Source organism: Streptosporangium sp. NBC_01810, from assembly GCF_035917355.1.
Lineage (GTDB): Bacteria > Actinomycetota > Actinomycetes > Streptosporangiales > Streptosporangiaceae > Streptosporangium.
In genome coordinates, this window is sequence record NZ_CP109070.1 from 4,059,131 (window position 1) to 4,174,473 (window position 115,343).

The window sequence follows — 115,343 nt, forward strand, 5'->3', positions numbered from 1 at the left end:
CCGATGACGACCGCGACGACGACGCCGAGCACAATGCACAGTGCGTAGGCCCGGATGGGGACCACGCCGAAGAGATACCAGACCCCCTGGGAGGGGCTGGGAATCGAGGCGAGGGGCATGTCAGGTGACGTTACCGTGTCGCGAGCTACTTGGCCGCATCAAGAACGGTCTGGCGTAGCTGGGCCGGCTTGAAAGCCACGTCGGGGTCCAGCTCGACGCCGTTGAGTTTCAGCGTCGGAGTGCCCGTGAGCTTCTGGGATTCCATGACCTTGGTGCTGTAGGCGATGTGCGCGGGCGCCTTCTCCTGGCTGGTCACACACTTCTCGAAGCCGGGGTCGGTCACCCCGGCGTCCTTGCCCCAGGCGATCAGGTCAGGGATCTTGAAACCCTCCACGAGCTCCGAGGGCTGCTCCTTGAACAGCTTGTCGTGGAAGACGCTCCAGGCCGCGCCCCCGGGGATGCAGCGGACCGCCGACGCGGCGCGCAGGGAGTTGGCCCGGGTGATCCCCTTGTTGGTCTGCTCCTGGAAGATCGTGATCGGGTGGTAGACCACCTTGGCCTTGCCCTCGGCCGCCAGGTTCTTGATCGTCGGGCCGCTGGTCTCCTCCAGCGCCCTGCAGGCGGGGCACTGGAAGTCCTCGTAGACGTCCAGGACCGGCTTCTCCACACCCGCCTTGGCCATGACCACCGAACCGTCCGCGGCGACGGTGATCGGCGCGAGCGCACCGCCGGCCTCCTCGGACTTGCTGCTCTGGGCGGCGAACCACCAGCCACCCCCGACGGCGGCGATCGCGACGACGGCCACGGTCACGATGGTCGCCACGCGCTTGCGCTTCTCCCTCTGCCGCTGCTCCTCGCGCTGCGCCTTGATCCGATCGCGCGCCGACTGATCCCGCCCGGCCTTGCCCATCAGTAAGTCTCCTTCTCCTGGAGCTCCTCGTCATCGCTCTCGTCCTCGTCGTACGACTCCTCGCCCGGGGTGAGCCCGAGCACGGAGTCCAGCGCGAAGCGGCCCGGGGGGAACAATGCGACGAACACGCCGAGCCCGAAGAGACCGAAGTCACGCAGGATGTCGATGAGGTAGTCGGGCTCCACCCCGGCCGCCAGCTGACCACCGCCGCCGAAGCAGCCACAGTCGATGCGCAGCCCGCGCGCCCACGCCGAGGCGATGCCGATGACGAACGCCAGCATGAGCAGCGCCGATATGACACCCGCCGCCCGGGTGAGCAGCCCGACGACCAGCAACACCCCAACGACGATCTCCAGGATCGGCAGGCCGTAGCCGACCGCCGTGGCGAGCGATTTGGGGAGCAGTTCGTATGCCTCGACCGCCTGGACCGAGAGCACCGGAGTGCCGATCTTGCCCCAACCCGCGACGATCAGCACGCCCGCCAGCACCAGCCGCGAGACGGTCGCTACCCAGGGTAGCGCCGAAATCACGATACGCGACCTATTGGGCGCGGGGTTATCAGAGGTCACGAGCACCATTCTCCTATTCCAAGCCCCGGCCACAGGCGTCTCCGGCGAATGCCCGGTATCCCAGGAAAACCTCATCACGAGCCTGATAAGCATCGGATAAGCCTGCCTGGCAGGCACGTGCGCGGGAGCGGCCCCTTCGCCGAGGAAGGGAACCGCCCTCCAACGGGCTCGTCAGCCGCGGACGCCCGCCGCCAGCTCGGCGCCCAGCTCACGGACCGACGCCAGCCCCGAGGCCTCGTCCGGCGCGTCGAGGACGCGGCGGATGAACGCCGAGCCCACGATGACGCCGTCGGCGTAGCCCGCCACCTCGGTGGCCTGCCGGCCGGTGCCGACGCCCAGGCCGACGCAGACCGGAAGGGAGGTGTGCGGGCGGGTGCGCTCGACCAGGCCCTGCGCGGCCGAGCCGACCGAGTCGCGGGCACCGGTGACACCCATCAGCGAGGCCGCGTAGACGAAGCCGGTGCAGCTGTCGACGACCGCCTTGATACGGGCCTCGGTGGAGCTGGGCGCGACCAGGAAGACCGTGTCGATCCCGGCCCCGGCACTGGCCTCGCGCCAGGGCCCGGCCTCCTCGGGGGTCAGGTCGGGGGTGATGGTACCCACCCCGCCCGCGTTCGCCAGGTCACGGGCGAAGCGGTCGGCGCCGTAACGGTCGATCGGGTTCCAGTACGTCATGACCAGGGTGGCGGCACCGGTCTTGGCCACGCCCTCGACGGTGCGCAGCACGTCGGCGATGCGGGTGCCGTTGGTCAGCGCCCGGTGGACGGCGTCCTGGATCGTCGGGCCGTCCATGAGGGGATCGGAGTAGGGCAGGCCGATCTCGATCACGTCGCAGCCCGCGTCCACCATGGCGGCGGCGACGGCGATCGCCCCCTCCTTGCTGGGAAACCCAGCGGGGAGGTATCCGATGAGGGCGGCGCGGCCGTCTGCCTTGGCCTTGGCGAACACCGTCTGAAGAGTCGTCATCGTTGTTTCCGTTGCGGTTCGTCCCCTCCGGCCCGCCGGAGGGAAGGCAAGTCGGTAGTCAGAGGTTGAAGTACTTCATCGCGGTGCCCATGTCCTTGTCGCCCCGTCCTGAGAGGTTGACCAGGATCGTCGCCTCGGGCCCCATCTCGCGGCCGAGCTTGAGGGCTCCGGCGAGCGCGTGCGAGGACTCGATCGCGGGGATGATGCCCTCGGTGCGGGCGAGCAGCGAGAAGGCGTCCATCGCCTCGGCGTCGGTGATGCCGTGGTAGGTGGCGCGGCCGGTGTCCTTGAGCCAGGCGTGTTCGGGGCCGACGCCCGGGTAGTCGAGCCCGGCCGAGATCGAGTGTGACTCGACGGTCTGGCCCTCGTCGTCCTGCAGCACGTAGGTGCGCGAGCCGTGCAGCACCCCGATGGAGCCGGCGGTGAGGGTGAGGGCGTGCTCGCCGCTCTCCAGGCCGCGGCCACCTGCCTCGTAGCCGTGCAGCCGGACGTCCTGGTCGCCGAGGAAGGCGTGGAAGATGCCGATCGCGTTGGAACCGCCGCCGACCGCCGCGGCGACCGCGTCGGGCAGCCTGCCGGTGAGCTCCAGCATCTGGCGGCGGGCCTCGACGCCGATGATGCGGGCGAAGTCACGGACGATCTCCGGGAACGGGTGCGGCCCGGCGATGGTGCCGAAGAGGTAGTGGGTGTGGTCGACGTTGGCGACCCAGTCGCGGAAGGCCTCGTTGATGGCGTCCTTGAGGGTCTGGCTGCCGTTGGTGACCGGGACGACCGTGGCACCGAGCAGTTTCATCCGGGCGACGTTGAGCGCCTGACGCTCGCAGTCGACGGCCCCCATGTAGATCACGCACTCCAGGCCCATCAGGGCGGCGGCGGTCGCGGTGGCGACGCCGTGCTGGCCGGCACCGGTCTCGGCGATCACTCGCGTCTTGCCCAGGCGCTTGGTCAGCAGGGCCTGGCCGAGCACATTGTTGATCTTGTGTGCGCCGGTGTGGGTCAGATCCTCACGCTTGAGGATGATCCGGGCGCCCCCCGCCTGCTCGGCGAAGCGGGGCACCTCGGTCAGCGTGGTCGGCCGCCCGGCGTAGGTGCGCAGCAGATGGTCGAACTCCCGAAGGAACTCCACATCGCTCTTCGCCTTGTCGTACTCCGCCGCGACCTCGTCCAGGGCCGGGATGAGCGCCTCGGGCACGTAGCGGCCACCGAAGATGCCGAACTTGCCGTGGATGTCCGGGTCGTTGCCGTGAAGGCCGTTCCCGGCGAGATCCGCGGCGGTGAGGACGGTTCCTTCGTGCGTTGTCACTGCTTACTGCCCCTCGGGTCGGGATGCGGGGTGGGCACCGGCGGTGACCAGGTCGACCACGGCGGCCCGCGGATCCTTGCCGGTCACCAGGCTCTCGCCTACCAGGACGGCGTCGGCGCCCGCCCTGGCGTAGGCGAGCAGGTCGTGGGGTCCGCGCACGCCCGACTCGGCGATCTTGATGATCCCGTCGGGAACCTTGGGGGCGAGCTTGGCGAACACGTCGCGGTCCACCTCAAGGGTCTTGAGGTTCCGCGCGTTGATACCGATGATCTTGGCTCCGGCGGCGAGCGCCCGGTCGAGCTCCTCCTCGGTGTGCACCTCGACGAGCGGGGTCAGCCCGATCGACTCGGCCCGCTCGATGAGCGAGACCAGCGCGTTCTGGTCGAGCGCCGCGACGATCAGCAGCGCCAGGTCGGCGCCGTAGGCGCGGGCCTCCCAGAGCTGGTACGAGGTGACGATGAAGTCCTTGCGCAGCACCGGGATGTCGACGACGGCGCGTACGGCGGCCAGGTCGTCGAGGCTGCCGCCGAAACGGCGCCGCTCGGTGAGCACGCTGATGACATGGGCGCCACCCGACTCGTAGTCGCCGGCCAGCGCGGCGGGGTCGGCGATCGCGGCCATCGCGCCCTTGGACGGGCTGGAACGCTTGACCTCGGCGATGACGGCCACCTGGTCGCCGCCCAGCGCCGCGTAGGCGTCACGGGGGGCGGGCGCCCGCCCGGCCCGCTCCTTGAGCTCGGCCAGCGTCACCCTCCCCTGCCGCTCGGCCAGGTCGGCGCGGACTCCTTCGAGGATTTCCTCAAGCACGCTCATTTGCCCTCCCCGCGAAGTTCAGAGGCCAGGTTCGCGAACGCTGCCGTGTCCGTGGTTCGCTCGCTCCGCTCGCTCACGAGTAAGGCCCCTCCCGATCGACTGCCCTTGTCTCGCCGATGCTATCGGCCCGGCCGGGGTCGCCCCGCCACTGGGTGAAGCACAAAGGTGACTATGGGGCTAAGAATTCCCCAAAAGGGAGATTTCGTACTATCCAAAACACGATCATTAAAGCAAGAAATAACCAGACATAGGCGGGGCGTATGGATTTCGCCACGGACGGCCCACTCGATTCCCCTCCGGACCGAGCCCCCCGCCAGGCACGCAGCGCCCAGCGCCCCCAGAGCACGACCAGCACCGGGATCATGAGGGTGACGAGCGGGTTGAGCCCCAGGGCCGTCACGGGATCGCCGTGGACGAGCGCGTGCACGGTCCGCAGGCCGCCGCAGCCTGGGCAGTACAGGCCGGTGAGCATGAGGAACGGACAGGTCGGGTAGTGGCCCGGCTCGCTCGGATCGACCGTCCCCACGAACGCGACGGCGGCGCCCGCCACCAGCGCGGCGCCGAGCGGCGCCGACATGGCCTGCGCACGCGAACCAGCGATCTTCCCCATGGGCATGGCCGTCGGCACCCCCTCACCGGCCACCCTACTTGCGCCGGACGCGAACCCGCCGCACAGGCCCGTCAGGTCGCCAGATCAGGTCAGGTCAGGTCAGACACCCGTCAGGGAGGCGCTGCCGACGAGGGCGCCGACCACGACCAGCCAGGCCAGCACCGCCAGCCAGCAGGCGATCCCGAAGTAGGACAGGACCAGGCCGGCGACGGCCATGCCCCGCCCCTCCTCGCCCGTCCGCTTGATCTGCCCCAGCGAGATGTGGCCGAGCACCACGCCCACGATCGAGGTGAGGCCGCAGAGGAACAGCCCCGCGATGCCCATGATCAGCGCGGCGATGGCCATGCCGTTGTTACCCCGAGGAGGCGGCGCGCCATAACCACCGTAGGCGTCGTAGCCGCCACCGGGCGGCGGACCGTAACCGCCGGACGAGCCATAGCCACCCGGGGGTCCATAGCCACCACCTCCCGGAGGTTGCCCGTAACCACCCGGCTGATTGCCATAACTCATGAATGACTCCCGATTATCTGAGTTGCGGGCGAAATCCTAGCGAAAACACTCCTGGGCCGAAGGGATCCGTACACGCCTGTAAGCACGTCGTGAGCAAGTCGTAGCCGGGGCGCACACCCCCGGATCCGGACCCCGGAGTACGGGATCAAGGACGACGCACCGAGTACGCGGAGGCCGCGGCTCCGCCGGGTCGGCGCTCCCGGGGGTCCGGGTCGACCGTCCGATGGGTCGGCGCTCCCGGGGGTCCGGGTCGACCGTCCGATGGGTCAGCGCTCCCTGGGGTCCGGGTCGACCGTCGGGTCGGTGCCCTCGTCGAGGGCGTCCCACAGCGCCCGCTCGCTGGGGGCGCTCTCGGCGGCGACGGAGCCCGTGCCACCGGAGGCGTGTCCCTTGCGGTGGTAGCGGTCGGACATGCCCGGCCATCGGCCGCCCCGCAGAAGGGCCGTCACCCCCCCGGCCAGCAGGAGCAGCCCTCCCACGGAGGCGAGGATCGGCCAGACGACGGCCGAGGCGACCCGCGGCACGGAGTCCACGGCCATCGGTGCCTGCGCCGCGGAGATCCGCAGCGCGGCGCTCGCGCCGCTCCCCCACCAGGAGGCGGCCACCATCCCGGCCCCGCAGAACACCATCACCACGCCGACGACCCTGCGCCACACGCCCGCCGTCGCGAGCACGGCGACCACGGCGGCGAGTGCCGCCCAGGCCGCGGGCCCCAGCGCGGGGGCCAGTTCCGCGGCGGGGACCGCCACCTCGCGGGTGCCGTACGTCACGGTGAACCAGTCGCGCCCGGCGGCGAGCAGCACGAGCGCGGCGCCGGCCACACACGCCGCCAGCCAGGTCCACAGCTCCCGCTTGGCCGTCACGCCCGGTTCACCGCCAGCTCGTCGGCGTCGAAGCAGGTCCGGTCGCCCGTGTGGCAGGCGGCGCCCACCTGGTCGACCTTGAGCAGGATGGTGTCGCCGTCACAGTCGAGCGCGGCGGACCTGACGTGCTGGACGTGGCCTGAGGTGTCGCCTTTCACCCAGTAGGACCCTCGGCTGCGCGACCAGTAGGTGGCCCTGCCGGTGGTGAGCGTACGATGCAGCGCCTCGTCGTCCATCCAGGCGAGCATGAGCACCTCACCGGTGTCGTACTGCTGGACGACGGCGGGAACCAGCCCGTCGGCGGTGCGCTTCAGCCGGGCCGCGATGGCAGGGTCAAGGGGCATGCGGCAATTGTGCCGTAACCAGGGAGAGGGGTGGCGTCCGGCATGGCCTCGCGAGCAGGCCGGGGGCTCCCCTGAAGACCGATCCGGCGAGATGCCTCGCGGTGGTGGAGGCCGCCACTCCAGGTACCGGGGCGCGTCGGTGAGCGGGCCGGGCGCGGCTCACAGCGGGCGCGGCTCAGCAGGCACAGCGGGCGCGGCTCAGCAGGCACAGCGGGCGCGGCTCAGCAGGCACAGCGGGCGCGGCTCAGCAGGCACAGCGGGCGCGGCTCAGCGGGCACGGTCGTCGTCGAGCACGTCGGCGGCGTGGACGACGATCCTGGGGTCGGGGGTGCCGACGACCTCGTGGTCCTTGTTCTCGTACTCGAAGAGGCTAAGGACGTGGCGCATGGCCTCGACCCTGGCCCGTTTCTTGTCATTGCTCTTGATCACCGTCCACGGGGCCTCCTCGGTGTCGGTGTGGACGAACATGTCCTCCTTGGCGGCGGTGTACTCCTCCCACTTGTCGAGCGACTTCAGGTCCATCGGCGACAGCTTCCACTGCCGCACCGGGTCGACCTGGCGGATCACGAACCTGGTGCGCTGCTCGGAACTCGAGACCGAGAACCAGAACTTCACCAGGTGGATGCCGTCGTGAACGAGCATCCGCTCGAACTCGGGTGTCTGTTTCAGGAACTCCAGGTACTCCCCGGGGCTGCAGAAGCCCATCACCCGTTCGACCCCGGCGCGGTTGTACCAGGAGCGGTCGAAGAAGACCATCTCTCCGGCGGACGGCAGGTGGTAGACGTAGCGCTGGAAGTACCACTGGGTGCTCTCGCGCTCACTCGGCTTCTCCAGCGCCACCACGTTCGCCCCCCGGGGGTTGAGGTGCTCCATGAACCGCTTGATCGTGCCGCCCTTGCCCGCCGCGTCGCGCCCCTCGAAGAGGATGACCAGGCGCCCCCCGGTGTCCTTGATCCAGTACTGAAGCTTGAGCAGCTCGATCTGGAGCAGCCGCTTGAGCCGGTCGTACTCGATCCGGTTCATCCGTTCCCCGTAGGGATACCTCTCCCGCCAGGTGTCGATGGGGGTACCGTCCAGGCGGACCAGAACGGGGTCGTCGTCGTCATCGTCGTCGACCCGCAGGTTGGACAGGTCGTCGAGCAGGCCCCCGCGGGCCAGCGCCGAACGGAGGTCCACAACGGGGGGCCGCTTCTCCGCGTGCTCCGCCTCTGCCATCGTTCCCTTCCCCTCGGGCGGACATCGAATCCACCCCCAACTTGCCCCCTACCTCGCTTTGAGCAGGCTAATCATCGGCAGGCTGCCCGATTTGTACCGATCCGACCCGGCGCCGCGCAAAGGCCCCCCTTCGAGAAGACCATCCGGGAAGCGCAGGGCCGACCGTGCCACCGCCCGCCGGCCATTCCGGCGAACGCCTCCCCGGCACTCGGCTCGCGGTCGAAAAGGACGTTCGCCGGACATCGGCGGGCGCGGTGAATCGCGGACGACCGGCTCCTAGGAACGGGCGGACGAGACCCAGGAGGCGTGCAGGTCCGCGTAGACGCCGGGCCGCGCCACCAGCTCGGCGTGCGGGCCGCGCTGCACGATCCGGCCCCGGTCGAAGACGAGCACCTCGTCGGCCGCCTCGGCGGTGGAGAGCCGGTGGGCGATGGAGACGGCGGTGCGGCCCCGGGTGACGCCCTCCAGGGCGCGGGCCAGCCGTACCTCCGTCGCCGGGTCCACCGCGGAGGTGGCCTCGTCCAGCAGCAGCAGGTCGGGGTCCGCCAGGTAGGCACGGGCGAGCGCGACGAGCTGGCGCTCGCCCGCCGACAGCGACTCACCGCGCTGGCCCACCCTGGTCGACAGGTCGGCGGGCAGCCCCTCCAGCCAGTCGGTGAGCCCCAGCTCGGTCATGGCCAGCCGGATCTCCTCCTCGGTCGCCGAGGGGCGGCCGAAGGCGATGTTCTCGGCCAGGGTGCCGTCGAACAGGAACCCGTCCTGCGGGACCATCACGATGCGCCGACGCAACGAGGAGAACCTGACGGTCCGCAGGTCGTGACCGTCCACCGTGATCCGCCCCGAGACGGGGTCCATCAGACGGGTTAGCAGCTTGGCGAAGGTGGTCTTGCCCGAACCGGTCTCCCCCACCACGGCGATCCGCGAGCGCGGCGGGATGTTCGCCGACACCTCGTGCAGCACCGGCACCCCGCCGGGATAGGAGAATCCGACGTCCTCGAAGGAGACGGAGATTGGACCGCGCGGCAGTTCGACACCCTCCGGACCCGGGTCCGCGACGTCGGGCGGGGTGTCGAGCACGCCGAGGATGCGCCGCCATCCGGCGATGGCGTTCTGCGCCTCGTTGAGCACCTCGGTGGCGACCTGCATCGGCGAGACGAACAGCGTGATGAGGAACAGGAAGGCGACCAGGCGCCCCACGGTGATCTCACCGGCCAGGCCGAGTCGCACTCCGACCAGTACCACGGCGGCCAGGGCCACCGAGGCGACGATCTCGGTCAGCGGGAACACCGTCGCGACGATCCGCTGGGTGCGGGCCTGCGCCGCCTTGTTGGCGTCGATCGTGGCGTCGAGCCTTTCCGCCGTACGGGCCTCGGAGCCGTGGGCCCTGATCACCGCGGCGCCCACCACCGACTCGCTGACCGCGGAGAGCATGTCACCGGTGCGCTCGCGGACCCGGGTGTAGGCGCCGGACAGCCACCGCTGGAAGCGCGGCAGGACGACCATGAGCGGCAGGAAGCACGCCCACACCACCAGGGCCAGCTGCCAGGAGTAGACGAACATCAGCACGGTGGAGACCAGGAGTTGCCCCAGGGCGATGATGATCATCAGCCCGCCCCACTGCATGAACGTGCTGATCTGGTCCACGTCGCCGGTGACCCGGGAGACGAGGGCGCCGCGCCGCTCGGAGTTCTGGGTGAGGACCGACAGGTCGTGCACGTGCCGGAAGCCGCGCACCCTGAGGGTGGCCAGGGAGGACTCGGTGGCCCGGTAGAGGCGGACGTTCATCAGGTACGCGCACAGTGCGGTGAGCACCACGGCCGCGGCGCACAGCAGCACCGCGGTGCGGACGTAGGCCAGGTCGGGGGCCGCTCCGCCGAGCCCGGTGTCGATGGTCTGCTGGACCGCGATCGGTACGATGATCTTGCCGACCGTGGCCACCACGGCCAGTGCGAGCGTCCCGGCCAGCCCCTTGCGGAATTCCGGCGTGAGCGAGAGCCCATGCCTGACGGTGGCCACCCCGGAACGCTCGACCCCCTGAAACGAGCTCAAGCGCTGACCTCTTCCTCTTGCTCCGCGTCGAGCGCGTCGCGTTCGGCTTCCTGACGTTCGTAGGCGGTGACCAGGTTGCGGTAGCCCTCGCAGCGGGCGAGCAGCTCCGCGTGGCCGCCCCTGTCGACGACCCGGCCGTGCTCCAGATAGACGATCTCGTCGGCCAGGGCGATGGTGGCCATCCGGTAGGCGATGACGACCACCGTGGAGACCTGGGCCGCGTCCCTCAGCCCATACAGGATTCTGGCCTCGACCTGCGGGTCGACGCTGGAGGTGGCGTCGTCCAGGACGAGCAGCCGCGGGCGGCGCACCAGCGCGCGGGCCAGGGCGATCCGCTGGCGCTGGCCACCGGAGAGGGTGGTGCCGCGCTCTCCGACCTTGGTGTCCAGCCCTGCGGGAAGGGCGCTGACGAACCCCTCGGCCTGGGCCAGGCGCAGCGCCTCCCAGACGTCCTCGTCGCCGACCGGCCGGCCGAGGGTGACGTTGCCCCGTACGGTGTCGTCGAACAGGAACGTCTGCTGCGGCACCAGCGCCACCGCGTCGCTGACCCCGCCCCTGGTGACCTCGCGCAGGTCCGTGCCGTCCACCAGGACGTTGCCCCGTACCGGATCGACCAGGCGGACGAAGGTCTGGGCGAGCGTGGACTTGCCGGAACCGGTGGGGCCGACCAGGGCGACGGTGCGGCCGGGGTCGACCTCCAGGCTCACGTCGTGCAGAACGGGGAAGTCACCGTCACCGTCACCGTCACCGCCGCCGTAGGCGTAGCCGAGGCCGCGGACCTCCAGCCTGGCGGGGGCGGTGCCGGCCAGCTCGACGGCGCCGTGCTCCATGGAGCCGGTCGCGTCGAGCACCTCCCGGATCCGCCGGTAGCCGACGACGGCCCGGGGCAGTTCGGCGAGCACCCAGCCCAGCGCGCGGATCGGGAAGGCCAGCAGGGTGAACAGGTAGGCGACCTGGACGAGCACGCCGGAGCCGATCGCGCCGCTCTCCAGCCGCATCGCGCCGATCAGCAGCACGGCGAGCACACCCAGGGTGGGCAGCGCCTCAAGCACCGGGTCGAACAGGCCGCGGACCCGGCCGACGGCGATGTTGGCGTCGCGCAGCTCATCGGCCTTGGCCAGGAACCTGGCGGTCTCATCGTCCTCGCGGCCGAGGGTCTTGACGACCAGGGCGCCGTCGAAGCTCTCGTGGGCGATCTCGCTGACCTCCGCGCGCAGCTGCTGGGCGCGGGTGGCCAGCGGGTTGAGTCTTCGCTGGTAGACCAGGTTGAGCACGGCGATCGCGGGAAAGACCAGGAAACCGACGAGGGCGAGGATCGGGTCGGTGATCACCATTGCGACGGCCGCGGTGACCAGCATCACCACGACGCCGACCGCCATCGGCAGCGGCGCGAGCGGCGCCCAGGCGGCCTCGACGTCGGAGCCGGCGTTCGACAGCAGCTGCCCGGTCGGGTGCCTGTGGTGCCAGGCCAGCGGAAGCCTCAGATACTGCCGGGTGACGTCCCGGCGGGAGCGGGCCTGCATCCGGTACTGCATGACCCCGGCGAAATACCGCCGTCCCGCCACGCCCAGCGCCTTGAGCAGGGAGACTCCGAGGATGATCAGCGCGCCGAAGGTCAGCGCGCCGGTCGTGATCCGCCCGTTCTCGAAGGCGGGCAGCACGACGTGGTCGGTCGCCCAGCCGAGCGCCCACGCCGCCGCGACGGTCATCAGGCCGTACAGGGCGCTGGACAGCACCGCGGCGGCGAAGATCGCTTTTTCCGCTCGGATCGCCACCCCGAGGACACCGAGCCCCTGACGCATGACTGCGGTGGTCACCTTGCTCGCCACGCGGGAGGTGTCCTTTCGACGGGAAACATTTCTACCTAAGTCCCTATCAAGCTGGATCATGCGGTTATTCCCGAAGCAACCCCGACAAGATCACACATACACCTCTGATTGCTCACACAACGATATTGTTAGGATCATCAAATGAATCACGCCCGTGCCGAACGCGCCGCGCTCAGCGACCTGTTCGCCCAGCTCGGCCCGGATGCCCCTACCCTCTGCGAGGGCTGGACCACCTTCGACCTCGCCGCCCACCTCGTGCTGCGCGAGCGCCGCGCCGACGCGCTCGGCGGAATCCTCCTCAAGCCGCTGGCCGGATACACCGACAGGGTGCAGGAGTCACTGAAGACCGGGAAGGGCTACCCGGGCCTCGTCGAGCTCGTGCGCTCAGGGCCGTCCGGGCTCTACCGCCTTCCCGGCCTCGACCAGACCGTCAACGCGACGGAGTTCTTCATCCACCACGAGGACGTGCGGCGCGCGCAGCGGGTTTGGGAGCCGCGCGAGCTGCCCGCCGACCTTGAGGAGAGGTTCTGGAAGCAGATCCGCGGCGGCATCCGGGTGTTCCTTCGCCGCTCCCCCGTCCGGGTGGTCCTGCACCGCATCGGCGGGGGCGTCGCCATCGGCGGCCCCAAGGACGCCCCGCGGCAGGTCGAGGTGACGGGCCGGGCCGGAGAGCTGCTGCTGTTCTGCTTCGGCCGCCAATCCCACGCCAAGGTCGACCTGAGCGGCGACGACGAGGCGGTGGCCAAGCTGATGGACGCCCCCCTGGGCGTCTGAGCCTGACCGGCCCCCCGGCGGCGGCACGCCGGGGTGACCGGATGCCACCGGACACCGAGTTTCCTTAGTTTTTCCGGCGGCTTCCCGCACACCGGTATTCGCGATCCCACCGCCTATCCCTAGCCCTACCGGTATACCTGGCAGTGAGGATTGGACAGGAGCGCCTCGCCACCGCACGATGGCTGATGTGACCTATGTCAAACTCGCGACCAGACCATGGTTTGCCCCTGTGGGATGGGTATGATCATCAAAATCCGGGAGCCACCCGGGCCGCAGATGCCAAAGATCGATAAAATTCGGGTATATACGGCTGGGATTGGAACTGCCAGGAGGCCCCCATGCAGGTCAAGAAGGTCCTCACCTACCTCGGGGTAGCGTTCGTGGTCTTCTATCTGTTCACCAAGCCCGCCGAGGCGGCGGGCGCGGTCAACGGAGTCTTCGACGGGATCGTGAGGGGAGCAGACCAATTGGCTCTGTTCGTGACACGAGTACTTAGCTGACCGCCCGGCGGGAACCCCCGCCCCGAACCATGTCACCCGCGCTCCTGACCGATCCACGGAGGAGCGTCCCCTCCGACACCAGAACGCCGCACCACCTACTTCACCGATCCCGGGAACGCATCACGAGGATCGCCGTAGGCCGCCACCCCCTACCCGCGAGCCACCGACCGAAACCCCACCCGCCGCCCAGAGCCGCGCGGCCCCGCCGTACAGAGTGGTACGGCGAACGGTCTGACCCGATCATGGATGACCACGGGAAACATCACGGCACTCCCTTGATGATCTTTCCGGCACCTTGAGAGGGAGGTCCGTTTCTCGTACGGGAGGATCGTTCATGCGGGGCACGCGGGGTTTCTCCCTGGTCGGGTCGCTCGTCGCCGGAGCCGTCACCTTCGGCCCACCGGCGACCCCACAGGTCACCTTGGCGACCCCGGCCTCCGTCCAGGCAGCCGCCTCCAAGGGCCCGGCACCGGTACGGACACCGGCCGACGACGGTGTCGAACGACCCGCCGTGAAACCCGAGCGGCCCATCGTGGACGACGCCGACCCCCCGCCGCCCTCCGCCCACCCGTCCCTCGGCCACTTCGGCGCCCCCGCCGACCGGCCGCTGCGAGGCAGGATCACCCTGGCCAACCCGACCGGCGAGACGCTCGGCTTCAGGGTGGCCGACCCCACCCTCCTGCCCGCCGGGATCACACTCGACGCGGACGGCCTGCTCGGCGGCGCCTCCCGGGTGCCCGGCACCTGGACGGTCCCCATCGAGGCGTGCGCCCCCTCCGGCGCCTGCACCACCGGCACGGTGACGATCACCATCACCTGCCGCTGCGCCGGCCCGCTCCCCACGGCCACGGCCCCGGCCTCCTCCCCCTCCGGCCCGGCTCGCTCACCCGGCTGACCCCACGACGCCGAACCGACCGGCAAGACCGCTCGCGACCCCGCGAGATCAACGCCCCAGCAGCGCGGTCCCAGCACATAACAACAGGTCAAAGACTACTGGACCCCCCCGAACCGGTCCGGGGGAAATGCCGAAGTGCTTCCACTCTCCCCGAAGACGTGTTACGCAGAAAGCGTGGGAGATCATCACGACGCCGGCGGAGCCGACACGCTCGACTCCGCGACACGACGCGTCATCGAACGTGTCACCGAACGCGTCAACACCGACGGCATCAAACTGATCCGCTTCCTGTACGCCGACCACGGCGGCGTGATCAGGGGTAAGGCCACCTCCCGCTCCCTGCTGGCCGAACGGCTCCGTACCGGCATCGGGCACACCGTCGCGATGATGGCGATGAACATGCTCGACGAACTCCAGAACGTCAAGGGGCTCGGCCCGGTCGGCGAGGTCCGTCTCGTCCCCGACCCGGCCACCTTCGTCCAGTTGCCTTACGCCCCCGGCTCGGCCGCCATGCTGTCGGACCTGCGCCAGGTCGACGGCTCCCCCTGGCCCGCCTGCCCGCGCACCTTCCTGCGCGAGGCCGTCGCCACCCTGGCCGGCGAGGGCCATGCCCTCGTCGCCGCCTTCGAACCCGAGTTCACCCTCGGCCGCCGCCAACCCGACCCCGAGGGCGGCCTGGACCGCCTGATCCCCGCCGACGACAGCCTCTGCTACTCGACGGTCGGCTTCAACCAGGCCCACGACTACGCGACGAGTCTGATCCACGCCCTGGAGAACCAGGGCCTGCGGGTCGAGCACTACCACCCGGAACTCGGCCACGGCCAGCAGGAGTTGTCGATCCACCACGCCCCCGCCCTGCGCGCCGCCGACAACCACCTGATCTACCGCGAGACCGTCAGGGGCGTCGCCACCCGCATGTCGATGTGGGCCTCCCTCGCCCCCAAACCCCTCGCCGACCAGGCGGGCAACGGCACCCACCTGCACCTCTCCCTCTGGGACCCCGCCCTGCAGACCAACCTCTTCGCCGACCCCTCCGACCGGTACGGCCTGTCGGCCGCGGCCTACCGCTTCATCGGCGGCCTGATCGCCCACCTGCCCGCGCTCACCGCGCTGACCTGCGGCTCGGTGAACAGCTTCCGGCGTCTCACCCCGAGGGCATGGTCGAGCGCGTACGCCTGCTACGGAATGGACAACCGCGAGGCCGCGGTGCGCATCTGCTCCCCCACCGGCCGGGACGCCGCGGCATCCACCAACCTGGAGCTCAAACCCTCCGACTCCTCGGCCAACCCCTACCTGTCGCTCGGCGCCGTCATCCACGCCGGCCTGGACGGCATCCGCAGCGAACTCGACCCCGGCGACCCCGTCAACGTCGACCCCGCCACCCTCCCCGCCGGCCGCGTCTCCCGCCTTCCCACCACCCTGGACGAGGCCCTGGACGCCTTAGAGGCCGACGACGTCCTCATGCACGCCCTCGGCCCGCTGCGCGCCTCCGCCTACCTCGCCGTCAAACGCTCCGAGGCCCGCTCCTTCGCGGCCCACAACACCGCCTACGAACTCTTCCACCACTTCCGGGTCTTCTGAGCGGCACTGAGAGCGTTCACGAAGACGTCACACCCCGGGGTGAGCGCCTCGGCGAGACCGCCACGCCCTACAGAGCGGCCGGATACCCGCCCGTGTCGATCGTCAGCAGCACCGGCTCCGGCAGCGTGAACGGTTTGCCGAAGGAACTCACGCTCTCGCGTGTGTAGCGGTGGCCGTCGGGCTCGCTGAACACCCTGATGGTCTCGCACTTACGATCGATGATCACGTAGACGGGAATCCTCATCAAGGCGTACGCCTCCGGCTTGTCGCCGTAGTCCTCGGAGCGGGTGTTCTTCGACACCACCTCGACGACCGCCGCCACGATCTCCTTCCGAACCGGATTCTCGTCATCACTGAGGCTCCCAGCCGGAATGATCACAATGTCAGGCTGTGGCCCCCGGTGGTCGCCGGGGGTCCCGACCCCCATGTCAGGCAGAGCCCACCACGCGTCGGAGGGAATCTGCCGGATCGTCTCACTGACGATCAGGTTATGAAAGGCGGACGCGGACGCCTGCATCACGATCTTCCCGGCGTACCACTCGACCTTGTACCCGTCGCGCTCCGCCGCCAACGCGAGGAGTTCGCTGAACGTCCTCGAATCGTCTGACATCTCGGCCCCTTCTCTCCGCACCTACATCCAATGATGTCAGCGAACGGGGTGGTCTGGCGCATGCCCCAGATCATCGTCGGGCCATGGTGGTCACGGCCGCCTCCGCAGACCCCGTAGACCATCGGGCTCCAACCGGGAACGCGCCCGCAGAAGGCATTACCGTGATGGCGGCCGAGGTGCACACCGCGATCAGACCGGGAAGAGTTCGGCCCAGACCGCGTGGCCTGTTCTCTGGGTGCCGCGGAAGCCGACCTTGGAGGCCAAGGCCGTGACGACGGCCAGTCCCCGGCCGTGCTCGGCGAGCGGGTCGGCGTCGCGGCGCGTGCCGAACCTGGGGGTGGCGCCCCAGCCACGGTCGTAGACGGTGACCCGGACGAGCGTGGTCCTGCGGGTCAACTCGACGATGAACGTTCCCCGCTCGCGCCCGCTGCTCGTGTGCGCGACGGCGTTGGCCACGAGCTCGGCGACGATCTGCTCGGCGTCATCGCGGCACGTCGAGTCCTCCAACAGAAACCGGATGAACCGCCGCACCGCCGGGATCCGATCCGGACGGCCGGGAAAGACCCGCCGGTAGGTCATGCCCCCGGGGCGCAGCCCCACCATCTCCTCGATCAACGCCGGAGCCACATCGTTCCAGACAACGGCCACATCATCTCCTGCGGGGAGCAGGGAAATTCACCTCCAGCAGGGTGACCCGCCCCGCCCAACCAGGTAACCTCCGACCCCGAAACACCACACCACTCCGTTCTCCACCCCAATTGACCTGCGCAGATGCCAACTCCACCTCTCCGACATCCCCTTTCCCATAGCACTATCGCGCTAAGTAATCACTTGGATACGATTCGCTCACATTCGATTCAAGGAGGGGTCATGCGCGAAGCCCGCCTCTACGACTACGAAGCCTGGCCCGCCACCGGCCGTCGCGTCCCCGCCCGCACCATCGTCATCCTCTCCCGCATCTACCAGACCACCGCCCGCAGCCTGCTCACCGACGAGATCTACGCCAGATACAACGCCGCCCACCGCGAACGCAGGAAGAAGGACATGGGACACGCCGCACCCCAGGCAGCGGGCCCGCCACGGACGCACCACCGTCGCCGTCGCATCGCCACGCAACCTCCGCGCTCTGGCCCACCCCCACGGCTTCAACGGCGCGCCGCAATCCGGGCACGCCAGCTGTCGGGCAGACAGTTGCCGCTCGACCTTTTCCGGGTTCGCCCCTACCGTGAGCACAGCGCCTCCGAGCGCTACACGGCCCTCCCGGGCGACTCCGCCAAGAGATACCGGGAGGGCCTTTGCATGCCCTCCGTCGGCAAGGTGCCGCCGCCGACGAACTCCCCGGTTCCCCGAGGCATGCATCCGAATTTGTACGAGAGCTTCAGCACCGGAATGCCCCCTGGGCAGCCCGTACGAGAGCTTCAGCACCGGAATGCCCCCTGGGCAGCCCGAAACAGAGTGACTACGGCCCGCGCCCCACACGACGGAACCACAGTGCGCGGAGGCGGGCCGGTGTTCCGGGCGGCGTATAAAAAGCGCAACCCCAACGCCCGAGCAGGCCGGAGGCCTGAAGAACCAGACCTCCGCCACGACGTCCGCCGGAACACCGGCCCGCCGCAGCGCGAACCACGCCCGGCCCGGCGCCTCGCGCCCAATCGTCACGAATCAGTAGGAGTTCACAATCAGCCCATCCAGCAGCATGAGCCCGCACGCCGGTGAACACGCTGTCCGGCTCAGGAAACCGTGCTATGAGACGCCCAGGCCCCCCGATAATCTGGTACCTATGACCGTTGCGCATGAGTCCGAGCCTTACGGATCGCTTCCATGGGCTCCGCGTTACTGGGGCTCCGACGAATTCATGATCTACGACTTCGGCGACATCGGCCGCCGCTTCGAGCTTGAGGACGGCTGCATCGTGATGACCCCCGCGCCCTCCATCCGGCACCAGCGCATCGCCCGCCGCCTCATCAACGCCATCGAGGCATGCCTGCAGGCCGAAAACCTGGGCCTGGATGTGGAAGGGCCGGTCAACTACCGCCTCAACTCCGACACCGTGTTCGCCCCCGACATCGCCGTCTTCCGGCGCGACACCGACAGTGACCTCTACGTGGAACCACACGAGATCGAGATCCTCGCGGAGGTCACCTCCACCAACTCCAACCGCGATCGCCTCACCAAGATGAACCGCTACGCCCGCACCAAGTGTGAGTGGTACTGGATCATCGACCAGAACACCCTCGTCATCGACGTCTACCAACTCGACGGCGACCTCTACCGACAGGTGACCGCCCTCACTCCCGGCACCGCCGCCCTCCTGCCCGGCCCCGTCCCCTTGACCATCGACCCCGCAACCCTCGCCTGAGGCTACGGCCGCTTCGCATTGGAGCCCAACCCTGAGCTCCTTCCCGCAGCAGCGCTTCAGCTACGGCGACCACCCCTAAAAGCAGCCCGTACGAAGGCTTCAGCACCGGAAAGTCCCCTGGACGGCCGGAAAGAAAGCAGCTACGGCCCGCACCCCGTGAGAACAGGAACATGTGCGCGGAGGCGGGCCGGTGGTCCGGGCGGCGTATAAAAAAGCGCAACCCCGAGCGCCCGAACAGGCCGGAGGCCTGAACCACCGGACAGCAACTGAGACGGCCGCCCGGACCACCGGCCCGCCGCAGCGCGCACCAACCCCGCGCCCCCGACCAGCCCACAGGAACCAGGAACCAGCATCAAAAACAACGAACGACGTCAGCGAACGGGATACCCCGCCCCCCGCAAAGCGTCCTTCACATCGCCGATCTTGAGCTGCCCGAAGTGGAACACCGACGCCGCCAGCACCGCGTCCGCCCCCGCCTCCACCGCCGGGGGAAAATCCCCAACGGCACCGGCACCACCACTGGCGATCACCGGAACCGACACCACGGCCCGCACCGCCCGGATCATCTCCAGGTCGTAGCCGTCCCGGGTCCCGTCGCCGTCCATCGAGTTGAGCAGGATCTCCCCCGCCCCCAGCTCCGCGCCCCGCCGAGCCCACTCCACCGCGTCGATCCCGGTCCCCCGGCGACCGCCGTGCGTGGTCACCTCGAAACCGGACGGCGTCGGCGGCCCGTCGACGACCCGGCGGGCGTCCACCGACAGCACGATGCACTGCGCCCCGTACCGCTGCGACGCCTCGGTCAAGAGCTCAGGCCGCGCGATCGCCGCCGTGTTCAGCCCCACCTTGTCCGCGCCCGCCCGCAGCAGCCTGTCGACATCCTCGACCGAGCGCACTCCCCCGCCCACGGTCAGCGGGATGAACACCTGCTCGGCCGTCCGGCTGACCACGTCGTACATCGTCGACCGGTCAGAGCTCGAAGCAGTGATGTCCAGGAACGTCAGCTCGTCGGCCCCCTCCGCGTCATAGCGACGGGCCAGCTCGACCGGGTCTCCGGCGTCGCGGAGGTTCTCGAAGTTGACGCCCTTGACCACCCGCCCGGCGTCCACGTCCAGACAGGGAATCACACGCACCGCGACACTCATCGACAACTCCTTCAGGAACGCACAGCGGCAAGGGCGTCTTCGAGGGTGAAGGCCTGCGCGTACAGCGCCTTGCCCACGATGGCCCCCTCGACGCCGATCGGGACCAGCGAGGCCAGCGCGCGCAGGTCCTCCAGGGACGAGACCCCGCCGCTGGCGACCACCGGCTTGTCGGTACGGGAGCAGACCTCGCGGAGCAGGTCCAGGTTCGGGCCGCGCAGCGTGCCGTCCTTCGTGACGTCGGTGACGACGTACCGGGGACAGCCGTCCTTCTCCAGCCGGGCCAGAACCTCCCACAGGTCACCGCCCTCCTGGGTCCAGCCCCGGGCGGCCAGGGTGGTCCCCCGGACGTCGAGGCCGATCGCGATCCGGTCACCGTACTCAGAGATGATCTTAGAACACCAGGCGGGGTTCTCCAGCGCCGCGGTACCGATGTTCACCCGGCGGCAGCCGGTGGCCAGCGCGAGCTCCAGCGAGGCGTCGTCACGGATGCCCCCGGACATCTCCACGTTCACATCCAGCGCGCCGACCACCGTGGCGAGCAACTCACGGTTGCTGCCCCGGCCGAAGGCCGCGTCGAGGTCGACCAGGTGGATCCACTCGGCGCCGGCCTCCTGCCAGGCGAGCGCCGCGGACAGGGGGTCGCCGTACGACGTCTCGGTGCCGGCCGCGCCCTGGACCAGGCGGACCGCCTGACCGTCGGCGACGTCCACGGCGGGGAGCAGCTCAAGCGACATCTGTTCAAGACCTCCGGTCGAAGACAAGCGTGAGAAAAAGCGGAACGAACAGCAAGGAAAGCACGAGCACGCCGAACCGTGCCGCCCACGAGGACCACAGCAGCCAGACGATCACCTGCACGATCAGGAACAGCACCGCCGCGACACCGTTCTGCGCCCGGCGGCGGCGGGCCATGATGCCGCCCTGGGAGACGATCCGGACGGGCCTGCCCGGCAGCAACGCGGTCACCCTGCCGACGCGCTCGCGCCGCCGCGCCAGCCGCGCCTCCCGCTCGGCGCGCAGCGCGGCCAAGCGCACCTGCTCGGCCTCCCGCTCGGCCCTGCGCCTGGCCCGTTCCCTACTCATCAAAGGCCCATCAAAAACTCAGCCGACGATCCCGAGCCAGTTGGTGAGCAACCGGGCTCCGGCGTCGCCCGACTTCTCCGGATGGAACTGAGTGGCCATCAGCGGGCCGTTCTCCGCCGCCGCGACGAACGGCACCCCGTGCTCGGCCCAGGTGACCAGCGGATCGGCAAACCCGGGCCCAGGCTGGAGCTCCCAGGTTCGCACGCCGTACGAGTGCACGAAGTAGAAGCGCGTATCCGCGTCGAGCCCGGCGAACAGCACGCTCTCAGCGGGCGCCTTGACCGTGTTCCACCCCATGTGCGGCAGGACCGGCGCCTCCAGGGACTCCACAGTGCCCGGCCACTCCCCGCAGCCCTCGGTCGTGACGCCGTGCTCGACGCCCGTCTCGAAGAGGATCTGCATGCCGACGCAGATGCCCAGAACCGGCCGCCCGGCCGACAGGCGCCGGGCGATGATCCGCTCCCCCCGCACCTCGCGCAGCCCGGCCATGCACGCGGCGAACGCCCCCACGCCGGGGACGACGAGACCGTCGGCCTCCATCGCCGCCTCGTAGTCGGCGGTCACCGTGACCTCCGCACCGACCCGGGCCAGCGCGCGCTCCGCCGAACGGAGGTTGCCCGATCCGTAGTCGAGAACGGTTACCTTCTTCACCACCAGAGCACCGCCGCCGTGGTCGCCAGGGCCGCGAGGGCGGCGAGCAGCACCGCGCCCTTCTTCAGACCCTGTTTGAGGAATGAGACAATCCCACCGACGAAGAAGAGCGCGATGAACGCCATCGCGATGGCCGACCAGTTGTCGCTCACCGTCGCCTCCCCCTCTCCCCGGCAGAAATCACAGCACACCCTTCGTGCTCGGCACCCCGGTGGCGCGCGGGTCGCGCTCGCAGGCCGCCCGCAGCGCCCTGGCCAGGGCCTTGAACTGCGCCTCCACGATGTGGTGGGCGTTGCGGCCGTAGGGGACGCGCACGTGCAGGCAGACGGCGGCCTGAGCGACGAACGACTCCAGGATGTGCCTGGTCATCGTCGTGTCGTACTCCGGGCCGATCATCGGAGCCATACCCTCGGGCTCGCTGTGCACCAGGTACGGCCGCCCCGACAGGTCGACCGTGACCTCCGCGAGCGACTCGTCCAGCGGGCAGGAGGCGTTACCGAACCTCCGCAGGCCCGACTTGTCGCCCAGCGCCTCACGGAACGCGGCGCCCAGCGCGAGCGAGGTGTCCTCGATCGTGTGGTGGGCGTCGATGTGCAGGTCCCCCTCGGTCTTCACGACCAGGTCGAACAGCCCGTGCTTGCCGAGCTGGTTCAGCATGTGATCGAAGAACCCGACACCGGTGGACACCTCAACCTTCCCGGTGCCGTCGAGATCGACCTCGACCAGCACCGAGGTCTCCTTGGTGACGCGCTCGACGCGACCGCGACGCGGTGCGGTGATACTCACCAGAACCTCCCGAGGATGCCCCGGCCTTCAGGCCGGGGAGGCATTGGGAGCGGGAGTGCCGCCCAGGCCCGAGCGTGCCCTGACCGGTCAGTCATTTCGATCAGCTTCTTTCTGAGTCGTGTAGCCGTAGCCGTCCGCGCGTTGAAGATGACGGACGTGCCGGTGGTTGATCCCGGCGATGCGACCGTGCCGGGTGGTGATGTCGAACGAACCGGAGGAGCGGACCAGGACTCGCCCGGCGTGAACCCCGGCCTTCTTGCCCGCCGGAACGTTCGCCCGGACCAGGTCGCCGGTTTGGAAGCCGTGGCGCAGTTTGATCCGTGGCCGGAGAAGGCGGGGGAACCCGTATCGGTCGGGGGTGGTGCGGGCGTAGGCGCCGCGACCGGTCGCCGCGACCACCAGGACCACCGGCGGCCAGGCGGTCACGGTCTCCAATTCTCCGACGTGCAACGCGTCCAACGTGTGCGACTTCGGCGCGCCGGTGCGCGAGCGGTTCCACTTCGTACGACCGCCCGAGGCGGTGTGAACGGGCAGGCCGGTCGCTTCCAGTGCCCGCCACAGCGCCCACCGGGTGGCGTTGACGGCGGCGGCGTCCCGCAGTGGAGCCTTCGCCTGCTTGAGGATCTTCGCCAGGAGTGCGGGGCTGGTTTTCAGGAACTCCCGCACGGGGGTGGCGTTCTTGGTCTGGTTGCACTGGACGCAGGCCAGGGTGAGGTTGCTGATCCGGTCGGAGCCGCCCCGGCTGCGGGGGTGGATATGGTCGAGGTTGAGCGGTACGCCGCTCGCGCCGCAGTAGGCGCAGGTGCGCCCCCACTTGGCCAGCAGGTATTCGCGGACCTCGTACCCGGCCAGGGTGCCCTGCTGATACTCAACGCCTTCCAACGGCTTGCCCGCCGACAGGGCGTGGGTGTCGAAGGAGACCTTCTCCATGTGGACGGCGGTCACGGGCGCCCACCGGGTCAGCCGCGCCACCTGCGACATGGTGCCCTCGACGCGGTGTCGCAGGGATGGCGCGAGCCACCCCTTCGGCTTGGTGCGGTTGAGGAATCGGGGGGCGCGGTAGCGCAGGTTCCGCCCCCGGCGGCCCCGGCGCAACGCGGCCCGCGAGGCAAGCCTGTCGCGGATCAGTGCGCCCCGATGGTCGAGCCGGATCGCATACCGTCCGGCCCGGCTCCCCTCATGGTCGGTGAACACCGCCAGGCCGGTGTGCTTGCTGCCGGGGTCGATACCGACCTGCACGCCTGCCACGGTGGAATCGGCCAGCGACCGGTCCTTGAGACGGATGACGAACGGGGTGCGACGGGCCACGACCGCCCGCCCGGCCGCCAGCAGGCGACGGGCACGGGCAGGATGGCAGGGGTCGAGCGGGTGGCCGCGGACGTCCAGGACGAACACGACCGGGTGAACCTCACGGTTCGCTCCCTCGGACGCCGAAGCGTCCTCGGGGTGACGCCGAGCAGACCGGGTGCCGGTCCGCTCGATCTCCCCTCGCCCAGGTTGAACACCAGGTACCGCCGCCAGGCGGTGTCCGTGAGCCGTTTCGTGCCCACCCTCGGGCGTGTCTGCTCCCACGGATTCCAGAGCGGCAGGCTGAGGAAGCACCCGCCGGTGGGTCTGCGATCTCATGTTCAACGTAGCCATCAAAACGCACCTCCTTGAGCTGACGGCCAGGGCTGGTCAACGCGGGGCTTCAAAGCGCATCGCTGCACCTCGAGCCCCCTCCCTCAGGAGGGGGTCGTTGACAGGATCTCCTCCAGGGCGGCGCGGAACGCCGCCATCTCCTCGGTCGTGCCAATCGAAACCCTCAGCCACCCGGGCGGTCCCACCTCGCGGATCAGCACCCCGCGATCCAGCATGCCCTGCCACACCGCGCGCCGGTCCTCGAAAAGCCCGAACAGCACGAAGTTGGCGTCCGAGTCGGCGACCTTCAGCCCCCGGGCGCGCAACCAGTCCACGACGGCGTCGCGCTCGGCCCGCAGCGCGTCGACCGCGCCGAGCAGCTCGGCGCGGTGGGCGAGCGCGACGCGCGCCGCCGTCTGGGTGAGCGTGGACAGGTGGTACGGCAGACGGACCAGCAGCAACGCCTCGACCACCGCCGGGTGGGCGGCCAGGTAGCCAACCCGGGTGCCGGCCATGGCGAACGCCTTGGACATCGTCCGCGTGACGATCAGCCGGGGATTGCCCGGCAGCAGGGTCAGCGCCGACGGGGTGCCGGTGCGGGCGAACTCGAAGTAGGCCTCGTCCACCACCACCATGCCCGGCGCCGCCTCGACGATCCGGGCGATCACCTCCGGCTCCAGGGCGGTGCCGGTCGGGTTGTTGGGCGAGGTCAGGAAGACGACGTCGGGCCGGTGCTCCTCGATCGCGGCGACGGCCTTGCCCGGGTCGATCCCGAAGTCCTCCTCACGCGCCCCGGAGATCCACTCGGTCGAGGCGCCGGTGGTGATGATCGGGTGCATCGAGTAGGACGGCTCGAAGCCCATCGCGGTGCGGCCGTGACCGCCGAAGGCCTGCAGGATCTGCTGGAGCACCTCGTTGGAGCCGTTGGCAGCCCAGAGCTGTTCCGGTCCAAGGCCGTGACCGAGGTATCCGGCCAGCTCCCGGCGCAGGCCGAGCGCGTCGCGGTCGGGGTAGCGGTTGAGCTCGGCGGTGACGCTCCGCACCGCCTCGGCCAGGTCGGCGACCAGCGACGCCGAGGGCCCGTATGGGTTCTCGTTGGTGTTGAGCCTGACCGGGACGTCGATCTGCGGGGCACCGTACGGCGTGCGCCCCCGGAGATCGTCTCGGATCGGCAGGTCTTCGAGCTTCACGACGGGATCTCCACCTCGAACCGGAAACGGACGGCCACGTCTCGCACGGACGGGCAGACCCCTGCGGCTCTCGCGGGGACCCGTCGAGCCACCTGGCTGGTAAGCATGGAAAAAACCCTCACGAGGGCACCTCCCAGTCGAACCGCGCCCTGATCGCCGCACCGTGCGCCGGCAGGTCCTCGGTGTCGGCCAGCACGCACACGTGGGCGGCGGCCCCGGCGAGGGCCTCGCGGCTGTAGTCGACGACGTGAACGCCCCGCAGGAACGTCTGCACCGACAGCCCCGACGAGTGACAGGCGCAGCCGCCGGTGGGCAGCACGTGGTTGGAACCGGCCATGTAGTCGCCGAGCGAGACCGGCGCGTAGGCTCCAACGAAGATCGCCCCGGCGTTGCGGACCCGGGCGGCCAGCGCGGACGCTCCCTCGGCCTGGATCTCCAGGTGCTCGGCGGCGTAGGCGTCGACGACGCGCAGCCCCGCCTCCATGTCGTCGACCAGCAGGATGCCGGACTGGCGCCCGGAGAGCGCCTCGGTGATCCGCTCGGCGTGCTTGGTGGCGGCGACCTGCGCCGGCAACTCCCGCTCGACGGCCTCGGCCAGCTCCACCGAGTCGGTGACGAGCACGGCGGCGGCGATCGTGTCGTGTTCGGCCTGACTGATCAGGTCGGCGGCGACGTGCACCGGGTCGGCCGTGGAGTCGGCGAGGATCGCGATCTCGGTCGGACCGGCCTCGGAGTCGATGCCGATACGGCCCTTGAGCAGGCGCTTGGCCGCGGCGACCCAGATGTTGCCGGGACCGGTGACCATGGTGACCGGCGGGCACTCCTCGGTGCCGTAGGCGAACATCGCCACCGCCTGGGCGCCACCGACCGCGTAGACCTCGTCCACACCGAGCAGCGCGCACGCCGCCAGGATGGCCGGGTGCGGCAGGCCGCCGAACTCGCGCTGCGCGGGCGAGGAGACCGCCAGGGAGCCCACCCCCGCCTCCTGGGCGGGGACGACGTTCATGACCACGCTGGAGGGGTAGACCGCCCGGCCGCCGGGGACGTACAGTCCCACCCGGTCGACGGGCACCCAGCGCTCGGTGACGGTGCCGCCGGGCACGACCTGGGTGGTGACGTCTGTGCGCCGCTGGTCACGGTGGACGAGGCGGGCGCGGCGGATCGACTCCTCCAGTGCCGCCCTGACCTTCGGGTCGAGCCTCTCCAGTGCCCCGGAGATCGCCTCGACCGGCACCCGGGTGGACTCCAGTTCGACGCCGTCGAACCTGGCGGTCAGCTCCCGCACCGCGGCGACCCCACGATGATGCACGTCGTCGCAGATGGGCCGCACCTTCTCCAGGGCGGCTTCGACGTCGAGGTCGGCGCGGGGCAGCACGTCGCGCAGGTCCTCGGGAAGAGGCCCGCGCAGATCGGTACGCGAAATCACCCGTTCAGTCTACGGAGGTCCGCCACCCGGTATCGTCACGTCCATTATCCGGACAGCGCCTTTACTATGTAGATTTTAACCAGCCGCTACGCTTGCCCCGTGAGCAAGAGCAAGAGCAAGGGCGGCCAGGGAACCCCCGCGACCGTGGCCCTGACCCAGGCCGGAGCCGCCTTCACCCTGCACCCCTACGAGCACGACGCGAACGCGCAGGCCTACGGCGAGGAGGCGGCCGACGCCCTCGGCGTGCCGTACGGGCAGATCTTCAAGACCCTGGTGGCCGAGGTGGAGAGCGGGCTGGCCGTCGCGGTGGTGCCGGTGGCGGGCAAACTCGATCTCAAGGCGTTCGCGGCGGCGCTGAGGAGCAAGCGGGCCGCGATGGCCGACGCGGCCAAGGTGGAGCGGGTCACCGGCTACGTGGTCGGCGGCATCAGCCCGCTGGGGCAGCGCAAGCGGCTGCCGACCGTGGTCGACGCCTCCGCGCTGGACTTTCCGACGATCTACTTCTCCGCCGGTCGGCGCGGGCTGCAGATCGAGGCCTCCCCCTCGGAGCTGGTACGCCTCACCGGAGCCGTCACCGCGCCCATCGGCAAGAACGGCTAGCAAGGGCTTTCCGGCCCGGAGAGCCGACGAGATCTTCGGCCCCCCTGTGCGTCGGCCCGAAGATCTCGTCGCACAAGGGTCACACAAGGTGGGCCGAAGATCTCGTCACACAAGGCGGGCCGAAGATCTCGTCGCACAAGGTGGGCCGGAGCTCCCCCCACCGCCCTGTCGAAGGTTGCCGACGCGGCACGCGGCGGCGTTCGGCCAGACTCGTCTGCGACAGGCCGTACCGATCGGGGGACAGATGCACTACCTGACCGCTACCGAGATGCTCGAACTGCTGCGCACCAGGCAGATCAGCGCGGCCGAGCTGCTCGAGGCGCACCTGCGGCGGATCGAGGAGGTCAACCCGGAGGTCAACGCGATCGTCACGCTGACCGCCGAGCGCGCCAGGCGGGAGGCTAGGGAGGCCGACCTGGACCTGGCGCGCGGCCGATGGCGGGGACCGCTGCACGGGCTGCCGGTCGCGCACAAGGACCTGGCCGACACCGCGGGGATCCGCACCACGTACGGCTCGCCGCTCTTCGCCGACCACGTCCCCGGCACCGACGCGCCGATCGTGCGGCGGATGCGCGAGGCCGGGGCGATCACGGTCGGCAAGACCAACACCCCGGAGTTCGGCACCGGCTCGCACACCGTGAACGAGATCTTCGGCGCCACCCGCAACCCCTACGACCTGACCAGGTCGGCCGGGGGCAGCAGCGGCGGGGCCGCCGCCGCGCTGGCGACCGGCATGGTGGCGCTGGCCGACGGCTCCGACATGGGCGGCTCGCTGCGCAACCCCGCCTCCTTCTGCAACGTGGCGGGGCTGCGGCCCACCCCCGGGCGGGTGCCGGCGCCCTCCGCCGTCGCGGCCTGGTTCACCCTCGGCGTGCCGGGGCCGATGGCCCGTACCGCCGGGGACCTGGCGCTGCTGATGAGCGCGGTGGCCGGGTTCGACGCCTCCTCCCCCCTGTCCATCGCCGAGAGCGGCACCGCCTTCGCCGGGCCGCTGGAGCTGGACCTGACCGGCCTGCGCGTGGCCTGGAGCCCGGACCTGGGCGGGCTGCCCGTCGACGCGGAGACCGCCAAGGTCACCGCGGACGCCCCCGCCGTGCTCGCGGAGCTGGGCGCGCGGGTGGACCGGGTGGAGCTGGACCTGTCGGACGCCGAGGACGCCTTCCGGATCTACCGGGCCTGGTACTACGCGCTCTGCTACGGCGACCTGCCCCAGGAGCGCCTGGGGGCGAACGTGCGCTGGAACGTCGAGCGGGGCCACGAGGTGACCGGGGCCGACCTGGCCCGCGCCGAGCGGCTGCGCAGCGGGCTGTACCAGCGGATGGACTCCTTCTTCGGCACCTACGACTTCCTGATCGCCCCGGTCAGCCAGGTGCCGCCGTTCCCGGTGGACGCCCCGTACGTCTCGGAGATCAACGGACAGGCGCTGCCCGACTACCTGGCGTGGATGCGCTCCGCCTACTGGGTCAGCGTGCTGCACACCCCCGCGGCGTCGGTGCCGTGCGGGTTCACCTCGGGCGGGCTGCCGGTGGGCGTGCAGATCGTCGGGCGTCCCTTCGCCGACATGGCGGTGCTCCGGCTGGCCCACGCCTTCGAGCGCGCCACCGGGCACGGCACGCGCAGGCCGCCCCTCTGACGCGACCGGGCGGCCGGGTCACTACCGGCCGTCGATGTCGTACGACGACAGCGGCCCGTAGGGTTCGCCCTCGCCGAACGGGTTGCGCAGCGGCGAGTCGCGGTAGCCCGCGACGCCCTCCAGGACGAAGAAGACACCTGCGGCCAGCGTCGGCCACGCGTACAGCACGCCCCTGGCGGTCAGCGCCAGGGGCCCCGGGACCAGCGGCATGGAGCTCCCCATGGAGCTCCCCGAGGCGGCGATGCTCACCGCGCCGAGGTTGGCCGCCGCGCCGACCAGCAGCGCGAGGTGCGCGCCGAGCAGACCGCCCGCCGCCAGGCCCACCACCACCGGCAGCGGGCGGCCTCCACGCGACACGCCGTAACCGATGACCCCGCAGACCAGCCCGAGCACGCCCGTGATGACGGCGAACCAGCCGTCGGCGGCGATCAGCGCCTGCGTGGAGGGATCGGCCGGCAGCGGCCCCTTGCCCGTCACGACGTACGGCGGTCGCGGCGCGGCCAGCGACCACAGGATCCCGGCGACGACTCCGGCCAGGGCGAGCACCAGCACGGTGATCACAAAGTCACGCGCACCGCGCACCACGGCCCCCTCACCCTCTGTGCAGATGTGCCCGATGTTACCCATCCGCCCGCCCGGCGCCACCCGAGGTTCCCACCGAACCCCGTTACGCTTGCGGGGTGAACGAAGAGGCATGGCTGATCGAACCCTCCGGGCCGCTCCGCGGTGACGTCGAGGTCCGCGGTTCCAAGAACGGCGTCTCCAAGCACATGGTCGCCGCGATGCTCGGCACCGGTGAGAGCACGATCCAGAACGCCCCGGACGTGGGTGAGGTGGGGATCACCGCGCAGATGCTGAGGGCGCTCGGCATCGACGTGGAGATCAGCTCCGGGGAGATCACCGTCTCTCCCGGGGAGAAGATCAACCCGCATGTCCCGGCGGCGTTCACCGGCCTCAACCGAATCCCGATCCTGATGCTGGGCCCGCTGCTGCACCTGGCGGGCGAGGCGTTCGTACCGCTGGTCGGCGGCGACCCGATCGGCCGCCGGCCCGTCGACTTCCACGTCGAGGCGTTGCGCGCGATGGGCGCCGAGGTCGAGGTGAGCGACACCGGTGTGTACGCCAAGGCCAAGCGGCTGCGCGGCAGCCGGATCGAGCTGCCCTACCCCAGCGTCGGCGCCACCGAGACGATCCTGATGTCCGCGGTGCTGGCCGAGGGCAAGACCGTGCTGAAGGGCGCGGCGATGGAGCCCGAGGTGGTGGAGCTCGCCCTGTTCCTGCAGCGGATGGGCGCGCGCATAGAGCTGAGCCCGGACCGGCGCATCGTGATCGAGGGGGTGGAGCGCCTGCACGGCGCCTCCACCTGGCTCAACGGCGACCGCATCGAGGCGTTCTCCTACCTGGCGGCCGGTCTGATCACCGGCGGCCAGGTGCGGGTGCACGGCTGCCCGCAGGACCGGCTGGTCACCGCGATCACCACCCTGGCCAGGATGGGCGCCGAGGTCGACATCACCGACGACTACCTGTCGGCGTCGGCGCCGCACGGGCTGCGGGCCGCGGCGGTGCAGACCGACACGCACCCGGGGTTCATGACCGACTGGCAGACGCCCCTGATGGTGCTGTTCACCCAGGCCCAGGGCATGTCGGTGCTGCACGAGACGGTGTTCGAGAACCGCCTGGTCTACGTGCCCGCGCTGCAGAAGATGGGCTGCGAGATCGAGGTGTTCGACGTCTGTCTGGGCGGCCCGGCCTGCCGCTACCACGACACCAACGCCAAGCACTCGGCGGTCGTGCGCGGCGTGTCCAGGCTGAGCGGCGCCGACGTGACGCTGCCCGACATCCGGGCCGGGTTCTCCGCCGTGCTGGCGGCGGCCGCCGCGGAGGGCGTCTCCACGCTGCGCGGGGTGCACCACATCGAGCGGGGCTACCACCGGCCGTTCGAGCAGTTCGCCTCGCTCGGGCTGAAGATCAGTCGAGAAAAGGTGCAGGAGGGGTAAGGATTGGCAACCGGGTGTTTATGGGTGATCATCCGGTTGCACGTTACCTTGCGTGACATCGCACCCGGAGGTGAGACGCGGACCCGGCGCGTGCCTGCGCGCGCTGACGGCCTGCGGGGTGCTCGGCGGGCTGCTGGCCGCCCTGGCCGCGCTGCCGCTGGTCGGCACGGTGGGGGTCACCGTCAACAATGTCACGAGGACCCTGACCGACCTGCCGCCGAGCCCACGGGAGAATCCGCTCGCCCAACGCACCGTGCTCCTGGACCGGAACGGCAAGCGGTTCGCCCAGTTCTACACGGAGAACCGGACCGTCGTTCGGCTCGACCAGATCGCCCCCGTCATGCGTGAGGCGATCGTGGCGATCGAGGACTCGCGCTTCTACGAGCACGCGGGCCTGGACTTCAAGGGCACCCTGCGCGCCCTGGTGACCAACACCAAGGCGGGCGGGGTGCGCCAGGGCGGGTCCTCGCTCACCCAGCAGCTGGTGAAGAACATCCTGGTCGAGAACTCCGAGAGCGAGACCGAGCGCGCCCAGGCCCGCGCGCCCAGCATCCAGCGCAAGATCACCGAGCTGCGGTACGCGCTGGCGATGGAGAAGAAGTACACCAAGGCGGAGATCCTGGAGCGCTACCTCAACATCGCCTACTTCGGCGCGGGGGCCTTCGGGGTGGAGGCCGCCGCCCAGCGGTTCTTCTCCGTCGCCGCCTCCCGGCTGACCCTGGCGCAGGCGGCGACGCTGGCCGGCGCGGTCCGCACCCCGTACATCACGGACCCGTCGCTGGACGCGGCGCGCAGAAAGAGGCTGCGAGAACGCAGGGACATCGTCCTGGAGCGGATGGCCCAGCTGTCCTACGTTCCCCGGCCCCGGGCGGAGGCCGCCATGAGACGGCCGCTGAACCTCAGGCTGCAGCCGATGCCCGGCGGCTGCGACGGGAGCGTCTACCCCTACTTCTGCCTGTACGTGCACAGGGAGCTGCTGACCAACCCGGTCTTCGGCCATACCCGCGTGGAGCGGGAGCGCCGCCTGGCCAGGGGCGGCCTCGTGCTGCGCACCACCTTGGCGCCGAGGGCCCAGCGGGCCGCGGAACGCGCCATCGCCGCGCGCGTCGGTACCAAGGACACCGAGGTCGCGGCCGAGGCCATGATCCAGCCTGGCACCGGGCGGATCCGGGCCATGGCGGCGAGCAAGAAGTACGGCCGCAACGCCGGCGACAAGAACAACGGCCCCCGCACCACCTACAACCTGGTCGCCGACACCGCGCACGGAGGCGGTCAGGGATTCCAGGCGGGGTCGACGTTCAAGGTGTTCACCCTGGCGACCGCGCTGAGCCAGGGCTGGCGGTTCGACCAGGGTTTCATGACACCCGGCAGCTTCGTGCCCGCCGGCGGTTTCAAGGACTGCCGGGGGCGCAAGGTCAACGACCCCGGCGCGGAGATCTTCAACGCGAGCGGCGAGGGCAAGGGCGGCCCGCAGAGCCTGTCCACCGGCACCTGGAAGTCGGTGAACATCTTCTACATGATGCTGGAGCAGCGGGTGGGCCTGTGCCCGGTCGTCAGGACCGCCAAGGCGATGGGCATCGCCCGCGCCGACGGCGCCCCGCTGCGGGAGGTGCCGACCTTCACCCTGGGGGTGAACGAGATGGACCCGGTGACCGTGGCGGCGGCGTTCGCCGCGTTCGGGGCGCGGGGCCGCTACTGCCGCCCGCTGTCCATCGTCGAGATCGTCGAGCGGAACGGCAGGCACTTCCGCGTCCCGCCCAGCTGCGCGCAGGCGATCGAGCGCGACGTGGCCGACGCGGTCAACTACCTGCTGTCCGGGGTGTTCACCAAGGGCACCATGACCGGTCAGAGCATCGGCCGCCCCGCGGCGGGCAAGACCGGCACCAACAACGGCTACACGTCCGCCTGGTTCGCCGGCTACACCCCCGATCTGGCCGCGGCGGTCAGCGTGGGCGACATCCGCGGTTCGTACCGCTACCCGCTGAGCGATGTCGAGATCGGCGGCGAGTACTACGGAGCGGTTCAGGGGGCCTCCCTGCCGGGGCCGATCTGGGTGTCGTCCATGTCCGCCGCCCTGCGGGACGTCTCGCCGCGTTCCTTCCACCACCCGGACATGGGCCGTTTCGGCGGCGGGTTCACCCCCGGCATGAAGGAGGCACTGGAGGCCGAGCGCAAGGCGGGCAGGGACGGCGAGCGCGGCGAGCGCCACCGGGACCGCGAGGGGCGCGGTGATCGCAGGCGCCGCGGTGACAGCGAGTACGGCGCCTACCACGGGCCCCGGGGAGGCCGTGTCGCGCAGTGGCCCGCCCGCCCCCGCCACCGCTGACCCGGCCCACCGCGACACCACCGCCGTCACCGCGTCGGGATCGCTCGCGGCCCTGCCCGCGTCGCGCCGGGTCAGGCTCCGAGGCAGGCGGGTCCGAGCAGCTGCTTCAGGTCGCCCATCAGGGCCGGGGAGGGCGATACCCGCAGCCGGTCGTCGAGGCGCATGATGGTGGTCTTCGGGCCGTTGTGCACCTGCAGGTGCACCTCGGTGGTGCCCGGGTGGGCGGTCAGCACCTCCTTGAGGCGGCCGACCACCGGCGGGGTGCAGCGGGTCAGGGCGAGGCTGACCGCCAGCGGACCGCCTGCCTCGCGGGTCAGGTCGGGGGCCGTCACCTCCATGGCGATGATCTTTCCCACGTCCTCGCGCTTGTCCAGGCGGCCCTTGACGAAGACGATGGCGTCCTCGGCGAGCACCGTCGCGCAGAGCTGGTACGCCGAGGGGAAGATCATCACCTCGATGGCGCCCTCCAGGTCCTCCAGCTGGGTCAGCACCCAGGTGTCGCCCTTCTTGGTGACCTTGCGCTGCAGGCCGCTCAGAATGCCGCCGACGGTGACGACCTGGCCGTCGGGACGGTGCTCGTCCTGGAGCGAGGCGATCGAGCAGTCGGCGCCGGAGGCGAGGATGTGCTCCACGCCGAAGAGCGGGTGGTCGGAGACGTACAGGCCGAGCATCTCCCGCTCGAACTGCAGCAGCGTGTTCTTGTCCCACTCACCCATCGGGATCTGCACGTCGAAGGTCTGGTCCTCGGCGCCCTCGACGGCGCCGAACAGGGAGTCCTGCCCCTGGGCCTCGTTCTTCTTGATGCCGATGATGCTGTCGACCGCCTGCTCGTGGACCATCACCAGGCCCTTGCGCACGTGCCCGAACGAGTCGAAGGCACCGGCCTTGACCAGTGACTCGATGACCCGCTTGTTACAGACGACCATGGGGACCTTGCGCAGGAAGTCCTTGAAGTCGGCGAAGCGGCTCTTCTCCCTGCGGGCGGCGATGATCCCGTCGACCACGTTGCCGCCGACGTTACGGATGGCCGACAGGCCGAACCGGACGTCGGTGCCGCGCGGTGTGAAGTCGAAGTCGGAGTCGTTGACGTCCGGCGGCAGCACCTTGATGCCCATCCGGCGGCACTCGTTGAGGTAGAGGGCCGACTTGTCCTTGTCGTCCTTGACCGAGGTCAGCAGCCCGGCCATGTACTCGGCCGGGTAGTTGGCCTTGAGGTAGGCGGTCCAGTAGGAGACCAGGCCGTAGGCGGCGCTGTGCGCCTTGTTGAAGGCGTAGTCGGAGAAGGGCAGCAGGATGTCCCAGAGCGTCTTGATCGCGGCCGCGGAGTAGCCGTTGTCCTTCATGCCCTGCTCGAACGACTCGAACTGCTTGTCCAGCTCCGACTTCTTCTTCTTGCCCATCGCGCGGCGCAGCAGGTCGGCCTTGCCGAGCGAGAACCCGGCGACCTTCTGCGCGATGGCCATGACCTGCTCCTGGTAGACGATCAGGCCGTACGTGGTGCCGAGGATCTCCTGCAGCGACTCCTCGAACTCCGGGTGGATCGGGACGATCTCCTGCTGAGCGTTCTTGCGCAGCGCGTAGTTGGTGTGGGAGTTGGCGCCCATCGGTCCAGGCCGGTACAGCGCGCCGACGGCGGAGATGTCCTCGAAGTTGTCGGGCTTCATCAGCCGCAGCAGCGACCGCATGCCGCCACCGTCCAGCTGGAACACCCCCAGGGTGTCGCCCCGGCCGAGCAGATCGTAGGTCTTGCGGTCGTCCAGCGGCAGCTTGAGCAGGTCGATCTGCTCGCCGGTGTTGGCCTCGATCATCTTCAGGCAGTCGTCGATGATCGTGAGGTTGCGCAGGCCCAGGAAGTCCATCTTCAGCAGGCCGAGCGTCTCGCAGGTCGGGTAGTCGAACTGCGTGATGATCACACCGTCGGAGTCGCGGCGCATGATCGGGATGTAGTCGGTCAGCACCTCCGCCGACATGATGACCCCGGCGGCGTGCACGCCGGTCTGCCGGATCAGGCCCTCCAGGCCCTTGCCGAGGTCCATGGCCGACTTGACGTCGACGTCCTCCTCGTACAGCCTGCGCAGCTCGCCGGCCTCGTTGTAGCGCGGGTGATCCTTGTCGAAGATGCCCGACAGCGGGATGTCCTTGCCCATCACCGCGGGCGGGAACGCCTTGGAGACCTTGTCGCCCAGCGCGTACGGGTGGCCCAGGACGCGGGCCGCGTCCTTGATGGCAGCCTTCGCCTTGATGGTGCCGAAGGTGGCGATCATGGCGACCTTGTCGGCCCCGTACTTCTCCGTCACGTAGCGGATCACGTCGCCGCGCCTACGCTCGTCGAAGTCGATGTCGACGTCGGGCATGGAGACGCGGTCGGGGTTGAGGAACCGCTCGAAGATCAGCCCGTGCGGCAGCGGGTCGAGGTCGGTGATGCCCAGCGCGTACGCGGCCAGCGACCCGGCGGCCGAGCCTCGGCCGGGGCCGACCCGGATGCCGTTGTTCTTGGCCCACATGATGAAGTCGGCGACCACGAGGAAGTAGGAGGGGAACCCCATCTGCAGGATGACGCCCATCTCGAACTCGATCTGCGCGCGGTGCTCCTCGTCGACGCCTTCGGGGAAGCGCCGCTCCATGCCCTGCCAGATCTCCTTGCGGAACCAGCTCTCCTCGCTCTCCCCCTCGGGCAGCGGGAAGGTGGGCATCAGGTTCTTGAAACCGAACATGCCGCTCGGGTCGACCTTCTCGGCGACCAGCAGGGTGTTGCGGCAGCCCTCGGCCCACAGGTCCGAGGAGTCGACCGCGCGCATCTCGTCGGCGTTCTTGATGTAGTAGCCGCTGCCGTCGAAGCGGAAGCGGTCGGGGTCGGACAGCTGCTTGCCGGTCTGGATGCACAGCAGCGCGTCGTGGGAGGTCGCGTCCGACTCGTAGGTGTAGTGGGAGTCGTTGGTCACCAGTGGCGGGATGTCCAGCTCGCGCGAGATGCGGGTCAGGCCGTCCCGGACCCTGCGCTCGATGTCGAGCCCGTGATCCATGATCTCCAGGTAGTAGTTGTCCTTGCCGAACAGCTCCTGGAACCTGGCCGCCGCCGCGACCGCCTCGTCGTACTGCCCCAGGCGCAGGCGGGTCTGCACCTCACCCGACGGGCAGCCGGTGGTGGCCATCAGCCCCTCGGCGTGCTCGGCGAGGATCTCCTCGTCCATCCGGGCCCACTTGCGGACGAAGCCCTCGGTGTAGGCGCGCGAGGAGAGCTTCATCAGGTTGCCCAGGCCCGTGGCGTTCTTCGCCCAGATGGTCATGTGGGTGTAGTAGCCACCCGCCGAGACGTCGTCGCGCTTCTGGTGCGGCTCACCCCACAGCACCGGCTTCTTCTGGTGCCGGGAGGCCGGGGCGACGTAGGCCTCGATGCCGATGATCGGCTTGATCCCGGCCCCGGTCGCCTGCTTGTAGAAGTCGTAGGCCCCGTGCATGTTGCCGTGGTCGGTGATCGCGATGGCGGGCATGCCCAGGTCGCCGACCTGCTTGAACATTTGCTTCAAACGGGCGGCTCCATCCAGCATGGAGTACTCCGTGTGAACATGCAGATGCACAAACGAGTCTGACATGCGGCCCCGTCCTCCCCTAGTCGCACCGTCGGCGGGGAAAGCGTATCCAAATCCGAGTTGCCGAAGTGACCCGTGCGCTCCAGGTCGTCCCTTCCCCGGTCTCAGTCCGAGGGCACCGACCGGCGTTCCTCGGCGAGGTGCAGGCCCGCCTCGATGACGGCGTTCATGATGGGGGCGAGCCGGGCCTCGCCCAGCACGGGGGCGCGGCGGGCCATCTCGGCGACCACCTGGCGCTCGCGGGCCGCGTCGCGGCCGGCGAAGCCTCCGACGGGCTTGAGGCGCTGGATGGTGCCGGCCAGTTCGGCGCGGCGTTCCAGCAGGACGGCGAGGGCGGCGTCGACCCGGTCGATGGCGTCGCGGGCGGCGGGCACCGAGTCGGGGACCTCCCTGCGGGTGACGGCACCGACGATCCTGGTGGCCTCCCGCGCGGCCAGCGCGTCCTGCTCGGTGGAGCCGGGGTCCAGCAGGAGGCCGTCGGCACCGGCGGCGATCGCGGCGGCGGCCAGCGCGGGGTCCGCGCCGAGGTCGGCCAGGACGGGACGGTCCGACCTCATCCGCGCGGCGCGCATCAGGGCGAGGTCGAAGGTGGCGCCGTCCGGGTGGGTACGGCCGCTCTCACAGAGCATGATCTGGTCGTTGCCCTCCGCCGCGCAGTGGCCGGCGACCGCCAGCCACTCCTCCAGCGTCGCGGAGGGGGCCCGCTGGACGAGCACCGGCAGGCCCAGCCTGGCGGCGGCGCGCACCAGCGCGGAGTCCCGCATCCAGGCCGCGCCGACCAGCACGCCGTCCGCCCTCTCGGCGATCACCGGCAGGTCTTCCGCCGAGGACGGCTCCACCAGGACCGGCCCCGTTCCCTCGGCGCGGACCGCCACCACGGACTCCGCGGCGGGGAGCCCACCGCGCCGGTCTCGCAGACTGATCCAGCGGGCGTCCGCACCGGGTCCGCCGATCACCACGGCCGGTCCGGCACCCACCGTGAGCGCGCCCAGCCCTACCGTCGCGCGTTCCAGATGTGCGGTGGACGACATGAGGCTCCCCCATGCTCGGCCGGCGCGCGTCCCGCGAGCCGGTGGTCGTTCGGAAAGAGACGTTCGGAAAGAGACGTTCGAAATGAAAAAGGCAGAGACTTCACGTCTCCGCCTCGTGTCGGCTCCGGCTGGTCGCTAGATCACGCTGTCACGACCGGCTCTCCGGAGCCGGGCTGGTAAACGCGAAATAACAGGTCACGTACCCGATCCTAGGCCATATCCCAACCCCCCGCCACGTACTGGACAGCGCATCTCAAGATATGGACTTTTTCCCCGGCGAGTGAGTCGATCACTTTACCGGGCTATGAGAGTATTCGGAGGTTCCGAAGGAGGTAAGCCGGTTGATGGCCGAAGCACAGCCCGAGGGGCGCCTTATCGCCTCCCGTTACCACCTGCTCGAAGCCATCGGCCGGGGTGGCATGGGCATCGTGTGGCGGGCCCACGACGAGCTCCTGGACCGCGAGGTCGCGATCAAGGAGGTCCGCTACGCCGACATGCTCGGCGAGGACAACCAGGAGGACTTCAACCGGCGCACCAAGCGCGAGGCGCGTGCCGCCGGGCGTCTGACCCACCCGAACGTGGTGGTCGTCCACGACGTCGTCGAGGAGGACGGGCGTCCCTGGATCGTCATGCAGCTGGTGGAGTCGCGCTCCCTCGGCAAGGTGCTGAGGCAGGACGGGCCGCTGCCGCCGCAGCGGGTGGCGGAGATCGGCCTGCAGGTGCTGGATGCGCTGCGCGCCGCCCACGCCCAGGGAGTGCTGCACCGCGACGTCAAGCCGGAGAACGTGCTGCTGGCCGACGACGGCCGGGTGGTGCTGACCGACTTCGGCATCGCGACGCTCGAAGCCGAGACCGCGCTGACCATGACCGGCATCGCGGGCACCCCCGCGTTCATCCCTCCCGAACGCATCAAGGGCGGCGCCGCGCAGCGCGAGTCGGACCTGTGGTCGCTCGGCGCGACCATGTACGCCGCCGTCGAGGGCAAGCCCCCGCACGACCGGGGCGGGGCGCTGCCGACCATGCACGCCATCCTGAACGACGAGCCCGAGACCCCGGTCCACGCCGGGCCGCTGGCCCCGGTCCTGGAGGGGCTGCTCCGCAAGGATCCGGCGCTGCGCATGCCCTACAAGGAGGCCGAGCGGCTGCTGCGCAGGGTGGCCGAGGGCGCGGGCAACCTCGACCGGCCCGCCAGGACCGCCCTCATGCCCGCCGTGAGCCCGGCGGCCGACACCGATCCGGGAGCCCGCTTCCAGGCCGGCGCCCTCCCCGAGACGGGCGCGAAGCTGGACGCCGCACCCGCCGGCGCCAAGGACAAGGCGGCGCCCGCGCGGGGCGAGAGGCCGTCGAAGGCCGCCGCGGAAACGCCCGCCGGAGACGTACGGCAGGAGCCGGGTGCCGGGGCGAAGGCGGCGGCGAAGCCCGCTTCCAAGGCCGCTCCCGGCGCCGGGAGCGGTCCCGCTCCGGAGGCCCCGGGCGGCTTCGAGGCGAACCGGCCCACGAACAGGGTCACCTCCGGCGCCGGGGCCGCAGCGGCCGGGGCGGCCGATGCGAAACCCGCCACCGCACCGACGGCCACACCGGTCTCGGAGGCGAAGCCCTCCACCGCACCGACGGCCACACCGGTCTCGGAGGCGAAGCCCGCCGACGTGTCCCGTGCCACACCCCCTTCCGCTGCCGCCTCCCCCGCCGGCGCGCCCGAGGAGAAACCCGCGGCGAGCCGCGAGGACGCCCCTCCCACCGTGGCCGGGCGGGGATTCGCGCGTCAGAGGCCCACCCCCGTCTCGCGGCCCAACCCCTTCCCACCCGTGGGACGCGAACCCTCGCCCAGACCTGAGCCGGCAAAGGAGCCCGCCGAGCCCGCACCCGCCCACTGGCAGGAGCCCGTGGCGCCCTCCTACGCCGACCATGACTACGGAGCGGCCACGGCCACGCTCGCCTCGCAGAAGCGGGGCGGCTCTCAGATGAAGCGAGGGCTGCTGGTGCTGCTGCCCGCGCTGCTGGTCGTCGGCGGGGTCGCCGGCTGGCTCGGCATGCGCAGCCGCGAGAACGAGGACGCCTCTCGGACCGGTTCGGGGAAGCCGGGCGCGTCCAGCACGCCGAACGCGCCGAGCGCCCCGAGCGGCGGCGCCAAGACGACCCCGCAGGGCTCACCCGAGCCGGCGCCCTCCTCCGCGCCGCCCAGCCCGAGCCCCACCAAGACGGAGAAGAAGTCCGATCTTCCCTCCGGCTGGCGGATGCACAAGGACTCCAACGGCTTCTCGATCGGCCTGCCCAAGGGCTGGAACGTGGACAAACGGCCCGGCCAGCAGGTATGGTTCCGCGGCCCCGACCGGACGAGCTTCGTCTTCGTCGAGTACGTCGACCGCGCGGGTCCCGACCCCAAGGGGGACTGGGAGAACCAGGAGGGGTACAGCCGCGGCAACTTCCCCGGCTACAAGCGGGTCAAGATCGCGAAGGTCGACTACATGGTGAAGGCCGCCGACTGGGAGTTCACCTGGCAGACGAGTTCGGGCAAGGCCCGGGTGATCAACCGGGGGTTCGTCACCAAGGGCGGCCGGGGATATGCGATTTACTGGCATACCCTGGCCAAGAATTGGAAGAAGAACATGCACTTCTTCGAAGGGTTCACCGCGACCTTCTCCTCGAAAAAGTGAGCGGGATCCCCACCGGCCGCGATCAGTGAGCTTGGGAGGGACGGGGATGGCGGAGAGAAAGGTGGCGGGCCGCTACCGGCTGCTCGAACACCTCGGCGAGGGCGGCATGGGCATCGTCTGGCGGGCCCATGACGAGCTCCTCGACCGGGTCGTCGCGGTCAAGGAGGTCCGCTACCGGGGAGTCGACGAAGCCGCGCGCGTCGACCTGAACCGGCGCACGATCCGCGAGGCCAGGACCGCCGGGCGCCTCGACCACCCCTCCGTGATCATCGTGCACGACGTGGTCGAGGAGGAGGGGCGCCCCTGGATCGTCATGCAGCTGGTCAGGTCCCGGTCGCTGGGGGAGATCGTCCGCGAGCGCGGGCCCCTCCCGCCGGAGCGGGTGGCCTCGGTGGGACTGCACGTGCTGGGCGCGCTGCGGGCCGCGCACGCCGCGGGGGTGCTGCACCGCGACGTCAAGCCGGAGAACGTGCTGCTGGCCGACGACGGCCGGGTGGTGCTGACCGACTTCGGCATCGCCTCCATGACGCAGGAGACCGGCATCACCCGTACGGGCGGGATGGTCGGCACACCCGCGTTCCTGCCCCCCGAGCGGCTGCACGGGCTGAGCGCCACTCCCGAGTCGGACCTGTGGTCGCTCGGGGCGACTCTGTACGCGGCGGCCGAGGGCCGGCCCCCGTTCGAGCGGGCCACCGCCGCCGCCACCATGATGGCCGTCCTGCACGGCGAGCCGAGCTCCATGACCCACTCGGGTCCCCTGGCGATGGCGATCCTCGGCCTGATGGCCAGGGACCCGGCCGCCCGGATGGTGCCCGACCAGGTCGAGGCCCTGCTCAGCCGCGCCTCCTCCCCTGCCGCCTCCTCCCCTCCCACGTCATCCGCGGGGCCGGTCTCCGGCTGGGAGCCGCCCCCCGGACAGTCCCCGTACCCGGGCGGACACACCCACCCCGACCAGCCCCAACACCCCGCCACGCACCAACACCCCGGGCAGTCCCCCTACACGCACCCCGGGCAGTCCCCCTACACGCACCCCGGGCACGGAGCATACGGCTCCCAACCCCTGCGTCCGGGTTCCTGGCCGCTGCAGGAGCAGCCCACCGGCACCGGGGGCGGGGGCGGGCCCACCGTGCGGCGGGCAGGGGCGGGGCGGCTGGCGCTCCTGGCCGGGGTTCCCGCGCTCGCGGTGGCCATCGGGGTCGGCGGGTGGCTGATCGTGCGGAACCAGGACGGCACCGCCGACCCCGGTTCCGGCCTGCCGACGGTCACGACCACAATCGTCGACACCACCCCCACCCCCCCGGCCGAGACGACCCCGGCCCCCACCCCCGCGACGACGGCGACCCCGCGTCCGAGCCGGACGGCTCCGGCGGGCTGGCGGTGGCACCGCGACCCGATGGGCTTCTCCGTCGCGGTGCCCAGGGGCTGGACGGTCAAGCGGTTCTCCGGCCGCGACCGGGTGGAGTTCCGCGCCCCCGGGGCGAGCGGTTTCCTGTGGATCGAGTCGACGGACGACCCGGAGAAGAATCCGGTCAGGCACTGGGAGAAGGTGGAGCGGGCCGGGACGGCCGACAACGTCTGGCCGGGCTACGAGCGGATCGGCATCACCTCGCTGAGATACCGGGGGGTGCCCGCCGCCGACTGGGAGTTCACCTACCTCAAGAACGGGGTCCGCACCCACGTCCTGGACCGGGGCTTCCGCACCCTCGCCGGCAGGCCGTACGCGATCTACTGGGAGAGCCCGGAGTCGGAGTGGGACCGATCCCTCTTCGACGACTTCACCAGGACCTTCAGCTCGTGAACGGGCCGGAGAGGGCGCGCTTCTGGCGCAGCCCGGGACTGCCGGGGGTGGACCTCCTCAAGGCCAGGTACGTGACCCACCGCTTCACCCCGCACGCGCACGAGAGCTACACGATCGCGCTGGTCCTTTCCGGGATGCAGGAGTTCGGCTACCGGGGCGCCCGCCACCACGCGAGCGCGGGCAGCCTGAGCACGCTCAACCCCCAGGAGGTGCACCACGGCCACGCGGGCGTCCCCGAGGGATGGACCTACCGGGTTCTCTACCCGTCTGTGGAGTTCGTCTCCGGGATCGCCGCCGAGGTGATGACCGGACGCGGCACCCCCTGCTTCCCCGAGACCCTCACCTACCACCGGCCCACCGTCGAGCTGCTGCGGACCGCGCACCAGGCCGCGGAGCACGGCGACGACCTCGCCTCCTCGACGCTGGCCCGCACCGCCTTCGCCGCCCTGCTCCGGCGCCACGCCACCCGCTCCCCCCCGGAGGCGCGCTCCCACGACCAGGACCCGGCGGTGCGGCGCGCCAGGGAGATCCTGCACGAGCGGCTCGTCGACCCGCCCACGATCGAGGACCTGGCACGGGCCGTGGACGCCAGGCCGTTCACCCTGATCCGGGCCTTCAAGGCGGCCACCGGGCTGCCCCCGCACGCCTACCTGAACACGTTGCGGATCATGCGTGCCCGGCGGCTGCTCCAGGCGGGCACGCCTCCCGCGCAGGTCGCCGGGGACGTGGGGTTCACCGACCAAGCCCACCTGAGCAGGCACTTCAAACGGATGGTGGGCGTTCCCCCTGCCGCGTACCAACGCGCAGGAACGTACAAGACCGGAACTTAAAACCAGACATAAGCTCCCTTTCCATGGATACAACCACTCGCTCCTCCGCGATAAGGGACGGACTGGGCGTGGGGATCGCCGTCGGGCTGTCCGGGGTGGCCTTCGGCGCCGCGGCGGTCACCGCGGGACTGAGCGTCGCGCAGGCATCCGTGCTGAGCCTGTTCACCTTCACCGGCGCCTCGCAGTTCGCCCTCGTCGGAGTCGTCGCGGGCGGCGGCAACCTGGTCGCGGGCACGGCCGGCGCGATGCTGCTGGGCGCCCGCAACAGCCTGTACGGCCTGCGCATGGCCGACGTGCTCGACATCCGGGGCTGGCGCAGGCCGCTGACGGCCCAGGGCGTGATCGACGAGACGGCGGCGGTCGCCCTGGCCCAGCCGGACGAGGAGTCGTCCAGGACGGCGTTCCTGGTCACCTTTGTCACCCTCTACCTGACCTGGAACGCCACCACCCTTCTCGGCGCGCTGGGCACCTCCTGGGTGGCCGACCCCGCGGTGTTCGGCCTGGACGCGGTCGGCCCCGCGACGTTCCTGGCCATCCTGTGGCCCCGGCTCACCGGCAGCGGCCCCGAGGCCCGTACGCTGCGGCTGATCGCGGGCGGCGGCGCGGCGATCGCGCTGGCCGCGACCCCGCTCACCCCGCCGGGCGTGCCCGTGCTGCTCGCGTCCGCGGCCGTGCTCGCGGTTGTCCTGAGGAGACCCAAGTGACCATCTGGTGGGCGATCGTCGCCACCTGCGCGGCCTGCTACGCGCTGAAGCTCGCCGGGCTGTCGGCACCGCGCCGGATCCTCGACCACCCGGGGGTGCAGCGCTTCGCTACGCTGATCCCGGTGGCCCTGCTGGCGGCGCTGATCACCGTGCAGACCTTCGGGCACGGGCAGGCTCTGCATCTGGACTGGCCGCGCACCGTGGGAATGGGCGCGGCCGTGGTGGCGTTGCTGCTGCGCGCACCGTTCCTGGTGGTCCTCGCGGCGGCGGCCGTCGTCACCGCCGCGTTGCGTCATGTCCTGAGCTGAGGAGCCCGTGTGACCCGTTCCGAATGCCGTGGTCGATCCTGGGTAGGCGTCGGCGCATGACCGATTCTCAGGGGATCATCGGAGCCCGCTACCGCCTGCTCGAACGTATCGGCCGAGGGGGCATGGGGACGGTCTGGCGGGCACGGGACGAGGTGCTGGGCCGCGATGTGGCGGTCAAGGAGGTCATCCCCTCCCCCGACCTCACCGATCCCGAGCGCGAGGTGTTCACCGTGCGGACGCTCAGGGAGGCCCGGGCCGCCGGGCGGATCGGGCATCCGGGGGTCGCCACGGTGTACGACGTGATCGAGGAGCACGGGCGCCCCTGGATCGTCATGCAGCTGGTCGACTCCCGCACGCTGGGAGCGGTGATCAGGGAGGACGGTCCGCTGCCGCCGACCGATGTTGATCGCCGCGAAGTAATCCGCCGGGCCGGCGAGCCCGCACGAAACCCCGCAGGGTCGCTCCCTCGCTGTGAACCCGGCAACGGCCGGACACGCCGGTAGGGCCACCGGCGCGAAGGCATGCCCGCCGTGGGAGGGCCGGGTCCGGCCGGAAGGACCGGCCGACCGCGCTAGGACTCGGCGGCGACGACCGTCAGGGCGTGGGCGAGGTCCTCGGGGTAGGCCGTGGTGAAGGAGACCCACTCGCCGGTGCTGGGGTGCTCGAAGGCCAGGGAGACCGCGTGCAGCCACTGCCGGCTCACGCCCAGCCGCGCGGCCAGGGTCGGGTCGGCCCCGTACAGCATGTCGCCGACGCACGGGTGGCGCAGCGCCGACATGTGGACCCGGATCTGGTGGGTCCGGCCCGTCTCCAGTTTGATGTCCAGCAGCGACGCCGCGCGGAAGGCCTCGATCGTGTCGTAGTGGGTGACCGACTCCTTGCCCCCCGCCACGACCGCCCAGCGGCCGTCCCCGACGGGGTGGCGGTCGATCGGCGCGTCCACGGTGCCGCGGTGCGGGTCGGGGTGGCCCTGGACCAGCGCGTGGTAGCGCTTGTCGACGGTGCGCTCCTTGAAGGCCCGCTTCAGGTGGGAGTAGGCGTGCTCGCTCTTGGCGATGACCATCGCGCCGGTGGTGTTGGCGTCCAGCCGGTGCACGATGCCCTGGCGTTCGGCCGCGCCGCTGGTGGCCACCCGGTGGCCGGCGCCGAGCAGGCCGCCGATCACGGTGGGGCCGGTCCAGCCGGTGGTCGGGTGGGCGGCCACGCCGACGGGCTTGTTGACGACGACGATGTCGTCGTCCTCGTACACGATGTGCATGCCTGGCACGGGTTCGGCCACCGGCATCGGCGTGGTGGGCGGCGGCGGGAGGGTGACCTCCAGCCACGCGCCCCCGTGGAGCCGGTCGGACTTGGCCGCGGTCGAGCCGTCCACCAGCACGTCACCGGCGACGATCAGTTCGGCCGCCCGGGTGCGGGAGAGGCCGAACAGGCGCGACAGGGCGGCGTCGAGGCGCTCGCCCTCCAGCCCGTCGGGGACGGGGAGACTCCGCCGATCAGCCATTGTCGTTCTCCTTCGCTTCCTTCTTGGCTCCCGTGTCGCGCGTGCCGTCGATCTGGTAGCCCCGCCAGGCGAGGATGACCGCCAGGATGCCGCCGCAGACGATCGCCGAGTCGGCGATGTTCCAGACCGGGAAGTGGCCGGGAAAGGTCTCCACGAAGTCGACCACGTGTCCCTGCAGCGGTGCGGGCCTGCCGGAGCCGAAGCCCGAGGGCCAGCGGAAGATCCGGTCGGTGAGGTTGCCGAGCGCCCCGCCGAGCAGCAGGCTCAGCGTGATCGCCCAGGGCAGGCTGCGCAGGTTGCGCGCGGTGCGCAGGATCGCCACCACGACGGCGGCCGCGACACAGGTGAAGACGATCGTCATTCCGGTGCCGAGGCCGAAGGCGGCACCGGAATTGAAGATCACCCGGAACTGGAGCACGTCGGGGATGACCACGATGGGTTCCCTGCCCTCCAGGGTCTTCAGCACAAGGGTCTTCGTGGCGAGGTCGAGGGCGTAGACGATGGGGACGATCACCGCGAGCACGGCGATCCGCCGCGCAGCGAGCGGGGCGGCCGAGACCGCCCCGTCCTCGGTGTCGCCGGTCAGCGGCGCTCCTCCCGCTGCTTGCAGGCCACGCACAGCGTCGCCCTCGGAAACGCCTGAAGGCGCTCCTTTCCGATCGGCTGATGGCACGATTCGCACACTCCGTAGGTCCCCGCGTCGATCCGGGCGATCGCTCGCTCGTTCTGCGCGACCAGGTCGCGCGAGTTCAGGGTAAGGGCGATTTCGCGCTCACGTTCATACGTCCGCGCCCCGGCGTCGGCCTGGTCGTCGCCGGCACCGTCGGTAACGTCGCTTGACGCGATCTCTATCTCGGCCTTGGCGATCTCCTCGGTGAGCTCGCGGCTCTCCGCGGCCAGCCGCCCGCGGACCTCCGCGAGTTCCCCGGCGGACCAGGTGACGACGGCTCCGTCGGATGACGGCGCTGCCGCACTGTTGTCTGCGCGCACGGTCGCGGCCATGGCGACCTCCTTGCTCGATCGGACCGTATCCAATGTGGTAAACGGTGCGGGCAGCCTAGGTCTCTCGTAACAGAACGACAAACGACCCGCCGCACTGTTTGCCAATCCAGTAACATCCGGTCACTTCCCCCTGATTCCGCCCAGCCGCTTCTGATATGGGGAAGCTTCCGGCAGGCGGGTGCGTTATCGTTTGAGCCTGCACGGCGTTGATGGGGACAGCCACCTCTGCACCCCCTCGCACGAGCGACCCGGGGACGGTGCGAGCCCGGGGCGAGGCGCGGAGGGAAGATCACCCCGGAGCCGCCGGAAGAACGGCCGTGACGGCCAAGTAGACCCGGCAGCAGACCAAAGGAAGAGGGCCTTCTCGCATGCGAAGGCCAAGGAGGGTGGTACCGCGGGGCCCAGGCGGCCTCGTCCCTCCACGCCGCAGCCGGTTCCAGCGTGGAGGTCCAGCCCATCATGTCCGCCTATTTCCGCCCTCTTCCTGCGCAGGTCGACCTTCCCGCGCTTGAGCACGAGGTGCTCGGCCGCTGGCGGGACGGCAAGATCTTCGAGCGCTCGGTCGAGCAGAACGCCGACGGCCCCACCTGGGTCTTCTACGAGGGCCCGCCCACCGCCAACGGCATGCCCGGCGTCCACCACGTCGAGGCCCGTGTCTTCAAGGACGTCTTCCCCCGCTACAAGTCGATGCGGGGCTACAGCGTGCCCCGCAAGGCGGGCTGGGACTGTCACGGACTGCCCGTCGAGGTCGCCGTCGAGAAAACCCTCGGGCTCTCCGGCAAGAAGGACATCGAGGCGTACGGCGTCGCCGAGTTCAACGCCAGGTGCCGCGAGTCCGTGCTGCGGCACGTGGACGCCTTCGAGGAGATGACCGAGCGGATGGGGTACTGGATCGACCTGTCCCAGGCCTACCGCACGATGGACCCGGCCTACGTGGAGTCCGTCTGGTGGTCGCTCAAGGTCATCTTTGACAAGGATCTACTCTCCCGCGACTTCCGCATCACCCCCTACTGTCCCCGCTGCGGCACCGGCCTGTCCGATCACGAGCTGGGCCAGCCGGGCGGCTACGAGACCGTCACCAGCCCGTCGGTCCACGTCCGCATGCCCGCCACCTCAGGGCCGCTGGCCGACCTCGGCGCCTCGCTGCTGATCTGGACCACCACGCCCTGGACGCTGGTCTCCAACACCGCCGTGGCCGTGCATCCCGACGTGACCTACGTCGCGGCGCGTCCCGCGGGATCCGACGAGGTCCTGGTGGTGGCCGAGCCGCTGGTCGTCTCCGCGCTGGGCGAGGGCGCCGAGATCCTGGCCTCCTTCCAGGGCGCCGAGCTGGAGCACACCACCTACTCGCGCCCCTTCGACCTGGTCGACATCCCCGGCGCGCACTACGTGGTGCTCGGCTACTACGTCACCACCGAGGACGGCACCGGCCTGGTCCACCAGGCGCCCGCCTTCGGCGCCGACGACATGACGACCTGCAAGCGGTACGGGCTGCCCGTGGTCAACCCGATCGGACCCGACGGCCGGTTCCTCGGCAGCGTGCCCCAGGTCGGCGGCCAGTTCTTCAAGGACGCCGACGAGGGGCTCACGGCCGACCTGCGGACGCGCGGCCTGCTCTACCGGGGCGGCCACTTCGAGCACAGCTACCCGCACTGCTGGCGCTGCCACACCGCGCTGCTCTACTACGCCCTGCCCGCCTGGTACATCCGCACCACCGCGATCAAGGACCGGCTCCTCGCCGAGAACGAGAAGACCAACTGGTACCCCGAGACGATCAAGTGGGGCCGCTTCGGCGAGTGGCTGCGCAACAACGTCGACTGGTCACTGTCGCGCTCGCGCTACTGGGGCACCCCGCTGCCGCTGTGGATCTGCACCGCCGACGAGTCGCACGTCACCTGCGTCGGCTCGCTGGAGGAGCTGAGCCGGCTGTCCGGCCAGGACGTCTCCGCGCTCGACCCGCACCGCCCCTACGTGGACGACGTCACACTGTCCTGCCCCACCTGCGGGGCCGAGGCCAGGCGGGTTCCCGACGTGATCGACGCCTGGTACGACTCGGGCTCGATGCCGTTCGCCCAGTGGGGGGCGCCGCACCACAACGAGGAGATGCTCGAGAAGGCCTACCCGGCGCAGTTCATCTGCGAGGCCACCGACCAGACCCGCGGCTGGTTCTACTCGCTGATGGCGGTCGGCACGCTCGTCTTCGACAGGTCCTCGTACGAGAACGTGCTCTGTCTCGGCCTGATCCTGGCCGAGGACGGCCGCAAGATGAGCAAGCACCTGGGCAACGTGCTCCAGCCGATGCCGCTGATGGACCAGCACGGCGCGGACGCGCTGCGCTGGTACATGGCCTGTTCCGGCTCGCCGTGGGCGGCCCGCAGAGTCGGGCACGGCGCCCTTGAGGAGATCGTCCGCAAGGTCCTGCTCACCTACTGGAACACCACCTCCTTCTTCACCCTGTACGCAGGCGCCGAGTCCTGGTCTCCGTCCCGGCTCGCCGAGGCTCCCGCGTACGCCCAGCGCCCGTTGATCGACCGCTGGGCCCTCGCCGAGCTGCACCGGACCGTGGCCGAGGTCACCGCCTCGATGGACGTCTTCGACACCGCCCGCGTCGGGCGGCGCCTCGCGGAGTTCCTCGACGACCTGTCCAACTGGTACGTGCGACGCTCCCGCCGCCGGTTCTGGGCCGGTGACACCGCGGCGTTCGCCACGCTCTACGAGTGCCTGGAGACCGTCACCCGGCTGATGGCGCCGGTGGTGCCGTTCACCACCGACTACGTCTGGGACGTGCTGCGCGACGCCGACGCCCCCACCTCGGTCCACCTGGCCACCTGGCCCGAGGTCGACGACGAGCTGCTGGACGAGAAGCTGTCGGAGCGGATGGCCCTGGTCCGCCGTCTGGTGGAGCTGGGCCGCTCGGCCCGCGCCTCCAGCGGGGTGAAGACCCGCCAGCCGCTCGGTCGCGCCCTGGTCGGCGCCCCCGGCTGGGCCGCGCTCCCCCCCGAGCTGCGTGAGCTGATCGCCGACGAGCTCAACGTCAAGGGGCTGGAGGACCTGTCCGGGATCGGGGCGGACCTGGTGTCCTTCACGGTCAAGCCCAACTTCCGGGCACTGGGCAAGCGGTTCGGCTCGCAGACCAAGCTGGTCGCCGCGGCCGTCACCGCCGCCGACCCCGCGGAGCTCGCCCGCGCGCTCCGTACCGGCCCGGCGGTCTTGGTCGACGCGGGCGAGCTGGGGGCGGTGGAGATCGGCGCCGACGACGTGATCGTCACCGAGCAGCCCAGGTCCGGCTGGGCGGTGGAGGCCGCCTCCGGCGAGACCGTCGCCCTCGACCTGACCATCACCGACGAGCTGCGCCGCTCGGGCCTGATCCGCGACGTCGTCCGCCTGCTCCAGGACACCCGCAAGTCCACCGGCCTGTCGATCTCCGACCGGATCGACGTGTGGTGGTCCACCGATGACGCCGACCTGGCCGAGGCCCTGCGGACCCAGGGCCGGGCGGTGGCCGACGAGGTCCTCGCCGTCTCCCTCACCGAGGGCGGCACCGACGGCCTTCCCGCTCACAGCGACGCCGAACTGGGCCTGACCTTCCAGCTCCGTCGCGCGACGGCCACGGCCTGACGGCGGTTCCGGCGTCACGGGACGGCCTGACGGCGGAGCGTTCCGGCGTCACGGGACTGCCGGGCTCCCAGAGAGCCCGGCAGTCCCGGTTCACACCGGGCCAACCCGGCGCCTCAGGTGGTGCTCGGTGTCCGTCGCGGCCCGGAGAGGACCGTCACCGCACGGGAGCGGCGGACCCGGCCCGCGGACGGCGGTCCGCGGGCACCGTGACACACCCGACTCCTCGTGGTGAACGGTGAGCGAGGCGGGCGGTGGTCACGCCAGGTGTCAGCTCTGGTCCCGGTGGTCGTTCAGGCAGATCGAGCAGTTGATCAGGCCGGCTCCCTCGGCCTCGACCAGGGAGATGACCTCGGTGCCGCCGTCGCCCGCACCCTTGATCAGAGGGCAGGCGGGGTCATGAAAGCGACGGGTGCCGATGATGACCATGACAGTCCCATCGCCCGCCTTTTGCTTCTCGGCCCCGGGGTCGCCGGCATCACGGTTCTCGGGAGAGGGGTCGGCTGCGGACTCCGCCGAGGTGGAGTCGGCCGCTACCTGCCCGGCGCGCCCGGGTACGGTCTCGGCCGGCTCCACCGGATCAGGTGTCGTGCCATCGGCGGTGGACCGGCGCCCGGAATCCGATGCCTCTCGGGGGCCCGGCTCCTCGGACCTCTCAGGCTCCGCGGAGCCTGAGTCGGCAGCTCCGGACTTGCCCGAGGGGGACGGCTCCGACGGGGCGGAGTCTCGCCCGGCGGTCTCGGCCCCTGGGCGGGTCCCGGGCGCCGAGGGCCCGGCTTCGGCCTTCGCCTGCGCCCCGGCCTTGGCGGCCCCGGACGGGGCGTTCTCGGACGCGGCGTTCTCGGACGCGGCGTTCTCGGACGCGGCGTTCTCGGACGCGGCGTTCTCGGGCTCGACGGCCCCGGGGCCGGTGCGCTCGGCCTCGCCGGTTTCCGGCTTGGCGCTCTCAGGCGCCCCTCCCCGGCTCGCGGAGGCGCCGCCCACGGCCGGTCCGGGCTTGGCGGGCTCCGCCGCCTCGGGCTCGGGCCTGGCCGGAGCCACCGGGGTCTCCGGCTTGGGCTTGGACGCCTGGACGACCACGTCACGGCTGAACCAGCTGGTGGCCTCGGACTCGGCGTGCGGGATCTCGGGGATCTTCGGCAGCCGGATCGGCACCGAGGGGGTCGGCGGCTCCGCGGCGCGGAGCGGAGGGCTCACGGGCTCCTGGGGCCGTGCCTGCGGCTCGGGAGACTGGATGTAGGGCCGGGCCGGGGTGACGGGCTCCTGCGGGGAACGCGGGGGTTCGTGGCGGGACACGGCCTCCTGCCGGGACACGGTGCTCTCTCGCCTGGCGGCGGGAGTGTCCGGCCTGGGCTGGGATTCGGACCGCGTTCCGGGGGCCTGCTGCCCGCCGGAGGGGGCCGCGGGCCGCGCGGGCCGGTACGGGGCGGTGAATCTGGCCGTGGCCTCGTGCGGGCCGGGCTCACCGGCGCCGTCGAAGGACCCGGACTCCCGGGAGGCGCTCAGGGGCTCGGCGGCCTCCCGCGCCCCTGGCGGGGTCTGGTACGGCCGGGTTCCGGCGGCGGGTTCGGGCAGGCAGGTGGTGCAGGGCGTGAAGCCCTCCTCACGAGCCTCCTCGTGGGTGAGTTCCTCATGATCCCTGCCGGCCAACTGGCGGCACCCCGCGATGTGATAACGCTTGCGGCCGGGGACGACCAGAACGATCGCCTCGGCGTCCAGGGCACCCCGCCTCGCGGCGGTGGCGGTGGCCGGCCCGGCCACCGGGCCGCGGCGTGGCTGGGTCGGGGCCGCGGGCACCTGCTGCCGCATCCCGTGCTGCGCCATCATGTGCGGTGGAGCGGAAGGCTGGTTCGGCATGCCGTGCGGCGCGGGGACGGACCCGGCCGGCATCGGTCCCTTCGGGGGAAGGGGCGGAGCGGCCCCGGCGGGAGCACCGGGGAACAGCTCGTGGCGCCGCAACAACGCCCCGATCACCAGGAAGACGGCGGACAGCACGCTGACCGCGATCGACCACATGACCAGAAACGGTTTGGCCAACACGAATCCCACGATGAGCAGGACGATGGCCGTGAGTACCAAACCGGCGCTGATAAGGATCACAGAAAGACTCCCGGATGCGGGTCAAAGGGGGTGACCCGACACCTTAGCGGCGGTCGTTGTGCGGACCGTCAACGCCCTGGAAGGCGCCCGAGTGCTGCGACGGGTCGCCGCCGAACGGGTTGGGCGCACTCTGGAGCGTCGGCTGACCACCCGGGGTCACCGCGTGGGACATGGCCGGAGGCCCGCTCACGATCGGGAACCCGCCGCTGCTCTCGGCAGCCACGTTGAGCTCGGCCAGCTGGTTCTCCAGATACAGCTTCAGGCGGCTACGGTACTCGCGCTCAAAACTACGGAGCTCCTCGACCTTACGTTCGAGCTCGTCACGGGTCTGCACCAGCGAGCCCATGGCCTGGCGGTGCCGCTCCTGCGCGTCGCGCTCCAGCGTCTCGGCTCGGGCACGAGCGTCACCGATGACCTGCTCGGCCTGGCGACGCGCCTTGCCGAGGATGTCGTCGGCCTCGCGGCGCGCCCGGGTCACCGTCTCGTCCGCCTCCCGGCGGGCGTCGGCGATGGCCTGGTCCGCGGTCTGCTGCGCGAGGGCGAGCACGCGTGCCGCGGTGTCCATGTTGTCCTCGGCCGGCGGCATTCCCATTCCGACGGGAACGGGCTGCTGATGCTGCACCGGCTCGGGAGCGCGCATCGGCTCCGGCTGCTGCATCATCATCTCGGGCTTGGGCTCGGCAATGGGGGCGGGCGCCATGGCCATGCCCATCCCGCCGGGGACCTTGCCCCGCAGGCACTCCGCCAGTTTGGCGCGGAGCTCCTCGTTCTCCTGAATGAGACGGTCCAACTCGGACTCGACCTCATCGAGGAAGGCATCTACCTCTTCCTCGTCGTAACCCGGCCGAAGGCGGGTCGTACTGAATTGCTTGTTCCGCACATCGGCGGGAGTCAGCGGCATTTCGGTCTCCTTGGCGCGCTTGGAGTCTGTCCGGGGGGACGGTACCCGATCAACGAAGCGCGGACACGAGTTGGATCAAGACCAAGACCACAATGAACAGCACTGTGAAGCTTAGGTCAAAGGCCACCGTACCCAACCGGAGTGGTGGAATGAAACGGCGGAGGAACTTGAGAGGTGGATCGGTCACCGTGTATACGGCTTCCGCCAGCACCAGGACGATGCCTGTGGGGCGCCACTGACGTGCGAACGCCTGCACCGTCTCAAAGATCATTCTGCCGATCAGCAGAACGAGATAGATGGACAGGACGAAGACCAAGATCCCGCTAACGATCCCCACGGTCCGTCCTCGCCTCCACTCCGCTCTGCCGTCCTTCGTCCCATCGGGACCCGTCGGGCCGGTCACTGTTCATAGTGGAACTCTAGCTCTGGTTGAAGAATCCGCGTTCCGCGATTCGAGCCTTGTCCTCGGCGGTCACCTCGACATTGGCTGGGGACAACAAGAACACCTTGTTGGTAACACGTTCAATGCTGCCATGTAGGCCAAAGACGAGACCTGCCGCGAAATCAACGAGCCGCTTTGCGTCACTGTCAACCATCTCGGTCAGATTCATGATGACAGGAGTGCCGTCACGGAAGTGCTCACCGATGGTCCGCGCCTCGTTGTACGTGCGGGGATGGAGGGTGGTGATGCGCGCCAGATCGGTCGTGCGGCGCTCCAGGACAGCCGTCGCGGGCCTCGGAGCGGGTACGCCGGGATCGGTGTCGTCCGAGAGGTCGTGGACCGTGCCAGGACGCTCGTCGCCCTCCCTGCGAGGGTCGTCGAACTCCTCGTACTCGTCGTCGGGGTAGCTGTCGTATCTCTCGTAGCGGTCGTCCTCGACAAGACCGAGGTAGACCGCCATCTTGCGCATCGCGCCGGCCATCGCTACTTCTTCCTCCGTCTTACCTCGATGTGCCCGAGGGACAGCCCGACCGCCCTGAGCTCACCACCGTTCGACCGCTGTCCGGGTACGCGGACGCCAAGGTCCACTTGAATGGACATTACCTGACGAAGGGCTTCCTGCGACCGAGCAACGCCGTACCAACACGCAGGTGTGTCGCACCGTTGGCAATGGCCTGGGACATATCCCCGCTCATCCCCGCCGAGATGACGTCGGCGCCCGGGTGGGCCTCCTGGACGGACCGCGCGATCTCCCTCAGCCTCGCGAACGCCCTGCCCGGCTCCTCCCCCAGCGGCGCGACCGCCATCACCCCGCCCAACTCCAGCCCCGGCGCCCCGGCCACGGCGTCCGCCAGCGCCTCGGCCTCCTTTGGAGGCACGCCGCCCCTGGCCGGGTCACCGCCGAGCGCGACCTGCACCAGGCAGGTGATCCGGCGTCCCACCCCGAGTGCCTCCCGGCTGAGGGCGGTGACCAGGCGCGGGCGGTCGACCGAGTGGACGACGTCCGTGTAGCCGACCACCGAGCGGACCTTGTTGGTCTGCAACTGGCCGACGAAGTGCCAGCGGAGGCCGAGGTCGGCGCACTCTCGCGCCTTGACCGAAGCCTCCTGGTCGCGATTCTCCCCGACGTCGGCGATCCCGAGCCCGGCCAGCAGTCGCACGTCGGAGGCGGGGTAGGTCTTGCTCACCGCGACGAGCGTCAGCTCCTCGCGACCGCGGCCGGCGGCCCGGCAGGCTTCGGCGATCTCCGCCTCGACCCGGGCCAGTCCGGCCGCTATCTCATCTCGTCGTGTTGTTTCCGTCACATCTCCGCCGCTCGGACAGTGGCAAACCGGCGGAGCCCATTCTTCCCGGCACGGTCGGGAGGCTCTTCGCCCACCCCCACCGTGAGCGATATCACTTCAGGAAGTCGGGGACGTCCAACTCCTCTTCCTGCTCCTCGAAGATCACCGCTCCTTCAGGAAGTCGGGGACGTCCAACTCCTCTTCCTGCTCCTCGAAGATCACCGCTCCTTCAGGAAGTCGGGGACGTCCAACTCCTCTTCCTGCTCCTCGAAGATCACCGGTCGGCGCCGGGCGGGGTCGGTGACCCTCGCGGAGATCGGCGTCGGCTGCGAGGGCTCGGGAGCCGGACGCGGGATCGACAGCGGAGGGGAGTGCGGCTCGAAGTGCTCCACCGGGTGGACCGGGTGGATCTGCTGGGGCGGAGGCGTCGGCTCCACCGGCGCGGGCGGCGGGGTGACGACCGAGCGCACCGGTGGGGGCGGCGCGTGCTCCACCCTGGGCTCCGGACGGGGCTCCGCCTTGACCGTGGGCGCCAGCGGGCGGACCGGGGGGGCCGCCGAGGGCGGTGGCGGGGCGGGACGCGAGGCGGGCTGCGTGCGGGCCGCCGGCTGCGGGAGTTGCTTGGGCTCGGGAGCGGGCTCGTCGAACCCTGCCGCGATCACGGTGACGCGCACCTCGTCGCCGAGGGCGTCGTCGATGACCGTACCGAAGATGATGTTGGCGTCCGGTGCCGCGGCGGTGGAGACGAGCTGGGCCGCCTCATTGATCTCGAACAGGCCGAGGTCGGAGCCGCCGGCGATCGACAGCAGCACGCCGTGCGCGCCGTCGATGCTGGCCTCCAGCAGCGGGCTGGACACGGCCATCTCGGCCGCCGCGACCGAACGGTCGTCGCCGCGCGCGTGGCCGATGCCCATCAGGGCCGAGCCGGCACCGGACATGACCGACTTCACATCGGCGAAGTCGAGGTTGATCAGGCCGGGCGTGGTGATCAGGTCGGTGATGCCCTGGACACCGGAGAGCAGCACCTGGTCCGCCGCCTTGAAGGCGTCCAGCACGCTCACCTGCCGGTCGGAGATCGACAGCAGCCGGTCGTTCGGGATCACGATGAGGGTGTCGACCTCCTCTCGGAGGGTCTCGATGCCCGCGTCCGCCTGCATCGCCCTGCGCCGCCCCTCGAAGCTGAAGGGCCGGGTCACGACGCCGATGGTCAGCGCGCCCAGGGTGCGGGCGATGTTGGCCACCACCGGGGCACCTCCGGTGCCCGTGCCACCGCCCTCACCGGCCGTGACGAAAACCATGTCGGCGCCCTTGAGGACCTCTTCGATCTCCTCACGGTGGTCCTCGGCCGCCTTGCGCCCGACTTCGGGGTTGGCTCCCGCGCCGAGGCCGCGAGTGAGCTCGCGCCCGACGTCGAGCTTGACGTCGGCGTCACTCATCAGCAGCGCCTGGGCGTCGGTATTGATGGCGATGAACTCGACGCCCTTGAGTCCCTCCTCGATCATCCGGTTGACGGCGTTGACTCCGCCTCCGCCGATTCCTACAACCTTGATGACCGCGAGGTAGTTCTGCGGTGCTGCCACGACGAGGGGCCTTTCCGCTCGTTGACTTGCAATTTCATGCGGCACGGGGCCCGTGCCGTCGTTTCCAAAACCCTCACCCTCAAGTTGAGATTTAGCTTTATGTCAACCTGAGGAGTGATACGGACAGTAGGAGTTACGCTCCTGGCGGGTCAACTAACCGCGCCGCAAGCACGTCCAGCGTGTCGCGGGCCGTCCTTTTCCGGGAACGCCCGCCATCCGATGAGATCACTTAACCGTCACGACGTCAGGCGAACTGACGTCATAGGTGTCGGCCGGACGCTTGAGCAGCGTAACAAGGATCCGTGCCTTGTCCGCGGGCCGGTCACCGCCACCCCACACGATCGCGCGGCCGTCCTTCAGCCGCAACGAGACCGTCTCCGCCGACGGTGCGAGCACCTCCGCGACCCGGCGGGCCAGATTCTCCGGCAGCGCGGCGATGACCGTGAGCGCCGCCGCGGTCGCCGGGTCCCCCGGCCCCGGCCGGTCCACCCGCAGCACGGGCAGCGCCGGGGGCGCGATATCCTTGACCTCGGTGACCATCCCGTGCCGGTCCATCAGCGCGGACCTGCCACCGACCGGCACCACCGCCACCGGCCTGCGCTCCACGACCTTCACCCACAGGGTCCCAGGCCAGGCGCGGCTGACCGTCACCGACTCGATCTGCGTGATCCGGCCTATTCGCTCCTCGACCTCGGCCAGGTCGACCGTGGCGAGGGGCCTGCCACCGGCCACCTGCGCCGCCCGCCGGATCTGCTCGGTGGACAGGGCCGCGTTGCCCACCACCTGGATCTCCCGCACCCCGAGCACCGGGGAGAAGAACACCAGCCACGCGGCGATGCCCACCACTCCCGCGGTGAGCAGGGCCAGGAAGGCCGACCGCCACACGCCGTTCAATGCCACTCCCCCTCCGGCGACCCGCGCCCGCTGGCATGGGTCACCTCGCGGCCAGCTCCGCCACGATCCTGGGCCCCAGCTCGGTCACATCGCCCGCGCCCATGGTCAGGACGATGTCGCCGGGCCTGGCCCGGCTCGCGACCAGGGCGGGAACGCTCTCCCTCTGGGGGGCGTAGGCCACCCGCTCCGCGGGCAGCGGCACCTTGCCCGCCACCAGCGCCCCCGACACGCCAGGCTCGGGATCCTCGCGGGCGCCGTAGACGTCCAGGACGATGGCCTCGTCGGCCAGCCCGAGCGCGACGCCGAAATCGTCGGCGAAGAACCTGGTGCGTGAGTACAGGTGCGGCTGGAAGACCGCGATGACCCTGCCGTCTCCCGAGAAGGACGCCACCACGTCCCGCGCCGCGCGCAGGTCGGCGGCCAGCTCGGTCGGGTGGTGGGCGTAGCTGTCGAAGACCGCCACCCCGCCCGCCTCGCCTTTGGCCTCGAAACGGCGCTTGGCGCCGGTGAAGGCCGCCAGGCCGTCACGGATCTCACCAAAGGTGACACCCAGCTCCCTCGCCACGGCGATGGCGGAGGCCGCGTTGAGCGCGTTGTGGCGGCCCGGGACCGCGAGCCTGACCTCCCCGTGCCCGTAGACCGTGAAGGTGATGCCCAGCCCCTCGGGAGAGATCTCGCCCACCCGCAGGTCGGCGTCCTCCGCCTCGCCGTATGTGATCACCTTCAGGCCGCGGGCGCGGGCTATCGGGATCAGCGCGGCGGAGCCGGGATCGTCGGCGCAGACGACCATGGTGCTGGTGACGCGCTCCACGAACCGGGCGAAGCTATCGTGAACCGCGCGCGGATCACCGTAGTTGTCCAGATGGTCCGGCTCGACGTTGGTCACCACGGCGATGTCGGGGGCCAGCATGAGGAAGGAGCCGTCGCTCTCGTCGGCCTCGGCGACGAACACCCCGCCCGAGCCCTCGTCGGCGCCCAGCCCCGTCGTCACCAGCTGTCCGCCCACACAGTACGAGGGGTCGGCGCCGCACTTCTGCAGCGCCACGGTGAGCATCGAGGTCGTGGTGGTCTTGCCGTGGGTGCCGGCCAGCGCGACGCCGGTCCTGCCCGCCATGACGGAGGCGAGCGCGGCGGCCCTGGGGATGACCCGCAGGCCCTGGCGGAGTGCCTCGCCCAGCTCGGGGTTGGAGTCGCGGATCGCGGTGGAGACCACCACGGTGTCGACGTGCTTGATGTGCGAGGCGGCGTGGCCGATATGGACCCTGGCCCCCAGCTCCCGCAGCTCGGTCGCCATCTCCGAACCTCGCGCGTCGCTGCCGGAGACCTGCACACCCCGCTTGAGCAGAATGCGCGCGATTCCGGACATTCCAGAACCGCCGATCCCGATGAAATGGACCCGTCCCAGATCTCCGGCCGCAACCGGATCGACCAGCTTGACCAGGCTCATCGGCCGCTCACCTCTCCTCGTTCGCCGCGTGGGCGGCCTCGTCCCGCCCGGCCCTCTCGCCGGAGGCGAGCACGGGCGGCCCCGCGCTCACCGTGTCGGATCCGCTCCGCGCCCATTCAGCCTCTCCCCCGCGCCGCGACCTGCAGCACCCTGCGCGCCAGCGCCACGTCGGCGTCCTTCCTGCCCATCCTGGATGCCGCCTCCGACATGGTGACCACGCGTTCGGGATCGGACAGGATGGGCAGCACACTCTGAATGATCCACCCCGGTGACAGCTCCGCGTCGTCGATCATCAGGCCGCCGCCGCCCCGCACGATCGGCATGGCGTTGAGCCGCTGCTCACCGTTGCCGTGCGGCAGCGGGATGTACGCGGCCGGCAGGCCCACCGCCGTCAGCTCGGCGCAGGTCATCGCACCGCTGCGGCACAGGGCGAAGTCGGCGGCGGCATAGGCCAGGTCCATCCGGTCGACGTACGGCAGCACGACGTACTGCGGGTCGCCGGGCGGGGGCTCCTCCTCCAGCGTGTTCTTCAGGCCGATGACGTGCAGCACCTGCACCCCGGCCCGGCGCAGCGCGGGGGCGGCGGCCAGAGCCGCCTGGTTGAGCGAGCGGGCCCCCTGGGAGCCGCCGGTGACCAGCAGCGTGGGCAGATCGGCCTCCAGGCCGAACCAGGACCGGGCCTTGTCGCCCATGGAGAGCCGGTCGAGGTTGACGATCTCACGGCGGAGGGGGATGCCGATGTACTCGGCGTTGTTCAGCGGCGTGTCCGGGTGGCCGGTGAACACGTGGTCGGTGAGGCGCGCGCCCAGCCGGTTGGCCAGGCCGGGGCGCGGGTTGGCCTCGTGGACCACGATCGGCACGCCGCGGCGCCGCGCCGCCAGGTAGGCGGGGGTCGCCACGTAGCCGCCGAAGCCGACCAGGACGTCGGCCTGCACGCGGTCCATGATGGCGGCGGCCGTGCTGATGGCACCCGCCAGGCGGCCCGGCACGCTCAGCAGTTGGGGCGTCAGTGTCCGGGGCAGCGGCACCGCGGGCACCAGCTGCAGTTCATACCCTCTGGCCGGAACCAGCCTGGTCTCCAGACCTCTCTCGGTGCCGAGGCATGTGATCCCGATGTTGGGGTCGAGTTGGCGCAGCGCGTCTGCCAGAGCCAGCGCCGGTTCGATATGACCGGCCGTCCCGCCGCCGGCGAGGACCACCCTCATGTCGGTCCTTTCGCTTATCGTCTTCCACGGCCCGGCCGTCGTTTCCTGGCCGGACCACCCAGGCCAAGCCAGCTTAGGCCCCGCGCCACCGGTCCGGGGCCATGGGCCGCGAGAGCCTCGCGGGCGCCGGGCTCGTGCTTGGCGAACGACAGGAGCATGCCGAGGGTGGCGAGGGTGGGCAGCAGGGCCGACCCACCGTAGGAGACCAGCGGCAACGGGATCCCGGTGATGGGCAGCACCCCGATGACGGCGCCGATGTTGACGATCGCCTGGCCGGCGATCCAGGCGACCGCGGCGGCGGAGGCGAGCCGGACGAACGGGTCCTTGACCCGGGTGGCCACCCGCAGCCCCGCGTAGCCCAGCAGTCCGAACAGGGCCACCACGACGAGCGTGCCCATCAGGCCGAGCTCCTCACCGAGGATGGAGAAGATGAAGTCGCTCTCCGCGTGCGGGATCCAGCTCCACTTCTGCCTGCTGGACCCCAGCCCCACCCCGAACCAGCCGCCGCTGCCCATCGCGATCTGCCCCTGCACGGCCTGGAAGCCCGTTCCCTGGGCGTTGCCCCACGGGTCGAGCCAGCCCGTGATCCGGTCCGAGCGGTAACCCTCGGTGCTGATCATGACGACGGTCGCGAGCACCACCACCGCGAGGATCCCGCCGAACAGTCGCAGCGGCGCCCCCACCACCCACAGCAGCGACAGGAAGATCATCAGCAGCACCAGCGTGGTGCCGAGGTCGCTTCCCAGCATGACCATGACGGCCAGGATGGCGGTGCCCGGCATCAGCGGGATGAACAGGTTGCGCCACTCGATCAGGCCGTTGCGCGCCTTGCGGGCCAGCAGGTCGGCACCCCAGAGGACCAGCCCGAGCTTGGCGGGTTCGGACGGCTGCAGGTAGATGGGGCCGAGGTCGATCCACCGCTGGGCGCCGAGCTGTGAGGTGCCGACGAACAGCACCAGCACCAGCCCGAGGATCGACAGCGCCATCAGCGGGTATCCGGCGAGCCTGAAGAACCGGGGTGGCAGCTGCGCGCAGACCCACATCAGCGGGAGACCGAGCGCGGCCGAGATCGACTGCTTGAAGAACCAGTAGAAGGGATCGCCCATCTCCTGCAACGCCTCGATGCTGGATGCGGAAAGCACCATCATCAGGCCGAGGACGAGCAGCAGGGCGCTGCACCCCAGGATCAGGTAGTACGAGGTCAACGGCCGGTTGAGCAGCTCGCGGAAGGCGAGCAGGTGCTCGCGGAAGCCGTCCTGACCCCGGGGCGCGCTCTCCTGCGCCGTCGCGCTCACGCCCGTCTCCCGTCTTGCCCTGCGGCGAGACGGTGCACGGCTCGGGCGAACGCCTCCCCTCGGGCGGGGTAACCGGCGAACATGTCCAGGGAGGCTCCGGCCGGGGCCAGCAGCACGGTGTCTCCGGGGGTGGCGAGCCTGGCGGCTTCGGTGACGACACGGTCCATGACCCCAGTGTCTTGCCCGGCCACCTCCACCACCGGAACATTCCCGGCGTGTCGCGCCAGAGCCTCGCGAATTCGTTCACGATCGGCGCCCAGGAGCACCGCGCCGCGCAGACGGGGCGCGGCGCGACGTACCAGCGCGCCGACGTCCGCACCCTTGAGCTGCCCACCGGCCACCCAGACGATCGACGGGTAGGCGGCCAGCGAGGCGGCGGCGGCATGCGGGTTGGTGGCCTTGGAATCGTCCACGTAGTCGACCTCGGCGATCCTGGCCACGTGCGCGATCCTGTGCGGGTCGGGCACGAAGTCCAGCAGGCCCGCACGCACCGCGGCGGCGCTCACCCCGTAGGCTCTGGCCAGGGCCGCGGCGGCGAGCGCGTTGGCCACGTTGTGCGGCGCGAACGGGCGGACGTCGCCGAACGAGGCGAGTTCCTCGGCGTTGCTCGCGGGATCGGCCACGAACGCCCGGTCCACCAGCAGGTCCTCGACCACGCCGAGCTGGCCCGGTGCGGGCACGCCGAGGGTGAAGCCCACGCTCCGTACCGCCGCACCGCGCCCGGCCGCGCTCTCGTACGGCGCGGCGAGACGGGTCGCCCACTCGTCGTCGGCGTTGTACACGACGATCCCGGCCCTGGCGAAGATCTCCCCCTTGACCCGGGCGTACTCCTCCATGGAGCCATGCCAGTCGAGGTGGTCCGGCGCCACGTTGAGCACCGCGGCCACGTACGGGGCGATGCTGGGCGAGCGGTGCAGCTGGAAGCTGGACAGCTCCACCGCCAGCACGTCGCCGGCTCCGGCGACCGCCTCCACCACCGGGGTGCCGACGTTGCCGACGGCGAGCGCCCGGTGCCCGGCGGCCAGCAGCATCGAGGTGAGCATCCGGACCACGGTGGTCTTGCCGTTGGTGCCGGTCAGCGCCAGCCAGGGAGCGGCGCCCTCGGTGCGGAGCCGCCAGGCCAGCTCGACCTCGCCGATCACCTCGATCCCCGCCGCCGCGGCGGCGGCGAGCAGCGGGTGGTGCGGTGGCCAGCCGGTGGTGACGATCAACGAGGTGCCCGCCGGGGGCTCGGCGGGCTCACCGAAGCGGACCTCGACGCCGAGCTCGGCGAGCTCGCCCGCGATCGCCCTGGCCCGCTCGCCGTCCCTGCCCTCCAGGACGATCACCTTCTCGCCCCTCGCGGCCATCGTGCGAGCCACGGCCGTGCCCGAGACCCCCAGCCCCGCGACGCAGATCACATGGCCTTTCCCACTCACAGCCTGGGCATCCATTCCACGTAGAAGATCCCCAGCCCGGCGGCCGCGCACAGGGCGGCGATCAACCAGAAGCGGACCACGATGGTCGTCTCGGCCCAGCCCTTCAGCTCGAAGTGGTGCTGGAGCGGGGCCATCCTGAAGACCCGTTTACCGGTCATCTTGAAGGAGCCGACCTGGATGATCACCGACATGGTGATGAGCACGCACATCCCGGCGAGGATGATCAGCAGCAGCTGGGTCCTGGTGGTGATGGCCAGTCCGGCGAGCACGCCGCCCAGGGCCAGCGAGCCGGTGTCGCCCATGAAGATCTTCGCGGGTGGGGCGTTCCACCACAGGAAGCCGACCAGCGCGCCGAGCACCGCCGCGGCGACCACGGCCAGGTCCAGCGGGTCGCGGACCCAGTAGCAGTTGGGTCCGAGCTGGGTGGTGCAGCTGTTGCGCAGCTGCCAGTTGCCGATCAGCACGTACGAGGCCAGCACCACGCCGGTGGCGCCGCTGGCCAGGCCGTCGAGGCCGTCGGTGAGGTTCACCGCGTTGGAGAAGCCCACGATCATGATCAGCACCCAGATGACGAACCCGACGAGCCCGATGGAGGGGCCGAAGTCCCTCAGGAACGACAGGCGCGTCTCGGCCGGGGTGATCAGGTAGGCATTGGGGAAGCGGGTCACCAGGATCGCGAAGACCGCGCCGACGATGAGCTGGCCCAGCGCCTTGGCACCGCTGCGCAGACCGAGGCTGCGCTGCTTGTAGATCTTGATGAAGTCGTCGAGGAAGCCGACCGCGCCCAGGCCCGTCATCAGGAAAAGCACGAGGACCGCGGAGACCGTGGGTGGCGTGAAGCTGTAGAGGTGGGCGCAGGCGAAGCCGACCAGCGCGGCGATCACGATCACGGTGCCGCCCATGGTGGGGGTGCCGCGCTTGTCGTGGTGGCCCGAGGGGCCCTCTTCCCTGATGCTCTGCCCGTAGCCTCGCCGGGAGAACAGCCGGATCGCCAGCGGCGTGCCCAGCATGGACAGCAGCAGGCTGACCGCCGCCGCGACGAGGATCTCCCTCATCGGCGATCACCCCCGAGCAGCGCCGCGGCCACGCGTTCGAGGCCCGCGGCGCGCGGTCCCTTGATGAGCACGACGTCGCCGGGGGCCAGGAGCGCCGACAGCTCCGCGCCCGCCTGTGCCGCGTCGGCGGCGTGCGAGACCCGGGTGACGCCCCGGGGCCCCGCCGCCGGGGCGTCACCGAAGGCGACGACGGGCGAGAGGCGGGCCGCCGAACCGGTGCCCGGCGGCTCTCCCGCGCCCGGCGGGCCTCCCGCATCGCGCGAGGCCCCTATGGGCGAGGCCCCTATGGGCGAGATCCCCGCGTGCGAGGCCTCTCCATGCGAGGTCGGTCCGGTAGACGCGGCGGGGGCGTCGGCCCCCCGTACGGCGGCCTCCGCCCCGGCCAGGACCGGGGCGGCGTCGGGGCCGACGACGAACAGGCCCACAAGACCCGCGCCCCCGGCCAGCCGGCCCAGCTCCTCGTTGAGCGCGGGACCCTCCTCGCCCAGCTCGCGCAGGGCGGCGATGATCGCGAAGCGTCGGCGATCCCCCGCGAGCGCGTCCAGGGCGCCGAAGGCGGCGCGCATGGAGTCGGGGTTGGCGTTGTAGGCGTCGTTGATCACGGTCACCCCGTCCTCGCGGTCGGTGACCTCCATCCGCCAGCGGCTACGGGGTTCGGCCTCCGACAGCTCCTCGGCGATGGTGGCGACCGGCAGGCCGAGCTCGTAGGCGGCCGCGGCGGCCGCCAGCGCGTTCTCCACCGCGTGCTCGCCGTACAGGCGGAGGCCGACCGGGGCGGCGCCGGACGGGGTGCGCAGCGTGAAGGAGGCTCGCCCCCGGCCGTCGACGGTCACGTTCTCGGCCCGTATGTCGGCGCCGGAGGCCCGGCCGTACCAGGTGACGCGGGCGCGGGTGCGGCCGGCCATGGCGGCCACCAGCGGGTCGTCGACGTTGAGCACGGCGACGCCGTCGGCGGGCAGCGCCTCGACCAGCTCGCCCTTGGCCCTGGCGATCTCCTCCTTGCCGCCGAAGACGCCCAGGTGGGCGGTGCCGACGTTGAGGACCACGCCGATCCTCGGCGGGGCGATACGGGTCAGGTGGGCGATGTGCCCCACCTCGCGTGCGCTGAGCTCCAGCACCAGGTAGCGGGTGTCCTCGTCGGCCTTCAGCACGGTCAGCGGGTGACCGATCTCGTTGTTGAACGATCCGACGGGGGCGACCGTCGGACCGATCCTGGCGGTGAGCCTGGCCAGCAGATCCTTGGTGGTGGTCTTGCCCGCCGAGCCGGTGATGCCGATGACCGTGGTCGCCGGCAGTTCGGCGCAGACGGCGGTGGCCAGGCCGGCCAGGGCCGTCACGGTGTCGCCGACGATGACGGCGGGGGCGTCGACGGCCCGGGCGGCCAGCACGGCGACCGCCCCTGCCTCGACGGCCTGGGCGGCGAAGTCGTGCCCGTCGACCCGTTCACCCTTGATCGCGACGAACAGCGACCCCGGTTCGACGGCGCGGGAGTCGATGACGACCGGGCCGCGCACCACCGCGCGTGGGTCGGCCATGCCCCCGAGGGCCCCCGAGGTGATCTCGGCGATTCTGGCCAGCGGCAACGGGATCATGATGCGTCTTCCCTACTCTCCATACGTGCTTCGGCGCCCGGTGCGGTTCCGGCGCCTGACGATCGCGTCGGCCACGACCTGCCTGTCATCGAAAGGAAGCACCTGGTCGCCGATGTACTGGCCCTGCTCGTGACCCTTGCCGGCCACGACGACGACGTCGCCGAAACCCGCCCGGCCGATGGCCAGGTCGATGGCCGCAGCACGATCAGGCTCAATGATCACATGTGCGCGTCCGTCCTGGGACACACCGAGAACTCCGTCCATCATCTCCGCGAGGATCCGCAGAGGATCCTCAGAGCGGGGGTTGTCGCTGGTGAGAATAGCCACATCTGCCAGCCTTGCGGCGGCTTCTCCCATCATTGGGCGTTTACCACGGTCACGGTCACCCCCGCAGCCGAGGACCACGATGAGCCTGCCCGCGGTGACCTCGCGCAGCGAGCGCAGAACGGACTCGACCGCGCCGGGCTTGTGCGAGTAGTCGACGATGGCCTGGAAGTCCTCCCCGCCGGGAACCCGCTCCATCCGGCCCGGAACTCCTGCCAGCGTACCTATGCCCGTCAGCGCGGCTCGCAGTGGCACACCGGCCTCCACCAGTGCGACGACGGCCCCCAGGGCGTTGGCCACGTTGAAGGGGCCGGGCAGGGCGATCGCCGCGGCCTCCTCGACGCCGCCGGGACCCACGATCTTGAAGGTGCTGCCCTCGGGTTCCAGGCGCACGTCCACCGCCCGCCAGTCGGCCTCCACGGCGCCCTCGGCGGAGAAGGTGATCATCGGGATCTTCGCGAAGCCGAGGAGCTCCCGCCCGTGGGCGTCGTCGATGTTGACGACGCCCACCCTGCTCATCTCGGGGGTGAACAACCGGGCCTTCGTCGCGAAGTAGTCGTCGAGATCCCGGTGGAAGTCGAGGTGGTCCTGCGACAGGTTGGTGAACAGCGCCACGTCGTAGAACACCTCGTCGACCCGGCCCAGCGCCAGCGCGTGGCTGGAGACCTCCATGGCCGCGGCGGTGACGCCCCGCTCGCGCATCAGGGCGAACAGGCCCTGCAGGTCGCTGGCCTCCGGTGTGGTGAGCTTCGGCGCGAAGCGCAGCTCACCGACGTGGATCTCCACGCCCCCGATCAGCCCGGGCCGGTGTCCCGCGGCCCGCAGCCCGGCCTCCAGCAGGAAACCGGTGGTGGACTTGCCGCTGGTGCCGGTGACGCCGATGACCATCACATCCGCCGCGGGATTGCCGTACACCCAGGCGGAGACCTGTCCCAGCAGGCGGCGTGGGTTGGGCACGACGAGGACCGGCAGGCCGGTCGCGACCGCGGCCTGCCTGCCCGCCTCGTCGGTCAGGATCGCGGCGGCACCCGCGGCGAGGGCCTGCGCGGAGAAGTCGGCCCCGTGGGCCGTGGCCCCCGGCAGCGCGACGTAGAGATCTCCACGACACACCTGGCGCGAGTCGATGGTGATCCCGGACACCGCGGCAAGCGGCGCTCGTGACGTGCCCGAGGGCGCGCCGATGAGGCTCGCCAGCCCGGAGAGCGGACGGGGTGAACTGGTTGCGGGTCGCATGGACGACGGGGGATGCACGGCGAGAGCGTACCTTCACTCGTCACCTCCCTGCGCGTATCCGCACCGGGGAGGGCCGGGTTCCGGTCGGGGGAATCTTCCCGCTCTTCAACGCGAACGTCATCAGCTGCTTGAAGACCGGGGCGGCGATCTCCCCACCGTAGTAGCCCTGCTGGGGGTCCTGGAGTACCGCCAGGACGACCAGACGGGGCTTGTCCACCGGCGCAAAACCAACAAACGTCGCGGTATATCCGCAGTAGCCCTGACATTTGGTGTCATAGCGCATCGCGGTACCCGTCTTGCCCGCCACCCGGTAGCCGTCGATCGCGGCGAGGTTGCCGGTGCCCTGCTCGCTCACGGCGGCCTCCAGCATGGCGGCGACCTCCCTCGCCGTACGCTCACCGACCACCCGGGTCCGCTTACCCGGCGCGGACGGCGTGAACGCGCCGTTCTCGCCGGTCGTACCGGCCACGATCTGCGGGGTGACGCGCACCCCGCCGTTGGCGATGGTCTGGTAGACGCTCGCCGTCTGAAGCGCCGTCACCGAGATGCCCTGGCCGTAGGCGATCGTGCAGCGCTGGCTGCCCGACCAGTCCTTCCAGTCGGGCAGCAGCCCCGCCTCCTCTCCCGGCAGCCCGCTGCCGGGTTTCGCGCCGAAACCGAAGCGCTGGAGCATCGAGTGGAGCTTCTCATCGCCGATCTTCTGGGTGGCGAGGATCGTGCCCACGTTGCTGGACGTCGCCACGACGCCCGAGAAGGTCAGGCGCTCCGTGGCATGCGGGTGGGAGTCCTTCAGCACCCGGTCGGCACACCTGATCCGGTCGGGGACGGTGAACAGGGTCTCCGGCCGCACGGCCCCCGACTCCAGTGCCGCCGCGGCGGTGATGACCTTGTTGGTGCTGCCCGGTTCGAACACGTCCGTGACCGACCGGTTGCCCCGGTCCTCCAGCGGGGAGTCCATCCAGTTCCTCAGGTCGAGCTCCGGCGCGTTGGCCATGGCGATCACCTGGCCGGTCTGCACGTCCATCACGATGGCACTGCCGGTGCGGGACCCGGTGGCCTGGACCTGATCGCTGATCGCCTTCTGCGCGGCCCACTGGACGTCGCGGTTGATGGTCAGCCGCACGTCCCTGCCCTCGACGGGCGCCCGCAGGGTGCTGCGGGTCATCGGGATGCGCTGCCCCCTGGCGCCCGTCTCGATGATCTGCTCGCCGTCTCGGCCCGCGAGCAGCTTGTCGTAGGTGCTCTCCAGCCCGGCCAGCCCCGTGCCGTCGGTGCCGACGAAACCCAGCAGGCTGCCCGCCAGGTTGCCGCCCGGGTAGTCACGCCGGTAGCGGTGCTTGCTGCCGACACCCTTGAACTCGTACGCCATGATCCGCTGGGCGAGCGCGGGGTCGACGGCCGCGGCGACCTGCGCGTAGTGGCTGGTGCCGTCGGCCAGCTTGGCGGCGATCGGATCCTTGGGCTCGTTCAGCTCCTTGGCCAGGACCGTGGCCACCCGGTCGCGCTGCGCGGCGACGACCTGCGAGGGGTCCACGAAGATCTCGCGCGCCTCCAGGGTCAGCGCGAGCTCGTTGCCGTTGACATCGGTGATCGAGCCCCTTCTCGCGGGCAGCTTCTCACCCTGTACGCGTTGCTTGGCCGCCTCGGCGGTGTAGACCTTCGAGTCGAGGCCCTGGAGCTGGATGAGCCGCCCCGCGAAGATGGACAGCACGAAGGTCATCGCCATCAGGCCGATACCGATGCGCCTGCGGGGGTTGCCCAGGCGCAGTACCGCGGACGGGCGCGCCGGAGGCCGCGGTGGCCTGCCGCCGCCACGTCCCGTCACGCGCGTGTACTCCTGATCCTGCGGCCGCTCATCCCCGCGCCTCGGCGCGGGCCGCACCCGGCCCGGCGGACCCGGCGGACCCGGTGGGCCGGGTGGCTCCTGGGTCCTTGAGGGCCGCGTCGGCCCGCGCGCGGCCTCGGAACCGGTCGACCTGCGCGACGCCGAGGTGCCCGGGGGCCTGCCGGGGCCACCTGTCGCCCGGAGTGCGGAGGATCCGCCCGGCGCCCCGGAGGCGCCCCTGCCCGGACGCGCTCCCGCCCTGCCTGGCGCGTCGGGGACGGGTGGCCGCGCGGTGGGCCTCTGCCTGCCGGTGGAACCCTGCCTGCCGGTGGGGCCCTGCCCACCCGGAGAACCGGACCCGCCGGACATGCCCGCGGCCGACGGCCTCGCCGGTGAGCCGGACCTGGCAGGCCCATCAGGCTTATTAGATTTGTCAGATTTGTCAGGCTTGTCAGGTCTGCCGGTGCCCTCCGAGGCCGTCGGCCTGCCGGGCGAGCCCGTCCTGCCAGGTCCGCCGGAGGCGGACGCCCGGCCGGAGCCGCCCGGGGCGGACGGCCTCGCCGCGGAGCCCGGCCTGCCGGTCCGCCCTGCCCCCTGCCCCTTGCCCGGGCCGGGGCCCTCGGCGGGGAACCGCCCCCTGGAGGAACCGGCCGCCCCCTCGCCCCCCTGTCTCCTGGACGGAGAACCCGCCCGGCCGGAGCCCGCGGCGGATGGTCTGCCCGAGGAACCCGGCACGCCCTGCGAGCGGGACCTGTTCGGCCTGTCGGCGCCCTGTGCCCGGCCCGAAGAACCCGCACGACCGGAACCAGACGAACCAGACGACCTCGAAGAACCGGACGACCCACCCGAAGAACCGGACCTGCCGGACGCCGGGGGCCTGCCCGGGGAGGCAGACCCGCCAGGGCTGTCGGGGACGCCGGGGGCCCCGGAGGACCCGGTGCCGTCGGAGCCGGGACCGCCGGGGGCGTCCGGGGCGCCACCGGGCCTGCCCGTCCGGCCGGGACCGCCGGGAGACCGGCGGCCGGAGCTTCCGGACGCTCCGCCCGGGGAGCCGCCGCGGCCCTGTCCCGGCCCTCGCCCGCCGCTCTCTCTCACTGGCCCGTGCCCGGCACTCGCTCCTGCCCTGCGGGCGTCTGACCGTCACTGGCGGTCCTGCTGGCGGGTTTGTCGGGGGTGATGACGCGTGCGGTGCCCCAGTCGGGCCCAAGCCCCTGGTACTCGTTGCTCTTCGCGACCGCGTCGGGCATCTCCCTCCGCATGTTCTCGCTCTGCTTCGCCTCTTTCTCGATGCGCAGACCGCTGATCTCCTTGCGTAGCCCGTTGGCCCTGAAGGAGTCCTTGGCGAGCACGGCGTTCAGCAACAGCAGGCTGACCAGGCCGCCGCAGAGCAGGCCGACCACGAGCAGCAGGAAGGGAGCCCTCGGCGCCCGCGCGCGACGGGCCGCGGGAGCCGCCTGGGCCGGCGCGGCCGGACCGGAGACGGGCCTGACCGGACCGGTGCGGCGTCCCTGCGGCGTCGTACGGGGGACACGCGCGGGGCGCGCGCCGCGACCGGGTACCGCACGGCTGGGCGCGGCACGTCGGACGTCTGTCTCACTCCTCGTCAACTGCCTCACGGATCCTCTCTGCCGCCCGACACCGGGCAGAGGCCGCCCGCGGGTTGCGGGCCACCTCCTCTTCGCTCGGAAGCTCGGCCCCCCTCGTCAGGAGCGCGAACCGCGGCTGGTGAGCCGGCAGCGGGACAGGGAGGCCAACAGGACCGGTGTCCCTGGTCCGCGCGGTGATGACCTGCTTTGTCAGCCGGTCTTCGAGGGAGTGGTACGCGAGCACGACGACGCGCCCGCCCAGCGTCAATGCGTCGAGCGCGGCTGGGAGCGCGCGTTCCAGCGCCGTCAACTCCGCGTTCACCTCGATCCGCAACGCCTGAAAAGTCCTTTTAGCGGGGTTTCCCCCTGTCCTACGGGTAGCAGCGGGGATCGCCGTCCGGACGATCTCCGCAAGCCTCTTGGTAGACGTTATGGCCTCCCTGGCCCTTTCCTTGAGAATTAGATGCGCGACACGCGGGGCGAATCGTTCTTCTCCGTAATCCCGCAGGATCCGGATCAGCTCGGCGGCCGGATAGGTGTTCACCACGATCTCGGCCGTGAGCTCCTCGTCACGGTCCATCCGCATGTCCAGCGGCGCGTCATAGGAGTAGGCGAAACCACGCTCGGCCTCGTCCAGCTGCGGCGAGGAGACGCCCAGGTCGAACAGGGCGGCGTCGACGCGGGGGTGGCCGGCGTCGGCCAGCACCCCGGAAAGCTCGTCGGAGACGGCGCGCACCAGCGTGATCCGATTCGCGTACGGCGCGAGCCTGGCCGTGGAGCGCTCGATGGCGGTGGGGTCGCGGTCGATCCCGATCAGATGGAGCGAGGGGTGCGCGGCGAGCAGTGCCTCGGCGTGGCCGCCGAGTCCGAGGTTGGCGTCGACGAGCACCGGGGCGGGGCGGGCCAGCGCCGGAGCGAGCAACTCCAGCACCCGGTCGAGCATGACGGGGACGTGTCCCCCCGGCGTATGGAGATCATGGTTGTGGTTTTCGGCGCGCATGAAGCGCAACCCTCCTTTTTCCCGCCCCGTCCCACGGACGTGCGGCGGACGCTCACCGGTGTCTTGAAACTGGCCCCCACCCCCGGGGCCGTCCGGCCAGGTCCCCATCCGCACCCGAGTATCCGCCCGTCACCTGACACCGGGGAAGGTGCATCAGCTGACGGGCAGGTGGTTGCGGGTGGAGACCTCGCCGAACGACGTTTTACCGATGAGTCGACCGTGGAGTCACAAAATCCCTGGCAGCACCTCCTCCGACAGATCGGCGAAAGCCTGCTCTTGGTCGGCCAGATAGATGCTCCAGGCGTGCGCGTCCCAGATCTCCAGCCGGGTGTTGGCTCCGATGACCACGCAGTCACGGCACAGGCCGGCGTATTCGCGCAGAGCCTGCGGAACGGTGATCCGCCCCTGCTTGTCGGCGACCTCGTCGGATGCGCCGGCGAAGAGGACGCGACTGTAGTCACGGACCGCCTTGGCGGTCACCGGCGCGTTGCGCAGAGCCTCGGTTATGCGCTGGAACTCCTCTACGGGAAAGAGGTAGAGGCAACGCTCCTGGCCTTTGGTGATCACCAGACCCTCCGCCAGCTCCTCACGGTACTTCGCCGGCAGGAACAGCCGTCCCTTCTCATCAAGACGCGGGTGGTGAGTGCCGAGGAACATCGGCTCCACCTCCCGTGCCCAGCGGAACGCCAGGCGTCGCAGCCCTGCCCTCCACTGGGCACCACCATACTCCACTTCTCCCCACCGTCAACTGATTCCGGGCCTCCGCCAGGCATGTTTCGCCGACATTTCCCCAGCTCAAATGGGGTGGTGCGGAGTGGAGGGGGTAGGCGGCCCCGCATACGTCACGGGCGTGTCGGGAAGATTGCCAAATAGTCCAAAGATCATGGAATGAGCCGTAAGGCAGTGAAGAATGGTGGAAGGTGAACAGCACCACACCCGTCACGGGATCGACACGTCACCCGTACAGGAACGCGACGACCGTGGCACACACTGTGGCTGTTCACCCGAAATCATCCTTGACGACCACATAAGGTCGCCGCTGGGACGCGCGGCGCCGTAGTGTCGGTAAACAGAATGAGTAACGGGATCGCAAAGATTTCGCAACGGCAACCCCCGGCGCGCAACCGCCGCACCCTCATGGAGGCCTGGTGGCAGTAACCCATGACGTCTCACCGCAGCTCGATGATCTTGTTGTCACCGCGCACCGGATCCGCCAGTCGATCGAATCGGTGATCGAAGGCAAGAGCGACGTCGTCCGCCTGACCTTGACCGTACTACTCGCCGAGGGCCACCTGCTCATCGAGGACGTGCCCGGCGTCGGCAAGACAATGCTCGCCAAGGCGCTGGCGCGCTCCATCGACTGCCCGGTGCGCCGCGTGCAGTTCACCCCCGACCTGTTGCCGAGCGACATCACCGGAGTGAGCGCCTACAACCAGCAGACCAGGGAGTTCGAGTTCAAGCCGGGCCCGGTCTTCGCCAACATCGTGGTGGGTGACGAGATCAACCGGGCCTCGCCGAAGACCCAGTCGGCGCTGCTGGAGTGCATGGAGGAGCACCAGGTCACGGTCGACGGGGCGACCTACCGGCTGGACTCCCCCTTCATGGTGATCGCGACGCAGAACCCGATCGAGATGGAGGGCACCTACCCCCTGCCCGAGGCTCAGCGCGACCGGTTCACCGCCAGGATCGCGATGGGATATCCGGCCCCCTCCGCGGAGCTGGAGATGCTCGACGTGCACGGCGCCGCCTCCCCGCTGGACAAGCTGGAGCCGGTGGCCACCACGGAAGAGGTGCGTGCGCTGATCGAGGCGGTGCGCGGGGTCTACGTCTCCCAGCCGATCAAGAAGTACGCGATCGACCTGGTGACCGCCACCCGCCAGTCCCCCGACCTGAGGCTGGGCGCCTCCCCTCGCTCGACCCTGCAACTGGTCAGGGCCGCGCGGGCGCACGCGGCGCTCGCCGGCCGCGACTACGTCATCCCCGACGACCTGCAGGAGTTGTGCGTCCCCGTGCTGGCGCACCGGCTGCTGCCCAGCATCGAGGCCCAGGGGCAGCGCCGCCTCCCCGAGCAGGTGGTCGCCGACCTGGTCCGCCGGGTTCCCGTCCCCGAGGTCCAGGCCCGGTGACCTCCGGCCTCAAGGCGCTCACCGCCCGTGGCCGGTCCTTCATCGCGTCCGGCGTCGCGGCGCTGCTGTGCGCCTTCATCCTCGGCGAGCACGACCTACTCAGGATCGGTGTACTGATCGTCTCGCTGCCGCTGCTGGCGGCCATGGTGGTCGCCCGCACCCGCTACCGGCTGAGCTGCGCGCGGCGTCTGGATCCGCCCAGGGCCGAGGTGGGCAGCGAGGCCACCGTGACACTGCGTCTGGAGAACGTCACGCGGCTGCCGACCGGCCTGCTGATGATCGAGGACACCGTTCCCTACGCCCTCGGCGCCCGGCCCAGGTTCGTGCTGGACCGGGTGGAGTCGCAGGGCATCCGGGAGATCGACTATCGGGTCCGCTCCGACCTGCGCGGCCGCTTCACCATCGGCCCGCTCTCCATCCGGATCAGCGACCCCTTCGGCCTGGTCGAGCTGACCAGGTCGTTCACCATCAGCGACACGCTGATGGTGACGCCCCAGGTGGTGGCACTGCCCCACGTCCGTCTGTCCGGCGAGTGGACGGGCGGCGGTGACAGCCGTACCAGAAGCATCGCGGCGGCGGGGGACGACGACGTCGCCCCGCGCGAGTACCGGCAGGGCGACGACCTGCGGCGGGTGCACTGGCGCTCGACCGCCAGGCACGGCGAACTGATGGTGCGGCGCGAGGAGCAGCAGTGGCAGAGCAGGGGTGCGCTGCTGCTGGACACACGGCGATACGCCCACCGGGGCGAGGGTCCACGCTCGTCGTTCGAGGCCGCGGTCTCGGCCGCGGCCTCCATCGGCGTGCACCTGGCCCACGAGGGGCTCGGCCTGCGCCTGGTCACCGATCAGGGGGCCGAGCACCTCACCGACAGCGGGCTGAGCCTGTCGCTGCTGGACACCCTGGCCGTCGTGCGGACCAGCGGGGCACGGTCGCTGGAGTACGGCGTCGGCGCGCTGCGCCAGGGCGGCGGCGACGGGCTGATCGTGGCAGTGCTCGGCAGGATGGACCTCGACCAGGCCCAGGAACTGTCCAGGGCCAGGCACGGCAACGTGACCGGCGTGGCCGTGATGCTGGACGTGGCGGGATGGGAGCATCCCGAACTCGGCGAGGACGAGGAGTTCCAGGCGGCGCGGGCGGTGTTGACGGGGACGGGCTGGCGCGTCGTGCGACTGGCCGCCGGCGCCTCCGTCGCAAGCGTGTGGCAGGACGCCGCGCAGCGCGGGCGATCCGTGGCGAGCAGGGGCGGCATATGAGACTTTCCATCGCGTCGGGCGTGGCCACGGGAGCGGTCGCGATCGCGCTCTACCCCCTCTTCCAGGGCGGCGCCTGGTTCTGGACGAGCCTCGGCGTGATCGGTGTCGTGACCGGGATCGGCGTGCTGGCCGGCCGCTACAGGCTGCCCGGCTGGCTGGTGCCGCTCGCCCAGGTGCTCGCGGTCTGGATCTACCTGACCGCGGTGTTCGCCGGCGACGAGGCGTGGGCGAAGCTGGTGCCCACCGAGGACTCGGTCCTCGCGCTGGCCAAGCTGCTGGAGACGGGCTTCGCCGACATCCAGCGGTTCGCCGCCCCCGTGCCGGACAGCGACGGAATCGTCCTGCTCACCTGCGGTGGCGTCGGCCTGATCGTGATCTCCGTCGACCTGCTGGCCGCGCGACTGCGCAGGGCGGCCCTCACCGGGCTGCCGCTGCTGGTGCTGTTCACCGTCCCGGCGGCGGTGGTCGCCGAGCCGATCAGCTGGCCGGCCTTCATCATCGGTGCCCTGGGCTATCTCGGGGTGCTCGTCGCCGACGGGCGGGAGCGGGTCAGCCACTGGGGCCGGGCGGTGCTGGTGCGCCGCACGTCGTCCTTCACCGTCACGCGCCCCTCCTCCGACTCCGGGACGCTACGGCTGTCGGGCAGGCGCATCGGCTTCGCCGCGATCGCGCTGGCCGTCCTGTTGCCCGCGCTGCTCCCCACCCTGGAGCCCGACCCGCTGTTCTCGTTCGGCGTGGGCAACGGCAAGGGCGGCGGCAACTCGATCAGCATCCCGAACCCCATGGTCAACCTGCGCGGCCAGCTCTCGCTGCCGGAGAACTCCACGGTGCTGACCTACACGGTCAGCGACGGCGCGCCGCGTTACCTGCGGATGTACTCCCTGGACATCTTCGACGGCGAGCAGTGGACGATGTCGGAGCCCAGGGGCCGCCCCGAGGACCGGACCTCCGACGCACCGATGCCACCGCCCCCCGGCCAGGACGCGAGCGTGCCCGTCACGCCGGCGACCCTCGACATCACGGTGAGCGAGCAGGTCAGGAGGCTGAGCTTCCTGCCGATGCCCTATCCCGCGTCCAGGGTCACGGTGGAGGGCGACTGGCGGCCCGACCGCGACACGCTCATGGTCTTCTCCACCAGGAACACCGCCGAGGGCCTGACCTACCAGGTGGTCACCGCCGAGCCCGAGCCCACGGCGGAGGCGCTCAAGGCGACGGGTCCGGCTGCCCCGGCGATCAGGGAGCGGTACCTGGAGCTGCCGGAGAGCCTTCCCGGGGAGATCAGGGAACTGGCCGCGCGGGTGACCAAGCGCGGCTCCAGCCAGTACGAGCAGGCGATCCAGCTGCAGGAGTTCTTCACCGGCAAGGGCGGGTTCACCTACAGCCTGGCCACCCAGGGACACGACGGCCCGGCGCTGACCGACTTCCTGATCCGCAACAGGACCGGCTACTGCGAGCAGTTCGCCGCCTCCATGGCGGTGCTGGCACGCGTCCTGGGCATCCCCGCCCGGGTCGCCATCGGCTACACCGGCGGCGGCAACCTCTCCGGGCAGTGGCAGGTGCGCACCCATGACTCGCATGCCTGGCCCGAGCTGTACTTCGAGGGAACCGGGTGGCTCCGCTTCGAGCCCACGCCGACGGGCGGGGCGGGCCAGGGCAGTGCGACGGTGCCGTCCTACACCCGGCCCGAGGTGACACCGGCCACCCCCGAAGAGCCGATCACGGCCCCGTCGGCGAGCCCCGATGACTCCGACATTCCCGGCGGAGCGGCGGCCGGCCGCCGTGACCGGACGCTCGACCCCGACTTCGGCGGCGTGCCGATCGCGCTGGACGAGGGCATGCCGCCGGCCGCGTGGATCGGCATCGGGATCCTGACAGCGCTGCTGGTCGCGCTGATCCCGGCGATGATCCGCTGGCAGTTGCGGGCCCGCCGCGGCAGGTACCACGCCCGACGGTCCGGGGATCCCGGCGGCGAGGATCCGACCGGCGCCACGCCACTCAGAGCCTTCCGGCGGGAGTCGGCGGTGATGGCGTCCTGGGCCGAACTGGACGACGCGTTGTGCGACTACGGAATGTCACGACAGGCGAGTGAGAGCCCGCGCGCGCTGGCCGGGCGGCTGACGGAGCAGTACGGGTTCGAACCGGAGGCCGCCGCCGCGCTGGGGAGGATCACCTCGGCGGTGGAGCGGATGCTCTACGCCAGGACCTCGGGTGAGACCGGCGTGCTCCGCGAGGACCTGCGGAGCGTGCGGCGGGCGCTGGCCGCCACCGTGACCCGCGGCAGGCGGATCAGGGCTGTGCTGCTGCCGCCCTCCACGCTCCTGCGGATGCGGAGGCTCGGCGGGCGGGCGCTGGACGGCTTCGACCGGCTGGAGAACATCCGGTTCCGCAGACCGGCCGGGAAGGGCGCCTGAGCGCCCGGGGGGCATGGAAAGGCGAGCTCGCCGGATGGCAGGGGCCGCTTCCACTCGGGAGCGGCCCTCGTCGTCAGGGGGAACCTAGTGCTCGTCGGTACGACGGCGCCAGCGCTCCTCCATGCGTTCCATGAAGCTCTGGCGGGAGCCGCCGCGGCGTCCCCCCCTGCCTCGCGGCTGATCGGACGGCACGGCCGCGCCGGCCTCACCGAACCCGTTCATCCTCTTCCAGCTGGACAGACCCCACAGACACGCGGCGAGCATGACCACGAAACCGCCGACGCCGAGCGGGATGTTGATGATCACAACGCCGACCATCAGCAGAACGACGCCCAGGATGAAGCCGATGGAGGCCTTCACCAGGCGACGCCTGTAGTGGCTGCGGGGATCACTGATCCTGACGGTATTGGCCCACTTCGGGTCCTCGGCGTAGAGTGCCTGCTCGATCTGGTCGAGCAAGCGCTGCTCGTGCTCAGAGAGCGGCACGGCGCCTCCCAAGGACAGCCCCAGGACGGGGAAGACGGTGACGGACGACACGGGGTGTCCGAACCTCGCGGTCGGTTATCCCCAGAATACGAGGCTGTAGACGTAGACGAAAGAAAACGTCCAACGTAGTCCAAACCGGAGGCCGCGTCATGGATCTATTCCATCAAACGGCGGGCGAACAAGGGAGGCCGGGAGCACCGCATTGTGACCGAATCTGCGGGCGGCCCTGTCCATCGCCTGCTCGGCCTCCCGCCAGCCCGTCTCACGCTCTCCGAGGCCGAGCTGCCTGCTCGCCCCGTCGGCCGGGCTGAGGTTCTCCACCCGCACTCCGACCAGCCTCAGCTGGACGTTCTCCAGACCGGAGTCGGTGTAGAGGGCGCAGGCGACGTCGTACAGGATCTTGGCGACGTCTGTGGGCTCGCGCAGGCTCCGGGAGCGGGACAGAGTGGTGAAGTCGGCGCGGCGGAGCTTGACGCTGACCGTGCGGCCGACGCTGCCTCCCTGCCTGAGCCTGGCCGCGACCCGCTCGGAGAGCCGGAGCAGCTCCCTGCGGATCTCCACGGGGTCGGCGATGTCTGTGGCGAATGTCTCTTCCGCGCCGATGCTCTTGTCGGGAACGTGCGGGGTCACGGGGCGCTCGTCACGCCCCCAGGCCAGCGCCGCGAGGTGCGTGCCCGCCGCCTGGCCCAGCTCGCGCCGGAGCGTGTCCACCGGGACCCCGGCGAGATCGCCGACCGTCTTGATACCGAGCCGGGCCAGTGACCGCTCGGTGTGCTCCCCGACGCCCCACAGCGCCGCCACGGGGAGCGGGTGCAGGAAGTCGACCACCCTGTCGGCGGGAACCACGAACAGCCCGTCCGGCTTGCAGTGGCGCGAGGCGAGCTTTGCCACGAACTTGCTGCCTGCGACTCCGACGGAACAGGTGACACCCTGCTCGCGCACGACCTGTTCGCGGATCATCCGGGCGATCGCCGCCGGGGGGCCGAGACGTTTGCGTGCCCCGCCGACATCGAGGAACGCCTCGTCGGAGGCTATCGGCTCGACCTCGGGGGTGAAGGTTTGGAAGATCTCCATGACACGCCGGGAGACCTCCGCGTACTTGCCGCGGCTCGGCGGGATGATCACGGCGTGGGGGCAGAGCCGTCGGGCCCGGGTCATGGGCATGGCCGAGTGCACCCCGAATCTCCGGGCCTCGTAGGTGGCGCTGAGCACCACCCCGCGCGCGCCGGGCGCGCCGATGATGACGGGGGTGCCCCGGAGCTCAGGGCGCTCGCGCAGTTCGACACCGGCGTAGAAGGCGTCCATGTCGACATGGAGGATCGGGCAGCCGGTGTCGTCCGTCCCCAGATCCGACTCCGGGCGCGGCATCTGCTGCTTTCTCGACACGACGCCATTCTACGAGAACACGCGTTCGATGTGGTGCTCACCGGTGGCCAAGCACGTGCAGCTGGGTCGCGATGTCGCGGAGCACCGGGTGCGCCGCCGCCGCCTGCTCCAGGGTGACCAGGGCGCGCGCGGCTCCGGGTTCGCCGTCGAGCAGCCTGCTGGGCACCAGGTCGGCGAAGATCCGCACGCCGTGAACCTCGCCGGGCGCGAAGCCCGTCGTGACGAGAAGCCGCTCCAGTGCCTCGCGGGTGAAGCGCCTGGGTGTGGGGTCGCGGTCGCCCCAACGGCCCTCGGGGTCGTCCAGGACCTGGCGGGCCTCGTCGAAGCGGCCGGCGAAGGCACGGTGCAGCGCGGCGGCGAGCGGGTTCGCGGCGAGCACGCTGATCACGCCGCCCTCGCGCAGCAGGCCGGCCATGGCCCTCACCGCGCCGATCGGGTCCTCCACGTACTCCAGCACGCTGTGGCAGAGCACCAGGTCGGTGCCGCCGCCCGGGAGCAGATCCCCCAGGTCCGCGGCGTCGCCCTGCAGGGCGCGCACCTCCACCCCCGCCTCGGCCGCGCGGCGCTCCAGCGCGGCGAGCGAGTCGGGGCTGGGGTCGACGACCGTCACGGCGTGGCCCTTCTCGGCCAGGGGAACGGCGAAACCACCCGTGCCACCCCCGGCGTCGACGATGTCGAGCCGATCACGGCCCGTCGCGGCCACCCGTTCGACCAGCACGGCGCTCAGGACGTCCCATACGACCGCGGTGCGGACCGCCGGGGTGCCTGCGTGCCGTGAGATGCCTACGGCGTGCAACTTCAGATCGCCTCCTCATACGTGACGAGCCCAGCCTACGCCGCGCGCCCCCCAGGCACGCCCCAAGGACTATCCATACTCCTGCTTGATCGAGTCTTTTTCCCGACGCGGGGGGATCCGGCCGGCGCGTCCCGAGGAGGACGGTCGGATCCGCGGAGAGGGGTGGCGTCCTTCCGGGCCGTCTTCCGAGCCGTCTTCCGGGCCGCGGGTAGGGGCCCGTACTCGCAATGAGGCGGTCCCGCACAGGGTCCCGCACAGGTACGCGAGGAGAGCGCGCGCGGGAGTACGCTCCGGGGCGGGGAGACGAGGGACGACTCCCCGCGGGGCGCGGCTAGAGCGTCAGGGACGGCTTGAGCTGCTTGAACCGGGCCATCAGACCGTTGACGAACTGCGGCGACTCGTCGGTCGACAGCTCCGAGGCCAGGCTGACCCATTCGCTGATGACGACGCCCTCGGGGACGTCGGGCATCCACAGCAGCTCGTAGGTGCCGCCACGCAGGAGGTTGCGGTCGACCGCGGGCATGCGGTCGAGCGTCCAGCCGTCGGCGTAGGTGGTGATCAGCTCGTCGATGCGCGACCGGTGCCGGCACACGCCTTCGACGATCGTCGAGGTGTATTCGTTGACGGGCGGCTCGGCCCGCTCCAGACGCTCGGCGAGAACGCTGAGCGGGTCCTCGTTCCGGGCCTCCGCCTCGAAGAGGATGTCCAGCGCGCGCCTGCGCGCCTTACCACGTGCCGACATCAGGCGCGGCCGAGATAATCGCCGGTGCGGGTGTCGACCTTGACCTTCTCGCCGGTGGTGATGAACAGCGGCACCTTGATCTCGGCGCCGGTCTCCAGCTTGGCGGGCTTGGTGCCGCCGGTGGAGCGGTCGCCCTGAAGGCCGGGCTCGGTCTCCGCGACGATCAGCTCGACGGCCGCGGGCAGGTCGACGTAGAGGACGTTGCCCTCGTTGATCGCCACGGTGGCCAGCATGTTCTCCAGCAGGTAGTTGGCGGAGTCGCCGACCGCGGCCCTGGTGACGTGGAGCATGTCGTAGGTCTCGGTGTCCATGAAGACGTAGTCGTCGCCGTCCATGTACGAGAACTGCATCTCGCGCTTGTCGACGTTGGCCACCTCGACCTTGACACCCGCGTTGAAGGTCTTGTCGACGACCTTGCCCGATAGCACGTTCTTGAGCTTGGTGCGGACGAACGCGCCGCCCTTGCCCGGCTTGACGTGCTGGAACTCCACGACAGCCCAGAGCTCACCGCCGTCGAGCTTGAGCACCAGGCCGTTCTTGAGGTCGTTCGTCGTCGCCACTAGTTCTCTCCTGCGTACGGCCGCTCTTAGAGGACGAGCAGCTCTTTGGTCGTCCGGGTGAGAAGTTCCGGCCCGCCATCACGCGCCACGAGCGTGTCCTCGATGCGGACACCACCCTTGCCGGGAAGATATACCCCGGGTTCAACCGTGACCGGAACTCGGTCCTCTATTCTAGCGTGCTCGTGGTCAGGCTCTGGCTTTCGCGGAGACAGGAACGGCAACTCGTGGATCTCCAGCCCGACTCCGTGACCGAGACCGTGCTTGAAGAACTCCCCGTATCCCGCCTCGGCGATCAGGTCGCGGGCTGCGGCGTCCACCTCGTGGAATGCCGCGCCGATCCGCACGGCCCGGCGGCCGGCCCGCTGGGAGGCTCGGACCAGGTCGTACAGCTCGCGCTGCCAACCGGCGGGCTCGCCGATCGCCACGGTTCTGGTCATGTCGGCGTGGTAGCCCCGGTACAGCGCCCCGAAGTCCATGGTGACCAGGTCTCCACGCTCCAGCGGCCGGTCCGAGGGCGAGTGGTGCGGGATCGCGCCGTTGGGCCCGCTCGCGACGATCGACTCGAAGGCGAGTCCGTCCGCGCCCGACTCGACCATCCGGCGCTCCAGCGCCCTGGCGACCTCCTTCTCGGTCAGCCCCGGACGCAGTTCGGGCAGGACCTCGGCGAAGGCCCGGTCCGTGAGCTCGCACGCGGTGCGGATGAGATCGATCTCGGCCTCGTCCTTGATCTGGCGCACCGACTCCACCAGCCCGGACAGGCGCGGCAGGTCCCCGCCCAGCCGGAAGTAGTCGGCGACGGGCATGTGGTCGGCCTCGACGGCGACCCGGCCGGCCAGCGTGGCCAGGGCTCCGGCGACGTCGCGTTCCTCGATCACCTCGATGCCCGAGCAGACCCTCCGGGCGGTCTCGAAGTAGCGCGAGTCGGTGGCCAGCGTGGCAGCGGTGTCGGCCCGGACGAGCACGGCCGCGTTGGAACTGTCCAGGCCGGTCAGGTAGCGCACGTTGACGCCGTGGGTGACCAGGATCGCGTCCGCCTCGTGAGCGGCGAGCAGGGTGGTCAGACGCTCACGGCGCAGGGCATGGGTGAGGCTCATGTCCCGCATGCTATTGACCCTTTACGCCGGTGTCGTTACGTTCCCAAGGAACGTTAGGAAGCTTTCCTAACTTTCCCCCCTACCAGGAGCGCCGATGCGACGCATTCTCGCCGCCGTAGCCCTCTTCGCACTCGTGTCAGCCGGGAGTCCCGCCGCGGCCGACGACACCACCGGATTCACCAGGGTGGACCAGGTCGGGTTCGCCCGCCCGCCTTACGCCACCGGCGCGGTCGTGAAAGGTCAGGACGCGAGGCCCCTGACCTTCTCGATGAGCCGGACGCGCTCCTCGTGCGTACGGCCGAGCGGGGCGACGTTGATCGTCGTGACGCCCGACTCCCGCATCGCCTGGAGGCGCTCGCGGACGTGCCCCTCGGAGCCGATCAGGGACATCTTCTCCAGCAGCTCCTGTGGGACGAGCGCGGCGGCCTCGTCCTTCTTGCCGTCGAGGTAGAGATTCTGGATCTGCTCGGCCTCCTTCTCGTAGCCGTAGCGGCGGGCGAGGTCGTTGTAGAAGTTCTTGCCCTTGGCGCCCATGCCGCCGATGTAGAGGGCGGCCATCGGGCGGCCCAGCTCCAGCCAGTCCGAGACGTCGTCGCCGATGGCCAGCGATGCCTGGGCGATCACGTCCAGCTCGCCCAGGGCCGGGTCCCGCTTGGCCCGGCCCGCCGCCAGGGAGGCGCCCCAGACGTCGGCGGCCTTCTCCGGCATGTAGAAGATCGGCTCCCAGCCCTCGGCCAGCTCGGCGGCCAGCTCGACGTTCTTGGGGCCGATGGCGGCGATCACGACGGGGATGCGGTCGCGGAGCGGGTGGTTGATGAGCTTCAGCGGCTTGCCGAGGCCGGTCCCCTGGCCCGCGGGGAGCGGCACGGTGTAGTGCCTGCCCTCGTAGTTCAGGCGCTCACGCCGCCACACCTGACGGCAGATCTCGATGACCTCGCGGGTGCGTCCGAGCGGGGCGTTGTACGGGACACCGTGGAAGCCCTCGATGACCTGCGGCCCCGAGGCGCCCAGGCCGAGGGTGAAGCGGCCGTCGGAGACGTAGTCCAGACCCGCCGCGGTCATGGCCAGCAGGGCCGGGGTCCGGGAGTAGATCGGCAGGATGCCGGAGGCGATCTGCAGCCTCTCGGTCTTGGCCGCGATGTAGCCCATCTGGCTGACCGCGTCGAAGCTGTAGGCCTCGGCGACGAAGACGATGTCGAGACCGGCCTTTTCGTAGTCGGCCAGTTCGGCCACCGTCTCCTTGAAGCCCCCCGAGTAGCTCAGGGCCATACCGATACGCATCGTGAGATCGTCCTTCCGCAGCGCCGACGAAACCGAATGTTGTTCCGTTGCCTCGGTAACAAAGGCTATCGACTCACCGCCGAAGCACCAAGCCCCGCACCGCCGGGCCGGTAACCTACGCATTCCGGGGTAGGGGATCTTCGAGGGGGACGAGGAGGGGTGTGCTGAGGCGATCGATCGTCGTGGTGGCGGGAGTGCTGGCCCTGACCCTCGGAGGGCACCGGCTCCTACCGGAGCTGGGCGGATTCACCCCCGTGCTGGAGAGCCTCCTTCCCTGGCTCGGCGTCGCCGTACCCGTCCTGCTGGTCTGCGCGCTGGCCACCCGCTCGTGGCAGGTGATCTTCGCGGCACTGCTCCCGGCGACCGTCTGGGGCCTCATGTTCGGCCCGGCGCTGCTGCGCAGCCCGCCCGGCGGCCCCAGCGACCTGTCGGTCGCCACGCTCAACGTGGGCGCGGCGAACGCCGACTCGGCCGAGGCCGTACGGTCGGTCTCCAAGGGCCGTGACCTGGTCGCGGTGCAGGAGCTGACCCCCGGAGGCCCGGCGGCGAAGGTCCTCGACGACCGCTTCCCCCACCGCTACCGGATCGCCACGGTCGGCCTGTGGAGCCGATTCCCGATCGCCGAGGCCCGCAAGGCCGACATCGGCCTCGACTGGGCGCGGGCGCTTCGGGCCGTGGTCGTGACCCCCAAGGGGAGGCTGACCGTTTACGTCATGCACCTCGCCTCCGCCCGGCCGGGCCATACCGCGCAGCGTGACGAGACCCTCGCCCACGCCCGCAAGATGATCGACAGGGACGACAGCGCGCGTCTGCTCCTGCTCGGCGACCTCAACACCGCCACCACCGACCGCAAGCGCTCCGGCCTGGTGCCGCCGCTGTCGGACGCCCAGCAGGAGGCCGGTACGGGGTTCGGCTTCACCTGGCCCGCGTCCTTCCCCGTCACCCGCCCCGACCACATCCTCTACCGCGGCCTGACCGCCACCGGCGCGGGCGTCGAGCGGGCCGCGGGCAGCGACCACCGCGCCGCCGTCGCCTCGCTGCGCCTGAGCCCACAGAGATCAGACGAACCAGATAAATAACACCCAGCGGGCTCGGGCGGCGAGACAGGAACGGCCCCGTAGCACCGACAGGTCCGCCTGTTCGGGACTCAGCGGGATCGGGGTCTTGGCCGGTAAGGCCGATGAGACCAATGAGGCCGGAACGGGCAGGTGGCGCCGGCAGGTGACCCCGGCGGACCTGCCGGGGTCAGCGGGGTCGGGCGGCTCGGGCGGCGAGGTCGGAACGGGCCTGTAACGCCAGCAGGTCCGCCGGGGTGTCGATGTCGGCGGGGTCCGCCACATCGTCGCAGCGGACCGCGACGACCAGCTCGGGATGGGCCTTCAGGAACGGGCGGGCTCCGGCGTCGCCGGTCGCGAGCCGGAAGACCTCCTCGAAGTGCTCCCTGGCGATCAGCACCGGGTTCCGCCGCGCCCCGCCGTAGGTGGCGACGGCGACCGAGGCGCCCTGCCGCGCGGCCTGGATGAGCCGCTCCACCGCCGCCGGGCCGACGAACGGCTGGTCCACCAGGGTGATCACCACATGCTCGGCGGTGACGGGGATCGCGCCCAGACCGGCCCTGAGCGAGGAGCCCATCCCCGAACTCCACTCCGGGTTGCGGACGGTCACTGCCCCCGGCACCCGGACGGCGGCCGCCCCGAGCACCACGACCACGGGCCGGCAGCCGCCGTCCCGGAGCACCCTGACCCCCCGGTCCACCAGCCGCTCCCCGCCGAACTCCACCAGTGCCTTCGGCGTGCCGAGCCGCGAGCCGGACCCGGCGGCCAGCAGCAGCCCCGCGCTCGCCGTTCCCGCGGATCCCTCCTCGGTGGTTTCCCCCGGCACCTCTCCGGCCGTACTCATGCGCCGGGTCCATCACCGTGAACCGGGCCGGCACCGTGAACCGGGCCGGCACCGTGAACCGGGCCATCGCCGTGGATCCGGCCGGAGCCGCCGGTCAATGGCCGGCCCGAGCCGCCCCAGCGCAGCTGGATCAGCTCGGCGGCGATGGAGACCGCGGTCTCCTCGGGCGTACGCGCCCCCAGGTCCAGGCCGATCGGCGAGCGGAGCCGTTTCAGCTCGGCCTCCCCCAGCCCCGCCTGCGCGAGCCGGGCCAGCCGGTCCTCGTGCGTGCGGCGCGATCCCATGGCGCCGACATAGCCCGCCGGGGTGCGCAGGGCCACCTCCAGCAGGGGGACGTCGAACTTGGGGTCGTGGGTGAGCACGCAGATCGCGGTCCGCTCGTCCACGGTGGTCGAGGTGAGGTAGTCGTGCGGCCACTTGACGATCACCTCGTCGGCCTCGGGGAAGCGCTTGGCCGTGGTGAAGACCGGCCGGGCGTCGCACACGACCACGTGGTAGCCGAGGAACTTGCCGATCCTGGCGACCGCGGCGGCGAAGTCGATCGCGCCGAAGACCAGCATCCGGGGCGGCGGCGCAAAGGACTGGACGAAGACCGACAGCTCGTCGAGCCGCCGCTCCCCCCGGGCCCCGTACCTGCGGACGCCCGTCAGCCCCTGCGCCAGCATGCCCCGTACGTCGTCGTCCACCGCCTCGTTCAGCCGGCTCCCCCCCAGCGAGCCCGAGGAACGGTCCGGCCAGATCACCCGGCGGGTACCCACCGTGCCCGGCCCGGACAGAACCGTCGCCACCGCCACCGGCTCGTGCCCGAGCACCGAGGCGGCGACCGAGCCCAGCTCGGGGAAGGTCTCTCTGGAGACCGGTTCGACGAACACGTCCAGGATGCCGCCGCAGGTCAGGCCGACGGAGAAGGCGTCGTCGTCGCTCACGCCGTACCGCTGCAGGACGGGTGTGCCGGAGGAGACCACCTCCTGGGCCAGCTCGTAGACGGCTCCCTCGACGCAGCCGCCCGAGACGCTGCCCTCCGCCTCGTTACCGAGCACCGCCATGGACGCCCCCGGCGGCCGGGGGGCGCTGCGGAAGGTGTCGACCACGGTGGCCAGGCCGAACGTCTCTCCTGTCTCCCACCAGCGCAGGACCTGCGACAGAACATCACGCACGTGTGCCTCCCAGCAGCATTGCCAGCTCTTCGAAGGCGGCCAGGCTGTGCCCGGCCACGAAGTCGTCGATGTGCGGAAGGGCCGCACGCATACCGGCGGTGAGCGGCTGGTAGCCCTCCTGCCCCTTGTGCGGGTTCACCCAGATCACCCGGTGTGCCGTCCGCGACAGTCTGGCCATCTCCGCTCCCAGCAGCGAGACGTCGCCGCGCTCCCACCCGTCGGAGGCGATCACCACTGTCGCGCCGGCCGCGTCGTTCAGCGCCAGGAGCCGCCGGAGCTCCTCACCCAGCCGGGTGCCGCCGCTCCAGTCGGGAATGGCGTGGGAGACGGCGTTCATGGCGGCGGCCGGATCACGGTGGCGCAGCTCGGCGGTGATCCGGGTCAGCCGGGTACCCGCGCTGAACACCTCGGTGGCCCGGGGTTCCGACCTGACCAGCGCATGGGCGAGGCGGAGCAGCGAGTCCGCGTACGGGGTCATCGAGCCGCTGACGTCGACCAGCAGCACCACCCTGCGGGGCCTGGTCCGGTGCGCGCGGTAGCGGAGCCCGGCGATCTCGCCGCCCCTGCGCAGGGTCTCGCGGATCGTCGCCCCGCCGTCCAGTCGCCCTCGGCGCGAGGGTTTGAAACGTCGCGACCGACGCCGCTCCCGGCCCACCCGCAGCAGGGCGAGCAGCCGGTGCACCTCGGCCAGTTCCGGCCCCGTCATCCTGGCCACGTTCCGGGTGCGCAGCACCTCCGTCGCGCTCGCGGTCGCCGCGAGAGCGGGGCTCTCGTCGCCCTCCTTTGGATCGGGACCGGTCTGCGGCGATGTCGCGACGTTCCGGGTGACGGTGATCGCCGTCGATCTCGCGCGGACCGCGCGCCGCCCTGCGAAGTAGGCCGCGAAGACCCGGTCATAACGGGGCAGGTCATCGGCGGAGGCGCACAGCGTGAGCCTGCCCGCCCAGTAGACGCCGGCGGGTTCCATCGCGTCCAGGTGGGACAGGGCGCGGAGCAGGCCCTGGGTCCGCTCGTGGTCGGCGGGCACCCCCGCGGCCCGCAGGGTCCTGGCGAAACCGGTCATGACCGCGACCAGATCCTCGCCGATCCCCGCGACGGGGAAGGCGCCGTCGCTCCTGGCGGGCGGCCGACCGGGGCCCCGATCCGCCGGGGCACCGTTCAGGCCCACCGCGGGACCGATCGCACCGGCGGGGAAACCGGGGCCGTCAGCGCCGGGCCGCACCGAAGAATCCGTTCCCGAGCACCGCCGCGTGGTCCTCCCTGTGCTTGAGCAGGGCGCCCAGCGTGGCGGCCGCCAGATCGGGGTCGAGCTCGCGAGCCCCCAGGGCCAGCAGGGCCTCGGTCCAGTCGAGGGTCTCGGCGATCCCCGGCGACTTGATCAGATCGACCTCGCGGAGCCGTCCCGTCGCGTGGGCGACCTGCTCGGCCAGGATCGCGGAACAGCCGGGGAGCCGCCTGCGCAGGATCGCCACCTCCCGCTCGAAGGAGGGGTGTTCCAGCCAGTGGTAGAGGCAGCGCCGTTTCAGGGCGTCGTGTACCTCGCGGGTGCGGTTGGAGGTCAGTACGACCACCGGCGGCCTCGCGGCGCGGACCGTGCCGAGCTCGGGGATGGAGATCGCGAAGTCCGAGAGCACCTCCAGCAGGATCGCCTCGAACTCCACGTCGGCGCGGTCGACCTCGTCGATGAGCAGTACCGAGGGCTGGGTCTCGACCGCCTTCAGCAGCGGCCTGGCGATCAGGAACCTCCGGTCGTAGACCTCCCCCTCCAGCCGGGCGGCGTCGGTGATCCCACCGGCCTCCGCCGCCTTCAGGTGCAGCAGCTGGCGGGCGAAGTCCCAGTCGTAGAGCGCCTGGGAGGCATCCAGCCCCTCGTAGCACTGCAGGCGGATCAGCGGCGCCCCGAGCAGCGTGGCCAGGGTCCTGGCCAGCTCGGTCTTGCCGACGCCGGCCTCGCCTTCGAGGAGCAACGGGCGCCCCATCCGCAGCGCGAGAAAGGCAGCCGTGGCGAGCCCGGTGTCGGCCAGATACGACTGCTCGTCGAGCAGCTCCGCCAGCTGCGCGGGTGACCGCACATCAGATGCCTCGATTGTCCGCCTGACCGCCACCACCTCAGGTTACGCCCGGTGGCCACGTTCTCGCGTTCCCGCGTTCCCGCGTTCCCGCGCCGCATCCGCGGCACCGGGAGACGGCGTCATGAACCGATCCGGCGAGACGGCGTCGGGTATCGAGGGCCGACAGGCCTATCGCCGCCCCTCGAAGAAGTATCCTCACCCCCTGTGAAGAACCTCCTCGACCAGATCAACACCCCGTCCAGAGTCGTCGTGGTGGCGTTCCTGGCCGTGGTCCTCACCGGTACGGTGCTGCTGTCGCTGCCGGTGGCGGTCGAGGGGGGCCAGCACGCCTCGTGGACATCGGCCCTGTTCACCGCCACCTCCGCGGTGTGCGTGACCGGGCTGGCCATGCACGACACCGCGGCGCACTGGTCGCTCTTCGGCGAGATCGTGCTCATGGTGCTGATGCAGATCGGCGGCTTCGGGATCATGACGCTCTCCTCGATCCTGGCCCTGATCGTCTCCGGCAAGCTCGGCCTGCGCGCCCGCCTCAACACCCAGGCCGAGACCAAGACCCTCGGGGCCGGCGACGTGCGACGACTGATCGTGGGAGTCGCCAAGATCACGCTGGTAGCCGAGGTGCTGACCGCCGCGGCGCTCGCCGCCCGCTTCGTGATCGGGTACGGGGATCCTGTCGGCCTCGCCATCTATTACGGGATTTTTCATGCAATCTCAGCATTTACCAATGCCGGGTTCGCCCTCTGGTCGGACAGCGTCATGGGGTTCGTCACCGACCCGTGGATCTGCCTCCCGCTCGCGCTGGCGGTGATCGCCGGAGGTCTCGGCTTCCCGGTCTACGCCGTCCTGCGGGAGAACTGGCGTCGCCCGTCGCGCTGGACGCTGCACACCAAGATCACGCTGTGGATGACCGCGGTGCTGCTGCTCGGCGGGACGCTGGCCGTCACCGTCATCGAATGGAACAACCCCGGCACGATAGGGGGCCTCTCTCCGGGACTACGGATCATGGCCGGGTTCTTCCACAGCACGATGACCCGCAGCGGCGGCCTGAACTCCGTGGACACCTCCCAGATGAGCGAGAACTCCTGGCTGATCAGCGACGTGCTGATGTTCATCGGTGCGGGCAGCGCGGGCACCGCGGGCGGCATCAAGGTGACGACGTTCGCACTTCTGGGCTTCGTGATCCTCGCCGAGCTGCGCGGCGAGCCCGACGTCTCGGCGGGCCGCCGCCGCGTCCCCGAGCAGCTCCAGCGCCAGGCCCTGACGATCGCGCTGCTGAGCGTGGCGTCGGTCGCGGTGGGAACGTTCGCGATGATGACGGTGACCCCCTTCAAGCTCGACCGCGTACTGTTCGAGGTGATCTCCGCCTTCGGCACGGTCGGGCTGTCGACGGGGATCACCGCCGACGTCGGCACCGCGGGGCACCTGATCCTGACCGTCCTGATGTTCGTCGGGCGGCTCGGCCCGGTGACCCTGGGCGCCGCGCTGGCACTGCACGTCCAGACCCGTCGGTTCCGATATCCAGAGGAGCGTCCCCTCGTTGGTTGACAAGAAGAGCCGCGGCGAAGCGGTCGTGGTCATCGGTCTCGGGCGGTTCGGCGGCGCTCTCGCGGCGGAACTGGTGAGCCGCGACGTCGAGGTGCTCGGGGTGGACAACGACCCCAAGAACGTTCAGCACTTCTCCGGCAGGCTCACCCACGTGGTGTGCGCGGACTCCACTGACCCGGACACCCTCCGGCAGCTCGGCATCGGGGAGTTCGGCCGGGCCGTGGTCGGCATCGGCACCGACATCGAGGCGAGCATCCTGACCACCTCGGTCCTGACCGACCTGGGGGTGCCGGACATCTGGGCCAAGTCGATCAGCCTGCAGCACAGCCGGATCCTGCAGCGGGTCGGCGCGCACCGCGTGGTACAGCCGGAACACGACATGGGCGAGCGGGTCGCGCACCTGGTCATCGGGCGGATGCTCGACTATCTGGAGGTCGACGAGGGCTACGCCCTGATCAAGACCATGGCGCCCGAGTGGGCGGACGGCAAGAGCCTGGGACAGCTGGGCATTCGCGGCGAGTACGGGGTCACCGTGGTCGGTATCAAGAAGCCCGGCGGCGGGTTCACCTACGCCACCTCGGAGACGGTGGTCCAGAGCGGCGACATCCTGCTCGTCGCGGGCGACACCGACAAGACCGAGCGGTTCGCCGAGGAGACCTGAGCACGGAGCGCCTCGGCGGAAGGACCCGGGCACGAAGAACCTCGGCCAGAAGGACCCGGGCACGGTGGCCCGGCGGGTCTCGCCGGATCCGGCGGCGTCCAAGGCGGTGACGGCGATGTCCAGGCGGTGACGACGGCGTCCAGGCGGTGACGACGGCGTCCAGGCGGTGACGACGGCGTCCAGGCGGTGACGACGGCGTCCAGGCGGTGACGACGGCGTCCAGGCGGTGACGACGGCGTCCAGGCGACAGGACCGCCGGCGGTTCAGCGGGCCTCGTCAGCCTCCCCGCGCTCCCTGATGAGGGCGGCGAGCTCGCGGACCTGGCGCGCCGTGCGCTTCTTCTCCGACCCCTGCAGGCCCATGGCACCGACCGTGATTCCGTCGGCGAAGTCGATCTTCGCCCAGGGCTCGTGGTCGGTCAGGGTGACCCCGAGCACCTCGGCCCACTCGTAGCGGCGTACCCGCAGCGGGTTGACGACGGTGATCCCTCGCTCGTCGGCCTCCACGCGGCACCGCCCCAGCAGGTGGAGTGCCCCGACGACCAAGGCGCCCAGCACGAGCATCCCGATCCTGTCGGCCAGCGTGAACGGCGGCGGCAGGAAGATCGCCATCAGGAGCGCGCCGAGCGCGATCACGCCCGCGAAGCCGTATGCCACGATCCGCCCGTTCTTGGGGCGCCAGACGACGGGCAACGGGGGCGGGGAGACGCTCTCCGGGCTCACTTTCAGATCACGATCCTTCGGGAAACCACCGGTCAAAACGGCTGCGACAGCTGGTCACGGTGCCGATGGAAACCTATCGCACACCCCCGCCGCACCGATCACGCGGCGCGGCGGGGGTGAGTCCGGCGATGCTCTAGGAGCGGAGTTCCCGCAGCAGCAGCGCCGTCTCCAGCGCGGCGACGGTGGCCTCATAGCCCTTGTCCTCGTGACTGCCGGGCAGACCCGACCGGTCGACGGCCTGGTCGATGGATTCGCAGGTCAGCACACCGTTGCCGATCGGGACCCGCTCGTCGAGGGAGATCCGGGTCAGGCCCGAGGTGACGGAGTCGCAGACGTAGTCGAAGTGGGCGGTCTCACCGCGGATCACGGCTCCGAGGGCGACGACCGCGTCACAGCGCCCGGCCAGGGCCTGCACCACGACCGGGATCTCCAGCGATCCCGCCACCCGGACCACGGTCACCGCCGCGCCGCTGTCCTCGCCTGCCCGCACGGCTCGCGCCACGAGCTGATCGGTGATCTTCTCATGCCACCTGGCGGCCACGATGCCGACGGTCAGCCCTCGCGCGTCCACTGCCGACGCCACCGGTCGTCCCATGCCGCTCATCTGATCAGCTCGCTCCGCTCGCGGTTCGCATTCGCGAACACCCCGTATCCACCGGCTCTCTCGCCACGCTCACTCATTCGCTCTCCTGCGGAATGTCGTGACCAAGGCGGTCGCGCTTGGCCGACAGGTACTTCTCGTTGTACGGGTTCATCACCACGGGCATGGGCTCGCGGCCGATCACCTTGATGCCGTAGCCGTCCATGCCGCGCAGCTTGGCCGGGTTGTTGGTCAGCAGCCGGATCGACTTCACCCCCAGGTCCGCGAGGATCTGCCCGGCGTTGGAGAACTCCCGCGCGTCCACCGGCAGCCCGAGCTCCAGATTGGCGTCGACCGTGTCACTACCGGCGTCCTGGAGGCTGTACGCCCGCAGCTTGGCCAGCAGCCCGATGCCACGCCCCTCGTGCCCGCGCAGGTAGACGATCACGCCTCGGCCCTCGGCGGCGATCCGGGACATCGCGTGTTCCAACTGCACCCCGCAGTCGCACCGCAGCGACCCGAGCACGTCACCGGTCAGGCACTCGGAATGCGCCCGGACCATGACGTTCTCGCCGTCCTCGATGTCACCGAAGACCAGGGCCAGGTGCTCGCCGCCGTCCACCGAGCTCGCGAAGCCGTAGGCGCGCCACACGCCGAACCTGTTCGGCAGCCGCGTCTCGGCGACCCTGGTCACCATCCGCTCGGTCCTGCGCCGGAACTCCACCAGCTGCTCGATCGAGACGAGCGCCAGGTCGTGCTCGTCACAGAAGACGCGCAGCTCGGGCAGGCGCATCATGGTCCCGTCGTCGTTGACGACCTCGGCGAGCACCCCCGACTCGCTCAGCCCGGCGAGCCTGGCCAGGTCCACGGCAGCCTCGGTGTGGCCGCGCCTGACCAGGACACCGCCCTCCCGGTAGCGGAGCGGGAAGACGTGACCGGGCCGTACCAGCTCGGACGGGTCGGTCGCGGAGTCGGCCAGGAGGCGGATCGTGCGGGCCCGGTCGGCGGCGGAGATTCCGGTGCTCACCCCGTCCCTGGCGTCCACGCTGATCGTGTACGCGGTGCGCAGGCGCTCCCTGTTGTCGTGCACCATCAGCGGCAGGCCGAGCCGGTCGAGGTCCTCACCGCGCATCGGCACGCAGACCACGCCGCTGCTGTGCCGGATGGTGAAGGCCAGCAGTTCCGGCGTGGCCTTGGACGCGGCGAAGATGATGTCACCCTCGTTCTCGCGGTTCTCGTCGTCGACGACCACGACCGCCTTGCCCTCGCGGGTGTCGGCGATCGCGCGTTCGATCGGGTCCAGCTTGATCACACGGCCTCCTCGGGGACGAGCACGGCCTGCGGCCTGTGCTCCTTGAGCCAGTTGACGAATCCGACCGGGACGGGCACGAGGGCCTCGAATCCCGCTTTCGCCAGGTTCACCGCCGCTCCTCCCGATCTGCCGGGGCGTACGCGCCGACGAGCTTCTCGACGTGCTTGGCGATCACGTCGACCTCCAGGTTCACCGGGTCTCCAGGTTGCTTGGCGCCGAGGGTGGTCAGGCTCAGGGTGGTGGGGATGAGGCTGACGGTGAAGCCGCCGGAGCCGACGCTCACGACGGTCAGGCTGATGCCGTCGACCGTGATCGACCCCTTCTCGACCACGTAGCGGTCGAGGTCGGGCGGGAGGGAGATCCGGACGACCTCCCAGTGCTCGCCGGGCTCCCGCGACAGCAGGACGCCCGTCCCGTCCACGTGACCCTGCACGATGTGGCCGCCCAGTCGCTGGTCGGCGCGGACCGCGCGCTCCAGGTTGACCGGGGAGCCGGGCCTCAGCGTGCCGAGGGAGCTGCGGTCGAGGGTCTCCTTCATCACGTCGGCGGTGAACACCTCACCGTCCACGTCCACCACGGTCAGGCAGACGCCGTTGACGGCGATCGAGTCGCCGTGCCCGGCGTCCGAGGTGACCGTCCTGCCGCGGATCGACAGCCGGGCCGCGTCCCTCAGCTGCTCGATCCCGGCGATCTCTCCCAGTTCTTCGACGATTCCGGTGAACATTCACAGCTCCTTGCAGGGGACCGCGCGAAGGCGGGCGGCCGAGGTGTCGCGGGACCGGAGGCGGAACGTCGCCGGCGGGCGGAAAGCCGCGCGAGGGCTGACGGGGCATGCGCTCGGAGAGCGGGATAAGCCGACGTGCCCGGTCAGGGAATGGTGGGGGCCGGCGGTGCCGTGCCCATGGGGGGCGCACCCGGCCACTGGGCGCGTCCGCGTCCGATCAGTCACCCGAGGTCTCCTACTCGCCAGTAGCTGTCTGCCACGGCGGGCCCCGGGGAATTCGATGGGTGCGTACACCCGATCAGCGGAGGGTGCCAGAGGGCACTCTCCGCTCGCGCGCTTCCTCCCATCCGGACTCTAACCGTCGGTCCTGGAGTTTCACCAGGTCAACCGGTCGATGGCTTCGACCGGGTCGCGGACTGTAACCGCCGGCTCGGAATTTCACCGACCCCGGAGCACGCTGCTCTGTCTTGCTTCGGGAGGCGCGCCACAGGCGGCCCGCTTCCCGTACACCAGTGTGCCATGTCCGGCAAACCGCACCACACACCACTCCAGCATATGGACCGAGCGAGCACTTGGTCCAGCCACGCGGCGCGCCCGGCGATCACCTTCCAGGTCGCCGAGTCACCGAATCCGGTCCGAACAACCCGTGATCCATACGCCGCCTCCCCGGTAAATGGTTAATTACGCTACGAGAGGGGGTCCGGACGCGCATGTCCCGAGTCTGTGACACAAGCGGAACAGGATCCAGACCGGGGTGTCACGACCAGGTCATCAAAGTGTCACAGATCCGTGAAAAGCGGCTTTTAAGTGCCCCGATTCTTTCACTCCACCCCCCCGCCGCGTCAACGGAATTGAAGCTACAAACCGGTGGAAATTACACAACAATAAAATGAGTAAGGACCAGGCCATTGATTTGACCTTGACTGTTTTGCGATGGTTCCAAGGATCAGGCTCAGCCATGCTCGTTGGGAGCGCCCGCACGATGACCATCCCTGCACCAGCAGCGACCACCGCCGGGGAACCCCCCGCGGTGAAGACACCGGAGACGGTGGGCCGCTCCCCCGGCCAGTTGATGTGGCTGCGCTTCCGCCGCGACCCCACCGGCATCGCCTCGGCCGGCGTGGTGATCTTCTTCTTCCTCGTCGCGATCCTCGCGCCGGTCATCTCCTGGCTCTACGGGAAGGACCCCTACACCCTCTACGGCCAGGACACCCCGGGACTGCTGAACGACTTCGGCTACCCGGTGCTGCCCAACGGCGGGATCAGCTCGGACTTCTGGTTCGGCATCGAGCCTGGCCTGGGCCGGGACGTGTTCATGCAGCTCGTCTACGGGATCAGGACCTCGCTGCTGATCGCGATGGTCGCGACGGTCCTCATCTCGGCGATCGGCATCGTCATGGGCATCGTCGCCGGGTACGCCGGGGGCAGAACCGACTACTTCATCGGCCGCCTGATCGACATCGTCCTGTCGTTCCCCTCGACCCTGTTCATCATCGCGTTCATGCCGGTGGTGGAGAACCTCTTCGTCGACCCCTCCGAGGAGACCCCGGTCTGGCTGCGGGCGGTGACGCTCATCACCCTGCTGACGGCCTTCGGCTGGGCCGGCATCGCCCGGCTGCTGCGCGGCCAGGTGCTCTCCATGCGCGAGCGGGAGTTCGTCGAGGCCGCCAAGGTGACCGGAGCCTCACCCTCCCGGATCATCTTCAAGGAGCTGCTGCCCAACCTGTGGACGCCGATCCTGATCCAGTCGACACTGCTGCTGCCCGCGATGGTGACCGCCGAGGCGGCCCTGTCCTTCCTGGGCGTCGGCATGATCGAGCCCATCCCCGACTGGGGCCGGATGTTCCTGCGGGGCACCCAGGTCTACCAGAACGACATCACCTACCTGATCTTCCCCGGCGCGGCTCTGCTGCTCTTCGTGATCGCGTTCAACCTTCTCGGTGACTCGGTCCGCGACGCCTTCGACCCCAAACTCAAGCGTTAGATCCGATAGGAGAGAGATGAAAGTCCGTACGCGGTCAGCGATGGCCGTACTCGCCATAGGCGCGCTCGCACTCACCAGCGCGTGCGCCGAGGGCAACCAGGGCGCCCCTGCCGCCCCCAGCGGCTCCGCCGGTGCGTCCGCCCCCGCAGTGGAGCCCTTCAAGGCGCCGACCATCACGGTCGGCACCGCGGAGGACTCCAAGGGGCCCGCCATCGAGCCGGAGGGCGTCGTCAAGGGCGGCACCGTCACGATGATCGACCGAGACGACTTCTCCCACCTCGACCCCGCCCAGCTCTACGTCAACACCGAGACGAACTTCTCCCTCCTGATCGCGCGTACCCTCACCGGCTACAAGCGCACCGCCAAGAGCGAGTACAAGCTGGTCGGCGACCTGGCCACCGACACGGGCACCCCCTCCGACGGCGGCAAGACCTGGACCTTCACCCTCAAGGACGGCGTGAAGTGGGAGGACGGCACGCCCATCACGTCCGAGGACGTGAAGTGGAGCATGGAGCGGACGTTCGCCTCCTTCGTCACCCAGGGCCCGACCTACATCCAGCAGTGGCTGACCGAGGTCGACCACAAGAAGGCCTACCAGGGCCCCTACGACGGCAAGCGCCTGGACAGCATCGAGACGCCAGACGACAAGACGATCGTCTACAAGTTCAAGACGCCGCACGCCGACGCCAACTACGCCTTCGCCATGGGCGGCTACGGCATCGTGCCCAAGGCCAAGGACACCAAGGAGAAGTACGACAAGGCCCCCGTCTCCAGCGGCCCGTACATCATCAAGAACCACGTGGTCGACAAGTCCATCGACCTTGAGCGCAACCCGAACTGGGACCCGGCCACCGACCCGATCCGCGGCGCCTACCCGGACAAGTGGCGGCTGGAGTTCGGCCAGGAGAACCTGCAGATCACCGACCGCCTGATCGCGGACGCGGGCCCGGACCAGACCGCCTTCACCTTCTACGCGACCGTTCCCCCGGAGCGGCTGCAGCAGGTGCTCGGCGACCCCGCGCTGGCGCCCCGCCTGATGAAGAGCCCCTCGCCGTACGGGAACTACTACTACTTCAACCTTGACCGGATGAAGGACCCCAAGATCCGCCAGGCCATCAACCACGCGTGGCCCTCCAAGCAGATCCAGCAGACCATGGGCGGCCCGCAGGCGGCCGCGCTGCCGACCACGATCCTCAACGAGAACACCACGGTCGGCTACCAGCCCTACGACCTGTTCGGCAAGACGACCAAGCCCGAGGGCGACATCGAGAAGGCCAAGCAACTGCTGGCCGAGTCGAGCAACCCGACGCCGACCATCGTCTACGCCTACAACCAGACGCCGGTCCAGGAGCAGGTCACCGTCGTGATCAAGAGCGCCCTGGAGAAGGCCGGCATCAAGGTCGTCGCCAAGCCGCTGGACCGCAAGACCTACTACGACTCCATCGGCCTGGTGAAGAACGAGTTCGACCTGTACTGGGGCGGCTGGGGCGCCGACTGGCCGTCCGGCTCGACGGTCATGCCCGTCATCTTCGGCCCGATCGCCGACGGTGCGCCGAACTACTCGCACCTGAAGGACGAGGCCATCACCAAGGAGATGGACGAGATCACCGCCATGACCGACATCGACGCGCAGAACGCCGCGTGGATGGCGCTGGACAAGAAGATCCAGGAGACGATCACCCCGCTGGTCGTCGCCGAGAACCGGATCGCCAACACCCTGCACGGCTCCAAGATCGGCGGCGCGGAGATCGACCCGCAGTCGTGGGTCGTCCAGCCGAACAGGATCTTCGTGAAGCCGTAACGCCCACGAAGCCTTAGGAGACACCGGCGGCCGTGGCCTCGCGGGAGGAGACACCTCCCCCGCGAGGCCACGGCCAAGGGGCCGTCAGGCCCCGGCAGCGGTCCCAGCCACCTCGGGAAACAGGCAATGCTTCCATTCATCACTCGCCGCACGCTCGGCGCCGCGGTCACGCTTCTGATCATCGCCGCGGTCACGTTCTTCCTCTTCTTCGCCGTGCCCGCCGACCCGGCGAGGCTAGCCTGCGGCAAGGTCTGCCCGCCCGATCTCCTGGAGCAGGCGCGGCACAACCTGGGACTGGACCAGCCCCTGTTCGCCCAGTTCGTGGCCTGGCTGGCCGGCATCTTCGTCGGCCGCGACTATGAGAACCTGGGCCACTGCCCGGCTCCCTGCCTCGGCTACTCGTTCGTCAACCGCGAGCCGGTGTTCGAGACGATCCTGGACCGGCTGCCGGTCACCGTCTCCCTCACCATCGGCGCGGCGGTCGTCTTCCTGCTCTTCGGCATGGCGACCGGCATCATCGCGGCCCTGCGCCAGGGCAAGCCGCTGGACAAGATCGCCAGCGTGTCGTCCCTCATCGGCGCCTCCGTGCAGATCTACTTCATCGGCACGCTCGCGCTCTACTTCTTCGTCTACAAGAACCAGATCCTCCAACGGCCCCAGTACCTGCCGTTCACCGAGAATCCCATCGCCTGGGCGAGCGGGCTGGCGCTGCCCTGGGTGGTGCTGGCGATCATCTTCACCGCCAACTACACCCGTATGACGCGCTCGACGATGGTGGAACAGCTCAGTGAGGACTACGTCCGCACCGCGCGGGCCAAGGGCATGTCCGGACGGACCGTCGTGCTGAGATTCGCCCTGCGCGGCACCCTGACGCCCATCATCACGATCTTCGGCGTGGACCTCGGCACGCTGATCGGCGGCGCGATCATCACCGAGACCACCTTCGGGCTGCAGGGACTCGGACGGCTCTCCATCAAGGCCGTCTGGGACTCCGACCTACCCCTGCTGATGGGCACGGTGCTCGTGGCGGCCGGGGCGATCGTCTTCTTCAACATCGTCGTCGACATCCTGTACGCCTTCATCGACCCTCGTGTCCGGCTGAGCTAGGAGTTCTGAAGAAAGTGGCAACTCCCTTCCTCTCGGTCCGTGACCTGACCGTCGACTTCCACACCGAGGACGGCGTCGTCCACGCGGTGGACGGGCTCTCCTTCGACGTGGAGAAGGGCACCACGCTGGGCATCGTCGGCGAGTCCGGGTCGGGCAAGTCGGTGACCAACCTGACCGTGCTCGGCCTGCACAACCCGGAGACCACCACGATCAGCGGGGAGATCCGGCTGGACGACGAGGAGCTGATCGGCGCCTCCCGGTCCACCATGGAGCGGCTGCGCGGCAACAAGGTCGCGATGATCTTTCAGGACCCGCTGACCTCGCTCTCGCCGTACCACACCATCGGCAAGCAGATCTCCGAGGTCTACCGCAAGCACACCGGCGCGAGCCGCGCCGAGGCCAGGGCCCGCGCGATCGAGATGCTGACCCGGGTCGGCATCCCGCAGCCGAAGACCAGGGTGGACGACTACCCCCACCAGTTCTCCGGCGGCATGCGGCAGCGCGCGATGATCGCGATGGCGCTGGTCTGCGACCCCGACCTGCTGATCGCCGACGAGCCCACCACCGCGCTGGACGTGACGGTGCAGGCCCAGATCCTGGACCTGCTCAAGGACCTCCAGGACCAGATGGGCACCTCGATCATCCTGATCACCCACGATCTCGGCGTGGTCGCCAACACCGCGCACGAGGTGCTGGTGATGTACGCCGGGCGCGCGGTGGAGCGCGGGACCGTCAAAGAGGTCCTCCGCGAACCCCGCCACCCCTACACCTGGGGCCTGCTGGCCTCCATGCCCCGGCTGAGCGCACCGGTGGACGTGCGGCTCCGGCCGGTCCGCGGCACCCCGCCGAGCCTGATCAACGTCCCGCCCGGCTGCCCCTTCCACCCGCGGTGCGACTTCATGGAGGTGGCAGGCCCTGAGCTGTGTCGCTCGGAACGGCCGGAACTGTCCCCGCACCGCGGCCACGGCGACGCGTGCTACCTGACCCTCGCCCAGAAGCGGGAGATCCACAAGTGAGCGAGACACCCCACGAGCCGCTGCTGGAGCTGTCCGGCCTGAAGAAGCACTTCCCGGTGATGGGCGGGCTCGTCGTCAAACGGCAGGTGGGCCGGGTCCACGCGGTGGACGGCATCGACCTGACCGTGCACGCCGGCGAGACGCTCGGCCTGGTCGGCGAGTCCGGCTGCGGCAAGTCCACCGCCGGACGGCTGGCGGCCCGGCTGCTCGAACCCACCGAGGGCGGCATCCGCTACGCCGGCCGTGAGATCGGCCGCGCCGGTCGCAGGGAGCTGAAGCCGATCCGGGCCGAGATCCAAATGATCTTCCAGGACCCGTACTCGTCGCTCAACCCCCGGCACACCGTGGGCACCATCATCGGCGGCCCGATGGAGATCAACGGCATCGATCCGCCGGGCGGCAGGACCAAGCGGGTCCAGGAGCTCCTGGAGATCGTCGGGCTCAACCCCGAGCACTACAACCGCTTCCCGCACGAGTTCTCCGGTGGCCAGCGGCAGCGTATCGGGGTGGCCCGCGCGCTCTCCCTCAACCCCAAGCTGATCATCGCGGACGAGCCGGTCTCGGCCCTCGACGTCTCCATCCAGGCGCAGGTGGTCAACCTGCTCCAGCAGCTCCAGCGGGACATGGGGATCGCGTTCCTGTTCATCGCGCACGACCTGGCGATCGTGCGGCACTTCTCCCAGCGGGTCGCGGTGATGTACCTCGGCAAGATCGTCGAGGTCGCCGACCGCGCCTCCCTGTACGAGCGTCCTCGCCACCCCTACACCCACGCGCTGCTGTCGGCGGTGCCCGAGGTGCTGGAGGACGACGAGCCGCGCGAGCGCATCCGCCTGGCGGGGGACGTGCCCTCCCCCATCAACCCGCCGTCCGGCTGCCGCTTCCGCACCCGCTGCTGGAAGGCCCAGGACAGGTGCGCGACCGAGGAGCCTCCGCTGGTCAGGCTGGAGGGCAACAGGGAAGGTCACCTGACCGCCTGCCACTTCCCCGAGGAACCGACCGTACACGGCCAGGACGTGGTGCTGGATCCGGCGCTGCAGAGCTGACACCGGCCGTCTCCGGTTCTCCCGACCGGTGATCCCCGGCTCCAGGTGACGAACGGCGGAGGGCGGACCTCGTAACGAGGTCCGCCCTCCGCCGTTGAACGGACCCGGCCCACGTGACACGCCCCCGGCGGGGACCTGTGACCGAGGACGGCCGGCGAGAAGCGCGGCTCAGCGGCCGGCGGCCAGGGCGCGCAGGCCGTCGACCGCGCGGGCCGGGTCCTCGGCGCCGTAGACGGCGCTGCCCGCCACGAAGACGTCGGCGCCCGCCTCGGCGCAGCGCTCGATCGTCGTGTCGGAGACGCCTCCGTCCACCTGCAGCCAGACCTGCCCGCCGTGGCGGTCGACCAGACCGCGGGCCCGGCGGATCTTGGGCAGCACCATGTCGAGGAACTTCTGCCCGCCGAAGCCGGGGTCGACGGTCATCAGCAGCAGCATGTCGAGCTCGCCGAGCAGGTCCTCGTACGGCTCGACGGGGGTGGCCGGGTTGAGCGCCAGGCCGGCGCGGGCACCGGCCGCGCGGATCTGGCGCAGCGTGCGCACCGGAGCGGCGGCCGCCTCCACGTGGATGGTCACGCTCCCGGCACCGGCCTCGGCGTAGGACGGGGCCCAGCGGTCCGGGTCCTCGATCATGAGGTGGCAGTCGATCGGCGTCGAGGTCACCTTGAGCAGGGACTCGACGACCGGCAGCCCTAGGGTCAGGTTGGGGACGAAGTGGTTGTCCATGACATCCACGTGCAGCCAGTCGGCGTTGGGGACCGCCTCGGCCGCCTCGGCGAGGCGGGCGAAGTCAGCGGACAGGATGCTGGGCGAGATCTGTACGGCCATAATTGGCCGATTCTACGAGGCGGCGCCCTGCCCCCTGCCACCCGCCGTCCACCGGGCGGCCCGCGCCCCGTGTCATCCACGGCTCGATGCGCGCCGCATGACGCACGAAATATCGGATATGGCTGTCCGCTATCCCTTTTCGCCACTCGCATCACCGCGCCTCCCGCACCGAACTCGCATGCGGCCAGGAATATCAGAGGACGCGAATTCATAACTTTTCTAGCGAACAGGGGATTGCCGGAGTAATTTCCTTCCGGAATCATCAGAGTTATTGAGTGAGACGGTGCGCGAGGGCCGGGGACCTACGCTCCAAACCGACCTTCCACCTTCCTTGAAATCGGATAGCGATGTCCTTTCGCCGCCCTCTGCACTCGGTTCTCTCCCCGGCGATCGCCGCCGTCGCCCTCCTCGTCGTACCCGCCGCAACCCCGGTGCTCCGTTCCTCCCTCGCCACACCTGCTCCGATCACGGGGATCCATATTTCCGGGAAGGACGGGACCGTCACCGCAAAGATTTCCAGCAGCGATCGGACGCTCTGGAAGAGCACCCAGACCAGCGGGTTGCTGGATCAAACCAACCTGTTGACGACCGAATCCGAGAGCAGGGCGGAGTTACCAGAGGATCTTGAAGACGAGGAGCGAAAGGCCGCCGTCTCCACCGGCCGCTACGTCGCAGCCGAAACCGAGATCGAGTCGGGCAACCCGAACCACCCTGACACCCAGCGGCGCATCACCGTGATCGACGCCCTGACCGGCCTGCCGACCTGGAGCATCCTGTCCGGCTACCCCGGCGGCGGCCGGGCACGGCCGTTCTTCTATCTCATGGGCGCGGCGCCAGGAAAGATCATCATCGATGTTCCCGCGCTCCGCACGATTCGCGCGCTGGACCCGCTGGACGGAACGATCCTGTGGGAGACGGACCTGCCCGGCGACTGCGTGAGCGCCGCCCTGCCATCCGCCGATCCACAGGCCGATGAGGACGATCCCATCCAGGTGTACTCGCTGGCGGACAGGAACCTGGCGGTCGCCATGACTCGCTGCGAGGATCGCCGCACCTCACTCATCGGCATCGATCCCGCCACGGGGCGCGTCCGCTGGGAAAGGCGGTTCCCACCGTCCGGCCTCCCCGAGCTGAGCCTGGAGGAGGGGGTCTCCATCCTGAGCCACCCCAATTCCGTCACGATCATCGACAAGGGCGGTCTTATCCTCGCCGACGATCTCGTCTACCGCTCTCCCTCCTGGGTGATCGCTGCCGGAGCAGTGATCATCTCGGATGGGGACTGGAGTGGCAATGGATCGGGAGTCAGATCGATCAGCCGGTCGTCGGGACAGATCACGTGGTCCCGCCCCGACCTGTTGGGGGAGGTCGGCACCGCCGCGGGAAAGATCCACGTGGAGTCCGAGAACGCACTGATCGTCCTCGACCCGGCCGACGGGCACACGCTCGTCACACTCTCGGCACCGCTGACCGAGAAGGACATCGAGGCCGCCCTCGCCGCCCCACCCGGCTGGGGCGTCCGTGGAGGGGTGCCCGCGGCCGACTGGCCCGACGCCTGCGCGCTGCTCCCTCCCGCCGAACTCACCTCGCGTCCCGGCACCGGCGGGTACGTGACCACCCCGATCGCCGCGCCCCCCGAGCTGGGCCTGACCACCCCACTGGCCTGCGAACTGACTCCCGAACGGAAGGGAACGCTCGTCACCGTCTCCGTCGTCCGGGTGTACACGTCGGTCAAGGAGGCCACCGAGGCCATGGAGACCCTCTCGGGCGAGAAAGCCGCCCCGGACGTGGCGGAGCACGCCTCCTACTTCGACGACGAGCGGGACGCGGTCACCATCAGGCATGGCCGCGTCATCGTCACGGTGGAGGCCTTCGGCGACCGCACCCTGCTCCGGCAGGCCGGCCGGATCACCGGCGAGCAGCTGCGTGAGCTGTACCCGTCCCGGAAAGGGAGCCCATGACAGCGCAGACGCCCCCCGAGCAGCAGACCCTGGAGAACACCGAGGAGACCCCCCTCGCGAAGGCGTCCCGGCCGTTCAAGTGGTTCGGGGTCACCGTGGCCGGAGGGCTCGCGACGATCATCACGGGCGCCGTCGTGACCGGCTGGTCATGGGTCCAGGACCAGTGGCGCGACTTCCAGCAAGAACCCCGGATCAGCGCGATCGTCTACTCCCCGGAGAACGAGGCGATATCGTTCGCCTTCCCCGACGCCATCACCTCGGGCCTCGATCGCCGTCTCCTGCTCAAGGGTGACTACCTGCCGGTGCTCCGCTCTCACGGTGGCGCGCGGATCGGCGAGATGAAGGTCCTCCTCGTGCTGCGAGGGCGGCGCAACGACCCGATCCGCGTGGTGGACGTCCGCCCCCGAATCCTGTCCTCGGGACCCGTGGCGGCCGGCACGTGCCTCTCCCTGCACAGCGCCGGAGACTCGCCCGTGTTTCCGGTGAAGGCAGACCTCGACCGGCTCGCCTCCACCGGCGGCGGTCCCTCAGGGCGGCTCCTGGAGAAGAACCTCGACCTCGCCTACGGGGAACGGGCATCGGTGGAACTGACCGTGACGGCGAGAAAGCGCCGCTACGCATGGGACATCGAGGTCTCCTACGCCTACGGCGACTCGGCCCGGGTCCAGCACGCGTACTTCACCCCCGAGGACGGCCGGCCCTTCCAGCTCACCGGCCCCGCCCGCAGATACGCCATCGCCTACGGCAATCCCGCGATCACCAATTTTCGTGAAGTCGGCAGAAATATCAAGAAATGCTGAGGCGGGCGGCGATTCTCGCCCTCCTCGCCCTGCTCGTCACCGTGCCCCGCTCGGCCTCTCCCGACCGCGACTCGACGGGGGCGGAGTTCTCCGAGGTCTGGAGTCTGGAGACACACGCTCCATTGAACGACTTAACGGTGAAGCTGCTCGGCGGAGACGTCTTCGTGCGCACCCGTACCGCGCTGCGGAGCCACGACTCCGCCACCGGCGCCGAGCGGTGGCGGTACGCCCCGGCCGGAGCATCCGTACAGGGGTGGGCGTCGGCGGGAGCCACGCTGATCGTCAAGACCCTCCGCCCGTCGCCGTCCGGAGACGTCGTCGCCCTGACCGGGCTCTCCCGCGCCACCGGCACGCCACTCTGGAGCAGGGAACGGCTCGACCTCGGCAGCCCGTTGTCCACCTGGACCGAGGCGGAGGAGACCCCGCCCGTCGGGCTCGCCTGGGACGCGGCCGCGCGGACCCTGCTCGGGCTGGCTCCCGAGACCGGGCGGACCCGTTGGGCCTTCCGGCTCCCCCCGTCCTGCGGCCGGATCCACACGGCGAGCTCGGGCGCGCGGACCACGGCGATCGTCGCCCTCTGTGAGAAGAGCATCCGGGTCATCGCCCTTGACCCGGACGACGGCACCGAGCGGTGGAGCACAGGACTCACCAGCTTCTTCAAGCTGTACGTCCGGGGCGGAGTCGTGGTCGTCTCCCGCCCTGAGAACCTGCTGATCCACGACGCCGTGACGGGGCAGGTGATCGCCGAGCGCGTGGGATGCTGGGACGGATGCGCGGCCGTGCACATCGGCGGACGGATCGTGGTGACCCGCGACCAGGACGGCGCCTCGACCGTCGAGGGGATCGACCCCGCCGACGGCTCGGCCGAGTGGACAAGGGTCCAGCGGAACGGTCCGCGCTACGACTGGCTCGCCGGAGTCGGCGCAACGGTCTACGCCACGCCGTCCGGCGACGACCTGGGCCGGGTCCTGGACGTGATCCAGCCCTCGACGGGAGACCTGCGGCGGATGCCGGTCCCGACGGCGGGCCAACCGTTCGACGCCGACGGCGACCGGCTCTACGTCCTCCAGACGGTGCGATCGGCCGCCCGCCCTTCGCGCCTGCGGATCACCGCGCTGCGCGTCCCCGACCGGCTCACCGGCGCCGCTCCGGCGGCCGAGCCGGTCGCGGTGCCCGGAGCCGAGCTGTGCGACCTGCTCCGCACCGCCGGGTTCACCGTGCTCGGCGAGGCACGGCACCGGAGGCGAGCGGTCCCCTCGTTCACCACGTGCGAGTTCCGCGAAGCGGGCGGAGAGCCGATGACCGCCGAGTTCTGGCGCCTGCCCACCGAGGCCGGGGCGGCCCGCGTACTGGCCGGCCTCGGCGCGGCCGACGAGGGCGAGCCCGTCTTCGGGGTGGGTGACGAGGCTCGGGTGGTGGGCGTGCACGGAGGGCGGGCGGTCATCGTGCGCGCCGGCCGTGACCTGGCCCGGATCCGATCGCCCTACCTCACCGTGCGCGACAGGCTGGTCCCCGTCGCCCGCGCCGTGGCCGAACGGCTTGGCTCACTGAGATGGGCGGTGCCGGCCAGTTGGTCCCCCGTGGCGGCGGACGGCGAGCCGCCGTCAGGCCGGACAAGCCGGCTGCCGGGAACACGGTTCCAGATCCACGACGACCCCGAAGCCCCGGTCACGCTCTCCGCCTACAACGTCGACGAGCGGGGCCCGACCTATCTCAGGGACGGCGAAGGGTTCACCCCGGGACGCGAGCGCATGAAGGCGGTCTCCCCGGACGGCCGGTGGGCGGCGGCTGATTTCAAGGACTACGTCGACGGCCATGACGGCGTCGTCCTCCTTGACCGGCACAGCGGGAGGATCCGGCGTATCACCACGGTGAAGGCCCCACTGATGAACAACACCCCCGTATGGTCCTCGGGCGGACGCCTGCTGCTGACCCTGTGGCGCAACCATGAGGACTACAGCGTCTCGATCGGGTTCGTCGTCGTGGACCCGGCACGGGGAACGTTCGAGATCACCTCCACCGAGAAGGACGAGGACACCTACGAGTACCCGTACCGGTGGAGCGCCGACGAGTCAGGGGCGAGCAGCCACTTCGGCATCGGCGATTTCGACTCCCTGCCGGACGGCGAGAGGATCTACGCCTCCTTCGCGCTGCGCACGTACGGCACCGGCGGCACCGTCCTGTCCACCCTGTCAGGACAGGGCAAGCCGGACGACGAGATCCTCGACCCGTACTCCCCCAGCAGGCGACGGCTGGTGGGATGGTGCCCGGACCGCCCCGAGGACCTCTGCGTGCGCGACGCCACCACCGGAACGCTGCTCGCCCGGATCGAGGCGGACCTGCGGTATCCGATCCGGTGGTACGACGAGGACCACCTGCTGGTCTGGCACCGCTACGTTGACGGCCACGCCGCCAGTGTGATGGATCTCTACGGTCAGATCACGACCGACCTGGCAAGGAGCAGCTCCACGGGCCGGGACGGGGTGAAGCTCTTCTACGTACCCCGCTGAGGACTCAGGAGCGCGACGGGAGAGGGCACCCGTCGCGCTCTCCTCTCCAGGAGCCGGGACCGGAGGTCGGTCAGAGGTCGGGGCAGACCCCGCCTGGAGGCGCTCACCTACATCCTCAGCGTCATCCTCACCGTCAGATGTCGACCCGGACGTGGTACCTCTCCAGCCAGGCGTTGAACTGGAGAAGGCCCTCCAGCTCCGCCCGGCCTCCCGCAGGACCGCCGTTCGCCTCCGGCCGGTCGATCACCGCCCGTACCTTCTCCCTGTCGATCAGCGGCGCGGCGGCGAAGTCCCGGTGGCCGAGCAGCCGGGCCGCCTCCGCGCGGACCGCCTCGGCGTAGGAGGGGTCCTGCGTCGAGGGGTAGGGGCTCTTGCGGCGGTGGACGACCGAGGACGGCAGGATGTCCGCCGTGGCGGCGCGGAGCAGGCTCTTCTCCCGTCCGTCGAAGGTCTTCATCGACCAGGGGGCGTTGAAGACGTACTCCACCAGCCGGTGGTCGCAGAACGGCACCCGGACCTCCAGCCCGACGGCCATGCTCATCCGGTCCTTGCGGTCCAGCAGGATCTGCACGAACCGGGTGAGGTGCAGGTAGGAGATCTCCCGCATCCGCCGTTCCAGCCCCTCCTCACCCGGCAGCCGGGGCACCTCGTCCAGCGCGTGCCGGTAGCTGTCCGCACGGTAGGCGGGGATGTCCAGCTTGCGCATCAGGTCCTCGTCGAGAAGCGACCCCACCCCGTCGAACCGCGCCATCCCCGGGGAGACAAGCCACGGGAAGGTGTCGGCGGCGACCGCCTCCGGATCGTGGAACCACCGGTAGCCGCCGAAGACCTCGTCGGCCGACTCACCGGACAGCACCACGGTGGAGCGGCCCCGGATGGCGCGGAACAGCAGGTAGAGGGAGGTGTCCATGTCACCGATGCCGATCGGCAGATCACGTGCCCGCAGGACCGCGCCGCGCACCACCGGGTCCATGAGGTCGGCTGCGTCCAGGACGATGTCGGTGTGGTCGGCGTCGACGTGCCGCACGACCTCGTGCGCGTACGGCGTATCGGGGGTGTCGCGCATCTCGTCGGGCTGGAAATTCTCGACGTATCCGGCGAAGTCAACGGAGAACGATCGGATCCTCCCCTCCCCCCGCTCCCTGCGCCCCAGCGCGGCGAGTGCCGTGACGGCGCTGGAGTCGAGGCCGCCGGAGAGCAGGGCGCAGAGTGGCACGTCGGCGACGAGCTGGCGGCCGACGATGTCGTCCAGCAGGTCGCGTACGCCCGCGACCGTGGTGGCGAGGTCGTCGACGTGCTCGTGGGAGTTCAGCTGCCAGTAGCGGCGCCGGCACAGGAAGTCGCGGTTCACCCGGACGACCTGGCCTGGGCGGACCTCGTACATGCCCTGGTAGACGGCGTGTTCGGGGGTCTTGACGAAGGCGACCAGCTCGCGCAGCCCGTCGGCGTCGACCGTAGGCGTTCCGGCGAGCGGGTTGGCGAGGATCGCCTTGGGCTCGGAGCCGAACAGCACGCCCTGCGCGGTGGGACGGTAGTACAGCGGCTTGATCCCCATCCGGTCACGGACGAGCAGCAGCTCCTCACGGCGGGTGTCCCAGATCGCGAAGGCGAACATGCCGTTCAGCCGGTCGGCGAGGTCCTCACCCCATTCGAGGTAGGCCCGCAGCACGACCTCGGTGTCGCTCCGGGTCTGGAAGCGGTGGCCGTGGGCGGCCAGCTCGGCGCGTAACTCGACGAAGTTGTAGATCTCGCCGCTGTAGGTGAGGACGGCGAGCGGTAGCCCCTCCTCCGCGACGACCATCGGCTGGCGGCCGCCCTCGATGTCGATGACGGCCAGGCGCCGATGACCTATCGCGACGTGCGGGGCGAGCCAGATCCCCTCGTCGTCGGGCCCTCGGCAGGCCATGGTGTCGGTCATGGCCTTCGCGATGTCCGATGACTGCCGGAGATCGCCCTCGAAGTCCACCCATCCGCAGATTCCGCACATTTCGACACCCCCGCGTCCCTTTGGAAGCAGTTATGCCCAGTCGAACGACGTGCGGCATCCATATATGCCCTGACCTGCGGCGATATTCCCTGCGACGCCGCGCCCCCGAGGGCCGCTCAGCGGCGGCGCAGCAGGGCCAGGAACATGGCGTCGGTGCCGTGCCGATGCGGCCAGAACCGCGCGTACGGCCCCTCGCCCAGCCCCTCGACCTCGGGGAGGTAGGCGCGGGCGTCCAGCACCTCGACGTCGTCACGGCGGCGCAGGGCGTCGCCGACCACGACGTCGGTCTCGGCCAGGTGCGGCGAGCAGGTCACGTACGCGATGACGCCACCGGGACGGACCGCCTCGATCGCCGAGGCGAGCAGGTCGCGCTGGAGCCTGCCCAGCTCGGGAAGGTTCCGGGGATCGCGGCGCCAGCGGGCCTCGGGGCGGCGGCGCAGCGCGCCCAGGCCGGTGCAGGGGGCATCCAGCATGACCCGGTCGAAGACTCCGGGCCGCCAGGCGGGCACGGTGCCGTTCGCAGTGATCACCGCGGCCTGCCGGGTCGTCTGCCACACCAGCCGCGCCCGGTGGTACTGCAGCTCGGCGGCGAGCAGGTGCGCCCCGCCGGGGAAGGCCGCCGGCCCGGCGCTCACCGCGAGACCCGCCTCGTCGCCGTGGGTCGCGATGGCGTCGAGCAGGCCGGCCTTGCCGCCGGGGCCCGCGCACAGGTCGAGCCAGCGCGAGTCGGCGCCGTCCACCGGGACCCGGGTCAGGGCCAGCGCGACGAGCTGGCTGGCCTCGTCCTGGACGGCGGCGCGCGACTCGGCCACGGCGAGGATCGCGCCGGGGTCACCCTCGGGCAGGTAGGCCGCGTACGGGGAGTATCCGGCGGGCTCGGCACCCGCGTCGAGGAGCTCCGCGACCGAAGAGCGGCCTGGACGGGCGACCAGGGTCACCCGGGGACGCTCGTTGTCGGCGGCGAGCAGGGCCGCCGTCTCGTCGAAGTCGCCGCCCACGGCGTCGCGCAGCGCCTCGACAATCCACCTCGGATGGCTGTGGGCCACCGCCAGATGGCCGACGGGGTCGTCGGCGGGGTCGGGCGCCACGATCGGGACCCACTGCTCCAGGGACCGGGTGGAGACCTTGCGCAGCACCGCGTTGGCGTACTTCGAGGCGCCGATGCCCACGCGCAGCCGCACCAGATCGACCGTGGTGCCGACGGCGGCGTGCGGGGGGATCCGCGTCTTGAGCAGCTGGTGCACGCCCAGCCGTACGGCGTCGAGCAGCGGCGGGTCGACGTCCTCCGGCGCCCGGTCGCTGCAGGCGGCGATGATCTCGTCGTAGGTGCCGAGGCCACGCAGGGTGCCGTAGGCCAGCTCGGTGGCCAGCCCCGCGTCGCGCCCCGACAGGCGGCGCTCGCGCAGCAGCGCGGGCATCAGCAGGTTGGCATAGGCGTCCCGCTCGTCGACGGCACGCATCAGGTCGTAGGCGGCGTTGCGGGCCTCGTCGCGGACCGGCTTGGGCGGACGCCCGGCCCTGGCCGGGCGTCCGTCTCCGCCGCCTCCGCCTCGGTTCCCGCCGGACCCCTCTCGCTTCCCGCCGGACCCCTGCCCGCGCGAAGCCGCGTCCTGACCACGCCCGCCGGACCCCTGCCCGCGCGAAGCCGCGTCCTGACCACGCCCGCCGGACCCCTGCCCGCGCGAAGCCGCGTCCTGACCACGCCCGCCGGACCCCTGGCCGCGCGGGGCGGCACCCTGGCCGCGCCCGCCGCGTGCGGCGTTACGGCCGTCACCACCACTGCTCATGATCTCTAAGCCAGCCGATCCTCGTCCGTGGGCCGCACGCCGCGGGCCCACTCCCCCGCCCCCATCGCCCGCTTGCCCTGCGGCTGCACCTCGCCCAGCTCGACCGGGTAGGTGGCGGTGCCGACCAGGACGGAGTTCTTGGACACCGCGATCTGGCCGGGGGCCAAGCCCGAGGCGTCGGGAACCGGCCGCAGGGGGCCGAGCTTGACCCGCAGGCCGCGGAACTCGGTCCACGCGCCCGGGGCGGGGGTACAGGCACGGACCAGCCGGTCGACGCGCATGGCGGGCGCGGACCAGTCGACCCTGGCGTCGTCGACGCTGATCTTCGGGGCGAGGCTCACCCCCTCCGCGGGCTGCGGCACGGCCTCCAGCTTGCCGTCCTCGATCCCGTCGAGGGTGGCCGCCAGCAGCCCCGCACCGGACTCGGCGAGCCTGGCGAGCAGCTCCCCGCTGGTGTCGGCGGGGCGGATCTCCTCGGTGACCACGCCGTAGACCGGGCCCGCGTCCAGCTCCTTGACGATCCGGAAGGTGGCCGCGCCGGTGATCGCGTCACCGTGGAGCACGGCATGCTGCACCGGTGCCGCGCCGCGCCAGGCAGGCAGCAGCGAGAAGTGCAGGTTGACCCAGCCGTGCCGGGGGATGTCCAGGGCGGCCTGGGGCAGGAGCGCACCGTAGGCGACCACCGGGCAGCAGTCGGGGGAGAGCTCGGCGAGCCGGTCGAGGAAGGCCGGGTCACCCGCCTTCTGCGGCCTGAGCACCTCGATGCCCGCCTCCTCGGCGAGCTCGGCGACCGGGCTCGGGTGGACCCTGCGGCCCCTGCCCGACTGGGCGTCCGGCCGGGTGACGACGGCGACGACGTCGTGGCGGGGCGAGTCGATCAGAGCCCGCAGCGCGGGCAGAGCTGTGTCCGGGGTTCCGGCGAAGACCAGGCGCAAGTTCCTACAGAGCCTTCCCTTGGGTGGCGTGCGGGGAGAACTTGACCGCGGGGGCCGACAGACCGCTCCAGTCGGCCTCGCGGATCGCCTTCATGGCGAGTTTGCGCTGTTTGACGTCCATCCGGTCGATGAACAGCACGCCGTCGAGGTGATCGGTCTCGTGCTGGAAGCAGCGGGCCATCAGATCGGTGCCCTCCAGGGTCACCGGCTCGCCGTGCATGTTGAAACCGGTCGCCACGGCCCGCAGCGCCCTGGGCGTGGGGAAGGACAGGCCGGGGAAGGACAGGCAGCCCTCCTCGCCCTCCTCGTCCTTCTCGTCCGACAGGTCGAGATTGGGGTTGATCAGGTGCCCGAGCCGGTCGTCCACGTAGTAGGTGAAGACCCGCAGTCCGACCCCGATCTGGGGTGCCGCCAGCCCGGCTCCCGGCGCGTCCATCATCGTGTCGGTGAGGTCCTTGACGAGCTTGCGCAGCTCCTTGTCGAAGTCCTTGACCGGATCGGCCGGAGTGCTCAGCACCGGGTCGCCGAAAAGGCGGATCGACTGAATGGCCAACAGGGGTCTCCTCACGCTTCAGGGGATCGCCCCAGTCTAAGGGCGCCCGCCGCCTCCCCCGGGCCTTCTTCCGGCCCCGGCGGGCGGGGGTCAGCGGGAGCGGGCCTTCATGGCGGCCTTGCGTGCGGACTTGGCCACCGCGGCGGTGCCGTGCCGGGAGCCCAGCAGGTCGAGGACCGCGAACGTGTCGGGGTGGTCCACCAGGGCCATCTCCTCGACCACGCGTACCAGGTCCTCGCCGGGTTCGAGCGCGTCGAACTCGCAGATCGCCTCGGAGGCCTCGCCCCGCTCAAGCAGCGAGGCGAGCGAGTCGACCGCGAGCCAGGTGTTGTCGGCGGGGGTGAGCGCGGGCGCGGACAGGTCGCGGATGTGCAGCCAGGAGGCGGCGTAGCGCCACATGGCGGGCTCGGAGAGCGCCTCCCTGAGCGGGGCCTCGGCCTCGGGGCCGAGCTCCTCCAGGATCGCGCCCGCGACACCGCGCCGGCCTGCCGTGCCCGAGGCGGCGACCTTGACCAGCTCGCGCGCGGCGGCCTCGGGATGGCGGGACTCCAGCCACATGGTGACGGCGCTGGGTGCGGCGGAACCCTTCATGATCTCCTCGACCAGCTCGGGCGCGCCGAGGTCGGCGAAGACGGCGACCTCGGCACCCGTCGGCGCGTCGTGGCCCTCCCTGATGAGATCCTGGCGGACGGCCCACATGCCGAGCGGGGTCAGCCGGGGCCTGCCCGCCCGCGAGGTCTCGACCAGCCCGCAGTAGCCCAGGAGCGACAGTGCCGACTCCAGCTGGGCGGGCAGCGTGCCGGTCAGCGTCCTCATCTCCGCCGGACCGGCCCCGCAGGCCACCCGGTGCGACTGCAGGATGCCCTTGACCAGGGTCGCGGTGGACAGCCCTTCGCGCACGGCGTACAGCGTGGCGAGCATCTCGGCCAGGTGATCGTCGATCACGGGAGACCCGGTCAGGTCGTCGTCCGCACGGTCGAGGATGTCCATGACCACGCCGTCCCAGAACCCCAGTACGGCCCGGTACGGCAGGTCGGCGGAGAGCGTCAGCGGGCCGGGGGCCACCCGGCCGCGGGAGATGCGCAGCATGCCGGTGTTGACCGCGACCACCCAGAGCAGGTGCAGCCGCGCCGGGCCCGGCAGGCCAAGCTCGGCGCACGGCGCGAACGGGTCGGGCAGCAGTCCCTCGGGGGTCACCGCGCGGGTGCCGGTCCAGGCGGCCAGCCGCTGGGCGTCGAGCACCAGCGGCACCGGCGGCACGGACGCGGCCAGCTCGGCGTCCGGGGAGAGGTCGACCGGCGGGAAGCTCAGCGCGTCACCGCGCGGGGGGCAGTCACGGCCCGAAGCGGTGACCGACTCCTCCAGAACGGCTGTTCGCAGCTCGCGGGGTGCCGTTCCCAGCTCATCGACCAGCCTGCGCAGCTCGCCGATGTCGAAGACGTTCCCACTGTTCCCGCTCTTTGCCACCCGTGAAACTTACTGCACTCGCGCCTCACGCATACACGGCTCAGCCGATGGCGCGGGAACGCGCCTTGAAGGCCGCCTTGCGCGCCGCCTTGGCCGCGTTGTGGTCTCTCAGGGAGCGTCCGAGCAGCTCAAGGACCTCGACGACCTCGGGATGGTCGACCCGCCACATCTCCTCGATCACGCTCTGCGGCGGGCCGGAGGCGGACATGTTCTCGGCGAACGTCTCCGGATCCTCCTCGGCGGAGGGCATGGCCAGGACGAGCATGTCCACGCTCATCCAGAGCACCTCCTCCGAGGTGAGCGCGGGGGCCGCCAGGCCGCGCGCGCTCAGCCAGTGGATGGCGTGCGGGCGCAGCTCCGGCTCCTCCAGGAAGGCGCGCACCGCCTCCTCGGCGTCGGGGCCGAGTCGGTCGACGATCGTCACCGCGACGCCCCTGGCGACCGAGGGCGCGCCCGAGACGGAGCCGAGCAGCTCGGTGACCGCCTGCGCCGGGCTCCGGTGCCGCAGCCAGCCCTCTATGTCGGCCTCGGCCATCTCGTCGGGCATCCCCGACAGCAGCCCCTCGATGAGCTCGGGCGCGTCGGCGAAGGCCAGGTCGGCCGCCTGCGGCGCCTCGATGCCCAGGTCGGTGTAGAGCCTGTGCAACCCCCACAGGGCCAGCGGGGTGAGCTCCAGGAGCTCGTCGCCCGGCTCGGCCATCCCGCAGTACGCGAGCCGCCGCACGACCTCGGGGATGTCGATCTCCCCCTCCTCGACCAGGCCGATCTCGTTCAGGTAGTCCCTGACCAGGGGGATCGGCACGGGTGCCTGGAGGCGGTAGAGCATGTCGCACAGGCCGTAAAGCTCCTCGTCGAGGGAGGCCTCGCCCGTCACGGCACCGCCGGTCTCCTTCTCGACGACGAACTCGACGGTCGCGGCCCAGATGTCGAGCGGGTCGAAGTCCTCGCCGTCGAAGATGGCGGTGCCCTCGACGGTGACCAGGCCGGTGTGGATCGCGAGCTCCCAGAGCAGACCGGGGTCGGTCACCGAGAGCTGGGCGATCGCCTCGGTGGCGTCGCGGACCCTGAGCCTGCCCTTGACGGTCAGGGTGCGCCCTCCCGCGAGCATCCACTGGACCAGCCTGCGCGCGTCGGTCAGCAGCGGCACCCGCAGAGCGCTCTGGACGAGCGTCTCGCGGGGTGCCAGGCGTACCGGGGGAAGCGGCGAGCAGCCGGGGCAGTCGCAGTGCTCGACGGCGGGCTCCTCCCGCACCGCCGAGACGGAGACGACCACGCTCTCGGTGTCTCGATCCAGTCGCTCCAGCGAGTCGGCGCCCATCGCGCTGAAGAGGCTCTTGGCCATGCCGAACCTGGAGGTGTCGGCGAGGGCGATGGGCATCTCGGGCTCGATCCGGTCGAG

General features: G+C 70.5%; 100 protein-coding genes and 1 riboswitch (2 of these 101 running past the window's edge). Of the genes, 30 read left to right on the forward strand and 70 right to left on the reverse strand.

The window, feature by feature from the left end; all coding sequences use genetic code 11:
* From lgt to OIE13_RS17555, 13 genes are all read right to left on the reverse strand, one after another.
* Positions 1-119, reverse strand: the start of a protein-coding gene (lgt, locus tag OIE13_RS17495; protein ID WP_326638434.1) for a prolipoprotein diacylglyceryl transferase. 1,021 nt of this gene lie to the left of the window's left edge; only the first 119 of its 1,140 coding nucleotides appear in the window; its start codon is at positions 117-119; its stop codon lies beyond the left edge, outside the window.
* A 26-nt stretch (positions 120-145) separates the two neighbouring features.
* Positions 146-910, reverse strand: a complete 765-nt coding sequence (locus OIE13_RS17500; protein WP_326638432.1) for a DsbA family protein — start codon at positions 908-910, stop codon at positions 146-148.
* Positions 910-1,440 (reverse strand): MauE/DoxX family redox-associated membrane protein, encoded by a 531-nt coding sequence (locus OIE13_RS17505; RefSeq protein ID WP_326638430.1) that lies wholly within the window; start codon positions 1,438-1,440, stop codon positions 910-912. The genes OIE13_RS17500 and OIE13_RS17505 overlap by 1 nt, the downstream gene beginning before the upstream one ends.
* A 210-nt stretch (positions 1,441-1,650) precedes the next feature.
* A complete protein-coding gene (gene trpA, locus OIE13_RS17510; protein WP_326828418.1) occupies positions 1,651-2,445 on the reverse strand; it encodes a tryptophan synthase subunit alpha in 795 nt (264 codons plus the stop codon).
* 58 nt (positions 2,446-2,503) lie between these two features.
* Positions 2,504-3,673 (reverse strand): tryptophan synthase subunit beta, encoded by a 1,170-nt coding sequence (trpB, locus tag OIE13_RS17515; RefSeq protein WP_326647036.1) that lies wholly within the window; start codon positions 3,671-3,673, stop codon positions 2,504-2,506.
* Positions 3,674-3,751: 78 nt separating this feature from the next.
* Positions 3,752-4,561 (reverse strand): indole-3-glycerol phosphate synthase TrpC, encoded by an 810-nt coding sequence (gene trpC, locus OIE13_RS17520; protein WP_326638426.1) that lies wholly within the window; start codon positions 4,559-4,561, stop codon positions 3,752-3,754.
* Between the two features lie 169 nt (positions 4,562-4,730).
* Positions 4,731-5,171 (reverse strand): DUF2752 domain-containing protein, encoded by a 441-nt coding sequence (locus OIE13_RS17525; protein ID WP_326828419.1) that lies wholly within the window; start codon positions 5,169-5,171, stop codon positions 4,731-4,733.
* 99 nt (positions 5,172-5,270) lie between these two features.
* A complete protein-coding gene (locus tag OIE13_RS17530; protein ID WP_326638422.1) occupies positions 5,271-5,681 on the reverse strand; it encodes a DUF4190 domain-containing protein in 411 nt (136 codons plus the stop codon).
* A gap of 266 nt (positions 5,682-5,947) precedes the next feature.
* Positions 5,948-6,544, reverse strand: coding sequence for a Trp biosynthesis-associated membrane protein (locus tag OIE13_RS17535; RefSeq protein WP_326638420.1), 597 nt, complete (start codon positions 6,542-6,544; stop codon positions 5,948-5,950).
* Positions 6,541-6,888 (reverse strand): phosphoribosyl-AMP cyclohydrolase, encoded by a 348-nt coding sequence (gene hisI, locus OIE13_RS17540; protein WP_326638418.1) that lies wholly within the window; start codon positions 6,886-6,888, stop codon positions 6,541-6,543. The genes OIE13_RS17535 and hisI overlap by 4 nt, the downstream gene beginning before the upstream one ends.
* Before the next feature lie 267 nt (positions 6,889-7,155).
* A complete protein-coding gene (ppk2, locus tag OIE13_RS17545) occupies positions 7,156-8,103 on the reverse strand; it encodes a polyphosphate kinase 2 (RefSeq protein WP_326638416.1) in 948 nt (315 codons plus the stop codon).
* 276 nt (positions 8,104-8,379) lie between these two features.
* A complete protein-coding gene (locus OIE13_RS17550; RefSeq protein WP_326638414.1) occupies positions 8,380-10,152 on the reverse strand; it encodes an ABC transporter ATP-binding protein in 1,773 nt (590 codons plus the stop codon).
* Positions 10,149-11,954 carry an ABC transporter ATP-binding protein gene (locus OIE13_RS17555; RefSeq protein ID WP_326830298.1) on the reverse strand — a complete coding sequence of 602 codons (1,806 nt, stop codon included), beginning with the start codon at positions 11,952-11,954 and terminating at the stop codon, positions 10,149-10,151. The genes OIE13_RS17550 and OIE13_RS17555 overlap by 4 nt, the downstream gene beginning before the upstream one ends.
* 168 nt (positions 11,955-12,122) lie before the next feature.
* On the opposite strand from OIE13_RS17555, the gene OIE13_RS17560 reads away from it, so the two are divergent.
* From OIE13_RS17560 to OIE13_RS17575, 4 genes are all read left to right on the forward strand, one after another.
* Positions 12,123-12,755: a TIGR03085 family metal-binding protein gene (locus tag OIE13_RS17560; RefSeq protein WP_326828420.1), complete on the forward strand. Its 633-nt coding sequence runs from the start codon at positions 12,123-12,125 to the stop codon at positions 12,753-12,755.
* A gap of 338 nt (positions 12,756-13,093) precedes the next feature.
* Positions 13,094-13,255, forward strand: a complete 162-nt coding sequence (locus OIE13_RS17565) for a hypothetical protein (protein WP_169750203.1) — start codon at positions 13,094-13,096, stop codon at positions 13,253-13,255.
* A 334-nt stretch (positions 13,256-13,589) separates the two neighbouring features.
* Positions 13,590-14,150 (forward strand): putative Ig domain-containing protein, encoded by a 561-nt coding sequence (locus OIE13_RS17570; protein ID WP_326638409.1) that lies wholly within the window; start codon positions 13,590-13,592, stop codon positions 14,148-14,150.
* Between the two features lie 174 nt (positions 14,151-14,324).
* A complete protein-coding gene (locus OIE13_RS17575) occupies positions 14,325-15,731 on the forward strand; it encodes a glutamine synthetase family protein (RefSeq protein ID WP_326638407.1) in 1,407 nt (468 codons plus the stop codon).
* Between the two features lie 67 nt (positions 15,732-15,798).
* Here the strand turns inward: OIE13_RS17575 and OIE13_RS17580 are convergent, their stop codons facing one another.
* Together OIE13_RS17580 and OIE13_RS17585 are read right to left on the reverse strand one after the other, a co-directional pair.
* Positions 15,799-16,341 (reverse strand): Uma2 family endonuclease, encoded by a 543-nt coding sequence (locus OIE13_RS17580; protein WP_326638405.1) that lies wholly within the window; start codon positions 16,339-16,341, stop codon positions 15,799-15,801.
* Positions 16,342-16,530: 189 nt separating this feature from the next.
* A complete protein-coding gene (locus OIE13_RS17585) occupies positions 16,531-16,989 on the reverse strand; it encodes an ATP-binding protein (protein WP_326828421.1) in 459 nt (152 codons plus the stop codon).
* Positions 16,990-18,121: 1,132 nt separating this feature from the next.
* Between OIE13_RS17585 and OIE13_RS17590 the strand changes: the two genes are divergently transcribed.
* The gene (locus OIE13_RS17590) at positions 18,122-18,700 is read left to right on the forward strand and encodes a Uma2 family endonuclease (RefSeq protein WP_326638401.1); all 579 of its coding nucleotides are present in this window, start codon (positions 18,122-18,124) and stop codon (positions 18,698-18,700) included.
* Positions 18,701-19,071: 371 nt separating this feature from the next.
* Here the strand turns inward: OIE13_RS17590 and hisF are convergent, their stop codons facing one another.
* From hisF to hisD, 9 genes are all read right to left on the reverse strand, one after another.
* On the reverse strand, positions 19,072-19,842 hold the full coding sequence (gene hisF / locus OIE13_RS17595; RefSeq protein ID WP_326638399.1) for an imidazole glycerol phosphate synthase subunit HisF: 771 nt from the start codon (positions 19,840-19,842) through the stop codon (positions 19,072-19,074).
* An 11-nt stretch (positions 19,843-19,853) separates the two neighbouring features.
* Complete coding sequence (gene priA / locus OIE13_RS17600; RefSeq protein WP_326638397.1) at positions 19,854-20,576, reverse strand: bifunctional 1-(5-phosphoribosyl)-5-((5-phosphoribosylamino)methylideneamino)imidazole-4-carboxamide isomerase/phosphoribosylanthranilate isomerase PriA; 723 nt, start codon at positions 20,574-20,576, stop codon at positions 19,854-19,856.
* Positions 20,577-20,580: 4 nt separating this feature from the next.
* Positions 20,581-20,922: a hypothetical protein gene (locus tag OIE13_RS17605; RefSeq protein WP_326638393.1), complete on the reverse strand. Its 342-nt coding sequence runs from the start codon at positions 20,920-20,922 to the stop codon at positions 20,581-20,583.
* 18 nt (positions 20,923-20,940) lie between these two features.
* Complete coding sequence (hisH, locus tag OIE13_RS17610) at positions 20,941-21,576, reverse strand: imidazole glycerol phosphate synthase subunit HisH (protein WP_326638391.1); 636 nt, start codon at positions 21,574-21,576, stop codon at positions 20,941-20,943.
* Positions 21,570-21,725 (reverse strand): hypothetical protein, encoded by a 156-nt coding sequence (locus OIE13_RS17615; protein ID WP_326638389.1) that lies wholly within the window; start codon positions 21,723-21,725, stop codon positions 21,570-21,572. The genes hisH and OIE13_RS17615 overlap by 7 nt, the downstream gene beginning before the upstream one ends.
* Positions 21,726-21,753: 28 nt before the next feature.
* Positions 21,754-22,359: an imidazoleglycerol-phosphate dehydratase HisB gene (gene hisB, locus OIE13_RS17620; RefSeq protein ID WP_326638387.1), complete on the reverse strand. Its 606-nt coding sequence runs from the start codon at positions 22,357-22,359 to the stop codon at positions 21,754-21,756.
* Between the two features lie 87 nt (positions 22,360-22,446).
* Positions 22,447-23,754, reverse strand: a complete 1,308-nt coding sequence (gene iscB / locus OIE13_RS17625; RefSeq protein WP_326828422.1) for an RNA-guided endonuclease IscB — start codon at positions 23,752-23,754, stop codon at positions 22,447-22,449.
* A 329-nt stretch (positions 23,755-24,083) separates the two neighbouring features.
* Positions 24,084-25,169 (reverse strand): histidinol-phosphate transaminase, encoded by a 1,086-nt coding sequence (locus OIE13_RS17630; protein WP_326638383.1) that lies wholly within the window; start codon positions 25,167-25,169, stop codon positions 24,084-24,086.
* A 118-nt stretch (positions 25,170-25,287) separates the two neighbouring features.
* Positions 25,288-26,595, reverse strand: coding sequence for a histidinol dehydrogenase (gene hisD / locus OIE13_RS17635; protein WP_326638381.1), 1,308 nt, complete (start codon positions 26,593-26,595; stop codon positions 25,288-25,290).
* A gap of 99 nt (positions 26,596-26,694) precedes the next feature.
* Here hisD and ybaK point away from each other — a divergent pair, with 99 nt between their 5' ends.
* Positions 26,695-27,195, forward strand: a complete 501-nt coding sequence (gene ybaK / locus OIE13_RS17640; RefSeq protein ID WP_326638379.1) for a Cys-tRNA(Pro) deacylase — start codon at positions 26,695-26,697, stop codon at positions 27,193-27,195.
* 175 nt (positions 27,196-27,370) lie between these two features.
* The gene (locus OIE13_RS17645) at positions 27,371-28,828 is read left to right on the forward strand and encodes an amidase (RefSeq protein ID WP_326828423.1); all 1,458 of its coding nucleotides are present in this window, start codon (positions 27,371-27,373) and stop codon (positions 28,826-28,828) included.
* Positions 28,829-28,849: 21 nt separating this feature from the next.
* On the opposite strand, the gene OIE13_RS17650 is transcribed toward OIE13_RS17645, so the two are convergent.
* Positions 28,850-29,410 (reverse strand): hypothetical protein, encoded by a 561-nt coding sequence (locus OIE13_RS17650; protein WP_326828424.1) that lies wholly within the window; start codon positions 29,408-29,410, stop codon positions 28,850-28,852.
* Positions 29,411-29,508: 98 nt separating this feature from the next.
* On the opposite strand from OIE13_RS17650, the gene murA reads away from it, so the two are divergent.
* Positions 29,509-30,825 carry a UDP-N-acetylglucosamine 1-carboxyvinyltransferase gene (murA, locus tag OIE13_RS17655; protein ID WP_326638374.1) on the forward strand — a complete coding sequence of 439 codons (1,317 nt, stop codon included), beginning with the start codon at positions 29,509-29,511 and terminating at the stop codon, positions 30,823-30,825.
* Positions 30,826-30,895: 70 nt separating this feature from the next.
* A complete protein-coding gene (locus OIE13_RS17660) occupies positions 30,896-33,151 on the forward strand; it encodes a transglycosylase domain-containing protein (protein WP_326828425.1) in 2,256 nt (751 codons plus the stop codon).
* 71 nt (positions 33,152-33,222) lie between these two features.
* Here the strand turns inward: OIE13_RS17660 and dnaE are convergent, their stop codons facing one another.
* Positions 33,223-36,744 carry a DNA polymerase III subunit alpha gene (dnaE, locus tag OIE13_RS17665; RefSeq protein WP_326638370.1) on the reverse strand — a complete coding sequence of 1,174 codons (3,522 nt, stop codon included), beginning with the start codon at positions 36,742-36,744 and terminating at the stop codon, positions 33,223-33,225.
* Positions 36,745-36,845: 101 nt separating this feature from the next.
* Entirely contained in the window at positions 36,846-37,772 is a 927-nt protein-coding gene (locus tag OIE13_RS17670; protein ID WP_326638369.1) for a chorismate mutase, read from the reverse strand.
* 344 nt (positions 37,773-38,116) lie between these two features.
* On the opposite strand from OIE13_RS17670, the gene OIE13_RS17675 reads away from it, so the two are divergent.
* The 6 genes from OIE13_RS17675 to OIE13_RS17700 are packed head-to-tail and all read left to right on the forward strand — an operon-like array spanning position 38,117 to position 44,569.
* Positions 38,117-40,426 carry a serine/threonine-protein kinase gene (locus OIE13_RS17675; protein ID WP_326638367.1) on the forward strand — a complete coding sequence of 770 codons (2,310 nt, stop codon included), beginning with the start codon at positions 38,117-38,119 and terminating at the stop codon, positions 40,424-40,426.
* A gap of 46 nt (positions 40,427-40,472) precedes the next feature.
* A complete protein-coding gene (locus OIE13_RS17680; protein ID WP_326828426.1) occupies positions 40,473-42,224 on the forward strand; it encodes a serine/threonine-protein kinase in 1,752 nt (583 codons plus the stop codon).
* The gene (locus OIE13_RS17685; protein WP_326638363.1) at positions 42,221-43,054 is read left to right on the forward strand and encodes an AraC family transcriptional regulator; all 834 of its coding nucleotides are present in this window, start codon (positions 42,221-42,223) and stop codon (positions 43,052-43,054) included. The genes OIE13_RS17680 and OIE13_RS17685 overlap by 4 nt, the downstream gene beginning before the upstream one ends.
* A 23-nt stretch (positions 43,055-43,077) precedes the next feature.
* On the forward strand, positions 43,078-43,758 hold the full coding sequence (locus OIE13_RS17690) for an AzlC family ABC transporter permease (protein ID WP_326638361.1): 681 nt from the start codon (positions 43,078-43,080) through the stop codon (positions 43,756-43,758).
* A complete protein-coding gene (locus OIE13_RS17695; RefSeq protein ID WP_326638358.1) occupies positions 43,755-44,066 on the forward strand; it encodes an AzlD domain-containing protein in 312 nt (103 codons plus the stop codon). Before OIE13_RS17690 ends, OIE13_RS17695 begins: the two co-directional genes overlap by 4 nt.
* 56 nt (positions 44,067-44,122) lie before the next feature.
* Positions 44,123-44,569, forward strand: coding sequence for a protein kinase domain-containing protein (locus OIE13_RS17700; protein ID WP_326828427.1), 447 nt, complete (start codon positions 44,123-44,125; stop codon positions 44,567-44,569).
* A gap of 68 nt (positions 44,570-44,637) precedes the next feature.
* On the opposite strand, the gene OIE13_RS17705 is transcribed toward OIE13_RS17700, so the two are convergent.
* From OIE13_RS17705 to OIE13_RS17715, 3 genes are read right to left on the reverse strand one after another with little or no spacing between them, the layout of a single operon-like run.
* Positions 44,638-45,567, reverse strand: coding sequence for an RluA family pseudouridine synthase (locus OIE13_RS17705; protein WP_326638356.1), 930 nt, complete (start codon positions 45,565-45,567; stop codon positions 44,638-44,640).
* On the reverse strand, positions 45,560-46,186 hold the full coding sequence (locus OIE13_RS17710; RefSeq protein WP_326638354.1) for a signal peptidase II: 627 nt from the start codon (positions 46,184-46,186) through the stop codon (positions 45,560-45,562). Before OIE13_RS17710 ends, OIE13_RS17705 begins: the two co-directional genes overlap by 8 nt.
* Positions 46,150-46,557 carry a TraR/DksA family transcriptional regulator gene (locus OIE13_RS17715; protein ID WP_442811749.1) on the reverse strand — a complete coding sequence of 136 codons (408 nt, stop codon included), beginning with the start codon at positions 46,555-46,557 and terminating at the stop codon, positions 46,150-46,152. The genes OIE13_RS17710 and OIE13_RS17715 overlap by 37 nt, the downstream gene beginning before the upstream one ends.
* Before the next feature lie 471 nt (positions 46,558-47,028).
* On the opposite strand from OIE13_RS17715, the gene ileS reads away from it, so the two are divergent.
* Complete coding sequence (gene ileS, locus OIE13_RS17720; RefSeq protein WP_326828428.1) at positions 47,029-50,187, forward strand: isoleucine--tRNA ligase; 3,159 nt, start codon at positions 47,029-47,031, stop codon at positions 50,185-50,187.
* A gap of 267 nt (positions 50,188-50,454) precedes the next feature.
* Here ileS and OIE13_RS17725 read toward each other — a convergent pair whose 3' ends face one another.
* The 18 genes from OIE13_RS17725 to mraZ form a co-directional block, all read right to left on the reverse strand.
* Positions 50,455-52,284 (reverse strand): hypothetical protein, encoded by a 1,830-nt coding sequence (locus OIE13_RS17725; RefSeq protein WP_326828429.1) that lies wholly within the window; start codon positions 52,282-52,284, stop codon positions 50,455-50,457.
* A 43-nt stretch (positions 52,285-52,327) separates the two neighbouring features.
* Positions 52,328-53,185: a DivIVA domain-containing protein gene (locus tag OIE13_RS17730; RefSeq protein WP_326638347.1), complete on the reverse strand. Its 858-nt coding sequence runs from the start codon at positions 53,183-53,185 to the stop codon at positions 52,328-52,330.
* Between the two features lie 49 nt (positions 53,186-53,234).
* Positions 53,235-53,522, reverse strand: a complete 288-nt coding sequence (locus OIE13_RS17735) for a YggT family protein (RefSeq protein ID WP_030909817.1) — start codon at positions 53,520-53,522, stop codon at positions 53,235-53,237.
* 82 nt (positions 53,523-53,604) lie between these two features.
* The gene (locus tag OIE13_RS17740; RefSeq protein WP_326638344.1) at positions 53,605-54,108 is read right to left on the reverse strand and encodes a cell division protein SepF; all 504 of its coding nucleotides are present in this window, start codon (positions 54,106-54,108) and stop codon (positions 53,605-53,607) included.
* A gap of 118 nt (positions 54,109-54,226) precedes the next feature.
* Positions 54,227-54,931, reverse strand: coding sequence for a YggS family pyridoxal phosphate-dependent enzyme (locus OIE13_RS17745; protein ID WP_326638342.1), 705 nt, complete (start codon positions 54,929-54,931; stop codon positions 54,227-54,229).
* A 197-nt stretch (positions 54,932-55,128) separates the two neighbouring features.
* Positions 55,129-56,490, reverse strand: a complete 1,362-nt coding sequence (gene ftsZ / locus OIE13_RS17750) for a cell division protein FtsZ (protein ID WP_326638340.1) — start codon at positions 56,488-56,490, stop codon at positions 55,129-55,131.
* A 225-nt stretch (positions 56,491-56,715) separates the two neighbouring features.
* The gene (locus OIE13_RS17755; protein WP_326830299.1) at positions 56,716-57,375 is read right to left on the reverse strand and encodes a cell division protein FtsQ/DivIB; all 660 of its coding nucleotides are present in this window, start codon (positions 57,373-57,375) and stop codon (positions 56,716-56,718) included.
* A gap of 49 nt (positions 57,376-57,424) precedes the next feature.
* Positions 57,425-58,831: a UDP-N-acetylmuramate--L-alanine ligase gene (murC, locus tag OIE13_RS17760; protein ID WP_326638336.1), complete on the reverse strand. Its 1,407-nt coding sequence runs from the start codon at positions 58,829-58,831 to the stop codon at positions 57,425-57,427.
* A gap of 116 nt (positions 58,832-58,947) precedes the next feature.
* Positions 58,948-60,036 (reverse strand): undecaprenyldiphospho-muramoylpentapeptide beta-N-acetylglucosaminyltransferase, encoded by a 1,089-nt coding sequence (murG, locus tag OIE13_RS17765; RefSeq protein ID WP_326638334.1) that lies wholly within the window; start codon positions 60,034-60,036, stop codon positions 58,948-58,950.
* A 14-nt stretch (positions 60,037-60,050) separates the two neighbouring features.
* Positions 60,051-61,331 (reverse strand): putative lipid II flippase FtsW, encoded by a 1,281-nt coding sequence (gene ftsW / locus OIE13_RS17770; RefSeq protein ID WP_326638332.1) that lies wholly within the window; start codon positions 61,329-61,331, stop codon positions 60,051-60,053.
* Complete coding sequence (gene murD, locus OIE13_RS17775; protein WP_326638330.1) at positions 61,328-62,764, reverse strand: UDP-N-acetylmuramoyl-L-alanine--D-glutamate ligase; 1,437 nt, start codon at positions 62,762-62,764, stop codon at positions 61,328-61,330. The genes ftsW and murD overlap by 4 nt, the downstream gene beginning before the upstream one ends.
* On the reverse strand, positions 62,746-63,804 hold the full coding sequence (mraY, locus tag OIE13_RS17780) for a phospho-N-acetylmuramoyl-pentapeptide-transferase (protein ID WP_326828430.1): 1,059 nt from the start codon (positions 63,802-63,804) through the stop codon (positions 62,746-62,748). Before mraY ends, murD begins: the two co-directional genes overlap by 19 nt.
* Positions 63,801-65,396 carry a UDP-N-acetylmuramoyl-tripeptide--D-alanyl-D-alanine ligase gene (locus OIE13_RS17785; protein ID WP_326828431.1) on the reverse strand — a complete coding sequence of 532 codons (1,596 nt, stop codon included), beginning with the start codon at positions 65,394-65,396 and terminating at the stop codon, positions 63,801-63,803. The genes mraY and OIE13_RS17785 overlap by 4 nt, the downstream gene beginning before the upstream one ends.
* Before the next feature lie 12 nt (positions 65,397-65,408).
* The gene (locus tag OIE13_RS17790) at positions 65,409-66,953 is read right to left on the reverse strand and encodes a UDP-N-acetylmuramoyl-L-alanyl-D-glutamate--2,6-diaminopimelate ligase (RefSeq protein WP_326828432.1); all 1,545 of its coding nucleotides are present in this window, start codon (positions 66,951-66,953) and stop codon (positions 65,409-65,411) included.
* Between the two features lie 40 nt (positions 66,954-66,993).
* Complete coding sequence (locus OIE13_RS17795; protein ID WP_326638324.1) at positions 66,994-68,778, reverse strand: peptidoglycan D,D-transpeptidase FtsI family protein; 1,785 nt, start codon at positions 68,776-68,778, stop codon at positions 66,994-66,996.
* Between the two features lie 1,091 nt (positions 68,779-69,869).
* Positions 69,870-70,394: a hypothetical protein gene (locus OIE13_RS17800; protein ID WP_326638322.1), complete on the reverse strand. Its 525-nt coding sequence runs from the start codon at positions 70,392-70,394 to the stop codon at positions 69,870-69,872.
* On the reverse strand, positions 70,372-71,364 hold the full coding sequence (rsmH, locus tag OIE13_RS17805; RefSeq protein ID WP_326638320.1) for a 16S rRNA (cytosine(1402)-N(4))-methyltransferase RsmH: 993 nt from the start codon (positions 71,362-71,364) through the stop codon (positions 70,372-70,374). The genes OIE13_RS17800 and rsmH overlap by 23 nt, the downstream gene beginning before the upstream one ends.
* A 225-nt stretch (positions 71,365-71,589) precedes the next feature.
* Positions 71,590-72,021 carry a division/cell wall cluster transcriptional repressor MraZ gene (gene mraZ / locus OIE13_RS17810; RefSeq protein WP_326647034.1) on the reverse strand — a complete coding sequence of 144 codons (432 nt, stop codon included), beginning with the start codon at positions 72,019-72,021 and terminating at the stop codon, positions 71,590-71,592.
* 491 nt (positions 72,022-72,512) lie between these two features.
* Between mraZ and OIE13_RS17815 the strand changes: the two genes are divergently transcribed.
* From OIE13_RS17815 to OIE13_RS17825, 3 genes are read left to right on the forward strand one after another with little or no spacing between them, the layout of a single operon-like run.
* Positions 72,513-73,490, forward strand: coding sequence for an AAA family ATPase (locus tag OIE13_RS17815; RefSeq protein ID WP_326638318.1), 978 nt, complete (start codon positions 72,513-72,515; stop codon positions 73,488-73,490).
* Positions 73,487-74,743: a DUF58 domain-containing protein gene (locus OIE13_RS17820; protein WP_326638316.1), complete on the forward strand. Its 1,257-nt coding sequence runs from the start codon at positions 73,487-73,489 to the stop codon at positions 74,741-74,743. The genes OIE13_RS17815 and OIE13_RS17820 overlap by 4 nt, the downstream gene beginning before the upstream one ends.
* A complete protein-coding gene (locus OIE13_RS17825; protein WP_326638314.1) occupies positions 74,740-77,154 on the forward strand; it encodes a transglutaminase TgpA family protein in 2,415 nt (804 codons plus the stop codon). Before OIE13_RS17820 ends, OIE13_RS17825 begins: the two co-directional genes overlap by 4 nt.
* Positions 77,155-77,238: 84 nt before the next feature.
* Here the strand turns inward: OIE13_RS17825 and OIE13_RS17830 are convergent, their stop codons facing one another.
* The 7 genes from OIE13_RS17830 to OIE13_RS17860 all read right to left on the reverse strand — a co-directional run bounded on the left by OIE13_RS17830 (position 77,239) and on the right by OIE13_RS17860 (position 83,499).
* A complete protein-coding gene (locus OIE13_RS17830; protein WP_326647033.1) occupies positions 77,239-77,640 on the reverse strand; it encodes a DUF3040 domain-containing protein in 402 nt (133 codons plus the stop codon).
* Between the two features lie 147 nt (positions 77,641-77,787).
* Positions 77,788-79,008: a DNA polymerase IV gene (dinB, locus tag OIE13_RS17835; protein WP_326647032.1), complete on the reverse strand. Its 1,221-nt coding sequence runs from the start codon at positions 79,006-79,008 to the stop codon at positions 77,788-77,790.
* A gap of 55 nt (positions 79,009-79,063) precedes the next feature.
* Positions 79,064-79,822: a class I SAM-dependent methyltransferase gene (locus OIE13_RS17840; protein WP_326638311.1), complete on the reverse strand. Its 759-nt coding sequence runs from the start codon at positions 79,820-79,822 to the stop codon at positions 79,064-79,066.
* Positions 79,823-80,153: 331 nt separating this feature from the next.
* On the reverse strand, positions 80,154-80,564 hold the full coding sequence (gene nusB, locus OIE13_RS17845; RefSeq protein ID WP_326638310.1) for a transcription antitermination factor NusB: 411 nt from the start codon (positions 80,562-80,564) through the stop codon (positions 80,154-80,156).
* Positions 80,564-81,124, reverse strand: coding sequence for an elongation factor P (gene efp, locus OIE13_RS17850; protein ID WP_326638308.1), 561 nt, complete (start codon positions 81,122-81,124; stop codon positions 80,564-80,566). The genes nusB and efp overlap by 1 nt, the downstream gene beginning before the upstream one ends.
* Positions 81,125-81,150: 26 nt before the next feature.
* Positions 81,151-82,218 carry a M24 family metallopeptidase gene (locus tag OIE13_RS17855; protein ID WP_326638306.1) on the reverse strand — a complete coding sequence of 356 codons (1,068 nt, stop codon included), beginning with the start codon at positions 82,216-82,218 and terminating at the stop codon, positions 81,151-81,153.
* Positions 82,219-82,458: 240 nt separating this feature from the next.
* Complete coding sequence (locus OIE13_RS17860; protein WP_326638305.1) at positions 82,459-83,499, reverse strand: LLM class F420-dependent oxidoreductase; 1,041 nt, start codon at positions 83,497-83,499, stop codon at positions 82,459-82,461.
* A 161-nt stretch (positions 83,500-83,660) separates the two neighbouring features.
* On the opposite strand from OIE13_RS17860, the gene OIE13_RS17865 reads away from it, so the two are divergent.
* A complete protein-coding gene (locus OIE13_RS17865; RefSeq protein ID WP_326638304.1) occupies positions 83,661-84,578 on the forward strand; it encodes an endonuclease/exonuclease/phosphatase family protein in 918 nt (305 codons plus the stop codon).
* Positions 84,579-84,744: 166 nt separating this feature from the next.
* Here the strand turns inward: OIE13_RS17865 and OIE13_RS17870 are convergent, their stop codons facing one another.
* The 4 genes from OIE13_RS17870 to OIE13_RS17885 are packed head-to-tail and all read right to left on the reverse strand — an operon-like array spanning position 84,745 to position 88,660.
* Entirely contained in the window at positions 84,745-85,398 is a 654-nt protein-coding gene (locus tag OIE13_RS17870; protein ID WP_326638302.1) for a nucleotidyltransferase family protein, read from the reverse strand.
* Positions 85,395-86,555: an XdhC family protein gene (locus tag OIE13_RS17875; RefSeq protein ID WP_326828433.1), complete on the reverse strand. Its 1,161-nt coding sequence runs from the start codon at positions 86,553-86,555 to the stop codon at positions 85,395-85,397. Before OIE13_RS17875 ends, OIE13_RS17870 begins: the two co-directional genes overlap by 4 nt.
* Complete coding sequence (locus OIE13_RS17880) at positions 86,548-87,777, reverse strand: vWA domain-containing protein (protein WP_326638298.1); 1,230 nt, start codon at positions 87,775-87,777, stop codon at positions 86,548-86,550. Before OIE13_RS17880 ends, OIE13_RS17875 begins: the two co-directional genes overlap by 8 nt.
* Positions 87,761-88,660, reverse strand: a complete 900-nt coding sequence (locus OIE13_RS17885; RefSeq protein WP_442811553.1) for an AAA family ATPase — start codon at positions 88,658-88,660, stop codon at positions 87,761-87,763. The genes OIE13_RS17880 and OIE13_RS17885 overlap by 17 nt, the downstream gene beginning before the upstream one ends.
* Before the next feature lie 171 nt (positions 88,661-88,831).
* Between OIE13_RS17885 and OIE13_RS17890 the strand changes: the two genes are divergently transcribed.
* Together OIE13_RS17890 and OIE13_RS17895 are read left to right on the forward strand one after the other, a co-directional pair.
* Positions 88,832-90,172 (forward strand): TrkH family potassium uptake protein, encoded by a 1,341-nt coding sequence (locus OIE13_RS17890; protein WP_326638297.1) that lies wholly within the window; start codon positions 88,832-88,834, stop codon positions 90,170-90,172.
* The gene (locus OIE13_RS17895) at positions 90,165-90,833 is read left to right on the forward strand and encodes a potassium channel family protein (RefSeq protein WP_326638296.1); all 669 of its coding nucleotides are present in this window, start codon (positions 90,165-90,167) and stop codon (positions 90,831-90,833) included. Before OIE13_RS17890 ends, OIE13_RS17895 begins: the two co-directional genes overlap by 8 nt.
* A gap of 263 nt (positions 90,834-91,096) precedes the next feature.
* On the opposite strand, the gene OIE13_RS17900 is transcribed toward OIE13_RS17895, so the two are convergent.
* From OIE13_RS17900 to OIE13_RS17915, 4 genes are all read right to left on the reverse strand, one after another.
* Positions 91,097-91,555 (reverse strand): PH domain-containing protein, encoded by a 459-nt coding sequence (locus OIE13_RS17900; RefSeq protein ID WP_326638294.1) that lies wholly within the window; start codon positions 91,553-91,555, stop codon positions 91,097-91,099.
* Between the two features lie 133 nt (positions 91,556-91,688).
* Complete coding sequence (gene ribH, locus OIE13_RS17905) at positions 91,689-92,159, reverse strand: 6,7-dimethyl-8-ribityllumazine synthase (protein WP_326638292.1); 471 nt, start codon at positions 92,157-92,159, stop codon at positions 91,689-91,691.
* Between the two features lie 73 nt (positions 92,160-92,232).
* Positions 92,233-93,447 (reverse strand): bifunctional 3,4-dihydroxy-2-butanone-4-phosphate synthase/GTP cyclohydrolase II, encoded by a 1,215-nt coding sequence (locus OIE13_RS17910; RefSeq protein WP_326638291.1) that lies wholly within the window; start codon positions 93,445-93,447, stop codon positions 92,233-92,235.
* 106 nt (positions 93,448-93,553) lie between these two features.
* Entirely contained in the window at positions 93,554-94,171 is a 618-nt protein-coding gene (locus tag OIE13_RS17915) for a riboflavin synthase (protein ID WP_326638289.1), read from the reverse strand.
* 329 nt (positions 94,172-94,500) lie between these two features.
* A riboswitch (FMN riboswitch) is annotated at positions 94,501-94,631 on the reverse strand.
* 498 nt (positions 94,632-95,129) lie between these two features.
* On the opposite strand from OIE13_RS17915, the gene OIE13_RS17920 reads away from it, so the two are divergent.
* The 5 genes from OIE13_RS17920 (at position 95,130) to OIE13_RS17940 (ending at position 101,122) form a co-directional block, all read left to right on the forward strand.
* Positions 95,130-96,155, forward strand: coding sequence for an ABC transporter permease (locus tag OIE13_RS17920; RefSeq protein ID WP_326638287.1), 1,026 nt, complete (start codon positions 95,130-95,132; stop codon positions 96,153-96,155).
* 16 nt (positions 96,156-96,171) lie between these two features.
* Entirely contained in the window at positions 96,172-97,956 is a 1,785-nt protein-coding gene (locus OIE13_RS17925) for an ABC transporter substrate-binding protein (protein WP_326638286.1), read from the forward strand.
* Between the two features lie 126 nt (positions 97,957-98,082).
* A complete protein-coding gene (locus tag OIE13_RS17930; protein ID WP_326638284.1) occupies positions 98,083-99,063 on the forward strand; it encodes an ABC transporter permease in 981 nt (326 codons plus the stop codon).
* A 14-nt stretch (positions 99,064-99,077) separates the two neighbouring features.
* On the forward strand, positions 99,078-100,079 hold the full coding sequence (locus OIE13_RS17935) for an ABC transporter ATP-binding protein (protein ID WP_326638282.1): 1,002 nt from the start codon (positions 99,078-99,080) through the stop codon (positions 100,077-100,079).
* Positions 100,076-101,122 carry an ABC transporter ATP-binding protein gene (locus tag OIE13_RS17940; RefSeq protein ID WP_326638280.1) on the forward strand — a complete coding sequence of 349 codons (1,047 nt, stop codon included), beginning with the start codon at positions 100,076-100,078 and terminating at the stop codon, positions 101,120-101,122. Before OIE13_RS17935 ends, OIE13_RS17940 begins: the two co-directional genes overlap by 4 nt.
* 168 nt (positions 101,123-101,290) lie before the next feature.
* Here the strand turns inward: OIE13_RS17940 and rpe are convergent, their stop codons facing one another.
* Positions 101,291-101,947, reverse strand: coding sequence for a ribulose-phosphate 3-epimerase (rpe, locus tag OIE13_RS17945; protein ID WP_326638278.1), 657 nt, complete (start codon positions 101,945-101,947; stop codon positions 101,291-101,293).
* A 347-nt stretch (positions 101,948-102,294) separates the two neighbouring features.
* Between rpe and OIE13_RS17950 the strand changes: the two genes are divergently transcribed.
* From OIE13_RS17950 to OIE13_RS17960, 3 genes are read left to right on the forward strand one after another with little or no spacing between them, the layout of a single operon-like run.
* The gene (locus OIE13_RS17950; RefSeq protein WP_326828434.1) at positions 102,295-103,905 is read left to right on the forward strand and encodes an outer membrane protein assembly factor BamB family protein; all 1,611 of its coding nucleotides are present in this window, start codon (positions 102,295-102,297) and stop codon (positions 103,903-103,905) included.
* Positions 103,902-104,705 carry a hypothetical protein gene (locus OIE13_RS17955; protein ID WP_326828435.1) on the forward strand — a complete coding sequence of 268 codons (804 nt, stop codon included), beginning with the start codon at positions 103,902-103,904 and terminating at the stop codon, positions 104,703-104,705. The genes OIE13_RS17950 and OIE13_RS17955 overlap by 4 nt, the downstream gene beginning before the upstream one ends.
* Complete coding sequence (locus tag OIE13_RS17960) at positions 104,699-107,215, forward strand: outer membrane protein assembly factor BamB family protein (RefSeq protein ID WP_326828436.1); 2,517 nt, start codon at positions 104,699-104,701, stop codon at positions 107,213-107,215. Before OIE13_RS17955 ends, OIE13_RS17960 begins: the two co-directional genes overlap by 7 nt.
* Before the next feature lie 133 nt (positions 107,216-107,348).
* Here the strand turns inward: OIE13_RS17960 and asnB are convergent, their stop codons facing one another.
* From asnB to OIE13_RS17990, 6 genes are all read right to left on the reverse strand, one after another.
* Positions 107,349-109,202: an asparagine synthase (glutamine-hydrolyzing) gene (gene asnB, locus OIE13_RS17965; RefSeq protein ID WP_326638273.1), complete on the reverse strand. Its 1,854-nt coding sequence runs from the start codon at positions 109,200-109,202 to the stop codon at positions 107,349-107,351.
* A 116-nt stretch (positions 109,203-109,318) separates the two neighbouring features.
* Positions 109,319-110,989 carry an RsmB/NOP family class I SAM-dependent RNA methyltransferase gene (locus OIE13_RS17970; protein ID WP_326828437.1) on the reverse strand — a complete coding sequence of 557 codons (1,671 nt, stop codon included), beginning with the start codon at positions 110,987-110,989 and terminating at the stop codon, positions 109,319-109,321.
* A 5-nt stretch (positions 110,990-110,994) separates the two neighbouring features.
* Positions 110,995-111,924 carry a methionyl-tRNA formyltransferase gene (gene fmt, locus OIE13_RS17975; protein WP_326638269.1) on the reverse strand — a complete coding sequence of 310 codons (930 nt, stop codon included), beginning with the start codon at positions 111,922-111,924 and terminating at the stop codon, positions 110,995-110,997.
* A 4-nt stretch (positions 111,925-111,928) separates the two neighbouring features.
* Entirely contained in the window at positions 111,929-112,477 is a 549-nt protein-coding gene (def, locus tag OIE13_RS17980) for a peptide deformylase (protein WP_326638267.1), read from the reverse strand.
* 90 nt (positions 112,478-112,567) lie between these two features.
* Positions 112,568-113,944, reverse strand: coding sequence for a hypothetical protein (locus OIE13_RS17985; RefSeq protein WP_326638266.1), 1,377 nt, complete (start codon positions 113,942-113,944; stop codon positions 112,568-112,570).
* A 40-nt stretch (positions 113,945-113,984) separates the two neighbouring features.
* Positions 113,985-115,343: the 3' portion of a hypothetical protein gene (locus OIE13_RS17990; RefSeq protein ID WP_326638264.1), read on the reverse strand. 309 nt of this gene lie beyond the right edge of the window; only the last 1,359 of its 1,668 coding nucleotides appear in the window; the start codon falls outside the window, past its right edge; its stop codon occupies positions 113,985-113,987.

What these genes read in the sequence shown, in the direction of transcription:
- OIE13_RS17950 (WP_326828434.1), top strand. Translation starts at nt 102,295, where the DNA reads ATGTCCTTTCGCCGCCCTCTGCACTCGGTTCTCTCCCCGGCGATCGCC.
- OIE13_RS17500 (WP_326638432.1), bottom strand. Translation starts at nt 910, where the DNA reads ATGGGCAAGGCCGGGCGGGATCAGTCGGCGCGCGATCGGATCAAGGCG.
- OIE13_RS17930 (WP_326638284.1), top strand. Translation starts at nt 98,083, where the DNA reads ATGCTTCCATTCATCACTCGCCGCACGCTCGGCGCCGCGGTCACGCTT.
- OIE13_RS17860 (WP_326638305.1), bottom strand. Translation starts at nt 83,499, where the DNA reads ATGCGTATCGGTATGGCCCTGAGCTACTCGGGGGGCTTCAAGGAGACG.
- OIE13_RS17690 (WP_326638361.1), top strand. Translation starts at nt 43,078, where the DNA reads ATGGATACAACCACTCGCTCCTCCGCGATAAGGGACGGACTGGGCGTG.
- OIE13_RS17825 (WP_326638314.1), top strand. Translation starts at nt 74,740, where the DNA reads ATGAGACTTTCCATCGCGTCGGGCGTGGCCACGGGAGCGGTCGCGATC.
- OIE13_RS17555 (WP_326830298.1), bottom strand. Translation starts at nt 11,954, where the DNA reads ATGCGTCAGGGGCTCGGTGTCCTCGGGGTGGCGATCCGAGCGGAAAAA.
- OIE13_RS17790 (WP_326828432.1), bottom strand. Translation starts at nt 66,953, where the DNA reads ATGCGACCCGCAACCAGTTCACCCCGTCCGCTCTCCGGGCTGGCGAGC.
- OIE13_RS17920 (WP_326638287.1), top strand. Translation starts at nt 95,130, where the DNA reads ATGCTCGTTGGGAGCGCCCGCACGATGACCATCCCTGCACCAGCAGCG.
- dnaE (WP_326638370.1), bottom strand. Translation starts at nt 36,744, where the DNA reads ATGTCAGACTCGTTTGTGCATCTGCATGTTCACACGGAGTACTCCATG.
- OIE13_RS17670 (WP_326638369.1), bottom strand. Translation starts at nt 37,772, where the DNA reads ATGTCGTCCACCGCACATCTGGAACGCGCGACGGTAGGGCTGGGCGCG.
- hisI (WP_326638418.1), bottom strand. Translation starts at nt 6,888, where the DNA reads ATGCCCCTTGACCCTGCCATCGCGGCCCGGCTGAAGCGCACCGCCGAC.
- OIE13_RS17530 (WP_326638422.1), bottom strand. Translation starts at nt 5,681, where the DNA reads ATGAGTTATGGCAATCAGCCGGGTGGTTACGGGCAACCTCCGGGAGGT.
- trpC (WP_326638426.1), bottom strand. Translation starts at nt 4,561, where the DNA reads ATGAGCGTGCTTGAGGAAATCCTCGAAGGAGTCCGCGCCGACCTGGCC.
- OIE13_RS17605 (WP_326638393.1), bottom strand. Translation starts at nt 20,922, where the DNA reads ATGAGTAGGGAACGGGCCAGGCGCAGGGCCGAGCGGGAGGCCGAGCAG.
- hisF (WP_326638399.1), bottom strand. Translation starts at nt 19,842, where the DNA reads ATGAGTGTCGCGGTGCGTGTGATTCCCTGTCTGGACGTGGACGCCGGG.
- OIE13_RS17915 (WP_326638289.1), bottom strand. Translation starts at nt 94,171, where the DNA reads ATGTTCACCGGAATCGTCGAAGAACTGGGAGAGATCGCCGGGATCGAG.
- asnB (WP_326638273.1), bottom strand. Translation starts at nt 109,202, where the DNA reads ATGTGCGGAATCTGCGGATGGGTGGACTTCGAGGGCGATCTCCGGCAG.
- OIE13_RS17955 (WP_326828435.1), top strand. Translation starts at nt 103,902, where the DNA reads ATGACAGCGCAGACGCCCCCCGAGCAGCAGACCCTGGAGAACACCGAG.
- OIE13_RS17590 (WP_326638401.1), top strand. Translation starts at nt 18,122, where the DNA reads ATGACCGTTGCGCATGAGTCCGAGCCTTACGGATCGCTTCCATGGGCT.
- OIE13_RS17565 (WP_169750203.1), top strand. Translation starts at nt 13,094, where the DNA reads ATGCAGGTCAAGAAGGTCCTCACCTACCTCGGGGTAGCGTTCGTGGTC.
- OIE13_RS17960 (WP_326828436.1), top strand. Translation starts at nt 104,699, where the DNA reads ATGCTGAGGCGGGCGGCGATTCTCGCCCTCCTCGCCCTGCTCGTCACC.
- rpe (WP_326638278.1), bottom strand. Translation starts at nt 101,947, where the DNA reads ATGGCCGTACAGATCTCGCCCAGCATCCTGTCCGCTGACTTCGCCCGC.
- OIE13_RS17970 (WP_326828437.1), bottom strand. Translation starts at nt 110,989, where the DNA reads ATGAGCAGTGGTGGTGACGGCCGTAACGCCGCACGCGGCGGGCGCGGC.
- OIE13_RS17700 (WP_326828427.1), top strand. Translation starts at nt 44,123, where the DNA reads ATGACCGATTCTCAGGGGATCATCGGAGCCCGCTACCGCCTGCTCGAA.
- mraY (WP_326828430.1), bottom strand. Translation starts at nt 63,804, where the DNA reads ATGAGGGAGATCCTCGTCGCGGCGGCGGTCAGCCTGCTGCTGTCCATG.
- OIE13_RS17730 (WP_326638347.1), bottom strand. Translation starts at nt 53,185, where the DNA reads ATGCCGCTGACTCCCGCCGATGTGCGGAACAAGCAATTCAGTACGACC.
- murD (WP_326638330.1), bottom strand. Translation starts at nt 62,764, where the DNA reads ATGGATGCCCAGGCTGTGAGTGGGAAAGGCCATGTGATCTGCGTCGCG.
- OIE13_RS17525 (WP_326828419.1), bottom strand. Translation starts at nt 5,171, where the DNA reads ATGGGGAAGATCGCTGGTTCGCGTGCGCAGGCCATGTCGGCGCCGCTC.
- OIE13_RS17925 (WP_326638286.1), top strand. Translation starts at nt 96,172, where the DNA reads ATGAAAGTCCGTACGCGGTCAGCGATGGCCGTACTCGCCATAGGCGCG.
- OIE13_RS17680 (WP_326828426.1), top strand. Translation starts at nt 40,473, where the DNA reads ATGGCGGAGAGAAAGGTGGCGGGCCGCTACCGGCTGCTCGAACACCTC.
- murC (WP_326638336.1), bottom strand. Translation starts at nt 58,831, where the DNA reads ATGAGCCTGGTCAAGCTGGTCGATCCGGTTGCGGCCGGAGATCTGGGA.
- OIE13_RS17870 (WP_326638302.1), bottom strand. Translation starts at nt 85,398, where the DNA reads ATGAGTACGGCCGGAGAGGTGCCGGGGGAAACCACCGAGGAGGGATCC.
- OIE13_RS17570 (WP_326638409.1), top strand. Translation starts at nt 13,590, where the DNA reads ATGCGGGGCACGCGGGGTTTCTCCCTGGTCGGGTCGCTCGTCGCCGGA.
- ppk2 (WP_326638416.1), bottom strand. Translation starts at nt 8,103, where the DNA reads ATGGCAGAGGCGGAGCACGCGGAGAAGCGGCCCCCCGTTGTGGACCTC.
- OIE13_RS17740 (WP_326638344.1), bottom strand. Translation starts at nt 54,108, where the DNA reads ATGGCCGGCGCGATGCGCAAGATGGCGGTCTACCTCGGTCTTGTCGAG.
- priA (WP_326638397.1), bottom strand. Translation starts at nt 20,576, where the DNA reads ATGTCGCTTGAGCTGCTCCCCGCCGTGGACGTCGCCGACGGTCAGGCG.
- OIE13_RS17675 (WP_326638367.1), top strand. Translation starts at nt 38,117, where the DNA reads ATGGCCGAAGCACAGCCCGAGGGGCGCCTTATCGCCTCCCGTTACCAC.
- dinB (WP_326647032.1), bottom strand. Translation starts at nt 79,008, where the DNA reads ATGCCGCGCCCGGAGTCGGATCTGGGGACGGACGACACCGGCTGCCCG.
- ribH (WP_326638292.1), bottom strand. Translation starts at nt 92,159, where the DNA reads ATGAGCGGCATGGGACGACCGGTGGCGTCGGCAGTGGACGCGCGAGGG.
- OIE13_RS17855 (WP_326638306.1), bottom strand. Translation starts at nt 82,218, where the DNA reads ATGAGCCTCACCCATGCCCTGCGCCGTGAGCGTCTGACCACCCTGCTC.
- nusB (WP_326638310.1), bottom strand. Translation starts at nt 80,564, where the DNA reads ATGTCGGCACGTGGTAAGGCGCGCAGGCGCGCGCTGGACATCCTCTTC.
- mraZ (WP_326647034.1), bottom strand. Translation starts at nt 72,021, where the DNA reads ATGTTCCTCGGCACTCACCACCCGCGTCTTGATGAGAAGGGACGGCTG.
- rsmH (WP_326638320.1), bottom strand. Translation starts at nt 71,364, where the DNA reads ATGCGCGCCGAAAACCACAACCATGATCTCCATACGCCGGGGGGACAC.
- trpA (WP_326828418.1), bottom strand. Translation starts at nt 2,445, where the DNA reads ATGACGACTCTTCAGACGGTGTTCGCCAAGGCCAAGGCAGACGGCCGC.
- OIE13_RS17580 (WP_326638405.1), bottom strand. Translation starts at nt 16,341, where the DNA reads ATGTCAGACGATTCGAGGACGTTCAGCGAACTCCTCGCGTTGGCGGCG.
- OIE13_RS17560 (WP_326828420.1), top strand. Translation starts at nt 12,123, where the DNA reads ATGAATCACGCCCGTGCCGAACGCGCCGCGCTCAGCGACCTGTTCGCC.
- OIE13_RS17785 (WP_326828431.1), bottom strand. Translation starts at nt 65,396, where the DNA reads ATGATCCCGTTGCCGCTGGCCAGAATCGCCGAGATCACCTCGGGGGCC.
- OIE13_RS17705 (WP_326638356.1), bottom strand. Translation starts at nt 45,567, where the DNA reads ATGGCTGATCGGCGGAGTCTCCCCGTCCCCGACGGGCTGGAGGGCGAG.
- murG (WP_326638334.1), bottom strand. Translation starts at nt 60,036, where the DNA reads ATGAGGGTGGTCCTCGCCGGCGGCGGGACGGCCGGTCATATCGAACCG.
- ileS (WP_326828428.1), top strand. Translation starts at nt 47,029, where the DNA reads ATGTCCGCCTATTTCCGCCCTCTTCCTGCGCAGGTCGACCTTCCCGCG.